Genomic DNA, 101,882 nt, shown 5'->3' with positions numbered 1-101,882 from the left:
GAATTTCGCCCCGGCGCTTCTGCGTTTCGCGCCACGCGGCGGGCGTTTCGTCCCATGCCGGTGGCCCCCTCGAGGGAGTCTGGGCACAGTCCCTTCCATTCAAGGACGGAGACCCCCCATGCAACTCACCCCGACCATTCTCATCCACATGACGGCCGCCATCGGCGCGCTCGTCATCGGACCCGTCGCGCTCTGGGCCCGGCGCGGCCGGCAGCAGCGGCCGAAGCTGCACCGCGCGTTCGGCTACGCATGGGTCACGCTGATGATCGTCACGGCGGTCTCGGCCTTCTTCATTCGCGACACGCAGTTCCCCAATGTGGCCGGGTTCACGCCGATCCATCTGCTCATCCCGGTGTCGCTGTTCGCGCTGTACCGCGCCTTCCGCGCCTTGGCGCGGGGCGATATCCGCGTGCACCGCATCACGATGCAGTCGCTCTACATCGGGGCTTGCGTCGTGGCCGGTGCCTTCACGCTGCTGCCGAGCCGCCTGCTGGGCTCGATGCTCTGGGGATCGCTGCCTTCGGCCGGGTTCGTGAGGCAGGTTCTTTCGGGGACGCCCGCCTGGGTCTGGGGGCTGCTCGCCGCGCTCGTGGTGGTCGGCTATCTGCAGACGCGCGACCGCACCGCGAGCCTCGCGCGCATCCTGATCCTGCCGGTGGCGCTGGGTGCGTACTCGGTGTGGGGCATGCTCGGCGCATTCGGTGCGGGCATGAACGTGATCCTGCCCTGGCTCGCGGCCGTTGCGATCGTGGTCTATGGATTCAGCCGCCTCGGTGCGCCCGAAGGCGTGAGCTACGACGCGAACACTCGCGTCTTCCGCATGAGCGGCAGCTGGGTGCCGATGCTTCTCATCCTCGGCATCTTCTTCACGCGGTACGTGGTGAGCGTGGACGTCGCGATCCATCCCGAACTGAAGACGCATGGCGACTTCGCGCTGTCCATCGCGACGCTGTATGGCGCGATGAGCGGAATCTTCGCGGGGCGGGCGCTGCGGATCGCGCGCATGGCAATCGGTGGGGTGCCCGCCGGCTTCGTCACCCTGCAAGCCCGTTGATATTCCTGTCGCAACCACTTTTCCAAGGAGCATTCGTCATGACCGACCACGACCTCGACCGCCTCGCCCGCAAGCGCGCCAACGCCAAGATCGGCTGGTACGTCCACGCCACCGTCTTCGTCGCCGTCAATCTGCTGCTCGCCACCGTCGCATCGGTCTCCGGCAAGCCGTGGATCGCCTTCCCCGCCCTCGGCTGGGCCTTCGGCCTCGGCATGCACGGCCTGGCGGTGTTCGTGTTCGGCCGCGGCAGCGGCCTCTACGCGAACCTCGTCGAGCGCGAACGCAGCAAGCTCGAACTGCAGCGCGACCCGTGGTGAGAACCTTGGTGAGAACCTTGTGAGAACCCGCGGGGATTGACGGCGATGCGCAACGCGAACCTCGCAACTTACAATTCCCTCCAAACCATGCCCGAGCGACTTTCCACCGAGGAGATCGAACGCCTGGCGCGCAAGCGCGCGGCCGCGAAGATCGGCTGGTACTTCCATGCCGCCGTGTACGTGATCGTGAACACGGGCCTGTACTTCATGTCGGAACAGGGCTTCGGCATTCGCCGCTGGAGCCTCGGGCCGGTGTTCGGATGGGGACTCGGGCTCGCGCTGCACGGCATCTCGGTCTTCATCCTCGGGCAGGGCAGCGGCTTGCGCGAAAACCTGGTGCAGAGGGAGCGCGAGCGCCTGCAGCGCGAGCAGGACCGCCTGGACGGCCGATGAGGATCGACTGGATCGCCAAGCTGCGGCACCTGCTGCAGGTGCTGGCGTTCTGCCTCGTGATCGCCACGGTGCAGTACGTGTTCATGGCCGACCGGCCGTATGCGAGCCTCGTGGCGTATTCGATCGCGATCGGCACGAGCATCTGGTTCCTGATCGACATGGGGCGCCACTTCGTGCCCTCCGCGCGCGAGACGGGCTGGCCGGAAGGCGCAAGCGGGATTGCGCTGCCTTTCGTGAGCATCGTCGTGGGCTTCTTCGCCGGATCGAGGATCGGCGACGTGCTGTGCCGCACCCTGGGCCTCTATGCCGGCGGCCCGCCGATCGATGCGAACGTCGACCTGCGCAATTCGATGCTCGTCACGCTGCTCTCGGGCGTCGCGGCGAGTTACTACTTCTACAGCCTGAGCAAGAGCGCGTATCTGCAACGCAAGATGGCCGAGGCGCGCCAGCATGCGAACGAAGCGCGCCTGAAGCTGCTCGAAACGCAGCTCGAGCCGCACATGCTGTTCAACACACTCGCGAACCTTCGCGCCTTGATCGGCGCGGACCCGCCGCGCGCGCAGGAGATGCTCGACCACATGATCGCGTACCTGCGCGCGACGCTGAATGCGTCGCGCTCGACGATGCATCCGCTCGAAGCGGAGTGCGAGCGGCTGCGCGACTACCTGGAGCTGATGGCGATCCGCATGGGGCCGCGGCTTTCGTATCGCATCGACGTGCCCGATGATCTGGCGCACGTGCGTGTGCCCGCGCTCCTCTTGCAGCCGCTTGTGGAGAACAGCATCCGGCATGGACTGGAGCCGAAGGTGAATGGCGGCGCGGTGACGGTGAGTGCGCGCACGGAGGCGGGCGAGCTGGTGCTGGAAATTCGGGATACGGGTGTTGGCTTCGCCGATGCGTCAACCCTTTCAGCGACGCCCGCCTCGGTGTATGCCGGCGCCTCTGCCGTCACACCCGCGTCCTCCCCCGTGATACCCGCATCGTCCCCCGTCATACCCGCCCCCCGTTCCGTCATTCCCGCGAAAGCGGGAACCCAGGGCGTCGCGCGCGACGAATCCAGCGGCTTCGGCCTCGCCCAGGTCCGCGAACGCCTCGCCGCCGTCTACGGCCCCTCCGCCTCTCTGCGCTTTCACAGCACCCCGGGCGAAGGCTCCGCCGCCGAAATCCACATCCCCCTCGCCTGATGCCCACCGCCCTCATCGCCGAAGACGAACCGCTGCTCGCGCACGCGCTGCGCGCCGAGCTGGGCCAGGTGTGGCCGGAGCTCGACGTCCTCGCGACGGTCGGCGACGGCGCTTCCGCCGTCGACCAATCGCTCAAGCTCCTGCCCGACGTGCTCTTCTTCGACATTCGCATGCCCGGTCAAGGCGGCCTGGAAGCCGCCGCGGAGCTTGCCGACGAATGGCCGCAGGACAGGCGCTTTCCCGCGCTCGTGTTCGTTACGGCCTATGACCAGTACGCGGTGCAGGCTTTCGAAACGCAGGCGATCGACTACGTGCTGAAGCCCGTGCAGCGCGCCCGCCTGCAGAAGACGGCAGCGAAAGTGAAGGACGCACTCGCCCAGCGCGAGAAGCAATTCGACAAGGACGGCGCCGATCTCGAAGCCACGATGGCGCAGCTGCGTGGACTGCTGGGCGCAGGCTCGGCTTCGACCCGGCAGCACAGCCTGAAGGTCATCCAGGCGAGCGTCGGCAATGCGATCCGCATGGTGCCCGTCGACGAAGTGCTTTACTTCGAGGCGGCGGACAAGTACGTGCGCGTCCTCACGCAGGACCACGAATACCTGATCCGCACGCCTCTGCGCGAGCTGCTGCCGCAGCTCGACGCCCAGGAGTTCTGGCAGACTCATCGCGGCACCGTCGTGCGCTCGAGCGCGATCGAAAGCGTCACGCGCGACGAAGCGGGCAAGATGCATCTGACGATGCGCGGCCGCAAGGAAAAGCTGCCCGTGAGCCGCCTCTACGCGCATCTGTTCAAGGCGATGTGAGGTTTCGTGAGGAAGGCCGCAACCCGGCCGTACCGCTTCAGCCGCCGTCTGGCATTTCGCGTCGGTTGCGTCCTACACAGAGGTTCCGGCGAACCGCTTCTACTAACGGCACTGAATTGCACGGAGAGCCAGGCGGCTCTCCGTCACGGTCACCCCGACTCCTCTGAGTCCCCTCCTCCTCCGGGGTGAGCTGGTCCGGCCCTCCGTCCCGCGACTGGCATTGGTACCCCCAGGTGCGAACCTGGGGGTTCTTTTTTTCCCCTCGCCGTGCGCCCTTGTGCCCCTGCGGTGTGCTCGGCCGGGTCGGCACTGTCCGACTGTGAACGCTTTACAAAGCCTGCATGCAAGACGTATTCGCAGTCGCACAGTAGCACTCGAGACTGAAGGAATACGAATCGTGGGACGTGCAGACAGAGATCGCCCGGGCGAGGGGCTGCCCGAGGCGCGCAGAACAAGTGCAACGAGTGCAACGCGGGACGGGGCGGCGTGCAGGCCGGCCGGTGGGACCGGCCGTGCCAGCGCCGCGGATGGCGCGGCGGGCGACAAGACTGGCGACAAGGGGCGAAGCGGCTATGGTTCGGAGAGCGTCCGGCCGTACCTGCGTGCGCAGCTCAGGATGAAGGAAACCATGGCAGAGGCGCTGAACCCCGGCGACCCGCTGGCCAAACCCGGCTGCCGCCCGCGCGGAAAATCTTCTTCCTACTGACACCCGCAGAAAAACGCCCCGGTGCGAAAACGCACGCGGGGCGAACATCACCTTGGAGAACCAACCGTGGCCTGAGACCTCGGCGTTGGCGATGCAAGCATTAATGATGCCAGTGCCGATGCCCGCCGCGCACGTAAACAACGTGTGACGAAGGGTAGTAGACGCGACGGGGCTGCCAGTACACGGATTCGTACACGACGGGCGCGGTGGCATAGACGGGCGCGGGCGCGTACACGGGCGCGACGTACACCGGCGCTGGCGCGACGACCACAGGTGCGGCGTTGCCGAGACCGATGGTCACCCCCGGTGCGGCGGCCATGCCGACGGACCAGTAGACATGCCCCGCGGCTTGCGCCGCGCCGATGGCCCCGAGCGTGGCCAGACCGGCCACGAGAATCGAACGGATCAGTTTCATCTTTTGCTCCTTGGAGTTCATGCCGTGAAGGACCTGCCGATTTAACGGGACACGGATGGCGCCGCGCACCACTCGTGCGTGAAAGACGTTGCGGGAGGTAACCCGACCCTGCGGCCAGTGCAGTGCAGCAATCATGACAAAATCTGTTGCATATGGCCTCATCCCCCGACAAAGACGTCCCAACTTCGGGCAAGCCGAGCAACTTTCTGCGCCAGGTGATCGAGCGCGACCTGGAGCAAGGCACCTATGCGGATCGCAAATGGGGCGGCAGCCCCGGCGACCGGCAGCACCATGAGGACGGCGTGCCCGACCCCGCGAAGATCCGCACGCGTTTTCCGCCCGAGCCCAATGGCTACCTGCACATCGGGCATGCGAAGAGCATCTGCCTGAACTTCGGGCTGGCGCAGGACTATGGCGGCGTGTGCCACCTGAGGTTCGACGACACGAACCCCGAGCGGGAGGAGCAGGAGTACGTCGACGCGATCCGCGACGCCGTGCACTGGCTCGGCTACACGTGGGAGGCGAACGGCACCAACCACGACTACCACGCGAGCAACTACTTCGACTTCATGTACCGCGCGGCCGAGTACCTGATCGAGAGCGGAAACGCCTACGTCGACGAACAGTCGGCCGAGGCGATGCGCGCGAGCCGCGGCGACTTCGGCAGGCCGGGCGTGGATTCGCCGTATCGGTCGCGTTCGGCCGAAGAGAACCTCGCGCGTTTTCGCGAGATGCGCGACGGCAAGCTGCCCGACGGAGGCGCGGTGCTGCGCGCGAAGATCGACATGGCGAGCCCGAACATCAACATGCGGGACCCGACGATCTATCGCATCAAGCATGCGGAGCATCACAACACGGGCAACAAGTGGTGCATCTATCCGATGTACACGTTCGCGCACCCGATCGAGGATGCGCTGGAGAACATCACGCACAGCATCTGCACGCTGGAGTTCGAGGACCAGCGCCCGTTCTACGACTGGCTGCTGGATCGGCTGGCCGAGGGCGGGTTGATCGAGACGCCGCATCCGAGGCAGTATGAGTTCGCGAGGTTGAATCTCACCTACGTCGTCACGAGCAAGAGGAAGCTGCGGCAGCTGGTGGATGAAGGACATGTGGACGGATGGGACGATCCGCGGATGCCGACGATCGTGGGGCTGCGGCGGCGGGGGTATACGCCGGAGTCACTCAGATTGTTCGCGGAGCGGATCGGCGTCAGCAAGGCCGATAGCTGGATCGAGTACTCGGTGCTGGAGCAGGCGCTGCGCGACGATCTCGATCCGAAAGCGCCGCGAGCGATGGCGGTGCTCGATCCGGTGAAGCTCGTGATCACGAATTGGGATGAGCTGATGGGCGAGGGGTATCTCGACCCCTGCACGGCGCCGGTGCATCCGCACGCGCCCGAGCGGGGGAAGCGCGAATTCACGTTCGGCAAGGAGCTGTGGATCGAACGCACCGACTATGAGGACACGCCACCCAAGGGGTTCTTCCGGTTGTTTCCGGGGAACAAGGTGCGGTTGAAGTATGGGCATGTGGTGGAATGCACCGGCGCGATCAGGAACTCTTCCGGCGCCGTCACCGAAGTGCGCGGCAGGCTCATCGCCGACACGAAAAGCGGGACGCCCGGAGCCGATGCCATCAAGGTCAAGGGCACCATCAGCTGGGTCGGCGCTGCCGACGGCATCCAGGCGGAAGTGAGGCTCTATGACCGCCTGTTCCGCGTTGCGCAGCCGGGCGCAAGGGACAATGAGTTTCGCGAGGAGATCAATTCCCAGTCGCTCAAGGTGCTCACGTCGTACGTGGAGCCCTCGCTCGCCTCATTCCGATGGGATGACAAGGTCCAGTTCGAGAGACACGGCTATTTCGTTGCGCAGCGGATGCACCCGCACGCATCCCGAACAACGGATGGTCCCGTCTTCAACAGGATTACCGGCTTGAAGGACAGCTGGGCGAAGTAACGCTGGTCTCCACGAGAGTGGGCTTTTCACGCCAGCGCCGCGCATCACGCCTGTTGGCGCAAATATTCCCTTTCCGTCTCCCGAACCAGATCCGCGGCGGATACGCCCAGCGCGACTCCCAGGCCGATCAGGGTCGTGATGGTGGGCTGCTTGAGTCCGCGCTCGAGCCGCGACACGAATGTGCGATCGACGCCTGCCTCGAAAGCAAGCTCCTCCTGAGATAGCTTTTTCTTGATTCGGACGCGCTTCAGCACGTCCCCGAAGATCGGTCCGACACCTGGAACCCGGGCATTCGCCATGGCTGGACTTTCTCGGCAATGAGGCCTATAGTCCACGGCCTATAGGCACGTCGCGCAACCCGAAGGTCACGAGCTTTCAGCGACGGAGACTCGACACGCGCTCGACCCGGCACACACGGTACCGCCCAACGCTCAACGCAGTCTTGTTCGAGAACAAGGATGAACGAAAGATCGAGATCGGATTCCTGCCGGTACGGCTCGGGTGGAAGAGACAACGATGCCATCGAACGCCCTTGCGCCAACGGCGACGACGAAGATCAAGCCATCCGCCGCGCGCTCCGCATCCTCACCACCCGTCTCCGACATCGCGACGTCTTTCCCACCATGCAGGCTGTGAAGGACTATCTCCGCCTCCAGGCCCAAGGCCTCACCCACGAGGTATTCGCCGTCATGTACCTCGATGCTCGCGGCCGGATGATCGAATACGAGCGGATGTTCAGAGGCACGCTCACGCAGACAGCCGTCTACCCGCGCGAGATCGCGAAACAGTCTCTTTCCATGCACGCGGCCTCCGTCATCCTCCATCACAACCACCCTGACGGCGTGTGCCTGCCGAGCCCAGAGGACGTTGCACTGACCCATTGCCTTCGGGCTGCCTTGGACCTGGTCGATATTCGCGTGCTGGACCACATCGTCACCACCGAGGACGCCGCGATTTCGATGGAGGAAGCCGGTTTGCTGTCTTGAATTCCAGAGATCGGCGAACGCGGCCCTCGCTTCCTCCTTCGAATGGAGGACGCACCCGCCTCCCGACACTGCTAGCCTGCCTCCCGACATCCGCGAAACGCGTGAGGAGCAAAGCATGGACACGAATCAGGCCATCGGCGACGCGACCACCAGCCCCACCGCCGCGGAAGATCTGCTGATCGCGTCCCGCAGGACGGCAGCGGCCGTCCCCACCGAGCCGGACAAAGTCATCGCCCCTCGCGTCGCCCTCGCCCTCTCCGGCGGCGGCATTCGCAGCGCCACCTTCTGCTTCGGCCTGCTGCGCGCGCTGGCCAAGGCCGGCACCCTGCCGCACGTGGACTACCTCTCGACAGTCTCCGGCGGCGGCTACGTCGGCGCCGCGTTCGCACGGCTGTTTCGCGATGGCCGCAAGCCGCAGGACGTGTACGCGGGCCTCGCACGCGATGACAGCGTGCTCCTCTGGTGGCTGCGCAACAACGGCCGCTACCTCACGCCCGCGGGCATGCGCGACGTGCTGCAGGCCTTCGCATCGCTTTTTCGCGGCACGCTGTCGACGCACTTCGAAGTCGGCATGCTGATGGTGCTGGCCGCGTGCGCCATGCTGGCCCTGCCCGTGGCCCTGCTCTGGCTTCCCGGCACGCATGCAGCGGGAGAGTCGTGGACGGAAATCGTTCGAACCCACCATCTGAGCGTCTGGTGGTGGGCTGCCGCGTTGCCGCTGTTTCTGGTCGGGCGCGAAATCTTCGCGTACTGGTTCTCGCGATCCAACGACGACGTCGAATCCGGCCGGGTCGACGTGGCCGTGACCCTGATCGCCACGATCGTCGCCTTCGCCGTGGGCTGGAAGCTGATCTCCTCGCTTCCCGCCTCCTCGGTGTGGACATGCCTCGCGACGGTGCTCGCCTATCCGCTCCTCTGGACGCCCGCGGCCGCGCTCGCCGTGCGCGGCCGCGAAAGAAAGGCGAAGCTCGAGCTCGGCCCCGCGCGGCTCAGACACACGAAGGCACTGGGCAAATGGCTTGCGGGTTTTCTCCTCGTGGCGATCGTGGGCCTCATCGACATCGTTTCGTACGAGCTCGTGCGATGGTTCGGGCAGGCGGCACTGCGCATCGGATTTCCGGGCGCGGCCGCCTTCGTCGCGGTGGGGCATTGGATCATGTCGCACTGGAAAACCGGGCGGGAGAACGTGAAGGCGGTGATGAGCCGGCTCGGCACCTCGCAGACGATCAACATCGTCGGCCTCGTGTTCCTGGCCATCGTCGCGCTGGTGTGGACGATGTTCGTGCAATGGCTCGTGTTGCCTTCGACGGCGTGGCCATTCGCACCGGACCTCTCCGACCGGCTCGCGTCTCTGCTTCACCTTGTGGTCGTCTCGGCCGCCGCGGTGCTCTACGTGTGGTCCACGCGCAATGGCCTCGAAACGCTCAATCTTTCGTCGCTGCACAACTTCTATCGCGCGCGGCTCGAGCGCGCGTACGTCTCCACGGGCAACGACGAGCGCTTCGACACCAAGATCCTGGAGCCCAAGGAAGCGGTCGTCGGCATCGAAGACAGGATGCGAATCACCGAGGCAATGCATGGCGACGACATCGCGCTTGCCGAACACCGCCCGCACACAGCCGGCGGGCCGATCCACCTCGTCAACTGCTGCGTCAACCAGACGGTGGATGACCGCACCGACCTCTACAACGCCGACCGCAAGGGCGTGGCGCTCACCGTGAGTTCGCTCGGCGTGGAAACGGGCACGCACATGCCCGACGGCACGCCGCCGCCGGGCACGCTCTCGCAATGGATCGCGGTCTCCGGCGCCGCGGCGAGTTCCGGCATGGGTTCGCAGACCACGCCGGGCGCGGCGGCGCTGCTGTTCCTGTCGGGCCTGAGGCTCGGCTACTGGCAGCCTTCGATGCTCGGGCAGCGGCCCGATTCCAAGGTGAGGAAGATGCGGCGGTTCCAGATGCTGAAGGCCGAATGCCTCGCCCGTTTCCCGGGCCTGCGCAGCCCGCAATGGTACGTATCGGACGGCGGCCATTTCGAGAACACCGCTGTGTACGCCTTGCTCAAGCGCGAGGTCGAATTGATCGTGGTCGCGGACTGCGGCGCGGACCCGAAGTACGAATTCGACGATGTCGAGAACCTCGTGCGCAAGGCCGCGATCGACTATGCGGCCCGCATCGAGTTCGTGCTTCCGAAGGCGTGGCAGGGCAACCTCGAAGAGGACCCCGACGCGGAACTGCGCCGCGCGGTGGGCCTGCCGCGCGGATCGGGCGACGAGGCCATCGGCAAGCGTGAAGGCGACCGCTGGCTGCTGCTCGGGCGCATCCGGTACAACGGCGGCGCTCGCGGCACGCTCGTGATCGTGAAGCCGCGCGTCGTTCCCGGGCTGCCGCTCGATGCCGCGAGCTATGCATCGCGCAACGGCGTGTTCCCGCAACAGACCACCGGCGACCAGTTCTTCGACGAAGCGCAGTGGGAGTCGTACCATGAGCTCGGCGTGCGCCTCGGTTCGATCCTGACGCCCGGGCGACTGCGACAGCTTCGCGAATGGGCTGGAGATTCACAAGGGAAAACGCCGAATGGTTGATCCGATCGCCGACCGCCTCGCCCAGTGCTACACCGGCGTCGTGCACGACGTCATGCGCGGCATGGGCCTGCGCGACTTCACCTTCCCGCCCGAGCTGCGCCCGCTCTTTCCCGAGCGCCGCTTTGCCGGCCCCGCCTTCACCATCGACGGCCGGGTCGATCCTCGCGCCGATGCGCACGAAACCTTGCTCGCGTGGACCGGTCTGCTGTCCAAGGCCAGGGCCGGCCATATCTGGGTGTCGCAGCCGAACGACCGCGTGGTCGCGCACATGGGCGAGCTCTCTGCCGAGACGCTGAAGAACAAGGGTGTGCTCGGTTGCGTGGCCGACGGGTTCGTGCGCGACGTCGACTTCCTCATCGACATGGGCTTCCAGACGTGGTCGCGCGGGTTCACGCCGCGCGACATCGTGGGCTACTGGCTGCCGCGTGCCATCGACGTCGACATCCGCATCGGCGAGGTGATCGTCGCGCCGGGTGACTATCTCCTGGGAGACCGCGACGGCCTCGTGCGCGTGCCGAAGGCGATCGCCGAAGAAGTCGTGACGCAGTCCGAGGCTGCCATCGGGACCGAGAACAAGGTGCGCACCGCGATCCTCGCGGGTGTGGATCCGCAGGAGGCGTATCGGAGGTTCGGGAAGTTCTGAGGCCGGTGACGCAGCGGTTTCGATGGCACTGGGTGGCGCGTTCAAAGCTTTGCACGCCCGCACCTGAATGCAGCACAATTATCGAATGCGCCCCGCCAAAACTGCCGTTCATGTCGACCCCCCCACTCGCGCGGCGGTTTCAGCATTCCTGAAGAAGGCGTCGGCAGCCTTACCGGTCCAGCATGCCATCCTCTATGGCAGCCGCGCACGAGGAGACGCAAGGCCGGACAGCGACGCCGACGTAGCAGTGATCCTCCCGCAGGAATCGGGTCCCGACAGCATCGTCAATGCCCAGATGCAGCTGAGCGATCTTGCCTACGACGTATTGCTGGATACGGGTATCCGCGTTTCCCCATTGCCGATCTGGCAGTCCGAATGGGACCACCCGAAGGACTCGCCGAATCCCCGGCTGCTCGCCAACATCCGTCGCGAGGGCATCCGCCTTTGAATGCAAAGCAGTGGATCGGAAAGGCACGTGTCGCTGCGGAATCGGCTCAGCTGTTGTTTGAACACGGCGACTCAGACGGTGCCTGCAATCGCGCTTATTACGCGATGTTCAGCGCGGCTCGAGCAGCCTTGGAGATCGCAGGCGGCGCATTCCGCGCCGAACAGCTCAAGACGCACAGCGGCCTGATTTCCGCATTCAGCATGCGACTGGTGAAGACAGGTCTGGTGAGCCACGACCTCGGGCGCACTCTCAACAAGGCCGAAGACCTTCGGCTTGCCTCGGACTACCGTGGCGATGCTGTGAAGCCTGAACTCGCCGAGTGGGCGGTTCAATCCGCGACGGAGTTCGTTGCGGCCATCGATGCGGCCTTCTTCCCGAGTTCCTGAGTTTTGCATCGGTCCTGCCAGCAGCCAACTCATTCTCGTTCGATCAAGCCGCAAGCGCGCACATCTGTGCACAGGCTCGCCTCACTGCTTCCCCACCCTCAACCGCGTCGTATCCCCCACCCGCAGTTCCCCCGCGAACACGAACTTCCTTTGCGGGAACTTCCCCTGCGCCAGCCGCTCGAGCATCAGCTCCGCCGCCTTCGCCCCGATCGCATCCGCCGGGAAATGCACCGTCGTCACCGGCCGCCTCACGTAGTTCCACACATCGAACGCATTGAAGGACGTCACCATCACGTCGTCCGGCACCTTCAGCCCCTGGTTCTGCAGGATTTCAAGCGTCGCCAGCGCGATCGCCTCGTTGCCCGCCATGTACGCATCGGGCTTGCCTCTCAACTGCAAGTCCGCGCGCACCTGCTCCTCCACGGCGCGATAGTTGTCGCTCGCGCAACGCAGCACGCTGAACTCCACCCCCCGCGTCGCCGCCATCGTTTCACGCCCCGCACGACTGCGCTCGGCCATATTCGGCCAGGAGTAATCGGGTTCGATGAAGCGGATGCGCCGCGCGCCCGCGCGCAGCAGCAACTGCAGGATCTCGAGGGCCGCGCCGTGGTCGTCCTGTCCCACGCTCGCGAAATCGCCGTACTTGCGCATCGCGAGCGTCTCCTGAATGCCCACCACCGGCTGGCCCGGCGCGAAGCGGTCCCAGATCTTCGCCCGCTCCTGCGGCGTGCCGGACAGCATGGCGATGATGCCGTCCGCATGGCGCCACTTCAGCAGCACCGATCGGTCCAGTGTCTCGGGACTCTGCGTGTCGACCAGAAGGCCGTACCCGCTCTCGCTGAACGCATTGCTCATGCCCGAAAGCATGGCGCCCACCCACGGCAGCGTGAGGATGTCCGGCTTGTGCATGACAAAGAGCATGCCCACCACCCACGAACGCGAAAGGCGCAGACCGCGCGCATGCTGCTGCGGCCGATAGCCGAGACGCCGGATCGTGGCAAGCACGCGTTCGCGCAGTTCCGCCCCGACCGACGCGCGGCCGTTCACGACGTTGGACACGGTCATGACCGACACGCCGGCCTCGCGTGCCACGTCCGACAGCGTGGGCCGGTCAGCCAGTGCCATGTTCGACGACCGCAGCACCTGCGGACGGCGCCGCGACGCGCGAGCCATAGCCCCCGCCGCCCGCACTCTCGACGATCACCACGTCGCCTTCGGCCAGCTGCGTGTTGGCGCAGCCGTCGAGCGCCTGCGTCTCACCGCCGCGTCGAATCGTCACCCTGAAGGGGGCACCGTCTTCGCCGCCGAACAATCCGTAGGGCGCGATGACGCCGCGTTCGAAGACGGTCGTGAGCATCACCTTGTCCTGCAACACGAGATATTCGCGGCGAATGCCGTTGCCTCCGGCGTGGCGGCCGTGTCCACCCGAGCCGGCTCGGACGGCGGAGCGCAGTACCTTCAGCGGATATTCGCGTTCCACGAATTCGGCGGGTGTGTTGGCCATGTTGGAGAGATGCACGCGCGTCGCCGAACAACCGTCACGATGGGCGTGCGCGCCCTCGCCGCCGCCGTGCGTTTCGTAGAACGTCCACCAGTTCCCGTTGCCGCGCTGGCCCGAGAATATCAAGAGCCCCGCCGTTCCGCATCCGCCCGCGCACACGCGTTCGGGAATCGCCTGCGCCAGCGCCTTGACGATGGCATCCACGATGCGCTGCGACGTCTCGTGATTGCCCGCGGCAACCGGCAGGCCGAGCGGCGGATCGACGATCGAGCCCTTGCGCGTGCGCAGCGTGATGCAGCGCGCAAGGCCGTCCGCATGGTAGATCTCTTCGCCGGCGATGGCCTTCAGCACGTAGAGCACCGCCGAATTCGCGACGAACCGCGTGGTGTTGAGCGGCGAGCGGATCGCGTCGTCCGAGCGCGTGAAGTCGAAGTCGATGTCGCTGCCGCGCACGGTCACGTTCACCGCCACGCGAGGCGAGCCGCCGGTGCGATAGTCACTATCGATACGATCCCATCCGAAGTACGTGCCGTCCGGTATCGACGCGACGACCGAGCGCATCTGCTTTTCCGCGAGCGAATGCAGCTGCGCGATGGCGCTGCGAAAGCCCGCGAGCGAGACGCGCTCCACGAGTTCCAGCAGCCGCTTCTCGCCGAACCGCAGTGCCGCGACCTGCGCGCGGATGTCGCCCTCGCGCTCCATCGGGCCGCGAACGTTCGCCTTCACGAGCGCGAGCACGTCCTCGACGTACGCATCCGCCCGGACGAGCCGCACCGGCGGCATGCGCAAGCCCTCCTGCCACAGGTCCGTGGCGGCGGCGTGGTAGCTGCCCGGCATGCCGCCACCCACGTCGGCCCAGTGCGCGAGCGACACGGCGAAGGCCACGAGTTCCGCTGCCACGAACACCGGGCGAACGATCTTCACGTCGGGCAGATGATTGCCGCCGACTTCCACGTCGTTCAGGATCCACACGTCGCCCGGCTGGATCGCGGCGAGGCCGACCGTGGCGATCAACGCCTTCACGGTCGTCGCCATCACGCCGAGGTGAATCGGCAGATCGTTGCCCTGCGCGATGATGCCGCCCTGCGCGTCGGTGAGCGCCGAAGAGAGGTCGCCCGCCTCGCGCAGCGCGGGCGAACGCGCGGCGCGCATCACCACCGCCGTCATCTCGTCGGCGATGGAAGCGAGCCCGTGCCGCACCACTTCCATCGCGAAGATGTCGCGCGAGCCTGCCTGCGCGTCGTCACTTGTCATGTCGTTCCAGGATGATGTGTTCGCCCGATGCCTTCACCGCCGACCACCCCTGCGGCACGACGATGGTGGACACCTCGTCGGTGATCAGCGCGGGGCCGTCGATCCTCACCGAGCCCAGGTCGCCGCGATGGAATTCGAGCGCGTCGCAAAGACCCAGGCCTTGCATGTACATGCGCGCGTGGGCCACCGGCCGCGGCGCGGTTTCGGCAATGGGCACAGTCTCGTGAGAGAGCTCGCGCCTCTCGCCCAGCGCCGTCGCACGCAGCGCGACGCAGTCCCATGGTTCGTCTGCGCTGAAGCCGTAGAGCGCCTCATGCCTGCGGTGGAAGTCGTCGCCCATCCGCTCCAGTTCGACGGGCCGATCGATCGGAACCTCGATCTCGGAGCTCTGGCCCGCGTAGCGCATGAGGGCGGAATACCGCACGCGCGCATCGTCGGAAGCGAGCTCGGACGTCACCGTCTCGGCCAGCTCGTCGAGCAGTCTCTCGATCTTGCCGCGATCGGTTTGCTCCACGCCGCCCGCGACCGTCCTTTGCCGCGTGAACGACGGGCGCGACGAGATGCAGCCGAATGCGGAAAGCGAACTCGACCTCGCGGGCACCACCACTTTCGCGATGCCCACGTCCTGCGCGAAGTGCGCCGCGAGCATCGGACCGGTACCGCCGTAAGCCACGAGTTCGCAGGTGCGCAGGTCCACCCCCTGCCCCATCGTGATGCGCTTGAGCGATCGCGCGGCCACCGCGTTGGCGACCTTGAGCGCACCGAGCGCCGCGGCCTCCACGTCGATGCCGAGCGCCTGTGCGATCGGTGCGAACGCGTCTCGCGCCCTTCGCACGTCGATCTCGATCGGCCGGTGCGTGCCCGCGCCCGTGCCGAAGTAGCCGAGCACCGCGAAGGCATCGGTGAGCGTCGGCTCCACGCCGCCGCGGCCGTAGCACGCCGGCCCCGGCGACGCACCCGCGCTGTCCGGTCCGACTTGCAGGCCGTTCGCGGTCAGGCGGATGATCGAGCCGCCGCCGGCCCCGATCGAATCCACGGCCATCATCGGCTGGCGAATCGGGTGCGCGCCGATGCTGCCGCTCATCTGAAGTTGCGGCCGACCGTCCAGCACCAGGCTGCAGTCGGTCGTGGTGCCGCCCATGTCCATCGTCACCGCCCGCTCGATGTGCATGCGCTTGCACACCTCCGCCGCCGCTTCCACGCCCGCGGCGGGGCCGGACATCGCGAGCATCAATGGAAACCTTGCCGCCGCACGCGGAGACAGCATGCCGCCGGCCGAGTGGAAGAGATGCAGGTGGCCTTCGCGAATGCCCGCCTGCGCAAGTGAATCGACGAAGCTCGCCATCATCGGCAGCAGCGCCGCGTTGAGCGCGGTGGACGCGCCCCGCTCGTACTCGCGCGCTTCCGGCGACACGTCGTGCGATACCGACACGAACCGGCACTCGCGCGACAGCACCTCCGCCACGCGCTGCTCGTTCGCCGGGTTCGCATAGGAATGCAGCAGCGAAACGGCGACGGCGTCATAGGGTGAGACTCGCGCAGCGAGCGCCGCCACGTCCTCGGTGCGCACCCCGGTTTCCACCTCGCCGCTCGCGAGCGTGCGCTCGTCGATTTCGAAGCAATCCCCGTGCGGCACCTGCGGCGGCGGCCGGTGCCTCGCCTTCAGGTCGAAGACGACATTGCGCCGCTGCCGCGCGATCTCCAGCACGTCGCCGAAGCCGGCGGTCGCGACGAAGGCCACGCGGGCCAGCTTGTTTTCGACGAGGGCGTTGGTGACGGCGGTCGTGCCGTAGACGACCGTCGCGATGTCCTCCAGCGGGATGCCGAGCGCATCCAGGGCGGCCCGGATGCTCTTGCCCGGCGTCGCCTTCACGGTCCAGACCTTGCGTTCGAGCCACTGGCCGCTCGCCTCGTCGCAGGCAATCACATCGGTGAACGTGCCGCCGGTGTCGATGCCTATGCGCCATGCCATCGGTGCAGGCTCCCGGTCAGCGCGCGGCGGTCGCGCCGAGCTGGCGATACGGCCGTGGGTCGAGCATTTCGCGCTCGAAGTTCACGTCGCGCTTGATGAGCTTTTCTTCGGCGAGGCGATTGGCCGTGCTCTGCAGCTCGCCCAGGTTCTGCGGGGTGTAGTTGAAGCCGAAGCGCACCGCCTCTTCGTAGCGCAGCGCCGTGTCCGGCTCGATCTTGAGCGCCTTGGCCATCAGCGCCGCCGCGTCCTTCGGGTTCTGCGCCATGTACTTCATCGAGCGGTCGAGCACGCGCAAGAGCGCGTCGACGGTGCTCGGATGCTCCTTGGCGAATGCCTGCTTGGTGAAGAGCACCGCGGTCGCGTTGTGCAGGCGCTTCGGGCCTTCGGCATGCGGCATCCTGGAGACGTTCTGGTAGTGCAGCATGTGCAGCTCGGGCTTGCCCGCGATGGCGCGGTCGATGAAGGGCTGCCAGAGCGCGGCGGCGTCGACGGAACCCGCCACGAGCGCCGTCACGGCTTCGGGCGCCGACATGTTGATGACCTTCACCTTCGAGAGGTCGCAGCCGTACGCCTCGCAGAACCTGCGCAGGTAGAACTCGAGCACACTGCCCTTGGGCAATGCGACGTTCTTGCCTTCGAGGTCCTTCGCGGTCTTCACGGCGGCCGATCCGATCAGCCCGTGCAGGCCCGTCATGTCGGAGTAGATGCCGAAGACGCTCAAGGGCTGGCCGCCCGCGGCGAGCGCGAACATCGGCTGGTCCGCGACCGCCATCGCCTGGATGTCGTCCGTGATGAACGCAGGGAATGCCGGCGGCGCGGAGGGGTACTGCACGATCTCCACGTTCTCGAAGCCTTCGGCCTTGAAGAAGTCCTTGCCGGCCGCGACGAACCAGGGGCCGCCGATCTGCACGTCGGAAGTCGTCATGAGGCGAAGCCGCTTCACGTCCGGCGCGGCGGGCTGGGCCTGCACGGCCTGGTGCGCGAGCAGGCACACGAACACGCATGCGAACACGCGAGCCGCCGCGTGCCTGAGGAGGCCGAACGCTCGGCCGGGCGATGTCGTCGTCATCATCTTCCTTTCATGAGTCTTCCGAGGGAGGGCGCCACTTGATGAGGCGGGATTCCAGCGCGAGGAGCGCGCGGTTGATCGCCCAGCCGAGCAGGCCGAGCGTGACGATGCCGACCATGATGTGATCGGTCAGAAAGTGTTCGCGCGCATCGGTGATGAGCCACCCGAGCCCGCTGCTCGCGCCGATCAGCTCCGCGGCGACGAGCACGAAGATCGCCATGCCCGCGCCCAGCCGGAGACCCGTGACGACGCTCGGCGTGGCCGCGGGCAGCACGACGTAGATGAACACCTGGCGCGACGACGCACCGAGCGCCCGCGCGGCGCGCAGCAGCGAGTTGTCGATGGCGCGCACGCCGTGGATGGTGTTCAGGAGGATCGGGAACACCGCGCCGTAGCTGATCACGATCACCTTCGACGTCTCGCCGATGCCGAACCAGAGGACGGCCAGCGGCAGGAAGGCGATCGGAGGCACGGGGCGCAGCAGTTCCACCCAGGGGTTGAGCGCCGCGCCCACCCACTTGAAGCGCGCGATGAGAATGCCCGCCGGCACGCCGACCGCCGCGGCGATGGCGAAGCCGCCGAGCGCGCGCGCGAAGCTGATCGCGAGGTGGCGGATGAGCGTGCCGTCGGCGATCATTTCCCACACCGCGGCGGCGACCGAGGCCGGCCCGGGCAGCAGCATCGGGTTGGCGAGCTTCAGATAGGCAACGAGCCACCAGACGAAGAGCCCGAACAGGATCGACGCGGCCGAGACGATGGCGATCTGCAGCGTCTTCATGCGGCGCGCTCCCGCGGTTCCTGCGGCTCGTGCGGTTCCTTCGGCTCGTGCGGCTCGCGCGGCTGCGGACCGGTCTGCAACAGCGCACGAATCTCGCGCACGCGTGCGACCGACTGCTCGGACGTGCGGTCGCGAGGATGCGGCTCGTCGAGCACGATGTCCGCGATGATGCGCCCCGGCCGCGCGGCCATCACCACGACGCGGTCGGCAAGGTACACGGCTTCGGGCACACTGTGCGTCACGAAGATCGTGAGCCGCGGCTCGAGCGCGCAAAGGCGCCGCAGTTCTTCCTGCAGCGTCTCTCGCGTCATCGCGTCGAGCGCGCCGAAGGGCTCGTCCATCAGCAGCACGCCGGGCTTGTTCGCGAACGCGCGCGCGATCGCCACGCGCTGCTTCATGCCGCCGGAGAGCTGATGCGGATACCGCTCGGCGGAGCTTTCGAGTCCGACCATGCGCAGGTACTTCTCGGCGACGCGCTCCTGCTCTTCGCGGCTCGCGCCCCGCATGCGCGGGCCGAACTGCACGTTCCTGCGCACCGTGAGCCAAGGAAAGAGCGCGTAGTCCTGAAAGACAAGTCCGCGATCCGCGCCCGGCTGCGTGACCGCGGTGCCGTCGATGCGCACGCTGCCGGCAGTCGGCTGCAGGAATCCCGCGATGAGGTTCAGAAGCGTCGTCTTGCCACAGCCGCTCGGGCCGAGCAGGCACAGAAGCTGCCCATCGGGCGCGCTCAGGCTCACGCGCGAGAGCGCCTGGAACACGGGTCCGGCCTCGGCGGGATACTCCTTCACCACATCGCTCACGACCAGCTTCGGCTGCGCCGCCGCCTTCGGCGCGACCGAATCCGAGGCTTCGTGAAGGGCGCTCATCGGGGAAGGTTCATGTAACGTTATACCTGTCGGACGGAGCATCGGTTTACCAATCGCCTGCAGAGACCAGCTCCTGCCTCTCTTGCAATCGGCGGCCGATTTGATGTAACGTTAAATGAGTTGACCACCCCCGTCAAGAAGGATTTCCGATGAGTCCCAGCCGCCGTGCCGCAGAACTCCCTGCCGGGCAAGCTTCGTGGCAATACGAACGAGCCGGCCCCGCGGAGCGCGAGATCCTCGCGCAGGACGACCGCATGTCGGTGCGCGGCGCGAGCGACGACGTGTGCGTCCTCGCGATTTCGCGCGCGCAGGGCGCGCACATCGAAGACGAGTCGGGCCGCCGCTATCTCGATTTCTACGGCAACAACTGCCACCACATCGGCCACCGGCATCCGCGCGTGCTCGCCGCCATCGCGGATCAGCTCGGGCGCAATGCATTCGTGCCGCGCGGGCTCACCTCATCGCAAAGCGTGCATCTGGCGCAGCGGCTGCTCATGCTCGCGAGGTGGCCGCAAGGCAAGGTGATCGCCGCTCGCACCGGCTCGGACGCCACGGAAATTGCGTTGAGCGCGGCCAAGGCCGCGACGGGCCGCTACAAGGTGCTGTCGTTTCTCGATTCGTATCACGGCCGCAGCGCGGGCGCGCTCAGCATCGGCGGGCGGCCGCTCGACACCCGCGGGCTCGGGCCGCTCCTGCCCGGATGCATCCATGTGCCGCCGCACTACCCGATCGTGCGCGAGGAATACGCGGTCGGCCCCGAGGAAACGGCGCGAAGGTCGCTGCATGCGATACGGGTCGCGTTCGCTCATCATGCGGACATCGCGGCGCTCGTCGGCGAGACGATTCGCAACGGCCCGCACATGCCACCTGACTGGTACTGGCCCGAGGTGGCTGAGCTGTGCCGGCGTCATGGCGCTTTGCTCGTGCTCGACGAGGTCGCCACCGGGCTCGGCAAGACGGGAAGGATGTTCAATTTCCATTCGTTCGGCGTCGAACCCGACATCGTGACGGTGGGCAAGGCGCTCGGTGGCGCGGTGCTGCCGATGGCGGCCGTGTTGCTGGCGCGGCCGCTCACGATTTCCCCGTCGCTCAATCTCGGCTATTTCACTCACGAGAAGAATCCGCTGTGCGCGGCGGCGGGGCTCGCGACGCTCGATGTGCTCGAGGACGAGCGGCTCGCCGAACGCGCGAAGGAGCATGAGCCGCGAATCGCGGAGCAACTCTCACGCATGGCGGCGCAGAGCGCGGCAGTCGGCGGATTCGAATGCGCGGGCATGATGTATTCGGTGCGCTTCGACGTGGATGGCGACGATGCGTCGACGGCGCGGCTCGTGCAGCGCATCTACCGCGAGTGCGTGGAGCGTGGCCTGCTGCCGATGCCGACTCGCGGCGCGACGCTGGCGTTCTCGGGGCCGCTCATCGCGCAGGCGGGCGAGGTCGACGAGGCGCTTGCGATTCTTCAGGCATCCGTGACAGCAGCGGCGATCAACTAGGTTCTCTCGCATCCGACGGCTCGGGGTGATCCATGATCGGCGCGACGCGGTACGCGCGCGATCGCGGGGGGAGGTGACCGGCATGCGGCGCACCCCGACCGGTCGCGCGGGCGGTGCTACATTTCGCTGCATCGTAAGTCGAGGAGCGCACCATGCCCAAAGGCGACCAGCGGAGCAACAAGATGGTCAAGAAACCCAAGAAGGATTCGTCACCGCCGAAGGACACGACGTCCGATCGCCCCACGCCCCCGGTGACGCTGGTGGCGCCGAAGGGCAAGATGAAGAACAAGCAGTAGCGCCGGCACGCCGCACGCTGCAGGCCACGCGCGCTCGCAGCGGCCCAGCCGCGGCGAGCGCCCTTGCGCGCACGCGTCCGGCCGCACGCGTCCGGCGTGAACGCTCGACCCGCCTCAGCCACCCATCTTGATCGGCTTCAGCGACTTCAGGTACTTCACGATCGCGGCCATGTCGTCGTCGCCGATGTTGCGGTACCAGTCGAAGGCCATCGGCGGCTTGTACGGCTGACCTTCACGGTTCGTGCCGGTGCGGATGCTGTGCGCGATCTGCTCGTCGGTCCAGCCCTTCAGGCCCGTCGCATCGGGCGTCAGGTTGCGCGACACGCTCTCGCCCCACGGCCCCGGGAACACCTGGCCGCCCGCACCCACCTTGCCCTTCACCAGCATGCCCTTGTCGTCGCGCGGCGTGTGGCAGTCCATGCAATGGCCGATGTCGGTCAGGTACTTGCCGTACGCCACCGTCCTGCCCGCGGGCGGCGCCTTCACGCTCTTCACCGGCGGGCCGTAGCTCGCCGGCAGCGGCATGTTGAACTTCGACTTCTCCACCGCATGCTTCACGGGCGGCTGGGCGCGCAGATAGGCAACGATCGCAGCGAGGTCCGTGTCGGAAATGTGGCGATAGAACCCGATCGGCATCGGCGGGCCGATCACGCTGCCGTCGGGGCGGATGCCTTCGCGGATCGCCTTCGCGAGCTGGTCGTCCGTCCACTTGCCGATGCCCGTCTCCGGATCGGGCGTGATGTTGGGGGCGACGGCGCGGAACATCTTCTCCTCGAAGACCATGCCGCCGGACAGACCCTTGTCCATCAGCGGCTCGCCCTGCGGCCCGCGCTGCGTGTGGCAGTTGCCGCAGGCCACCACCGAATCCATCAGGTACTTGCCGCGCTCGATGTTGCCGGGCGGCAGTGCGAAAGCCGCACGGGCGGTGAACGCGAGCAGAGCCAGTGCGACCCACCGCGAGGAGACGATTCCATGACGCATTGCGACTTCTCCGGACAATTGCGCGAATTTACGGCGCATGCGCGCTCAAGGCAATCGGGTGCATCCAACGCGCATGCGCTTGAAGTCTCGCGCTCCGGCGCGACGATGCTGGCGCCTTCCGTGTGTGCTAATGTCACCGCTTGGACCGATCGATCGAATCGCTGTTCGGCACCGATGCTGTGGAGACGCCGCCCGCGCTGGCGGCGTCGCTGGCGCCCGTCCCGTCCCCCGGTCAATACGACGAACTGCGCGGTACGTCCGCGGGCGCCAACGCACCGCCCGCGCCGCACTGGGCCCGCTTCTTCGACAACCTCGGCCTCGAAGGGTTCGCCGATCTCGACCACCGCACCGCCAACCTCCAGCGGCAGGTGCGCGACAACGGCATCACCTACAACGTCTACGCCGACGACGACGGGCCGCAGCGGCCGTGGTCGCTCGATCTCTTTCCGCTCATCGTCACGCCCGAAAGCTGGCAGCAGATCGAAGCCGGGGTGCTGCAGCGCGTGCGGCTGCTGGACCGCATCATGGCCGACGTGTACGGAGCGCAGGAACTGCTCGCCGCCAACCTGCTGCCGCCCGCATTGGTCCAAGGCCATCCGGGCTACCTGCGCGCGATGCACGGCGCGCGCCCCGCGGGCGGCACGCACCTGCACATCGCGGCGTTCGACCTCGCGCACGACGCGGACGGCCTCTGGTGGGTGGTCACGCAGCGCACGCAGGCGCCCTCGGGGCTCGGCTACCTGCTCGAAAACCGCCTCGTCATCTCGCGCCTCTTTCCCGAAGCGTTTCGCGATCTGCGCGTGCAGCGACTCGCCGCCACCTACCGCGCGCTGCTGGAGAGCCTGTACTCCATGTGCCCGAGCGGCGACGGCGAGCCCCGTATCGTCCTGCTCACGCCCGGGCCGTACAACGAGACGTATTTCGAACACGCCTATCTCGCGCGCTACCTCGGCATCACGCTCGTGGAGGGGAGCGATCTCGCGGTGCGCGACGAACGCCTCTACCTGAAGACGCTGAAGGGGCTCGAGCCCGTGCACGGCGTGCTGAAGCGCCTCGACGACGAATTCCTCGATCCGCTCGAACTGCGCGCCGATTCGCACCTGGGCGTGCCGGGCCTGCTGCAGGCGATCCGTGCGGGCAATGTGCTCGTGGCCAACGCACCGGGCTCGGGCTTTCTCGAGTCGACGGGCCTGCTCGGATTCCTGCCCGGGCTCAGCCGGCACCTGCTGCAGGAAGACCTGAAGTTGCCTTCGATCGCGACGTGGTGGTGCGGCGAACGCGCGACGTTGGACGCCGCTCTGCCGCAGCTGCGCACGGGGGTCATCAAGCCGACGTACGTGGGTGCGGGCGCGACCGCCGTGCTCGGCAAGTCGCTGTCGCGGCGCGAGCTCGACGAGTGGGCGGGCCGCATCGCGCGCGAACCCGACGAGCACACGGTGCAGGCGTACCTGCCGCTCGCGCAGATGCCCACCTGGAGTTCGGGCCGCATCGTGCCGCGTGCCGCGATGCTGCGCGTCTTCGCGGTGTCGGACGGGCCGCGGAGCTGGCGCGTGCTGCCCGGCGGGCTCACGCGCATCGCGAGCGCGGCGAACGACGTCGCCTCGATGCAGCGCGGCGGCAGCAGCGCCGACACCTGGGTGCTCACGCACGGCGAGGTCGACACGACGAGCCTGCTGCATCACTTCGAGCATCCGTCCACCGAGATCAAGCACCGGCGGCGCGCCGTGACGAGCCGCGCCGCGGAGAACCTCTTCTGGCTCGGCCGCTACACCGAGCGCACGGAGAACACCGCGCGCCTTGCCCGGCTCGTGCTCGAATCGCTCGGCGGCGAGGACCAGACTTCGCAGCCCCTCCTCGCATGGCTCACGCAGACTTCGGTCGCCAACGGGCTCGTGCACGAGGCGGTGCCGCCCGCCACCGGCTCGCGCCGCGTCTTCGAGCGCTCGGTGATCGCGGCGCTCGGGGACACGCAGGAGTCGGCAAGCGTAGGCTTCAACCTCGCCGCGCTGCGAGCTTCCGCGTCGGCCGTGCGCGAGCGGCTGTCGCAGGAAACCTGGAACGTGATCGTGCGCGCGGAGCAGGAATTCAACACGGGCTGCGAAGAGGCGCGGGGGGACGGCGAGTTCTCCTCGATGGAGGCGCTGCGCGTACTCGAAACGCTTTCGGGACGCACGGCCGCCATGACCGGCGCGCAGACCGACCGCATGACGCGCGACAACGGCTGGCGGCTGCTTTCGAGCGGCAGGCACCTGGAGCGGCTCGCCTTTCTCGCCTCGGCGATGGCGATCTCGTTCGACACCGGCGCCGTGCACGACGAAAGCGGCTTCGAGGCGCTCGTGTCGCTCTTCGACAGCACGATCACCTTCCACGCGAACTACCAGCAGCGCCACGACATCCCCGCGCTGCTCGATCTGCTCGTGCTTGACCGCGACAATCCGCGCTCGCTCGGCTGGGTCGCGCAGACGCTGCGAGGGCGGCTCGCGAGGCTCGAGGGCACGCCTGCCGGTGAAATGCCAGACATCGTGCAGGACGTGCCCGATCCGGCGCAGTGGTCGCTCGATGCCGTGTGCTCGGTGGACGAGGATGGCCGCCACGCCTACCTGATGCGGCTGCTTGCCCAGTGCGTCGAGTCGGCGTACCGGCTCTCCGACGATCTCACGGTGCGCTACTTCGCCCACGCGGGCGAGGCGCGCTACAGTGTCGGCGCCTGAAAGCCAGAATTACCCCGCAGTTCCTTTTTCCTTCGACATGCTGCTGCGCGTCGTTCATCAAAACGAGTACGTCTATGCGCCGCCTGTGAAAACGGCGCAGCACATGGCGCATCTGAAGCCCGCGCACGACGCGCATCAGCGGCTCGCGAGCCATCGCCTGCGCATCGCCCCCGAGCCCGAGCAGTTGCGCGAAGGCGTCGACGTATTCGGCAACACGCGCGCGTACTTCAGTGTTCAGTCGGTGCACGAGCGCCTCGAGGTGGTGGCCGACAGCCTGGTGTCGACCACGACCACGCCGCCGATCGACAACGACATCTCGTGGGAAGATGCCCGCGAGCGGATGCGCTATCAGCGCGGCTCGCACTACGACCCCGCGGCCGGCTTCGCATTCGCCTCGACTTACGTTCCGCGTCACGAACGCTTGCTCGAATACGCGCTGTCGAGCTTCACGGCCGGGCGGCCGCTCGTGGATGCGGCGCGCGAGCTGATGCATCGCATCCACGAGGACTTCGAATACGTGGCCGCGGCCACCGACGTCGGCACGCCGGCGCTGAAAGCCTTCGAGCTGCGCCAGGGCGTGTGCCAGGATTTCGCGCACGTGATGCTCGGGTGCCTGCGCAGCCTCGGGCTGGCCGCGCGCTACGTGAGCGGCTACCTGCTCACGGAGCCGCCGCCGGGCATGCCGCGTCTCGTGGGAGCGGATGCCTCGCACGCGTGGCTCGCGCTCTACCTGCCGCGCGCCGACGGCGCGGGCGAATGGATGGGCCTCGATCCGACGAACGACCGGTCCCCGGGCGAAGACTATGTGCGCCTCGCCACGGGCCGCGACTACGCGGACGTGTCGCCGATGCGCGGGGTGATCCAGGGCGGAGCGAACCACACGCTGAAGGTCGCGGTGACGGTGGCGCCGGTGCCGAAGTTCGGGGCCTGAAACCGGGACCGGCGGCGGGGTGCGTGTCTGCGCACTCCTTAGAATCGCGGCAAGCCCCAACCCCAGGAGACTTCGTTGAGCATCTACGACAAGCTGAAGGAACTCGGCATCGCCTTGCCGCCCGTGGCCACGCCCGCCGCCGCCTACGTGCCGTTCGTCCGGACCGGCAACCTCGTCTTCATCTCCGGCCACATCGCGAAGAAGGACGGCAAAGCATGGGTCGGCCAGCTCGGCAAGACGATGACCACCGATGAAGGCAGGGCCGCGGCCCGCGCGATCGCGATCGACCTGATGGGCACGCTGCACGCGGCCGTCGGCGACCTGAACAAGGTGCAGCGCATCGTGAAGGTGATGAGCCTCGTCAACTCCACGCCGGACTTCACCGAGCAGCACCTCGTCACCAATGGCGCAAGCGAGCTCTTCGGCCAGGTCTTCGGCGACAAGGGCGCGCATGCGCGCAGCGCGTTCGGCGTCGCGCAGATCCCGATGGGCGCCTGCGTCGAGATCGAGCTGATCGCCGAAGTCTAGGAAACCGTCTGGTAGTAGAGATTCTGCGGATGCCGCGCCTGCGCGAAGAAGAACCAGCGCTCCGCGATCAGGCCGGCGTACTGCAGCGGAAAAGCCAGCACGCACGCGATGCGTGAGTCCGCAGCCAGCCCCCAGGCCAGCAGCGCGATCGGCACCGCGAACGTGAGCACAAGAAAGATCCGCTTCGCGTTGCGATAGAACCGTTGCGACGCGCCGTGGAAGAACTCGCGCGTGTTGAACGAGCCGCCGGTCATGCCCATCGACGTCTGCACCACGCGCGGCGCGCGGATGCCGGTGGCGGACTGCACGGTCGATCGCGGCGCGAGCCTTGCATTGCGCGCGAGCGCGAGGCTGCGCGTGACCCACGCGAGGGCCGTTGTGCCGATGGCCCATTTCGCGGTGGCGGCGGCGAACGTCGCATCCCCCGCGAAGGCGGCAAGCGCGCAAGCTGCCACCAGCCCCGATGCCAGCCCGAGCAGCAGGTAGTTCACGATGGTCAGCGGGTGCGCCCACTCCTGGATGAAGCGGATGCACGCATAGATCATCGCGGTGCAGTACCAAAGCAGCAGCGCGAGCGCGATCGCAAGCCACGGCAGCACGTTCGCCGCCACGCTCGCCTCGGCTGCGAATGTCAGCGCGAGCGCCCATGCCGCCGTCACCGCGATGAACGCAGGCAGCACGATCACCTCGCGCGACATCCACGACGTGCGCCACATGAGCGCGGCGCGCCATGCGCGCAGTGGATGGCCCAGATGGAAGAACGATGCGGCGAGCGCGAGCACGAGCGTGCCGGTCGCGATCCAGAGCATGGCAGCCGCGCCCTGCGGCATCGCTCCCGCGAGCATCGCGACGGCCAGCGTGACCGCGAGCCCCTGTGCGGCGCCGGCGAGCGTCGTGAAGAAGATGATGGAGAACGCGGGCTTCATGACGCTCGCGTGATCTTGCGCGGCAGGTACTGGTTGGCCGGCTTCGTCTCCCACTCGGGCATGAGCGAGTAGCCGCCGCGCTCGCGGATCGCCTTCGAGACCTCCGACTGCGGGTCCTTCACGTCGCCGAAGAGGCGCGCGCCCGTCGGGCAGGCCTTCACGCACGCGGGCTTGCGATCCTCGGGGGCGAGATGCTCGTCGTACACGCGGTCCACGCAAAGCGTGCACTTCGTCATCACGTTGCGGCCTTCGTCGAACTCGCGCGCGCCGTACGGGCAGGCCCAGCTGCAGTACTTGCAGCCGATGCACTTGTCGTAGTCGACGAGCACGATGCCGTCTTCCTTCCTCTTGTAGCTCGCACCCGTGGGGCACACCGGCACGCACGGCGGCTCCTCGCAGTGCAGGCAGCTCTTGGGGAAGTGGATCGTCTGTGTCTCGGGGAACGATCCCGCTTCGTACGTCTGCACGCGATTGAAGAAGGTGCCCGTGGGTTGCGCGTCGTACGCATTCATGTCGGTGAGCGGACCGGCCGCGCCCGACGTGTTCCATTCCTTGCACGACGTGACGCACGCGTGGCAGCCCACGCACACGTTCAGGTCGATCACGAGGGCGAGTTGCTTCGCGAGGGTTTCCCGAGGTGCGGCTGGCATCGTCATCTCCTGTTCGCGCGGTGGCGCCCGGCACCGAGCACGCCCGGCGCGGCGGGCACGGCGGCGACTTGCGGGAAGCTCTCGCGCGGCTCCTCGGCCGGCGCGGGCCGGATGCGCACGCGCACGTCATACCAGCCCGCCTGCCCCGTCACCGGGTCCGAATTGCTGATCGTGCCTTGGCCGAAGGGCAGCTCCTCGCTGATCAGGTGATTCAGCAGAAAGCCCTTGCGCGATTCGTCCGCCGAGGGGCCGAGATGCCATGCACCGGACGCCTTGCCGATCGCATTCCACGTCCACACCGTGCCCGGCTCGACGGCGTCGCTGAAGCGCACCAGGCAGCGCACGCGGCCCCATTCGCTTTCCACCCAGGCCCAGCCGCCATCCTCGATGCCGGCGGCCTGCGCGGTCACGGGATTCACGTGCAGGTAGTTGTGGCTATGAATCTGCCTGAGCCACGCGTTCTGCGAATCCCAGGAGTGGTACATCGCCATCGGCCGCTGGGTGATGGCCGCGAGCGGGTACTTCTGCGCGTCGACGCACTCGTGCTCCAGCGGCGGATACCAGAAGGGCAGCGGATCGAAATAGGTCGCGATGCGCCCGCGCAGCGCGTCCGGGGGCTGCCGCCCCTTCGACTTGCCCTGCGCCGCGAGCCGGAACGATTGCAGCGTGTCCGAATAGAGCGCAAGCTGCACCGGGTCGTTGCGCTGGCGCCAGCCCTTGGCCATGGCGAAGTCCAGGTAGGGCCGGTTCCAGTTGCGCATGTACTGCTGCTCCTCGGGCAGGTGGTACTGGAAGACGCAGTTGTTCTTCGCGTACATCTCCCACTGCTTCGGATTCGGATCGCCCCGCAGGTGTTCGGTGCCGTCCTTGCCGCGCCACCCCATGAGGAAGCCAAGGCCCGGCTGCGCCTGGTAGTTGACGATGAAGTCCGGGTAGTCCTTGAACTTGCGCGACCCGTCCTCGCGCGTGAACGCGGGGAACTTCAGCCGCGACGCGAGCTCGATCAGCACTTCCTGGAACGGCTTGCATTGCCCCGTCGGTGGCACGACCGGCACGCGCACCGAATCCACGGGCCCGTCGAACTCGGAGATCGGGCGATCGAGCATGCTCATCACGTCGTGCCGCTCGAGGTAGGTCGTGTCGGGCAGCACGAGGTCGGCGAACGCGACCATCTCGCTTTGGAAGGCGTCGCACACCACGAGAAACGGAATGCGGTAGTTCCCGTCCGCGCCCTTCGCGTTGAGCTTCTCGCGCACCTCCATCGTGTTCATCGTGGAGTTCCACGCCATGTTCGCCATGAAGATGAGGAGCGTGTCGATCTCGTAGGGGTCCCCGCGCACCGCGTTGGTGATGACGTTGTGCATGAGGCCGTGCGCGGCGAGCGGATGCTCCCACGAGAACGCATGGTCGATGCGCAGCGGCGAGCCGTCGTCGCAGACCGCGAGCTCTTCCGGGTTCGCGGGGAATCCGAGCGGCGCCGAATTGAGCGGCGTGTTCGGCTTCACCATCGCGGGATCGTTGAACGCGCGGTAGTTCGGCACGATGTGCCGCGGATACGGCGCCTTGTGGCGAAAGCCCCCGGGCGCATCGATCGTGCCGAGCACACTCATGAGCACGGCGAGCGCGCGCACGGTCTGGAAGCCATTGGAATGCGCGGCGAGGCCACGCATCGCGTGGAAGGCCACCGGGCGCGCCTGGGTCGTCGCGTGCCGCTTGCCCCAGGCATCGGTCCAGGCAATGGGCAGCTCGAAGCCGCGATGCAGCGCCGTCACGCCCAGCTCGCGCGCAAGCTGGCGGATGCGCTCGACGGGGATGCCGGTGATGTCGGCCGCCCACTCGGGCGTGGTCGTCGCGACGCGCTCGCGCAGAAGCTGGAAGGAAGGCGCGACGCGCGTTCCGTCGGGCAATGTGTAGCGGCCTTCGAGCGCGAGCACGCGGCCTTCTTCCAGTCCTTCGGGGTACGCGTGCACGGCCGCGCCGCTCGCGAGATCCCAGGCGAGCTTGTTGTGCGGATTGCGTCCGTCGCCCGGCGGACCCGCGAGCGGGTCGAATGCGAAGAGGCCTTCCCGCTCGCCTTCGTCGAGCACGACGAGTTGCGGCGCATTCGTGTAGCGCTGCAGGAACTCGCGATCGATGAGGCCGCTTGCGATCAGCTCGTGCAGCAGCGCCATGAAGAGCGCGCCGTCGGTGCCCGGGCGGATGGGAATCCATTCGTCCGCGATGGCGGAGTAGCCGGTGCGCACCGGGTTGATCGAAATGAAGCGGCCGCCTTCGCGCTTGAACTTGCCGAGCGCCATCTTCATCGGGTTGCTGTGATGGTCCTCCGCGGTGCCGATCATCACGAAGAGCTTCGCGCGGTCGAGGTCGGGCCCGCCGAATTCCCAGAAGCTTCCGCCCACCGTGTAGATCATGCCCGCGGCCATGTTCACCGAGCAGAAGCCGCCGTGCGCCGCGTAGTTGGGCGTGCCGAACTGGCGCGCGAAAAGACCCGTGAGCGCCTGCATCTGATCGCGACCGGTGAAGAGCGCGAACTTCTTCGGGTCGGTGCTGCGGATCTGCTGAAGACGCTCGGCGAGGATGTCGAACGCGCGCTCCCATGTGATCGGCTCGAACTGGCCCTCGCCGCGTGCCGACCCGGCCTTGCGCAGCAGCGGCTGCGTGAGCCGCGCGGGCGAGATCTGCTTCATGATCCCCGAGCTGCCTTTCGCGCAGATCACGCCCTTGTTGATCGGGTGATCGGGGTTGCCGTCGATGTATCGGACCTCGCCGTCCTTCAGGTGCACGCGGATGCCGCAGCGGCACGCGCACATGTAGCACGTGGTCGTCTTCACTTCGCGCGCGCCGTCCGTCCTGGCCGTCGGGTCGTGCAGCGGTTCGCGAGAGAGCAGCTTCGCCATGGACCGATGCTAGGGCCGACGACCGATCTGCGTGGCGCATAATTCGCTTCGCCTTGACCCGGAAAATCGATCAACGCCTGCGCCTCACGCTGCGCCAGCTCGAAGTGTTCGCGGCGCTCGCGCGCGGCGGCACGACGCGGGCCGCGGCGGACGAAATCTCCCGTTCGCAGTCCGCGGCGAGCAATGCGCTGGGCGAGCTCGAAGCCGTGCTGGGGGTGCAGCTGTTCGATCGCGTGGGCAAGAAGCTCGTGATCAACGAGAACGGCCGCGCCTTGCTGCCGCGCGCGGCCGCGATCCTCGAACAGGCGGTCGAGACCGAAGCGCTCTTCACGGCGGCGCATGCCGCGCCGCTGCGGCTCGCATCGAGCTACACCATCGGCGAATACCTGCTGCCGGATCTGATCGGCCGCTGGAAGACGACGCACCCGCGCAGCCACGTGCACCTGCGCATCGCCAACACGCACGACGTGTTCGATGCGGTGGCGTCGTTCACGGCGGATCTCGGTTTCATCGAAGGGTCGCACACGCATCCGGCGCTCACGGTGCGGCGCTGGCGGTCGGACGAGTTGACCGTGATCGCGTCGCCGAAGCATCCGCTCGCGGGGCGCCGCGCGTCGCCGCGCGCGCTTCAGCAGGCGACGTGGATACTGCGGGAGCCCGGCTCGGGCACGCGCGAGGCGTCGGACCGGTGGCTGATCCCGAACCTGCCGCAGATGGAAGTGGAGCTGGAGCTCGGAAGCAACGAAGCGGTGAAGCGCGCAGTAGCTTCCGGCATGGGGATCGGATGCCTCTCACGGCTCGCGGTGGAGGACGCCGTGGCGAGTGGCTGGCTCGTGGAGCTGTCGACGTCACTGCCGCCGATGCGGCGGGCGCTCGCAATCGTGTTGCATCGGGCAAAGAAGCTCGGCTCGGCGGCGGAGGGGTTCCTGAAGCATTGCGTGGAGTCGTGAAAGAGAAGGCGACGGCCCCCTTCGACGTAAATGCGGCATTTACGCCGAAGCCCCCAACATTGATCCCGATTTGACCGGCTCGCTCCTATTCTTGCGTCATCAGGAGCTTCACATGGAACCCGCTTTTGCATTCGCCTGGACCCAGTTCACGGACTGGTGCGGCGCCCTGTCGCCGGAATTCGCCTTCCTGCTCGCGCTGCCCTTCGTGCTGAGCGCAGTGTCGTTCGCCGCGGAATTCGTGCGCAGGGCACGTGCGCGGCCGGACCCGGCGCGGCAGAAAGAATTCGCCTGCCATTGTCTCGGTGCGGAATCACGCTGAAGACGAACCTCGGCCTGGCATCAACCCATTCACGCCTCATCGGCGCGCGAACGAACGAATTCGCGGTCGCGCGTGAAAGAGGCCCGGTCGTGCGAGCCGAGCGTCATTCCACTCTCTCCACCGTGGTCAGCCTGAAGCCGAGGTCCACCGATTTCCCCTTGCGCCCGCGATGCCCCATCGCGTTGTTGAGGGAGCGAATCTCCAGCACTTCCTCGCGCGGCTTGTCGCCGCGTCCGATGCCGCCGATGCGCACCGAGCGCGTGTAAGCGGCCGCGCCGGCCAGCGCTTCCTTCGGCCCCAGGTCCATCAGCATCAGCCCGCGGCCGCCGTTGGGCATGGCCTTCAGTTCGCCGATCGCGAACGTGAGCAGATGGCGCCCGGTGGAGGCGCAGCACACGTGCGTCGCGGGCACGTTCGCCGCGCCCGGCTGCGCGCCCGCGGGCGCGGGCACATTCGCGGGCGACGGCCGGCACACGGTCTCGCCCTCGCCCACGCTGATGAAGGACTTGCCGCCCTTCAGCCGCGTCGTCATGTTCTCCACCGTCGCGAGAAAGCCGTAGCCGCCCGAATTCGCGAGCAGCAGCCACGCGTTGGCCGCACCCGCGAAGTAGTGCACGAGCTGCGTGCCGCTTTCCAGTTCCACGAGCGTCGTGAGCGGCTGCCCGTCGCCGCGCGCGCCCGGCAGCGTCGCAACCGGCACCGAATACACGCGCCCGTTGCCGCCGAACGCGAGCAGCGTGTCCACCGTGCGGCATTCGAACGTGCCGTACAGCCCGTCGCCCGCCTTGAATGCGAAGCTCGCCGCGTCATGCCCGTGCCCCTGCCGCGCGCGCACCCAGCCCTTTTGCGACACGACGACGGTCACGGGCTCGTCCACCACGCGCACTTCGGCCACGGTCTTCTTTTCCGCCTGGATCAGGGTGCGGCGCTCGTCGCCGAACTGCTTCGTATCGGCTTCGATTTCCTTCACCATGAGCCGGCGCAGCGCGGCGGGCGAGCCCAGGATGTCCTCCAGCTTCTTCTTTTCCTCGCGCAGCTCCTTCAGTTCCTGCTCGATGCGGATCGCCTCGAGCCGCGCGAGCTGGCGCAGCCGGATTTCGAGGATGTCCTCGGCCTGCCGCTCGGTGAGCCCGAAGCGCGCGACGAGCGCCTGCTTCGGCTCGTCGCTGGCCCGGATGATGCGGATCACCTCGTCGATGTTCAGCAGCACGAGCTGCCGGCCCTCGAGGATGTGGATGCGCCCGTCGACCTTTTCCAGGCGATGGCGCGAGCGCCTCTCGATCGTGCGCTGGCGGAATTCGAGCCACTCCGCAAGCAGCTGCCGCAGCGACTTCTGCGCCGGCCGGCCGTCGAGTCCGACGACGGTGAGATTCACGGGCGAGGAGGTCTCCAGGCTCGTGTGCGCAAGCAGCGTGGTGGCGAGCTCGCCCTGGTCGATGCGGCTCGTCTTCGGCTCGAACACGATGCGCACCGGCGCGTCCTTGCTCGACTCGTCGCGCACCGCGTCGAGGACCGAGAGCAGCGTCTGCTTCAGCTGCACCTGCTCCTGCGACAGCGCCTTCTTGCCGGCCTTCACCTTCGGGTTGGTGAGCTCCTCGATTTCCTCCAGCACCTTCTGCGCGCTGGTGCCGGGCGGCAGTTCGGTGACGACGAGCTGCCACTGGCCGCGCGCCAGGTCCTCGATCTTCCACCGCGCGCGCACCTTCAGCGAGCCGCGCCCGGTGGTGTACGCATCGGCGATGTCGGCGGCGCTGCTGATCACCTGGCCGCCGCCGGGGAAGTCCGGGCCGGGCACCAGCGCGAACAGTTCCTCGTCCGTGAGCTTCGGGTCCTTCACCATCGCCACGCACGCCTGCGCGATTTCGCGCAGGTTGTGGCTCGGGATTTCCGTGGCAAGACCCACCGCGATGCCGCTCGCGCCGTTCAGCAGCGTAAAGGGCAGCCGCGCCGGCAACACCGCCGGCTCCTGCGTGCTGCCGTCGTAGTTGAGGACGAATTCGACGGTGCCCTCGTCGATCTCGTCGAGCAGCAGGTTGGAGATCTTCGCGAGCCGCGCTTCGGTGTAGCGCATCGCCGCCGCGCCGTCGCCGTCGCGGCTGCCGAAGTTGCCCTGCCCGTCGATGAGCGGATAGCGCTGCGCGAAGTCCTGCGCCATGCGCACCAGCGCGTCGTACGCGGCCTGGTCGCCGTGCGGATGGAAGCGGCCCAGCACGTCGCCCACCACGCGCGCGCTCTTCACCGGCCTCGCGCCGGCGTTGCCGGCGCCGAAGCCCAGGCCCATGCGCCACATCGAATAGAGGATGCGCCGCTGCACCGGCTTCTGGCCGTCGCTCACGTCGGGCAGCGCCCGGCCCTTCACCACGCTCAGCGCGTATTCGAGGTAGGCGCGCTGCGCGTACGTCGCGAGGTCGAGGCCTTCGCTCCCATCGCCGCCGCCGTCGCCGCGGTCTCCCCGGCCATCGAAAGAAATCAGTTCCTGTTCCATCTTTCCCGTCGTCACACCTGCGTGGTGACTTCCTCGTTGCTCACGGTCACGATGCGGCGCTCCGTGGGCGATTGCAATTCCTGGTCGAGCCGCGCGCCGAGGCGGTGCAGCAGCGCCTTCGGGGAGATGTCTTCCACCGGTACCGGCGCGAGCACGATGCGAAACCGCAGGAATTCCGCCGGCAGCGACGGCACGGGCTCCCTGAGCCCCGCGACGAGGATGCGGCTCGCGACGTTCGCCGCGCCTTCGGCCGGCGACAGACCCTCCGCCAACACCGCCATGCGCGAATGCGTGAGGCGCGCGGCCACGTCGCCGTCGCGCACGCATTCGCGCACGCGTTCGGCCGCGGCGAGCAGCGCCGCCTCCGACGCTTCGGGCCCGAACTCCTGCGCGAGGCGCGCGAGGCCTTCGATGTGGATCATCATGATCACGCTCGGGTGTCCGTAGCGCCGCATCATCGTTGCCGCGGCGCGGATGCGTTCGTGCAGCATGAGCGGCATCGCAAGCCCCGTGAGCGGGTCCACCGTGTTGCGCGCGTCGATGCGAGCGCGCGTCTCGCCGAAGAGCCGGCCGCGCCAGTCGGTCGCGAGATAGATGGACGCCGCCCAGAGCGTGAGGAGCCCGCCCACGGGCAGCGTCCCTTCCCCCGCATCGCCGAGCACGAAAGCGCCCCGGACGAGCGCCGCCGCCACGAGCGACGCCATGCCGGGGAGCACCCACCAGACCCAGGGCCGGCTCTGGCGCCAGGCCTGCTGCAGCACGATCCAGACGACAGCGCCCCAGGCGAGCGCGCCGAACGGCAGCACCCACTCCTCGAGGATCGACGCGAGCGCAAGCGCCGGCATCAACCCGAGACTCACGCCCACCAGCCACCGCCTGGCCTGGCGCAGCCCGCCCGCATGCGCGATGAGATCGCGCAGCTGCATGCCCGCCAGCGCCATCACCGCGAGCAGCACGGCCTGCGGAAAGAGCCGCTGCTTGCCCGCGAGGTTCTGCACCGCGAGCACGGCCATCATCACCGCGGCCGCGTGGAAGAGGTAGGCGCGTTCGCGGTAGGCGTTGGCCTTGATCACGCTGAAGAGCACGACGAGCACCTGCGCCCCCGCGAAGATGCCGAGGGCCACGAGATCGTCGGGCTCGGAAAGCGGCTGCGGCGTCACACCGGCCAGTCGGAGGAGGAGGGAGCGCCCACGGTGGGCAGGTTGCCGCGGCCGATGGCGCCGCCCACCGCAGGCGTGCCCGGCTTCGCTGCGGGCAGCTCCATGCGGATGCGGCTCGGCGAGCGGCCGCCCGCCGCCGCCGAGGGGGGCTTCAGCACTTCGTAGAGCTGCAGCACCGTCTTCACGTAGTTCTGCGTCTCGCGGATGTCGGGGATGCGGCGGCCCGCCCGCAGCACCGCGCCTTCGCCCGCGTTGTAGGCGGCCAGCGCGAGCTCCAGGCTGCCGTGGAACATGCCGATCAGGTCGTGCAGGTACTGCGCGCCGGTGCGGATGTTGATGCGCGGGTCGGTGAGCTTTTTCTGCACCGACAGCTTGCGGTCGGCGGTGATGCCGTAGCGCTCGGCGGTGGCGGGCATGACCTGCATGAGCCCGATGGCGCCCTTGGGCGAGACCGCGGCGCTGTCGAAGCCCGATTCGGTCGCGATCACCGCCTGCAGCAATTCGTACTCGACGCCCTGCGACTTCGAGGCTTCGCGCAGATGGTGCTTCACCTGCCGGTACGCGGGCGACACCTCGAAGAAGGCGATGAGCTTCGGCGGCGCCGTCGGCACCTGCACCGCGCGCGGCAGGTTGAGCCCCTGCGCGGTGTCGAAACTCTCGCCGCCGCGGAAGAAGAGCTCGTAGCGTTCGTCGAGCTTTTCGGCCGCGAAGTGCGCAACGCCCTTGTCGTCGACATAGCCCCACACTTCGGCGCGGGCGAGAAGCGGCCCGAGAGCCAGGCCGAGCCCGAGCACGAAGGCGGCTGCACGGGCGGCGGGCTTCATGCGCGCATCTCCAGCCCGCCCGAGCGGCGAGCCGCGAATTCGTGCAGCAGCATCGACATGACCACCATCGACACGAACCCGTCGGACGTCTTCACGGCTTCGCGCATCACCCCGTCCACGAGGAAGCCCTCGCTGTCGTAGAGCGCACGCGCGCGCGCGTTGCGCGCCTTCACGTCGAGCCACAGGCGGTTCGCGCCGAGGTCGTCGAAGGCCACCTTCTTCACCATGCGCAGCGTGGCGCGGCCGAACCCCTCGCCCTTGGCGTGGATCACCATGCGCTTCAGCTCGAGCGACTGATTGGGGTTGCGGCAGCCCACGAGAATCACGAAGCCCACCGCTTCGAGCCCCGCGCCGCCTTCGACGATGAAGTGGCGGAAGTCCGGAAAGCGGATGGCCGCCTCGTGCTGCGTGCGTTCCCAGGGCGTGATGAAGGGCAGGTTCTCCGGGTCCTGCTCCAGCGACACGACGTAGGGCAAGTCGCTGGACATCGTGGGGCGCAGGCGCACGCGGGCGGGCATGCGCTCCAGGGGCTCGACTGCAGGCTGAACGGGGTTCATGTGCGGCCTCTCTTCAGATGTGTCGCCGGGCGTCCTCAGACGTCGATCTCCACCGCGTCGCCGTGCCGCTCCATGAGCTCGCGGCGCGCGGCGGCCTCCCCCTTGCCCATGAGCTTGGTGATGAGGCCCTCGGTGGCAACGAAATCGAAGCTGCCCAGCCGCACCGGCAACAGCCGCCGCGTATCCGGGTTGAGCGTCGTTTCCCACAATTGTTCCGCGCTCATCTCGCCCAGGCCCTTGAAGCGGCTGATGGTCCACGCGCCTTCGCGCACGCCTTCCTTGCGCAGCTTGTCGAGGATGTGGGTGAGCTCGCCCTCGTCGAGCGCGTACATCTTGGCGGCGGGCTTCTTGCCGCGCGCGGGCGCATCGACGCGAAAAAGAGGCGGCCGCGCGATGTAGACGTGGCCTGCCTCGATCAGCTTCGGGAAGTGGCGGAAGAAGAGCGTGAGCAGCAGCACCTGGATGTGCGAGCCGTCCACGTCCGCGTCCGAGAGGATGCAGACCTTGCCGTAGCGCAACCCCGAAAGATCGGGCGCATCGCCGGGGCCGTGCGGGTCCACCCCCATCGCCACCGCGATGTCGTGGATTTCGGTGTTGGCGAAAAGGCGGTCGCGTTCGACCTCCCAGGTATTGAGCACCTTGCCCCGCAGCGGCAGGATCGCCTGGCACTCCTTGTCGCGGCCCATCTTCGCGCTGCCGCCCGCGGAATCGCCTTCGACCAGGAACACTTCGTTGTGCGTGACGTCCTTCGATTCGCAGTCGGTGAGCTTGCCCGGCAGCACGGCCACGCCCGAGCCCTTGCGCTTCTCGACCTTCTGGCCCGCCCTCTGGCGCGACTGCGCGGCGCGGATCGCGAGCTCCGCGAGCTTCCTGCCGTAGTCCACGTGCTGGTTCAGCCAGAGCTCGAGCGCCGGCCGCACGAAACTCGAGACGAGCCGCACCGCGTCGCGCGAGTTGAGCCGCTCCTTGATCTGGCCCTGGAACTGCGGGTCGAGCACCTTCGCCGAAAGCACGTACGAAGCGCGCGCGAAGACGTCCTCGGGCAGCAGCTTCACGCCCTTGGGCAGCAGGTTGTGCAGTTCGATGAAGCTCTTCACCGCGTTGAAAAGCCCGTCGCGCAGGCCGCTCTCGTGGGTGCCGCCGGCGGTGGTCGGGATCAGGTTCACGTAGCTTTCGCGCACCGGCGAGCCGTCTTCGGTGAAGGCCACGCACCACTGCGCGCCCTCGCCCTCGGCGAAGTTGTCGGTCGTGTCCGCGAAGCCCTCGCCCTCGAAAAGCGGAATCACCGGCTCGCCGGTGAGCGTCTGCAGCAGATAGTCGCGCAGGCCGCCCTTGTACTGCCAGGTCTGCGTTTCCCGCGTCTTCTCGTGCGTGAGCTGCACCGTGACGCCGGGCATCAGCACCGCCTTGCTTCGCAGGAGATGAGCGAGCTCGGCAGCGGGCAGCTGCACCGATTCGAAATACTTCGCCTCCGGCCAGACGCGCACGGTGGTGCCCTGCCTGCGGTCTTCGGCCGTGGCCTTGCGCACCTGCAGCGGCTCGATCACGTCGCCGCCGGAAAACGCGATGGTCGCGACCTGCCCTTCGCGATAGGTCGTCACTTCGAGCCGCTTCGACAGCGCGTTCGTCACGGAGACGCCCACGCCGTGCAGGCCGCCCGAGAAGCTGTAGGCGCCGCCCTTGCCCTTGTCGAACTTGCCGCCCGCGTGCAGCCGCGTGTAGACGAGCTCGATCACGGGCGCCTTTTCCTCGGCGTGCAGGCCGAAGGGGATGCCGCGGCCGTCGTCTTCGACGCTCACCGAGCCGTCCGCATGCAGCGCAACCTTCACGCGCTTGCCAAAACCCGCGAGCGCTTCGTCCGCCGCGTTGTCCACCACCTCCTGGATGACGTGCAGCGGGTTGTCCGTGCGCGTGTACATCCCCGGGCGCTGCTTCACGGGCTCGAGGCCCTTCAGCACCCGGATCGACGCTTCGGAATATTCGGTGGGAAGTTTGCTGGCCATGCGGTGCGTGATCGGAGCGGCGATTGTAGACCCGAACGCCGCGGAAGCTGTATGCGCATCCAGCCGCGTGACAATCCATGCGCCCCGCGCATCATTCCTCGCCGAAAGTTTCAACAGTTCTGTCATCCTCACGACGGGTAGGGACAGGGTTTCGCCGATAGAGTCGCTGGCATGCAAACGCCGAGCCCGAAACTTTCCGTCGCGCGCGTGCTCGCCTGCGGCGCGCTGATCGTCACGCTGTCGATGGGTATCCGTCACGGCTTCGGCCTCTGGCTGCAGCCGGTCACGCAGGCGCAGGGCTGGACGCGCGAGACCTTCGCGTTCGCGCTGGCGGTGCAGAACATCTCCTGGGGCTTCTTCGGCATCTTCATCGGCATGCTGGCCGACCGGTTCGGCGCGTTCAAGGTGCTCGCCGCGGGCGCGGTGATCTATGCGGGCGGTCTCGCGGGCATGGCGCTGTCGCCCAACCCCACGATGTTCGTGCTCACCACAGGCGTGCTCATGGGCCTCGCGCAGGCCGGCACGACCTACCCCGTGATCTACGGCGTGATCGGCCGTCAGATCGACGATCCGAAGAAGCGCTCGTGGGCCATGGGCGTGGCCGCCGCGGCCGGCTCCTTCGGGCAGTTCCTCATGGTGCCGGTGGAAGGCTTCCTGATCGGCGGCATCGGCTGGCAGCAGGCGCTCCTCGTGCTCGCCGCCGCGGCGCTTCTGATCGCGCCGTTCGGATTCGGATTGCGCGAGCCGGGCTTCGTCGGGCACGCGAGCGCGAAGCGCGAACAGACCATCGGGCAGGCGCTGCGCGAAGCGGTGCGCTACCCGAGCTTCCTGCTGCTCACCGCGGGCTACTTCGTCTGCGGCTTCCAGGTCGTCTTCATCGGCGTGCACATGCCGAGCTACCTGAAGGACCATGGCCTGTCGCCGCAGGTCGCAAGCTATGCGCTCGCGCTGATCGGCCTCTTCAACGTGTTCGGCACCTACGTCGTCGGCATGCTCGGGCAGCGGCTCGCGAAGGCGCGCATTCTCTCCTTCATCTATTTCGCCCGCGCGGTGGCGATCACCCTTTTCCTCTGGGCGCCCCTCACGCCCGCGTCCGTGTACGTGTTCTCCGCCGCGATGGGCTTCCTGTGGCTCTCGACCGTGCCGCCCACCACTTCCGTCATCGCGCAGATCTTCGGCGTGGCGCATCTGTCGATGCTGGGCGGCGCGGTGTTCCTGAGCCACCAGATCGGCTCGTTCCTCGGCGTGTGGCTGGGCGGCCTGCTCTACGACAAGACGGGCAGCTACGACATCGTGTGGTACATCGCGATCGCGCTGGGCATCTTCGCGGGCATCGTGAATCTGCCGGTGCGCGAGACGCCGATCGCGCGGCAACCGGTGCCGCAGCCCGTGTGAAATGAAAGCGCTGCTCGGCTACGGCATCGCGCTGGCCGTGCTGGCCGCCGTGTTCCTGCTCTACACGCGGCCCGAAGTCATGGTCTCTGTGTCCGATCTGATCTGGACTTGCTTTCACTGAATCGCCTTCCTTGCGCATCCGCGAGGGCCGCAGCGCGACAGTGAAGTAACGGCGCCGCCACTGCTCACCCACCGCACCCGCCTCGGCCTATATTCACGGGGCAGTGCCAAACGAGTCCCGTGCCAGCCGCCAAGTGTTCAGTCCGGGGGCCGTGCTGGCCGCGCAGGCCACTGTCGCGCTCGTCATTGTCGGGCTCGTCGTGGGCGTGCCGGCGTTCGGCACCTGGCGCGAAGCCGCCTACCAGGCGCTCGGCGAGCCCGTCGCGCAACCGATTCCCTTCAGCCACAAACACCACGTGGGCGACGACGGCATCGACTGCCGCTACTGCCACACGACCGTGGAGACAAGCCGCCACGCGGGATTTCCCTCCACACGCATCTGCCTCACCTGCCATTCGCAGCTCTACACGGACGCACCGGTGCTCGCCGCGCTGCACGAAAGCGGCCGCACGGGCATCCCGATCGCGTGGCGGCGCGTGCACACGCTGCCGGACTTCGTGTACTTCGACCACGGCGTGCACGTCGCCAAGGGCGTCGCGTGCGTCGAATGCCACGGCCACGTCGACCAGATGCCCCTCACGTGGCGCGCCAAGCCCCTGCAGATGCAGTGGTGCATCGACTGCCATCGCAGCCCCGCGCCGCACCTGCATCCGCGCGCAAGCATCTTCGATCCGCGCGCGACGGCCGTGAGCGCGAGCGAAGCAGCCAACCTCGCGCGCCTGATGCACCTCGAATCGCAACAGCGCCTCACCGACTGCTCGACCTGCCACCGATGACTTCGCACGAGCACCCCGTCGCCTTTCACCGCGGCCTGACCGGCACCGTGAACCGCCGCCGCGCGATGGCGCTCATGGCCGCTTCGCTCGCGCTCGCCAACAGCGCGTGCAGCCGCCCGCCTCGCGACACCGTGCACCCCTGGGTGGACATGCCCGAAGCGGGCGCGTCCGGAGAGCCCATCTACTACGCGAGCGCCTTCGTGCGCGACGGCCACGCGATGGGCGTGCTCGTCGGCACGCGCGACGGCCGGCCGATCAAGATCGAAGGCAATCCCGCGCATCCTTCTTCGCTGGGGGCGACCGATGCGTTCGCGCAGGCGTCCGTCCTGCAACTGTGGGACCCCGATCGCTCGGCCGCGGTGATGCAACGCGGAAGGGACGGGGCCGCGTCGACGGCGAGCTGGGCCGCGTTCGAGACCGCGTGGCGCGCCGAGCGGGCGCGGCTCGACGCGCGCCACGGCGAAGGGCTCGCGATCCTCACCGGCCCGGTCGGCTCACCGACGCTTCGATCGCAGCTCGCCGGACTGCTGCAACGCTTTCCATCCGCGCGCTGGTACCAGCATGCGCCGCTGCACGACCGCGCCGCGGAACTGGGCGCGATGGCGGCGTTCGGCGAGCCGGTCCAGGGCGTGCTGCACCTGGATCGCGCCCGCTGCATCGTGGCGCTCGCGAGCGACCCCTTCACCGAAGGCGCGGGCGCGGTACGCCACGCCGCCGACTGGGCACGGCAACGCGCCGCGGGCAACGCGGCGGAGGTGTTCGCGGTTGAAGTGACGCCGGGTCTCTTCGGCGCGCGGGCCGACCACCGCATCGCGCTGCCGCCCGCGCAGATCGATGCCATGGTGATGCGCATGGCCGCTGCCCTCGGCGGATCGCCCGGCGCGCCCGCGGACAATGCATCGATCCGCGACTTCGAAGCGCGCATGGTCGCGGCGCTGCGTGCCTCGGGACCGAAGAGTCTGCTCGTGCCCGGCGCGTGCCTCGCGGCCTCGAGCCACGCGCGCGTTCATGCGCTGCATCAGCGGCTCGGCGCCGGCGGCCACACGCTCGAGTGGATCGCCCCGCTCACGATGGCGGCGCAGGCGCACCCTCTCGCCGAGCTCGTCCAGGCGATCGATGCCGATGCGGTCGATACGCTCGTGATCCTCGACGCGAATCCGGCTTACGACGCGTCGCCGGGCTTTGCGGCGCGACTCGCGAAAGTGCGCCTCACGGTGCATGCCGGCCTCTATCGCGACGAGACCGCCGCCGCATGCCGGTGGCACCTGCCGCTGTCGCACATCTACGAACAGTGGAGCGACGCGCCTGCGCACGACGGCACGGCGACGCTGGTGCAGCCGGCGATCGCGCCGCTCTACGACACGCGTTCGCCGCACGAGCTCGTCGCGCTGCTCGCGGCAGACGATGTGCGCGACGGCATGCGCATCGTGCAGCGCCAATGGCGGCCGCACGCGGGCGCATCGTTCGATGCGTTCTGGCGCGAAAGTCTGCGCGAGGGCGTGGTGGCAGGCACGGCTGCCACTCAGCTCGCGCTGCGCGTGGTCGATGCGAGCGCGATCGCGCCGCTCGCGCACGCGTCCCCGCCCGAGGGCGCGTTGCCGGCCGTGTTCATCGCCGATCCTTCCGTGCACGACGGCCGGTTCGGCAACAGCGGCTGGCTGCAGGAGCTGCCGCGCCCCTTCACCAAACTCACGTGGGACAACGCGCTCTTCATGGGCCCCGCGACGGCGCGCTCGCTCGGTGTCGCGACGGGGCAGCGCGTGCGAGCCTCGGCCGGCGAGCACCACGCGGACGCGCCGGTCTGGGTGCTGGCCGGCCATGCCGAAGGCGTGGTGACGCTGCCTCTCGGCTACGGGCGCACGAACGCGGGCCGCGTGGGCAACGGTGTCGGATTCGATGCTTATCCCCTGCGCGCCGACAACGGTATCGACACATTCGTCCGTCTGCAGCTTCTGCCCGGCACCTACGACTTCGCCGTGACGCAGCACGCGATGGACCAGCACGGCCGCGAGCTGGCGCGCACCGTCGCGCCCGGCGAATCGGCGGAACACGACCACGCCCCTCGCCCGAGCCTTTATCCGAAGCAGCCGCCTGCCGAACACGCGTGGGCCATGACGATCGATCTGGACGCCTGCATCGGCTGCAACGCCTGCACGATCGCCTGCCAGGCGGAAAACAACATCCCCGTCGTCGGCCGCGAGCAGGTCGCGCTCGGGCGCGAGATGCACTGGATTCGCGTCGACCGCTACGACGCGCCCGATCCCGCGGGCAGCATCTTCCTGCCCGTGCCCTGCATGCATTGCGAAAACGCCCCGTGCGAGCTCGTGTGCCCGGTGGGCGCGACGATGCACGACAGCGAAGGCCTCAACGTGCAGGTGTACAACCGCTGCGTCGGCACGCGCTTTTGCTCCAACAACTGTCCCTACAAGGTGCGGCGCTTCAACTTCCTGCAGTTCAGCGACGAGACGACCGAGACACTCGAGGGGCAGCGCAATCCGGAAGTCACCGTGCGCGAGCGCGGCGTGATGGAGAAGTGCACCTACTGCCTGCAGCGCATCGCGCGCGCGCGGCAGCATTCGCAGGCGACCGGCGCGCCCCTGAAGGACGGCGACGTGATCACCGCGTGCCAGGCCGTGTGCCCCGCGGGCGCGATCCACTTCGGAGACCTCGCCGATCCGGCCGCGGCGATCGTGCGGCTGCGCCGGTTGCCGCGCCACTACGAGCTGCTGGGCGAGCTCAACACCCGCCCGCGCACCACCTACCTGGCGCGCACTCGCGGCGCGCCGCGCGACGAGGCCTGAAGGCATGGATGAACGCGACAACCGCGAAGCCGACCGCGTGGAGGAGCAGACGACACCTCGCACGCCCATCATCTACGAGATCGTCCGGCGCAACGGCAACGACGAGATGGAACGCCCGGCCGTCTCGCTCTGGTGGTCGGGCATCGCAGCCGGGCTCTCGCTCAGTTTTTCGCTCCTCGCGCAGGCGCTGCTGCGCGAGCGCCTGCCGGATGCTCCGTGGCGCGAACTGGTCGCCGCGCTCGGCTACCCGATCGGCTTTCTCATGGTCGTGCTCGCGCGCCAGCAGCTCTTCACCGAAAACACGATCACCGTCGTGCTGCCCGTCATGGCCGAGCCGACGCGCCGCAACTTCGGGCGCGCCGCGCGCCTGTGGGCCATCGTGCTCGCGGCCAATCTCGCGGGAACGTTCGCATCGGCGCTTTTTTGCAGCTTCACGCCGGTGCTGCCCGAGGGCACGCGCGAGCACATGCTCGCCATCAGCAGCGCGTCGATGCACTACGGCCCGCTCGAAATGGGACTTCGCGCCGTCACGGCGGGCTACCTGATGGCGGCACTCGTCTGGATGATGCCGGCGGCGGGCAACATGCAGTTCCACGTCGTCGCGGCGATGACCTATGTGATCGGCGCGGGCGGCTTCGCCCACATCGTGGCCGGAAGCGCCGAGGCCTTCCTCCTTCTCTTCGCGGGCCGGCTGGGCGTGGGCGAGCTCCTCTCGGGCTTCGCGCTGCCGGCGCTCGCCGGCAACATCGTCGGCGGCACGGCGCTTTTTGCCATGATCTCGTATGCGCAGGTGATGAAGGAGATGGAGGGCTCATGAGCCCGGCATCCGCGCCTTCTCCCGTGTCGCGCGAGATCGGCGTGCTGCGCGCGGGCTGGGGCTACGCGAGCATCACCGACAAGATCGCCGACATCGTCCTCACGCGGCCGCTGCGCGGCCCCTGGCTGGCCGCGTTCCTCGCGACGATGGCGGGGTCGATCGCGTTCGTGTGCGCGATGGGCTACCTGTTCGCGACGGGGGTGGGCATCTGGGGCGTGAACATCCCCGTGGCGTGGGGCTTCGCCATCGCGAACTGCGTGTGGTGGATCGGCATCGGCCACGCGGGGACCTTCATCTCCGCGATCCTGCTGCTGCTGCGCCAGCGCTGGCGCACGTCGATCAACCGCTTCGCCGAAGCGATGACGCTCTTTGCCGCGTCGATGGCCGGGCTCTTTCCCATCCTGCATCTCGGGCGGCCGTGGTTCTTCTACTGGATCGCGCCCTACCCCGACCGCATGAACGTATGGCCGCAATGGCGCAGCCCGCTCGTGTGGGACTTCTTCGCGATCGGCACCTACATCCTCGTCTCGTTCCTCTTCTGGTATCTCGGCATGCTGCCGGACCTCGCGACACTGCGCGACCGCGCGGCAAGCCGCTTCAAGCGGATCGCGTTCGGGCTCGCCGCACTCGGCTGGCGGGGCGAAGCGAGGCACTGGGCACGGCACGAGTCCGCCTACCTGCTGATCGCGGGACTCGCGACGCCGCTCGTGGTGTCGGTGCATTCGGTCGTGTCGCTCGACTTCGCGATCGGCAACACGCCGGGCTACCACTCGACCATCTTTCCGCCGTACTTCGTGGCGGGCGCGCTGTTTTCCGGCTTCGCGATGGTGCTCACGCTCGCGATCCCGCTGCGCCGCGCATTCGGCCTGCACGACTTCATCACCGAGGTCCATCTGGACCATGTGGGCAAGGTGCTGCTCGCCACGAGCGCGCTCGTGGCGTACGGCTATGCGAGCGAAGCCTTCGTCGCGTTCTACAGTGGCGACGAGTTCGAGATCGCGATGACGCTGGATCGCTGGCACGGCGCGTACGCGCCGGTGTACTGGACGATGCTCGCGTGCAACGTGCTCGCACCGCAGGTGCTCTGGTGGCGCCGCGCGCGGCGAAGCGCCTGGCTGCTTTTCGCGTTGAGCCTCGTCATCAACGCGGGCATGTGGATGGAGCGCGTGATGATCGTCGTGCAAAGCCTGCACCACGACTTCATGCCCTCGTCCTGGGGCCTCTTCGTTCCGACGTTCTGGGACTGGGTGTTCCTGCTCGGCTCGCTCTCGACCTTCGCGTGGCTTTTTCTCGTCTTCATCCGGCTGCTGCCCGCGATCTCGATTTCCGAGATGCGGCAGCTCGTGCGCGAAAGCGCGAAGGAAGGCGCGTGATGCACGGCTCGTGGGGCATCATGGCCGAGTTCTCGACCGCCGATCAGCTGCTTGCGACAGCCCGGCGGGTGCGCGAGGCGGGGTACCGGCACGCCGAGGCGTATTCGCCCTTCGCGATCGAAGGCCTGGCCGAAGCGCTCGGATTCGAACGCGACCGCGTGCCGCTCGCGACGTTCCTGGGCGGCCTCTCGGGCGCGGTGCTCGGATTCGGCCTGCAATGGTATTCGGCGGTGATCGACTTTCCGCTGAACATCGGCGGGCGACCGCTCGACAGCTGGCCGATGTTCGTGCCCGTCACGTTCGAGCTGGCGGTGCTGGGCGCGGCGCTCTCGGCCGCGGTCGCGATGCTGTGGAGCAATGGCCTGCCGCGACTGCGGCATCCCGTCTTCGACGCGCCGGACTTCGACCTCGCGAGCCGCAACCGCTTCTTCCTGTGCCTGCGCAGCGACGAGCCGGGCTTCGATCGCGAAGCGGCCCTGCGTCTGCTCGAAGCGTCGCGGCCGCTGCGCTGCATCGAGGTGCCGCGATGATGCGGCTCGACTTGCTCGGGATTTCTTGCGCGCTTTGCTGCGCGCTCACGGCGTGCGAGCGGCAGATGAAGGACATGTACCGGCAACCCCGGTACGACACCGGCGAAGCGAGCCCGCTTTTCCCCGACACGAAATCGATGCGGCCTCCCCCCGAAGGCAGTGTGCCCGCGGCGATCGGCGAGCGCTCCGCCACGTCGAGCGGGCGCGGCGGACGGGAGGAACTGGCCGCTCGCGAGATTGCAAACGCCGCGAGCGGCCCCGCGCCGATGACGCTCGCGCTGCTGAAGCGCGGGCAGGAACGCTACTCGATCTACTGCCTGCCTTGCCACAGCGCGCTCGGCGATGGCGACGGGCCCGTGGTGCGGCGTGGCTTCCCGCGGCCGCCCTCCTATCACGAGCAGCGCCTGCGCGACGCGCCCGACCGGCATTTCTTCGACGTGATCACGAACGGCTACGGCGTGATGTACCCGTACGCGGACCGCATCACGCCCGAGGACCGCTGGGCGATCGTCGCGTACATCCGCGCGCTTCAGCTGAGCCGGAACGTGAAGACCGCTTCCTTGCCTGCCGATGCGCGTCGGCAGCGGGCCGCCCTGCCGGGCGCATCGGGAGCCGCGCGATGAACCGGTGGAAAGCGGCAGGATGCGCGCTGCTCGCGCTCTCGCTCGCGGGCTGGGCGGTCGACGCGAGGATGTTCCTCGCGTGCTGGCTCGCGGCATGGTGGTGGTCCCTCGGCCTGGCGCTCGGCGCGTTCACGAATGCATGGATGCATCGCCTCGCGGGCGGCTCGTGGGGAGAGCGCATCGTGCCTGCGGCACTCGCCCTCGGATCGCGCGTGCCATGGCTGCTGCTCGGTGCGCTGCCGATCCTCGCGGGGCTTTCCCATCTCTATCCCTGGGCGGCGGAGCCACGCGGCGCGTGGCTCACGGACATCCGGCAGCCCGGCTTCGTCGAAGCGTGGCTCTCCGAGCCGTTCTTCGCGGCACGACTCGCGCTCTACGCGATCGCGTGGGCATGGCTGTGCCGGCCGGCATCGCTTCTGTCGAAGCAGCGCGCCGCGGTGTCGATGATGGTCCACGCGGCCGTGACGTCGCTCGCATCGGTGGACCTGCTGATGTCGCTCGTTCCCGGCTGGTACAGCACGGGCTTCGGCCTGCGGGTGCTCGCGGCGCAGGCGCTGGGGGGGTCGGCATTCGCCGTGCTGGCCGCTGCGCGCGGACTGCCGTCGGCCGAACGCGTACCGTCCGCGGGGCACCCACCGGTCGCGCGCGATCTCGGCAACCTGCTTCTGATGTGGACGCTCGTATGGGCGTATCTCGCGTTCATGGAGTTCCTCGTGATCTGGGCGGAGAACCTGCCGCGCGAAATTCAGTGGTTCGTGCCGCGGCTGCAATCCGGGTGGCGCTTCGCGGCGCTGGCGCTCGTCGTGCTGCAACTGGCGGTGCCCACGCTCGCCTTGCTCTTCCGGTCGGTGAAGGACAGGCCGCGGCGGCTTCGCGCCGTGGCGCTCGTCGTGCTCTGCGCATCGGCGCTCGACACCGTGTGGCTCGTGCTGCCATCCGTCGATCCGCATGGCCTGCACGGGCTGTGGATCGCACCGGCCATGTTCGTCGGCGTCGCACTGCTGCTGCGGCCTGCGCCCGAACCCGCGACGGAGGCAATGCATGCCCACGCATGACCTGCAGGGACGCCGCATCGCTTGCGTGGGTGCGATCGTGATGCTGGTCGTCGTGGCGACCGTGGGTGTGGCGATGATGTTGCTCGGCCACTGGCAGGTCCTGCCCGGCGAGGACCGCGTGCGGCTGCCTCTGCCGGTTTCCGCCGACGCGCCACGCCTCGCGAGCGCACCGCGGATCGAGCGCGAGCGATACGAAGCGGAGAAACTGCGCGCATCGCAGGCGAGCGGCTGGATCGACCCCGCGCAGGGCATCGCTTCCGTGCCCATCGCCACCGCGATGGCGATGCTGGCGCGGCCCACGGCCTCGGCGGCCTCTGGAGCCAGTCGTTGAAACGGCTCATCTTCGCCGCCGCGCTGCTGCTGTCGCTGCACCTGTCGGCGCAACCGCTGGCCACGCCCGCGCCACCGGATGCAGCTCTCGAACAAGCCGTCGGCGCGCAGTTGCCGCTCGACCTGCCGCTGGGCGAAAGCGATGGGCACGCAGTGCGGCTGGGAGACTACTTCACTGCAGACCGCACGGTGCTCGTCGTGCCCGGGTACTACACCTGCCCGCAGCTATGCGGCCTGCTCATGCACGGCCTGCTCGAAGCCGCGCGGGCGGCGGGCCTCGGCGCCGATGAAGTCCGCATCGTCGGCATCAGCATCGACCCGCAGGACACCCCCGAGACCGCGCGGCATCGCCTCGATGCGGACCTCGGCTATGCGCGCTTCCTGCGCGGCGAGCGGCGCGAGACGCTGCCCGATCTGCACCTGCTGGTCGGCGACGCGGGGGCCATCTCTCGCTTCGCACAGGCCGTGGGCCTGCGCTTTTCCGCGCTGAACGGCGATGCGGCCTCGCGCTTCGCGCATCCGGCGTCCGTCATTGTCGCCACGCCGCAGGGCCGCATCTCTCGCTATCTTCCGGGCATCCGTTTCGATGCCGCCGAACTGCGCGATGCCGTCAAGGCGGCGCGCGACGCGCGCATCGGCGCACCGAGCAGCGGTCTCGCACTTCTGTGCGCCCACTTCGATCCGCAGTGGGGCCGGCACACCTCGCTCGTGATGAACGGCCTTCGCGCAGTGGGGCTGCTGCTCGCCGCGACGCTGGCCGCGTGGTGCTGGCGCCGCCGAGAGATCATTTCAGGGAGCCGATCGAGATGAGCAGCACCGGGCTCGGCACGTTCGTTCACGCCGCGTCGACGGCCGCGCCCGCCACCGACCGGCTCTTTCTCGCGCTGCTCGCCATCTGCGGCACGGCCGCGCTCGCGATCACGTGCACGGTGCTCGTCTTCGCGATCCGCTATCGGCGTGGCGCACAGGTCGAACGAGGACAGGTCACCGCGCCCAAGGCGCTCGAAATCGGCTGGACGCTCGCGACACTCGCCATCTTCCTCGGCTTCTTCGCCTGGGGCGCACACGTTTTCGCCGGCCTTTACCGCGAACCCGCCGACGCACTGCCGGTCTACGTCGTCGCCAAGCAGTGGATGTGGAAGCTGCAGCACGCGAGCGGCAAGCGCGAGATCAACGAACTGCACGTGCCGCTCGGGCGGCCCGTGCATCTCGTGATGACGTCGCAGGATGCGATCCACAGCTTCTTCGTCCCCGCGTTCCGCCTGAAGCAGGACGTCGTGCCGGGCCGCTACACGGGCCTGTGGTTCACCGCCACGCAGCTCGGCGAGTTTCCGCTCCTGTGCGCCGAATACTGCGGCAGCGAGCATTCGCGCATGCTGGGGCGCATCGTCGTGATGCAGCCCGCCGCGTTCGCGAAGTGGCTCGCCGCGGGACTCGAGCAGCCGACCCTCGCGCAATACGGCTTCGCGCGATTCCGCCAGCTCGGCTGCAGCGGCTGCCATTCGGCCGCCTCGACCGTGCACGCGCCGCTTCTCGAAGGTCTCATCGGCCGCACGGTGCACCTGCAGGACGGCCGCAGCCTCGTGGCCGACGACAACTACGTGCGCGATTCGATCCTGCTGCCGCAAAAAGACGTGGTGGCCGGCTTCGCGCCCGTCATGCCCTCCTTCGCCGGGCAGGTGAGCGAAGAAGACATCCAGGCGCTCATCGCGTATCTGCGCGCCACCGGGGCCGCCGGAGGCGGCGCGCGATGAACTACCTCGAAGACGGCTTCACGCTCGGTTCGTGGCTCACCACGAAGGACCACAAGCGCATCGCGATCCTCTTCGCCTTCGGCATCACGTCGTTCTTCTTCATCGGCGGCGTGGCGGCGGCGGCGATCCGGCTTACCCTCCTCACGCCCGACGGCTCGCTCGTCTCGCACGACACCTACAACAAGCTCTTCACGGCGCACGGCGTGATCATGGTGTGGCTGTTCCTCATCCCCTCCATCCCGTCGGTGCTCGGCAACTTCCTGCTGCCGCTCATGATCGGCGCGCACGACCTCGCCTTTCCGCGCCTGAATCTCGCGAGCTGGTATCTCTACATGGCGGGCGGGTTCATCGTCCTGCTCGCGCTCGCGCTCGGCGGCGTCGACACGGGCTGGACCTTCTACACGCCGTATTCGACGATGTTCTCCAACTCGTGGGTCGCAGTCACGCTGGTCGGCATCTTCGTGGTCGGCTTCTCGTCGATCCTCACCGGACTCAACTTCATCGTCACCGTGCACACGCTGCGCACGCCGGGCCTTCGCTGGTTCGAGCTGCCGCTTTTCGTGTGGACGATGTATGCGACGAGCATCATCCTCGTGCTCGCCACGCCGGTGCTCGCCATCACGACGCTGCTCGTCGTCGCCGAGCGCCTCTGGCAGATCGGCGTCTTCGATCCGGCCTACGGCGGCGACCCGCTGCTCTTCCAGCACCTCTTCTGGTTCTACTCGCACCCGGCCGTGTACATCATGGTGCTGCCGGCGATGGGCGTGGCAAGCGAGATCATCCCCTGCTTCGCGCGGCAGCGCATCTTCGGCTACCGCTTCATGGCGTACGCGATTCTCGCGATCGCGGGCATCGGTTTTCTCGTGTGGGGCCACCACATGTTCGTGAGCGGCCAGTCGGTCGCGGCGAGCATGGTGTTTTCGCTGCTGAGCTTCCTCGTCGCGGTGCCGTCCGCGATCAAGGTGTTCAACTGGACCGCGACGCTGTACAAGGGCTCGATCCGGTTCGACGCGCCGATGCTCTACGCGCTCGGCTTTGTGGGCCTGTTCATGATCGGCGGGCTCACCGGGCTCTTCCTCGCGTCGCTCGCGCTCGACGTGCACCTCACCGACACGTACTTCGTCGTCTCGCACTTCCACTACATCATGGTGGGCGGCTCGGTGATGGCGTACTTCGGCGGGCTGCACTTCTGGTGGCCCAAGGCGACGGGCCGCATGTATCCCGAGATGTGGGCGCGGATCGCGGCGGTGCTCGCGTTCCTCGGATTCAATCTCACCTTCTTTCCGCAGTACGTGCTGGGCGCGATGGGGATGCCGCGGCGCTATCACACGTATCCGCCGGAGTTCCAGCTGCTGAACGTGTTCTCGTCGTGCGGCGCCGCCGTGCTCGCGGTCGCGTATGTGCTGCCGCTCGCGTATCTCGGCTGGTCCCTGTTCGCGGGACGCCGCGCCGCGGCGAACCCGTTCGATGCGACCGGGCTCGAGTGGCAGACCCCTTCGCCGCCGCCCACGCGCAACTTCCCGAGACCGCCGCCCGCGCCCGGCGCGCCCTACGACTACGATCCGGCCGCGCCGGTGGAGACGGCCTCGTGACGGCGCAGAGCTTTCCCATCGCGGACCCGCGCCATCCGGGCAACGAAGAGGCGCTGCTGCCGCCCGAAGTCGGACGGCTTGGCATGTGGGTGTTCCTCGCGACCGAGGTGCTTTTCTTCGGCGGGCTCGGCCTGGCCTATTTCTACGGCCGCACGCACTGGCCGCAGGGGTTCGCGATCGCGAGTCGCCATACGGACGTCGTGCTCGGCACCGTCAACACCGCACTGCTGCTCACGAGCAGCGCGGTGATCGCGCTCGCGCACGCGTGCAGCGAGTACGCGCCGCGCAGGCATTGGGCGGCACGCCTGCTGTGGCTCACGGCGGCGCTCGGCATCGCGTTTCTCGCGGTGAAGGGCGTCGAATACCGCAAGGAATGGTACGAGCATCTCGTGCCGCGCCTGGGCTTCTCGCTCGGGGAAGAGGGCGCCGAGCTCTTCTTCTGGCTCTATTTCGTGATGACCGGCTTGCACGCCGTCCACCTCGCGATCGGCATTGCCGGCGTGAGCGTCTTCGCCTGGGGCTGCTCGAGTGCGCGGCCCTGGGCGCGCGCGAATCGGATCGAGGCGATGGCGCTTTACTGGCACTTCGTGGATGTCGTGTGGATCTTTCTCTATCCGATGATCTATCTCGTGGACCGGCACTCGTGAACGAACAGGATTTCGCCCGTCATGCGCGGCACCTGCTGCTCGCGTGGATCGCCCTCATCGTGCTGATGTGCGCGAGCCTGGGCAGTGCGTATGTCGCGCTGGGCGCGGGCAATGCGGTGGCGAGCTTCGGCATCGCGATCGCCAAGTCGGCCATCGTGGTTGCCCTTTTCATGCGGCTCGCACGCGGCTCGGTGGCGGTTCGCATCGTGGCGGCGATGGGGCTTGCGATGTGGCTCGTCCTCGCCGGCCTGAGCGGCGTCGACTACGCGACGCGAGCATCGCACCCGGCGGCCTACCAGCAGCCACGGCAGCTGCCCGCGCCGGGCGTTACAGTTCGCCCATGAAGACGTTCGTCATCACCGGCGCGTCCGACGGCATCGGCGCCGAGATCGCCCGGCAGCTCGCCGCCACGCACAGGGTCGAAGCAGCGCTGGTCCTCGCGGGCCGCAGCCAGGAGAAGCTCGACGCCGTCGCGGCGCAATGCGCGCGAAGCGGCGCGCAGGCGATCACGGTGGCGATGGACGTTTCGATCGAAGCGCAATGCCGCGACCTCATCGCGCGCGCCGTCGGGAAGTTCGGGCGAATCGATGCGCTCGTCAACAACGCGGGCCTCTCCGCGCACGCGCTCTTCGAGGACGTGCGGGCCGAGGACCTGCACTGGTACGAATCCCTGATGCGCGTGAACCTGTGGGGCGCGGTGTGGTGTACGCACGCGGCCCTGCCCCACCTCAAGCAAAGCCGGGGACGCATCGTCGCAGTCTCGTCGCTTGCGGGGCTCGTGGGCGTGCCCGGGCGCAACGCGTACAGCGCGACGAAGTTCGCGCTGGCGGGGTTCTTCGAGGCGCTGCGCGCCGAGCTGAAGGGCGCGGGCGTGAGCGTGACGCTCGCCTACCCCGGCGTGGTCGCCACGCAGACGCGCCATCGCGGCTACGACGCGAAGGGCGAAGCCGCGGGCCGAAGCGGCCTGAAGGAAGAAGATGCGATGAGCGTCGAGGAATGCGCTCGCCTCATCATCCGGGGCATGGACGCTCGCAAGCGCGAAGTGGTGATGACCGCGCGCGGCAAGCTCGGGCGCTTCCTGAAACTCCTCGCGCCGGGCGTCGTCGAGAACATGGCGCTCGCAGCGCTGAAGGACGAAATGAAGCCGAACTGAATCGCGAAGCGCCATCCCGACGCTTCGCATCCACCTGGATTCCCGCCTGCGCGGGAATGACGACGATGCGAAGCGCCATCCCGACGCTTCGCATCCACCTGGGCTCCCACCTGCGCGGGAATGACGACGACCACCGCATGCACGCGAACGATCAACCTTCCGACTGGATTCGCCGCTGGAGCCATCTCCCACGGCCGGGCGGCACCGTGCTCGACGTCGCCTGCGGGCGCGGCCGGCACATGCGCTGGTTCGCGGGGCGCGGCCACGCCGTCACGGGCGTCGATCGCGATCGGGAAGCCATCGCGGCCGCCGCCTCGGTCGGAGAGGCTGTCGAGGCCGACATCGAAAATGGCCCGTGGCCGTTCGCGAGCCGAACTTTCGACTGCGTCGTGGTCACGAACTATCTCTGGCGCGCGCTGCTGCCTTCGATCGTTTCGGCCCTCGCGCCGGGCGGCGTGCTGCTCTACGAGACCTTCGCCGCCGGCAACGAAACGCTAGGCAAGCCCTCCCGCCCCGAGTTCCTTCTGAACCACGGCGAACTGCTCGCGGCCTGCGAGCGCCTTCGCATCGTGGCCTACGAGGACGGCTTCCTCGACGGCCCGCCGCGCTTCGTGCAGAGAGTCGCCGCCGTGCGCCCCGGGCTGTCCCCTGGACCGGGGCGCTACCCGCTCTAGGTAGAATGCGCCTTTCCCTGGAAGACGAGAGTAGATGGCACCGATTACCGGCAGCATCGTGGCCCTGGTGACGCCGATGCAAGACGACGCCAGCGTGGACTACGCCGCGCTGCGCAGGCTCATCGACTGGCACATCGCCGAAGGCACCGACTGCATCGGCGTGGTCGGCACGACCGGCGAGTCGCCCACGGTCGATGTGGAAGAGCACCAGGAGATCATTCGCGTGTCGGTGGAGCAGGCCCGCGGCCGCGTGCCGATCATGGCGGGGTGCGGCGCCAATTCGACGAAAGAGGCGATCTCGCTCGCCCGCTACGCGAAATCGGTCGGCGCGGACTGCCAGCTGCAGGTCGTGCCCTACTACAACAAGCCGACACAAGAGGGCCAGTACCGGCATTTCAGGGCCATCGCCGAAGCCATCGACCTGCCGACCATTCTCTACAACGTGCCCGGGCGCACCGTCGCGGACCTGCATCACGAAACGGTGCTGCGGCTCGCGCAGGTGCCCGGCATCGTCGGCATCAAGGAAGCGACGGGCGACATCGCGCGCGCGCAGTGGCTCATTCGCGAGGCCCCCCCGGGCTTTTCGATCTATTCGGGCGACGACCCCACGGCCGTCGCCCTCATGCTGTGCGGCGGCCGCGGCAACGTGAGCGTCACGGCCAACGTCGCGCCGCGCCTGATGCACGAACTGTGCGTGGCCGCGGTCGCGGGCGATGCGAAGCGCGCGATGGAAATCCAGCTGAAGCTGATGCCGGTGCACAAGCACCTGTTCTGCGAAGCCAACCCGATTCCGGTGAAATGGGCGATGGCCCGCATGGGCCTCATGGGCGGCGCGCTGCGCCTGCCGATGACGCCGCTTTCCAGCGCGAACCAGCCGGCCGTCGAAGAGGCGCTGCGCGCGAGCGGCCTTCTCGCCTGAAGGCCGGGCACGGTACGCGAAGCCAATCCACTAGAGGGGATGATGCAAGTGAAGCAATTCGAGAAGTTCGGCGCGCTCGCCGCCGCCATGCTGGCTGTGGCGGCACTGAGCGCGTGTTCCTTTCTGGAAGGCGACAAGGTCGACTACAAGAGCGCCTCCAAGGGGCAGTCGCTCGAAGTGCCGCCCGACCTCACGCAGCTCTCGCGCGATTCGCGCTACATCGTGCCGGGCAGCGGGCCCGTCACCGCGAGCAGCTACGCCGCGGGGCAAACCGTGGCCGGCCTGCCGACCGCGGCCACGGCCATCGGCGACGTGCGCATCGAGCGCTCCGGCTCGCAGCGCTGGCTGGTGGTCAACCGCCCCCCCGACCAGCTCTGGGGGCCGGTGCGCGACTTCTGGCAGGAAAGCGGCTTCCTGATCGTGACCGATCAGCCCACCCTCGGCATCATGGAAACCGACTGGGCCGAAAACCGCGCCAAGATTCCGCAGGACCTCATCCGCAATACGCTGGGCAAGCTCATCGACTCCGTCTACTCCACGGCCGAACGCGACAAGTTCCGCACACGATTCGAGCGCAGCCCCAACGGCGGCACTGAAATCTACATCAGCCATCGCGGCATGATCGAGGTGTACGACAGCGCGCAGAAAGACCGCACGGTGTGGCAGCCGCGACCGACCGACCCCGAGCTCGAGGCCGAGTTCCTCGGCCGGCTCATGGTGCGCCTGGGCGTTCCGCAGGCTCAGTCGAAGGCGCTCGTCGCGGGTGGCGCCGAGCCTTCGACGTCGCGCGTGGTCACCGTCAACAATCTGCCGGCCGTCGAGATCGACGAAGGGTTCGACCGAGCGTGGCGCCGGGTGGGCCTTGCGCTCGATCGCACCGGCTTCACCGTGGAAGACCGCGACCGCAGCGCCGGCACGTACTTCGTGCGCTACGTGCCGCCGAGCCCCGACCGCAAGGAGCAGGGCTTCATCGCGAGGCTGTTCCACTTCGGCAGCGACAAGAGCGAGTCCCCGCTCAAGTACCGCATCGCGCTCAAGAGCGTGGGGCAGAAGACGACCGTGTCGGTGCTCAACGAGAAGGGCGCGCCGGAGACGTCGCCGACCGCGCAGCGGATCGTGCAGGTGATCGCGGACGATCTCAAATGAAAGAGCCTCGAGCCTTGGTCGCCCCCTGCCGTCATCCCCGCGAAGGCGGGGATCCAGGGGCTTCCGAACGCCCTGCATTCCCGCCTTCGCGGGAATGACGGCGCGTTGTCGAAGTTCGCCTGAAGCGAATCCTTCGCCTGCACCATGCTGCGGTTCAAGAGCCTCGGAAGCGGCAGCGGCGGCAACGCAACCGTCGTGCAGGTGGGAAGCGGCACGGAGCTCGTGCATGTCCTCGTCGACTGCGGGCTCGGCATCCGCGAGGCGGACAAGCGGCTCGGCGCGGCGGGCCTCACCGCCGATCGCATCGATGCGATCTTCATCACGCACGAACACGGCGACCACATCGGCTGCGCCGTGCAGCTCGCGCTGCGCGAACGCATTCCGCTCTGGATGAGCGGCGGCACGTGGCACGCGATCGGCAGCCCCGACTGCGAGGGTCTGCTTCGCATCGCGCGCGACGGCGCCGCCATCGACGTGGGCCCGATGCGGCTCGCGCCCTTCACCGTGCCCCACGATGCGCGCGAACCGCTGCAACTGCGCATCACGGACGGCAATGCCACCCTCGGCCTCGTCACGGACCTGGGCCATGTGTCTGCCCACGTGATGACGCACCTCGCCGGCTGCGGCACGCTGCTGCTCGAATGCAATCACGACGAGGCGATGCTGCTCGCCTCGTCCTATCCTTGGTCGCTCAAGAAGCGCGTGGGCGGTGCGTGGGGCCATCTCGCGAACAGCGCGGCGGCCGTCGCGGCGCAGGCCCTGCTCGCGCAGGGGCTGAAGCAGGTGGTGGCGGCGCATCTGAGCGAGCAGAACAACACGCCTGGGCTGGCCCGCCAAGCACTCGCGGATGCGCTCGGTTGCGCGCCCGAGGATATCCATGTGGCCGATCAGCGCACGGGATGCGAATGGCTGACCTGCTAGCCAAAACAAAAGCCGCCCGAAGGGCGGCTTCCGTGTAATCGCGCTGGAAGCCGATTACTTGGTTCCGCTCGCAGCGGATGCCATGGGCGCTGCGGCCGGCATGGCCGCGGAGGAGGCAGCACCCGAAGCTGCGGCCATCGAACCGCCGGCTGCGGATGCGTCGGCGGCGGGAGCGGGTGCGGGCGCCGGAGCGGGCGCGGGGGCAGCAGCCGGGGCCGGAGCGGGCGCGGGCGCCGGCTCTTCCTTCTTGCCGCAGGCGGCCAAGGCGGCGGCTGCGATCAGCGTCGCCAGGACGAGCGATTTCTTCATTTCAGGTTTCCTTATGTCCGATCAGGTGAAAAAACAATTTCCGGAAATTGTCGCGCGACTTCGCGGATGCGTCGGCGCGGGACCGAGCAGGAGGGACTCGAGCTCTCCCTGCTCAGCCTGACATTATAGGCACGAAACGTGTTTACGAGCGGCACGCGGGAGGCGCTCAGAGCCCCGTCGTCGTGGCCGGAAACGAAGGTGTGCTCTTCTGCAGCCACTCGTCCAGCATCTGCCGCATGCCCACTCGCCGCTCGGGCTCGCTGCCGCAAAACCCGTTGCAGCGATCGATGTCGCGCCGCTCGAGCACCCAGCCGGGGCTCCAGATCACGCTCGGCAGCTCGAGCGGGTCGGCCGCCGGACACGCCCGCGCATCGATGATGTGCGCCCACGTCCGGCGCCAGGTCACGAAGCGCGCGTGGCGCCGCACGACGTCGTCGTAGCGCTTCGCAAGAAGGATCATGTGACGCCCCGTGGCCGACCATTGCTGCAGCGATTGCGCCACGGCGCGTTCGTAAAGCGGCCAGTCCTCGAACGTGGCGTCGGCGAGGATGATTTCGCGCCAGCCCTCTTTCGCCGCCGTGGCCAGCGCGTCACGCACGAGCTGCTGGAACTCGGTCCGGCCCTCGAATCGCCGCGTGGGCAGCGCCGCGCCGCCCGTTGCCGCCTGTGCTTCTTCCTCGCTCATCGGCTTGCCCCTTTCGCCTGTGTCTTCTCTCTCTTCCTTGCGCTTTCATGCATGCTTTGCTGCATGCTTTCCTTCATGCTCGCCCCTTTCGTGAAGCCAGCCCGCTTCACACCATGATCGCAGCAGCCGCAACGCGCCGGAGCCCGCCTGGGTCAGGTCCTTGTCAGAGAGTTTGCGCTCATCCGCGAGTTTGCGCATGAGCTTCGCATCCCGCCCGCCCGCTCGCCAGCTTTCGCCGTTCACGTACACGTGTCTCGCATCGTGCATCATGCGCGTGCGCGGGTCCAGCTCGACGCAAACGCCCGCGAGACCCTTGCCCGCGCGCAGCGGAAAACCAGCCTTTCGCGCCTCGAACCAGACGTTGTGCTTGGGCTCGGTCAGGTATTCGCCGAGCGCGCGCTCGAGGAGCGACGGATTCTTCATCGCGGCGGCGACGGCATCGCGCGCGAAGCGCTGCAGCGGCTCGGGAATGCGGCCGGGCGAGTCGCTCGGGCCGCTGCCGGCGTCGCGATAGATCGCTTCGCCCGCCGCTTCGAGCGCTTCGTCGCCGATGCGCTGCAGCAGCTCCTGCGCGAGCTCGCCGCGCGCGGGCGCGCGAAAGCCGATCGAGTAGGTCTGGCATGCGCCTTGCGCGATGCCATCGTGCGCATAGCGCGGCGGAAGGTAGAGCATGTCGCCCGGCGCCAGCACGAATTCCTCCTCGGGCTCGAAGCGATCGAGGATCTTGAGCGGCAGCCCTTCTCGCAGCGTGAGGTCGCGTTGCCGCCCGATCCGCCAGCGGCGCCGTCCCTCGGCCTGCAGCAGGAAGACGTCGTAGCTGTCGAAGTGCGGCCCGACGCCTCCCGCATCGCTGGCCCAGCTGATCATGAGGTCGTCCAGCCGCGCGTCCGGCACGAAGCGAAATCTCTGCAGCAGCTCGTAGGCGCCGCGGTGATGCAGGTCCGCGCCTTGCACGAGCAGTGTCCACGCGGGCTCGGCGAGCGCGGGCAGAGCGCGGCGCGGCAGCGGCCCGCGTCGCAGCCGCCAGTGGCCGCGCCGCTGTACAACGAGGCGCGACTCCACGTCGTCGCGCGCGGCGAGGTCGAAGAGCTCCTTGCGCGTCATGAGCGGCTGGAACGCCTCGACCGCGCCACGCACGAGAAGCGGCTTCTTCTGCCAATGGCGCTTCATGAACTGTCGGGGAGTCAGGCCGCCGAGCAGGGCGAGGGGTCGGTCGATGTCCATGGGTGCGGTGGGCTGCGGATGCGACAATTCTCCCCCATGGAAGTCACCCCTCGATGCGTGGTCGCGCTCACCTGGCGGCTGCAGGACACCCTCGGCGAAGAGCTCGATACGCTGCGCGAGCCCGTGGAATTCCTGGTGGGCGGCGGCGACCTCCTTGCGAAGATCGAGGAGGCGCTGCAGGGACACGAGCCGGGCGACCGGGTGGACCTGCATCTGGAACCCGGGGACGCATTCGGCGACTACGACGAGTCGCGCGTGTTTCTGGAGCCGCGTTCCCTCTTTCCGAAGGAGCTCGAGGAAGGCATGACCTTCGAGGGCCTGCCCGAAGGTGCGCGCAGCGCCGATGCGCCCAGGGACGTGCTGTACACCGTGACCGAGATCTATCCGGACGACGTGGTGCTGGATGGCAACCATCCCCTCGCGGGGATCGCGCTGCGTCTGCACCTGAAAGTCGAGGGCGTAAGAGAGGCGACGCCAGAGGAGATCGAGCGCGGCACCGCCGGCGCGTCATTTTTCAAGGTGGGATGAGGGCGTGACGTTCTGGCGCCCGCTCGTCATTCCGGCGAAGGCACCCCCTCCGTCATTCCGGCGAAGGCACCCACTCCGTCATTCCCGCGAAGGCACCCAGTCGTCATTCCCGCGAAAGCGGGAATCCAGGGGCGTTCCAGTGCAGTTGCGAACGCCCTGGATTCCCGCTTTCGCGGGAATGACGGAGTGGGGCCCACGCGCCGCGGCATCGTCGCCCTCACGCGCCGCGGCGTCGTCGCCCTCACGCGCCGCGGCGTCGTCGCCCTTACGCGCCGCGGCGTCGCCGCCCTCACGCGCGGTAAATCACCCCACCGTCCACGCGTACGCGGTCGCCCACGTGCAGGTCGCCCGTCGCCGGGACTTCGTAGACGCGCGTGATGCCGCTGTCGGTGAGCATCGTGATGCGATAGCCCGGCACCGTCGTCGCGCCCTGCGCGTTGCGCGCGATGTGCGAGCCGAGCGCCGCGCCGCCCACACCGCCCAGCACCGTCGCGGCCGTGCGGCCCGCGCCCGCGCCGATGGTGCTGCCCAGCGCCGCGCCGGCCACGCCGCCCACGATCGCGCCGAGAATGCTCGGGCCCGACGACATCGTGGAGCCGACCGGCAGGTACTCGATACTGGTCACGCGGCCGTATTCCATGCCGACCGGCACGCTGGATGCGGGAACCACGGTCGTCGTCGTGGAGGGATACGTGTTGTACGACACGGGATAGGTCGTGCTGCAGGCCGCGAGCGACGCGGCCGCGATGCCGCAGGAAACGAGAGCGGCAAGACGGGTCTGGGTGCGCATTGTTCAACTCCTTCGAGAACGTGGCGGCGAAGCCCACCCCGGGCCCGCCTTCGTCCTTCGATTGGAAAAGCCGCGCCGCGCGGCGCCACGCAGGCATGACCGCGCATCGATGTAGGAACGTGGGGCTATCGATGTAGGAGCGGGTGGCTCAGGCTTTGCCCGTCGAGCCGTAGCCGCCCGCGCCCCGCCCGGTCGCGGGGAAGTCGCTCACCACGTTGAATTCGGCCTGCATCACGGGAACGATCACCAGCTGAGCCAGCCGCTCCATCGGCTGCAACGTGAAGGGCGTGTCGCTGCGGTTCCACGCGCTCACCATGAGCTGGCCCTGGTAGTCGCTGTCGATGAGCCCCACGAGGTTGCCAAGCACGATGCCGTGCTTGTGCCCGAGCCCCGAGCGCGGAAGGATCATCGCCGCGTAGCCCGGGTCGCGAATCCAGATCGCGATGCCGGTGGCGACCAGCTTCCACTCGTTCGCGCCAAGCGTGAGCGGCTCGTCGAGACAGGCGCGCAGGTCGAGCCCCGCGCTGCCGGAGGTCGCGTAGGCGGGCAACTGGTCGACCATGCGCGGGTCGAGGATCTTCACTTCGATCTTCATGGGGTTTCCGGGATTCGAGGATTCAACGATTCAGGCGCCGATGCGTCTCGCGATTTCGGCGACGAGCTGCCGGGCCAGGACGAGCTTGGAAGCACGCGGCAATTCCTGCACGCCGCGCTCGTCCACGAGCAGGAGCTGGTTGTCGTCCTGCCCGAAGGTGGCCGGGCCGATGTTGCCCACGATGAGCGGCACGCCCTTGCGCGCGCGCTTGGCCTGCGCGTTGCTCACGAGGTCGTGGCTTTCGGCCGCGAAACCCACGCAGTAAAGGGCGCCGGACTTCGCGCGCTCGTGCCGCGCCACGGTGGCGAGGATGTCGGGGTTTTCGGTGAAGCGAACGTGCGGGACTTCGCCCGAGCCGTCCTTCTTGATCTTGTGCCGCGCTTCTTCGGCAGGGCGCCAGTCGGCAACGGCGGCAGTCGCGATGAAGACATCGGCCGCCGGCACGCCGCCGAGCGTGGCCTCGAGCATCTGGCGGGCGGACTTCACGTCCACCCGCCGCACGCCGCGCGGCGTCGCGAGGCTCACGGGCCCCGCGACGAGCATCACTTGCGCGCCCGCTTCATGCGCCGCGCGCGCGATCGAAAAGCCCATCTTGCCCGACGACAGATTCGTGATGCCCCGCACCGGGTCGAGCGCCTCGAAGGTCGGCCCCGCGGTCACCAGCACGCGCCTGCCCGCGAGCGCCTTCGGCTGGAACGACGCGATCACGTCTTCCAGCAGTTGTTCGGGCTCCAGCATGCGACCGTCGCCCGTTTCCCCGCATGCCTGGGAGCCGGTGCCCACGCCGAGGATTCGCGCGCCGTCCGCCGCGCATTGCGCCATGTTGCGCTGGGTCGCGGGATGCGCCCACATTTCGCGGTTCATCGCGGGCGCGATGAGCAAAGGCACGCGCTCGGCCGGGCGGGCGAGGCACAGGAGCGACAGCAGCTCGTCGGCCCGCCCCTGCACGAGTCTGGCCAGAAAGTCGGCGCTGCAAGGCGCGATCAGGATCGCATCGGCTTCGCGCGAGAGATTGATGTGCGGCATGCCGTTGGGCTCGCGCGCGTCCCACTGGGATGTGTAGACGGGCCGGCCGGACAGCGCCTGCATCGTGACGGCCGTGATGAACTGCTCGGCGGCTTCGGTCATGACGACCTGCACGGTCGCGCCCTCCTTCACGAGCCCGCGGCACAGTTCCGCGCTCTTGTAACAGGCGATGCCGCCGGTGAGGCCGAGGACGATGTGCTTGCCGGTGAGGTCCGTCATGGCTCAGGATGTTACCCGGCCCGTATAATCCTGCTTTACCACCGAAGCGGAAGTTTCCCTTCCGAACCGACATGACCAAATTCGTGTTCGTCACCGGCGGTGTGGTGTCCTCCCTCGGCAAGGGAATCGCCTCAGCCTCCCTCGCAGCGATCCTGGAGTCGCGGGGCCTCAAAGTCACCCTCATCAAGCTCGATCCGTACATCAACGTCGACCCCGGCACGATGTCGCCGTTCCAGCACGGCGAAGTGTTCGTGACGGACGACGGCGCCGAAACCGACCTCGACCTCGGCCACTACGAACGCTTCGTCACCACGCGCATGCGCAAGGCGAACAACTTCACGACCGGCCAGATCTACAAGAGCGTGCTCGAGAAGGAGCGCCGCGGCGACTACCTCGGCAAGACGGTGCAGGTGATCCCGCACGTCACCAACGAGATCCAGGAATTCATCCGCCGCGGCGCGGGCACGGGCACGCCGGGCGAAGCGGACGTCGCGATCGTCGAGATCGGCGGCACCGTGGGCGACATCGAGTCGCTTCCCTTCCTCGAGGCCGCGCGTCAGATGTCGCTCAAGATGGGGCCGAACATGTCGGCCTTCGTGCACCTCACGTACGTGCCGTGGATCAGCGCCGCGGGCGAACTCAAGACCAAGCCCACCCAGCACACCGCGCAGAAGCTGCGCGAGATCGGCATCCAGGCCGATGCGCTGCTTTGCCGCGCCGACCGCAAGATTCCCGAGGACGAGGCCGAGAAGATCAGCCTCTTCACCAACGTGCCGCGCTGGGGCGTGATCAGCATGTGGGATGTGGACACGATCTACAAGGTCCCGCGCATGCTGCACGAGCAGGGGCTCGACGGCCTCATCTGCGACAAGCTGCGCCTGAACACGCCGCCGGCCAACCTGAAGCGCTGGGACGACCTCGTCTACGAGCAGGAGCATCCGCGCGGCGAAGTCACGATCGCGATGGTCGGCAAGTACGTCGATCTCTCCGACAGCTACAAGTCGCTCAACGAGGCGCTTCGGCATGCGGGCATCAAGAATCACGTGCGCGTGAAGATCGAGTACGTCGATTCGGAAACGATCACGCCCGAGACCGCGGGCCAGCTCGGCCGCTTCGACGCGATCCTCGTGCCGGGCGGCTTCGGCAAGCGCGGCATCGAAGGCAAGATCGCGGCGGCGCGCTTCGCGCGCGAGCACAAGGTGCCCTATCTCGGCATCTGCCTGGGCATGCAGGTCGCGACGATCGAATACGCCCGCGACGTCGCGGGACTTCCCGGCGCAAACAGCACCGAATTCGATCCGCATTGCCAGCATCCGGTGATCGCGCTCATCACCGAATGGCAGGACCACGACGGCAGCATCCAGCGCCGCAGCGAAACGTCGGACCTGGGCGGCACGATGCGCCTGGGCGCGCAGAGCTCCGACGTGTCCCGCGGCACGCTCGCGCACCGCATCTACGGCGACGTGGTGACGGAACGCCACCGCCACCGCTACGAGGCGAACGTGCACTACCTCGACCGCCTGCGCGAAGCGGGCCTCGTCATCTCCGCGCTCACGCAGCGCGAGCATCTCACGGAGATCGTGGAGTTGCCGCAGGCGGTGCACCCGTGGTTCATGGGCGTGCAGTTCCACCCGGAATTCAAGTCCACGCCGTGGGACGGCCACCCGCTCTTCAACTCCTTCGTCCAGGCGGCGTGCGAACACCAGGTGCAAAGCGGCAAGAAGGGTTCGGGCCTGAAGGCGGTCGCGTAATGAAACTCTGCGACTTCGAAGCGGGACTCGCCGAGCCCTTCTTCCTCATCGCCGGCCCCTGCGTGGTCGAGTCCGAGCAACTGCAGATGGACGTCGCCGGACAACTGAAGGCGATCACGCGCGAACTCGGCATCCACTTCATCTTCAAGAGCAGCTACGACAAGGCCAATCGCTCCTCCGGCACGAGCTTTCGCGGTCCGGGCATGCAAAAGGGCCTCGAGATCCTCGCGAAGGTGAAGCGCGAGCTCGGCGTGCCGATCCTTACCGACGTGCACACGGAAGACGAAGTGCCGCTCGCGGCCGAAGTCGCCGACGTGCTGCAGACGCCCGCGTTCCTGTGCCGCCAGACCGATTTCATCCGCGCCGTCGCGCAGTCGGGCCGTCCCGTCAACATCAAGAAGGGCCAGTTCCTCGCGCCGCACGACATGAAGAACGTGATCGACAAGGCGCGTGCGGCGGCGCGCGAAAAGGGCCTCGCGGAAGACAGCTTCCTCGCCTGCGAGCGCGGCGCGAGCTTCGGCTACAACAACCTCGTGTCGGACATGCGATCGCTTGCGATCATGCGCGAGACCGGCGCGCCCGTGGTGTTCGATGCGACGCATTCCGTGCAGCTGCCGGGCGGCCAGGGCACGACTTCGGGCGGCATGCGCGAAATGGTGCCGGTGCTCGCGCGGGCCGCGGTGGCGGTGGGCGTCGCGGGCCTCTTCATGGAAACGCATCCCGACCCGGCGAAGGCACTTTCCGACGGGCCGAACGCCGTGCCGCTGAAGCACATGAAGGCGCTGCTCGAGACCTTGATGGAGCTCGATCGCGTCACCAAGGCAAAGCCGTTGCTCGAAAATGACTTCGCGCAATGACGCCAGGGTGTGGGTGCGCTTCGGCTACCCACCGAACTCCGATCGCCGCTTCAATCACCCCAACCGAAACTTGAACAATGAGTGCAATCGTTGACATCGTCGGCCGCGAAATCCTCGACTCGCGCGGCAACCCCACCGTGGAGTGCGACGTGCTGCTGGAGTCTGGCACGATGGGCCGCGCGGCCGTGCCCTCGGGCGCGTCCACCGGTTCGCGCGAAGCGATCGAACTGCGCGACGGCGACCCCAAGCGCTACGGCGGCAAGGGCGTGCTGAACGCCGTCGAACACATCAACACCGAAATCTCGGAAGCCGTGCTCGGGCTCGATGCGTCCGAGCAGAACTTCCTCGACAAGACGCTCATCGACCTCGACGGCACCGAGAACAAGAGCCGCCTCGGCGCCAACGCGATGCTCGCCGTCTCGATGGCCGTCGCGCGTGCCGCGGCCGAGGAGTCCGGCCTGCCGCTTTACCGCTACTTCGGCGGCATGAACGGCTGCATGCTGCCCGTGCCGATGATGAACGTGGTGAATGGCGGCGCGCACGCCAACAACAACCTCGACTTGCAGGAGCTCATGATCATCCCCGTGGGCGCGCCGACCTTTCGCGAGGCGCTGCGCTACGGCGCCGAAGTGTTCCAGGCGCTGAAGAAGATCATCGACGAGAAGGGCATGAGCGTGGCCGTGGGCGACGAGGGCGGGTTCGCTCCGAACGTCGAGAACCACGAAGCCGCGATCCAGATGATCCTCGCCGCGGTCGAGCGCGCGGGCTATCGTCCCGGCGAGCAGATCGCACTCGGCCTGGACTGCGCGGCGAGCGAGTTCTACAAGGAAGGCCTGTACGACCTCACCGCCGAAGGCCAGCGCCTTTCGGCGGCCGACTGGACGGGCATGCTCGAAAGCTGGGTCGCCAAGTACCCGATCATCAGCATCGAAGACGGCATGGCCGAAGGCGACTGGGACGGCTGGAAGCACCTCACCGAACGCCTGGGGCGCAAGGTGCAGCTCGTGGGCGACGATCTCTTCGTGACCAACACGAAGATCTTCAAGGAGGGCATCGCCCGCGGAATCGCCAACTCGATCCTCATCAAGATCAACCAGATCGGCACGCTCACCGAGACGTTCGCCGCGATCGAGATGGCCAAGCGCGCGAACTACACGGCCGTGGTGAGCCACCGCTCGGGCGAGACGGAGGATTCGACGATCGCGGACATCGCGGTGGGCACGAACGCCGGGCAGATCAAGACCGGTTCGCTCTCACGGTCGGACCGCATGGCGAAGTACAACCAGCTGCTGCGCATCGAGGAAGACCTGGGCGACGTGGCGCAGTATCCCGGCCGCGAGGCTTTCTACAACCTGAGGTGATGGCCCACCGCCTCGTTGCCGCGCTGCTCGTCGCCCTGCTCGCCGTCCTGCACGCGCAGCTGTGGTTCGGCCGGGGCAGCATCGGCAACGTGGCGCAGATGCGCCATCGGCTCGAGGAACTGAAGGTGGAGAACGCCAAGGCGCAGCAGGCCAACGAGCGCCTCGCCGCCGAAGTGCGCGACCTGCAGGAAGGCCTCGAGATGGTGGAAGAGAAAGCGCGCTCGGAGCTGGGCATGGTGAAGCCCAACGAGATTCTTGTGAACTACGGAAAGAACGGACGATGAGTCGGCCCCTTGTGCGCCGCATCCCCGGGACCGGGTGGACGTGCCGAGCCTGACGGAGATCGCCGGCTTCGCGCTCGCCCTCGCGATGGTCGGCTGCAACATCCGCGAGATCCACTGGGGCTGGCCGCTCGCCGTCGCGAGCTCGCTGCTCTATTTCGTCGTGTTCTGGCAAAGCCGTCTCTACGGCGACGCGTCGCTGCAGGTGTTCTTCGCGGTGCTCGGCCTGTGGGGCTGGGTGCAGTGGCTGCGCGGCAAGCGTGCCGACGGCTCCACGCTGCACGTGATGCGCCTCTCGCCACGAGGCATCGCGCTCACGCTGCTGGCGTCAGTCGCGCTGTGGCCGGTGACGGGCTGGTTCCTGAAGACCTACACCGACACCGACGTGCCGTGGTGGGACGCCTTCCCCACGGCGCTGAGCCTCGTGGGCACGATTCTCGTCGCGCGCAAGTTCATCGAGAACTGGGCCGTGTGGATCGTCGTGAACGTGGTGAGCGTCGCGCTCTTCGCGTACAAGGGCCTGTGGCTCACGGTCGTGCTCTACGCCGTCTTCGTTGCGTTGAGCGTGGTCGGCTGGCGCGCATGGAAGGCGAAACTCGCATGAAGATCAGCCTTCTGGGCGCCGAAAGCACGGGCAAGACGACGCTCGCTCTCGCGCTTCGCAAGCACTTCGACTCGCGGGGACGCAAGGCGGCCGTCGTGTCCGAGGTGCTGCGGGAATGGTGCGCGCGCGAGGGCCGCACGCCGCGGCCGCACGAGCAGTTGCCGATCGCGCGGGAGCAGGAAGCGCGGGTGGACGCGGCGGCCACGCGGTCGCAAGTCGTGATCGGCGACACGAGCGCGCTCATGGTGGCGATCTACAGCGCGATGCTGTTCGAAGACGGCTCGCTCTACCGGTTCGGAGTCGAGCAGCAAAAGCGCTACGACTTCACGCTCGTCACGGGGCTCGACCTGCCCTGGGTCGCCGACGGCCTGCAGCGCGACGGCCCGCACGTGCGCGAACCCGTGGATGCGCTGGTACGCGAAGCCCTGGACAAGGCGGGCATCGCGTACCGCGTGGTCTATGGCGAGGGCGAGGAGCGCCTCGCGAACGCGCTGGCCGCCCTCGGCGAGCTGGAGCGCGCCATGCCGCAGCGCCCGTGGCGCTGGACGTGCGAAAAATGCGGCGACCCCGATTGCGAGCACCGGCTCTTCACGGGCATGATCCGGCAATGATGCCGCTCGACTCGATTCAGCAAATCCTCGATCCGCTTTTTCCCGGCCTGATGGGCGTGAAGCTCCTCGAAGCCACGCCGGAGCGCGTGACGGCCGAGCTTCGCGTGCGGCCCGACCTGTGCACCGCCGGCGGCATCCTGCACGGCGGCGCCTTCATGGCCTTCGCCGATACGCTGGGCGCGGTCGGCACGGTGCTGAACATGCCGGCCGGCAAGCGCACGACGACGACCGACTCGAGCACCAAGTTCATCGGCGGCGCGAAGGTGGACACGACCGTCACGGCGGAATGCTTGGCGCTGCATCGCGGGCGTACGACGCAGGTGTGGCAGACCACGATCCGCTCGGCCGAAGGCAGGCTCTGCGCAGTCGTGACGCAGACGCAGCTGATCCTCGACGCTTGAGCGGGCGACTCGCGCCATGGAGATTCAGCTCGATGGCGGTCTTGCAGGCGCCGCGTCGCCCTTCGACCTGCTCGAGCGGCTGCAGCACGGGCGGTCGCAGTGGCATGTGGAAGCGCCGGCATCGCTCGAACCGTGGAACGTCCCTGAACGCATCGAGGTCGCGGCCTTCTACCTGCCGCAATTCCATCGCATCGACGTGAACGACCGCGCGTGGGGCGCGGGCTCCACGGACTGGAGCAACGTCACGCGCACGCAGCCGCGCTTCCTCGGGCACCTGCAGCCGCACCTGCCGGCCGATCTCGGTTTCTACGACCTCACGAACGACGACGTATTGCCGCGGCAGGTCGAACTCGCGCGGCACTACGGCGTCTCGCACTTCTGCTACTACTGGTACTGGTTCGGCGGCACGAAGGTGCTGCACCGGCCCGTCGAATCGCTGCTGAGGCACACCGGAATTCCGATCCGCTTCTGCCTGTGCTGGGCCAACGAGAACTGGTCGCGCCGATGGGACGGCAACGACCAGGAGGTGATCCTCGCCCAGCCGCACGATCCCGCCGTCGATGCGCGGCTGATCCACGACGTGCTGCCCTTCCTCGCCGATGCGAGGTACACGCGCATCGACGGCGCCGCCGTGTTCGTGATCATCCGTCCCGACCTGATCGGCAATGGACTGCCGCGCGTTCTCGACTCGTGGCGCGAGTCGGCGCTGAAGGCGGGCGTGGGCGAACTGCTGCTCTTGTCCACGAACCACGTGCGCTTCCGCGACTTCGCGGCCACGGGCCTGGACGGCATCGTCGAATTCCCTCCGCACGAGCACTGGCACACGGGCCTGCGCGCGACGCCGAACGAACTCTTCTTCGACAAGGGTTTCCAGGGACACATCGCCGACTACGACGATGCGGTGCGGCGCTTCACGGGCGAGCCGCCGGATGCGATCCCGCGCATTCCCGGCGTGTTCCCCGCCTGGGACAACACGGCCCGGCGCCGTTCGCAGGCATTCGTCTTCGTCAACTCGACGCCCGCGAAGTACGAGGACTGGCTCACCCGCGCCATCCTGCGGTCGGATCGTGCGGGGAAGTTCCGGCGGTTCGTCTTCGTGAATGCGTGGAACGAGTGGGCCGAAGGCGCGCACCTGGAGCCGTGCAGGTGGTACGGGCACGCGCATCTGAAGGCGACCCGCGATGCGATCGTCGCCGCGGCTGCGCGCTTGCGTGAAGCCGGCTCGGCCACGCCCGTTACTGCATCGCCGAACTCACGGGCGGCTGGTCCCCCGGCGCAGTGAAGATGCGCGCCGCGTCCACCGCGTCGAACTGGTAGTGCTGACCGCAGAAGTCGCACGCGACGTCGATCTGATCGCGTTCGGCAAGGATGCTCTCGGCCTCCTCGCGACCCAGCCCGCGGATCATGCCCGCCACGCGTTCGCGGCTGCACGTGCATGCGAAGCGCGGCGTCTCGGGCTCGAAGCGCAGCAGCTTCTCCTCCCAGAAGAGCCGCCTGAGGACGGTCTCCACGTCGAGCTCGAGCAGCTCGCGCGGCGTGAGGCTCGCCGCGAGCGTGGCGATGCGATGGAAGTCCTCGAAGCGCGCGGCGTGCTCGTCCTTCCCGCCGCGTTCGCTCATCTCGCTCATCTCGCGCAGGTTGCGCTCGCCCTCCAGCGGCAGGCGCTGGATCATGAGGCCCGCTGCGACGCGCTGGTCCGCGGCGAGCACGAGCTTCGCATCGAGCTGCTCCGACTGACGCATGTAGTGTTCGAGCACGTCGGAAATCCTGTCGAGCCGCTCGCCGTGCGGGCCGCGCAGCGGCACGACTCCCTGGTAGGGCTGCAGGCCCGGCTGCCGGTCTTTCGGATCGAGCGTGATCGCGCAGCGCCCGCCGCCGTTCGCGTTCACCAGATCGGCAAGTCCCGCGCTCGCGGGCACGTCGCCCACCACCTTGGCGGTGACGCGCAGGCCGAGGTCGTGCTGCACTTCGGCCACGCACACCTTCACCGGGCCGTCGCCGTAGATCTGCATCACGAGCGCGCCGTTGAACTTGATGTTGGACTGCATCAAGGCGCCGGCCGCGGCCATCTCGCCGAGGAGTTCAGCCACGGGCTCGGGCCACGGGCCGGTGTTCTCGTTCGTGCGCCGCCGCTGCAGGATGTCCTGCCAGGCGTCCGTGAGGCGCACGATCATCCCGCGCACCGGCAGCCCGTCGAAGAGGAATTTGTGCAGCTCGGACATTCAGCCTCCGGCGGGTCGCATGAAGGAGGCCGAGACATCTTCAGCGGGCGCTGCGGTGCGCGCAGCAACAGGTGCGGGAGCCATCGTCAGCCGATCTTTCGAAAGCCTTTGCGATAGCGCGAGGCGCTCGTGACGTAATGATCGGAGATGCGGCGTCCCATCGCGGCTGCGTTCTCGTCGAGCGTGCGCACGACTCGCGCGGGCGAGCCGATGATGAGCGAATTGTCGGGGAACACCTTGCCCTCGGTCACGACGCTGCCGGCGCCCACGATGCAGTTGCGGCCGATCTTCGCGTTGTTGAGCACGACCGCCTGAATTCCGATCAACGCGCCGTCGCCGATGGTGCAGCCGTGAAGCATCACCTGGTGGCCGACGCTCACGTTGTCGCCGATCAGGAGCGGCACGCCCTCGTCGGCGTGCAGCACGCTCAGGTCCTGAATGTTCGTGTTGCGGCCGATGGTGATGCGGTCGGTGTCGCCGCGGACGATGGCGCCGAACCACACGCTCGAGTTCTCACCCATCGACACGTCGCCGATCACCTCCGCGCTGTCGGCGACGAAGGCGCCGGGGGCGAGTTGCGGCGCGACGCCGTCGAGTTCGTAGATGGCCATCCAGGGTCCTCGTTCGATGCAACTGCCATTGTAGGAAAGCGCGGGGTGGGCTGCCGCGCTTCACGGGCCGGCCCCGCCCTACAATCCGGGGTATGGAGATGCGCGAAAGGGCGCTGCTGGCGCTGGCCGAGGCAATGCCCGAGCGCAAGGCGACGCTCGCCGCCGAACTGCGCCTCGCCGCGGACTCGCTCGACGTGGCGGCGTCCGCGCCTCGAAGCGCTCACGCGATTCCAGGACGGCCCGAGAAGCCTGCGCTCGTCCATCCGGCGCGCGTCGCCAGGCGTTCGCCTCGCACGAGGGACGGGCTCGCCGCGCTGGTGCACGCCATCGCGCACATCGAATTCAACGCGATCAATCTCGCACTCGACGCCGTGTGGCGCTTCGACGGCATGCCGCGCGAGTTCTACCTCGACTGGAGCCGCGTCGCGGCGGAGGAGGCCTGCCACTTCACGCTGCTCACGCGGCACCTGCGGACGCTCGGGCATGCGTACGGCGACTTCGCCGCGCACGACGGTCTGTGGGCCATGTGCGAGAAGACGAAGGACGACATCGTCGCGCGCATGGCGCTCGTGCCCCGCACCCTGGAAGCGCGCGGGCTCGATGCGACGCCGCTCATCCAGGAGAAGCTGCGCAACGCCGGCACGGCCGAAGCGCTCGGCGCCGTGGAGATCCTGGACGTCATCCTGCGCGACGAGGTGAGTCACGTGGCGATCGGCAATCGCTGGTATCGCTGGCTGTGCGAGCGCGGTGGACTGGACCCGGTCGCGCAGTATTCGCTGCTGGCGGAACGCTATGCGGCGCCGAAGCTCAAGCCGCCTTTCAATACGGCAGCGCGAATGCGGGCGGGGTTTTCGGAAGAGGAACTCGCGTTTCTCGCGGGGACGAGCTGATCTTCGTTGTCGCCGGGAACGCGCCGGGGCACCCTTCGGTTACCCCACTCTCTTCCCAACCGCCCGATCGCGCCGCTCAGCGATCCCGCCGCGCGAACCGATCGCTGTTTCGGCCGCGATGCTGACCGCCGCCCGCACCCGGGCCGAATCCATGCCCACGCCCGCCCGGCTTGCCGCCGAAGCGCGCGGGCGGCGGCGTGTGCGCACGCTGGCGCGGCTCGAGGCCCGGTACCACTTCCGCCTGGAAGCGCTGCTTCGTGAAGAACTCGATGTCGCCGATCTTGCGGCGCTCGCGATGCTCCGCAAAGGTCACGGCCAGGCCGTCGCGCCCGGCGCGGCCCGTGCGGCCGATGCGGTGCGTGTAGTCCTCGCTTTTCATCGGCAGCCCGTAGTTGAAGACGTGCGTGATGGTCGGCACGTCGATGCCGCGCGCCGCGACGTCCGTCGCCACCAGAAACTGCACCTGCCCGCGGCGCAGCGCCATCAGCCTGCGGTTGCGCAGGCCCTGCGAGAGGTCGCCATGCAGCGCCACGGCGGCGAAGCCGGCCTGCTGCAGGTCCTCCGCGAGGCCGTCGCATTCCACCTTGGTGCTCGCGAACACGATCGCCTGGTCGATCGACGCATCGCGCAGCCAATGATCGAGCAGGCTGCGCTTGTGATCGTGGTTGTCGGCCCAGAAGAGCACCTGCCGGATGTTGGCGTGCTTTTGCTGCGGCGAATCGATCTGCAGGCGCCTCGGCTCGCGCATCACACGCGTGGCCAGCTGCTGGATGCGCGGCGCGAGGGTCGCGCTGAACATCATCGTCTGATGACGGTTCGCGGTGAGCTCATGCACCTGCGCGAGGTCCTCGGCGAAGCCGAGGTCGAGCATGCGGTCGGCTTCGTCCACGACGAGGAATTGCACCCCTTCGAGCCTGATCTGCCCCGAGCGCTGCAGATCGAGGAGGCGTCCGGGCGTCGCGACGACCAGATTGGCGTTTTGCAGCCGCGCGATCTGCATCTGGTAGGGCATGCCGCCCACCACGCTCGCGATGCGAAGGCCCTTCGCGTGCTTCACGAGATCGATCGCGTCCTGCGCGACTTGCTGCGCGAGTTCGCGCGTGGGGCACAGCACCAGCGCACCGGGCTCGGCGGCCTTGAAGTGGCGCGGGTTCATCGGGTTCCTGCGGGGGCGCTTGGCCCCGGCCTCGCCCCGTGTGGCGGCATCGGCTTCGGCCTGTTGCTGCGCGGCGCGCTCGGCGGCCTGTTGCGCAAGGATCGTGTGCAGCACGGGCAGCAGGAAGGCCGCGGTCTTGCCGCTGCCCGTCTGGCTGGAGACCATCAGGTCGTTGAAGCCGCCCTCGCCCGCGTCCTGCTGCATGGCCAGGCCGATGACCTGCTGCTGTACGGGCGTGGGCTGCACGAAGCCGAGATCGGCCACGGCGGCAAGCAATTCGGAAGCAAGGCCCAGCGCGGCAAAGCCGCCGGGCGCGGAAACGTCGGTCATGAAGAACTCTCGTGAAACGTGGAAGGACATCGAACCCTTCCAACATTTCACGGGACCCGAGGTTCCGTGGGGCCATTCGCGAAAAGGCGGCCCGGGGGTGAGAAGGCAGATGCTCGAACAAAAGGGCTGCGCAGTTCGCAGCCCAGTGGAGGATTATCGCAGATTCGAGTGTGTCTTGCTTGGCGAAGCGGGAACGACGGAAAAGACGCCGGATGCGCGAATCGCGACAGGCTGCAGCGGCAGCCGACTACCGGGTCCGGATGAACTTCTCGCGATAGTACGCAAGCTCGTCGATCGACTCGTGCACGTCGGCCAGCGCCGTGTGAAGCTGCTGCTTCCTGAACGCGTTGTGCACCTCCGGCGCCCAGCGCTTCGCGAGCTCCTTCAGCGTGCTCACATCCACATTGCGATAGTGGAAGTACGCCTCCAGCCGCGGCATGTACTTCACGAGAAAGCGCCGGTCCTGCCCGATGCTGTTGCCGCACATCGGGCTTTGCTGCTTTCCGACGTACTGCGCGATGAAGTCGAGGATGCCCTGCTCGGCCACCGCCTCCGTCGTGGTGGACGCCCGCACCTTCTCCGTGAGGCCGGTCTTGCCGTGCGTGCCGCGATTCCACGAATCCATGAGTTCGAGCTGCGCGTCGCTCTGGTGGATCACGTACACAGGACCTTCGGCCCGGGGCTGAAGGTGCGGCCCGGTCACGATCACGGCGATTTCGATGATGCGGTCGCGGTCCGGATCGAGCCCCGTCATCTCGCAATCGATCCAGACGAGGTTCTGGTCGCTCTTCGCAAGCCCGGCAGGAACAGCCGCAGTTTCAGTGTTGTCGGACATGCGCCCATTGTCCCTCAAGCCCCATCACCTAAGATTCGGGCATGAGTGCTTCCGAACTGCTGACCCTCGCCTTCGCGGCCTTCCTCGTGGCCGGGCTCGTGGTGCGCATATGGCTCACGAGCCGGCAGATTCGCCACGTGGCCGCGCACCGCGAATCCGTTCCCGCCGCGTTCGCGGGCCGGGTGTCGCTCGAGGCGCACCGGCGCGCGGCCGGCTACACCATCGCCAAGGCGCGCGTCGGCCTCATCGAATCCGCTTTCGCCGCCGCCGTGCTGCTCGGCTGGACCCTCCTCGGCGGGCTCGACGCTCTCAACCACGCCGTGCAGTCCTGGCTCGTGCCGGGCATGGTCCAGCAGCTCGCGCTGCTCGCGGCTTTCGCCGCCATCAGCGGTCTCTTGGACCTGCCCTTCGCGCTCTACAACACCTTCGTCATCGAGGAGCGGTTCGGCTTCAACAAGATCACCTGGAAGCTGTGGTTCATGGACCTCGCGCGGGGCGTGGCGCTCGGCGCGGCCTTCGGACTGCCCATCGCCGCGCTCATCCTCTGGCTCATGGGCGCGGCGGGCGTATGGTGGTGGCTCTGGGCGTGGGGCGTATGGATGGGCTTCAACCTGCTGCTGCTCGTGATCTACCCCATGTTCATCGCGCCCCTTTTCAACAAGTTCCAGCCGCTTCAGGACGAGACGCTGAAGCGGCGCGTCACCGAGCTCATGCGGCGGTGCGGCTTCGCGGCCAAGGGTCTCTTCGTGATGGACGGCAGCCGGCGCAGCGCGCACGCCAACGCATACTTCACGGGTTTCGGCGCGGCCAAGCGCGTCGTGTTCTACGACACGCTGCTTGCGAAGCTCTCGCCCGACGAGGTCGACGCGGTGCTCGCGCACGAGCTCGGCCACTTCAAGTACAAGCACATCACCAAGCGCATCGCGCTCATGCTCACGCTCAGCTTCGTGGGGTTCGCGCTGCTCGGCTGGCTCGCGAGCCGCGCGTGGTTCTACACCGGGCTCGGCGTGCGGCCGAGCCTCGCGGGCGCACCCAACGATGCGCTCGCACTGCTGCTCTTCCTGCTCGTGGTGCCGGTGTTCGCGTTCTTCGTCTCGCCGCTCGCGGCGCAGCTCTCGCGCCGGCACGAATTCCAGGCCGACGCATTCGCCGCCGAGCAGACGAGCGGCCACGATCTCGCGACCGCCTTGCTGAAGCTCTACGAGGACAACGCCTCCACGCTCACGCCCGATCCGGTGTTCGTGAAGTTCTACTATTCGCATCCGCCCGCCTCCGAACGGCTCGCGCGGCTGGGCGCGGGAGCAGCCGCATGAGAAAAGCACTGAGTCCGGCCGAGGTCGCATCCAGTCTGTCGCTGCTGGATGGCTGGCGCCTGGTGGGCGAAGGCGCCGGGCAGCAGATCGAGAAGACTTTCTCGTTCCAGGACTACTACGAAACCATCGCGTTCGTGAATGCGATCGCGTTCATCGCCCACCGGCGCGACCACCACCCCGATCTGTCCGTGCACTACAACCGTTGCGTGGTGCGGTTCAGCACGCACGACGTGAAGGGCCTTTCGGACAACGACTTCCAGTGCGCGGCCGAGGTCGACGCCTTGCTCGCTTGAATACGGCAAAGCGCGGACTCGTCGTGGCCGGACACGGCCGGCACGTGCTCGTGGAAACACCCGAAGGCGAACGGCTCATCTGCCACCCCCGCGGCAAGAAGAATCATGCCGTCGTGGGCGACCGCGTGCGCTTCGCGCCGAGCGGAGACGAAGGCGTGATCGACAGTGTGGACGAGCGCCGCAACCTCTTCTGGCGGCAGGACGAAATTCGCAGCAAGTCCTTCGCCTCCAATCTGGACCGGATCCTCGTGCTGATCGCGGCGGAGCCGGAATTCTCGGAAGCGCAACTGGCTCGCGCGCTCATCGCGGCCGAAGCGCAGCACATCGAGCCGTTCATCGCGCTCAACAAGAGCGATCTGGTCGAGGCCTTCGAACGCGCGTGGGAACGCCTCGTCGTCTACCAGCACATGGGCTACCACGTGATGCCGCTGTCGCTCAGGCTTTCCGGCGATGTGGATCGGGCACACCTGCTGAAGCATCTGCATGGCGGCACGACGCTGCTGCTCGGGCCCTCGGGCGCCGGCAAGAGCACGCTCATCAACCTGCTCGTGCCGCGCGCACAGGCCGTGACCGGCGAGATCTCGCAGGCGCTCAACTCGGGCCGGCACACGACGACGAGCACCACGTGGTACTGGGTCGACGAAGACAAGCGCACCGCCCTCATCGACTCGCCGGGATTCCAGGAGTTCGGTCTGCACCACATCGACCCGATGCAGCTCGCCGCGCTGATGCCGGACCTGAAGCCGCACGTGGCGAACTGCAGGTTCTACAACTGCACGCACCTGCACGAGCCGGGCTGCGGCGTGCTGGCGGCGGTCGGGACGGCCGCCAACGGCATCAGCCCGAGCCGGCACCGCATCTACGCGGACTTGTTTGCGGAACTCTCCGCCCCCAGGTATTGAATCGATGCCATTGCGGAGCCTCCCATGAGCGAATCACTGCACGTCGTCTGTCCGCATTGCCACACCACCAACCGCGTGAAGCGCGACGACCTGGTAAAGACGCCCGACTGCGGTTCGTGCCACCAGCCGCTCTTCACGGCGCATCCCGTGCCGCTGAACGAGACGAGCTTCGCGAAGCACGTGGAACGCAGCCAGATTCCGCTGCTCGTGGACTTCTGGGCGCCCTGGTGCGGACCGTGCCGCACGATGGCACCCGCCTTCGAGCAGGCCGCCGCCCAGCTCGAGCCGCATGTGCGGCTCGTGAAGGTGAACACGGACGAGGCCCAGGCGCTCGGCGCGCGGATGAACATCCGCAGCATCCCGACACTGGCGCTTTTCGCGGGCGGCAAGGAAATCGCGCGGCAGGCCGGAGCGATGGCGGCGGGCGATATCGTGCGCTGGACACGCTCGAACCTTCGATAGGCCGGCATCGATACATCCGCCGGGGCCGGGGCCGGCACTACCCGAGCAGCCTCGCCAAGGTCAGCAGCGCGAGCAGCACCATCCAGAGCACGACCGAGCGCCACACCAGCCCCACGATGCTGCGCAGGTGCGCCACCTGCGCCTCGCGGCCGGCCGTGCTCTCGGTGCCCATCATCGCCTCGGCTGCGGCATTTGCCTGGAAGCCTTGCGACATGTGAGGCGCGAACATCGGCTTCAGCGCCTCGCCCCCGAGCCGGACGTTCACCGCGCCCGACGTCGCCGCGAGAATGACGCCGTCGTTGTCGTTGGGGAAGCGCTGCGCATACTGCCGCCAGGCATCGATCGCCTCTTCGAAGCTGCCGACGACGGCGAACGCGATCGCGGTGAGGCGTGCCGGCAGCCAGTCGATCGCGTGCCACGCGCGCGCCGCGGCCGACTGCAGGCTCTCGCTCGCGGGCTGCTGCTGCGTGGAGCTGCGATAGCGCCAATAGCGGTGCACGAACTCGGCCATCCGATAGAGCACCGCGCCGAAGGGCCCGAGGCCGAAGCCCGACAGGATGGAAAACCACGCGAGCACGCCGAACACGTGCCGGTGCGCGGCCAGCACCGAATACTCGATCACGTGGCGCACGATCTCGCTGCGGGGCAGCTCGCTCGCGTCCACCTGCTGCCATTCGGCAAGCAGTTGCCGTGCCTTCTGTTCATCGCCGGTATCCAGCGCGTCACGGATCGCCGTGAAGTGATGGCTGAACTGGCGGAATCCGAGCGTCACGTACAGGATCGCGATGTTCCAGAGCATCGCAAGCGGCCAGCCGAACGGCGCCAGCGTGAGCGCCCAGTACACCCCCAGCACCGCGAGCGAAGGGCCGATGGTGGCGACCGCCCACGCCACCCACCCATGATGGGGCTTGCCCGCATCGAAGTTGCGGCTGGCCCAGCGAGCCCACGCGCGCAGACTCGCATGGATGGGATTGCCCCGCGCGAGCGGCCGGACCTGTTCGATCAGAAGCGCGAACAGGATGGCGAAAAAACTCATGCGGGAATCATATCCGCCTCATGCCGACAGGAAGCGATAGAAGTTCCTGAGCATCCCCGCCGTCGCGCCCCAGATGAAGCGCTCGGTCGTGCCGTCCATGTAGGGCATCGAGAACCACTCGCGCGCGCTGCCGCCCCATTCGATGCGATGGCGCCGGTGGTGCGCCGGATTCATGAGGAAGTCGAGCGGCACCTCGAATGCGTCCGCCACTTCGTGCGCGTTGAGCTCGAGCACATGGCCGGGCTGAACGAGCGCGATCACCGGCGTGATGATGAAGTTGGTGCCTGTGCGATAGGTGGGAAGCGTCCCGAGCACTTCCGCCATCTCGCGCGCGAGGCCGATTTCCTCGCAGGCTTCGCGCAGCGCCGTCTCCACCGCATCCGCGTCGGTCTCGTCGCGCTTGCCGCCCGGGAAGGCGACCTGCCCCGAATGCGTCGAAAGATGGGTCGCGCGCTCGGTGAGCAGCACGGTCGGCCGTTCACGGATCACGATCGGCACCAGCACCGAAGCATCCGCGACCGGGCGGTCGGAAAACCGCGGCTCCAGCCAGACTTCCGGCTCCCAGGCGGGCGGGTCGGCGAAGCGCATGCGAAGCGCCTGCGGATCGAGCATCGCGGCATCGACCGCACGCAGGTGCGCATCCACGCCCTCCACGGGCACCGTGCGCGGATCGAAGTTGGGCAGCTTCGACAGCGGTGTGTCGGCGGGAACGCTCGGGTCGATCTTCATGCGTGCCGATCAAGACGAAAGCCGCCCCGGCGGGTGGCCGGCGGCGGCTTGGCGTAACGAAAGCTCGCGGGGGTGTCGCGAGCGGGCCTGTGTGCTTGCGTCCGGACTCGTCAGTGCATCTATTCCGCGCTGGCCGCCGCCTTCTGATGATGGGCGAGCTTTTCCTTGATGCGGGCCGACTTGCCGCTGCGTTCGCGCAGGTAGTAGAGCTTGGCGCGGCGCACGTCGCCGCGGCGCTTCACTTCGATGCCGGCGATGAGCGGGCTGTAGGTCTGGAACGTGCGCTCCACGCCTTCGCCGCTCGAGATCTTGCGCACCGTGAAGGCACTGTTCAGGCCCCGGTTACGCTTGGCGATCACCACGCCTTCGTAAGCCTGGACGCGCTTGCGGGTGCCTTCGACGACGTTCACCGAAACGATGACGGTGTCGCCGGGCGCGAACTCGGGAATCTTCTTGCCGAGCCGCTGGATTTCCTCTTGTTCGAGGGTCTGGATCAGGTTCATGGTTTCCTCGGTCGATCGTGCCCGCGCTGCACTGAAGGCGGCAGCTCGTGTGGCTGCCGCGGCCGGGTAGAGGATCGGGGAGCCGGTGATTATAGCAACGACGAGAGAAACGCCTCGTCCGTGCGCGAAAGCCGCCCCGCGGAGCGCGCGGCTTCGATCAGTTCCGGGCGCCGCCGCGCGGTGAGCTCCAGGCGGCGCTCGCGCCGCCACCGCTCGATCTGCGCGTGATGCCCCGAAAGCAGTTCGGCGGGCGCCTTCTCGCCCTGCCATTCCTCCGGCCGCGTGTAGTGCGGGCAGTCGAGGAGGCCGTCGAGCGCGGGGTTGAAGCTGTCTTCCTGGTGGCTGCCCTCGTCGTTCAGCACGCCCGGCTGCAGCCGCGCCACGGCGTCCAGCAGCGCCATCGCGGCGATCTCGCCGCCCGAGAGCACGAAGTCCCCCAGGCTCAGCTGCACGTCCACATGCCGGTCGATGAAGCGCTGGTCGACGCCTTCGTAGCGGCCGCAGACGAGAATCGCGCCGGCGCTGTCCGACCACCGCTGCACCTGCGCGTGATCCATGCGGTCGCCGGCCGGGGAAAAGAGCACCACGGGCGCATCGTCGCCGCGGGAAGACTGCACGGCCGCGAGGCAGCGCGCGAGCGGCTCGGCGAGCATCACCATGCCCGGTCCGCCGCCGAACGGGCGGTCGTCGACGCGGCGGTAGTTGCCCTCGGCGTGGTCGCGCAGTTGCCAGAGGCGTACTTCGACCTGGCCCGTCTCGAACGCGCGGCGGGTGACGCCCGCTTTCAGGAAGGGGGCGAAGAGTTCGGGGAACAGCGTGATGACGTCGAAGCGCATCTTCAGTAGTCCGCCTGCCAGTCCACTGTAATGCGCTTCGCCTGCAGATCGACGTCGTCCACGTAGGCGGCGACGAAGGGAATCATGCGTTCCTGCGGCCGGTCCGGCTCGCCGTATTCGAGGACGAGCACGGTCTGCGGGCCGGTGGCAAGGAGGTCCTTCACGCGTCCGAGCGCCTCGCCTTGCCGGTTCACGACCTCCAGGCCGATGAGGTCGACCCAGTAGTATTCGTCGGGCTCGGCGGTCGGAAAGCTCGATCGCCCGATGAAGACCCGCGCGCCCTTCAGCGTTTCGGCGGCCGTGCGATCGGCGATGTCGTCGGCGCGGGCCACGATGGCGTCGGAATGCTCCTTCGCTTCGCGCACGCGAAGCAGCACCGCCCCGGAGAAGGCCGCGGAGCGGCCCTTGCCCGCATTTTCCGGCGCAAGCAGGTACCAGCGTCTGGAAGAAAAGAGCGCCTGGGGATCGGCGCTGTGGGGCAGGACCTTGAACCAGCCCTGGATGCCCCAGGCATCGGCGATGCGCCCGACTTCGACGGCGTCTGCAGGCAGTTCTGCAGGCTCGAGCGCCATCGAGCCTTCAGGCCGCGACCGCAGTCTTCGTGGCGGAGCCCTTTTTCAGGATCCTGGCGACGGTGTCGGAGGCTTGCGCACCCTTTTCCAGCCAGTAGGTGAGGCGGTCCTGCGCGATGCGCAGGCCCTCTTCGCCTTCCTTCGCGACCGGGTTGTAGAAGCCCAGGCGCTCGATGAAGCGGCCATCGCGGCGCACGCGCTTGTCGGCGACCACGATGTTGTAGAACGGACGGTGCTTCGCGCCGCCGCGGGAGAGTCTGATGACGACCATTGATTTATCCTTCGGGTGGAGTTCGAGCGCGTCCCCAAGGGCGCGACCGGTTTCCCAACGTGTGAGACACGCGACTCGGCCACCCGGCCGGCGCCACGCTGGAAAGCCCTCCATTATAACGTTGCGGTGCCCCCATGCTCACCATCCGACCCAGCCACGATGCCGACGTCCCGGCGATCGCGGCCATCTACGCCCACCACGTGCTGAACGGCACGGCGACCTTCGAGACGACGCCGCCGAGCGAGGAGGAGATGGCCGCGCGCCGCGCCGACGTCCTCGGCAAGAAGCTGCCCTGGCTCGTGGCGCTGGAAGAAGGCAAGGTGGTCGGCTACGCCTACTGCCAGTCGTTCAAGCCGCGCCCGGCCTACCGCTTCAGCGCCGAGGATTCGATCTACCTCGACCCCGCCGCGCATCGGCGCGGGATCGGGCGCGAGCTCCTTTCGCGCTTGGCCGCCCATGCCGAGGAAGCGGGCCTGCGCAAGCTCATCGCCGTCATCGGGGACTCGGGCAACGAAGGCTCCATCGGTGTGCACCGCGCCTGCGGCTTCTCGCAGGTGGGCATCATCCACGCCTGCGGCTGGAAGTTCGGCCGCTGGCTGGACATCGTCCTCATGGAAAGGAGCCTGGGCGAAGCCGACCGCACGGCGCCTGCGGGCGGCGCATGAAACGCAAGACGCTTGCCGCGTGGCTTGCCTTTCTCGGCGGCCCGCTCGGATTGCATCGCTTCTACCTCTACGGCCTGGGCGACCTCGTCGGCTGGGCGCTGCCGATCCCCACCGCGCTCGGCCTGTACGGCATCGAGCGCGTGCTCCAGAATGGGCAGGACGACGTCGCGAGCTGGTTTCTGATCCCGCTTGCGGGCTTTTCCATCGCGCTTGGCTGCCTCACGGCGATCCTCTACGGGCTGATGGCGCGCGAGCAGTGGAACGAAAAGTTCAATCCCTCCCTCGCGCGTGACCACCCCGCGGGCGGCACGAACTGGTTCACGATCGTCGCTGTGGCGCTGTCGCTCGCCTTCGGCGCGGCCTCGCTCATGTTCGGTCTCGTCTACAGCTTCCAGAAGTACTTCGAGTACCAGGTCGAAGAAGGCAGGAAGATCAGCGAATAGGTTGCAGCGTCGGGCGGCTCGCAAGCCACTGGATTCCCGCGTGCGCGGGAATGACGGGAGAGGGGGTGACGCCTTGATTCCCCCCGAGGAAGGGGGCACGCACGGGAATGACGGGAGGGGGGTGACGCCTTGATGCCCCCGCGGAAGGGGCACGCGCGGGAATGACGGGAGTCAGCGGTGCTCGAGGACGATTCCCTCGGCGACGTTCGCGACGTCCTCGCACTTGTCGGTGATGCGCTCCAGGAGTTCGTAGATGGCCTTCATCTTGATCACTTCGAGCACGTCGGCCTGCTCGCGAAAGAGCCGGCTCATGGCCGAACGCATCTCGCGGTCGGCGTCCGACTCGAGCCGGTCGATCTCCTCGCAGGTCTTGAGCGCCGCATCCACGCAGCTCGCATCGCCGAGCTTGCCGAGCAGCGCCACGACTTCCTTCACGCGCTCGCAGCACTTCACGGCGAGGTCCGCGAGGCGCGCGATCTCGTCGGTCATGATGCGCACGTCGTAGAGCGCCATGGTTTCCGCGGAGTCCTGGATCAGGTCCGCGACGTCGTCCATGGTGCTGATGAGAGTGTGGATCTGGTCGCGGTCGATGGGCGTGTGGGCGCTCGTGTGGATGAGGCGGTTCACCTCCTGCGTCACGCGGTCGGCCGCGCGCTCGGCCGCGTCCACTTCGCGATTGGCCGCTTCCCGAAGCGCGGGGTCGGCATAGTTGTCCACCAGCCTTCGGAATGCGAGCGCCGCATCGAGGATGCGGTCGGCATGCTGGTCGAATTTTTCGAAGAACCTTCCGTCTCGCGCACGCAGCCTGCCTAGCAGCATGGGGACTCCTTGGAGTTGTCTTGCATTCGAATCCCAGTGTACGCCGCTGCCGTTCAGTCGCGGAAGACGAAATACACCGCACCGGCCATGCAAAGCGCCGCCCAGAGGTAATCGAGCTTCAGCGGCTGCTTGAGGTAAAACAGGGCGAACGGCACGAAGACGCCGAGGGTGATCACTTCCTGCATGATCTTCAGCTGGCCCACGCTCAGCCCGGCCTCGAGGAAGCCGATGCGGTTCGCGGGCACCTGCAGCAGGTACTCGGCGAGCGCGATGCCCCAGCTCACGAGCGCGGCGATGTACCAGGGCGACGCGGCGAGGTTCTTGAGGTGGCCGTACCACGCCATCGTCATGAACGCGTTGGAGGCGATGAGGAGCAGCACGGTCTGCAGGGAAAGCGGAATGGCGGAAAGCATCCCGGCATTATGTGAAGGTCTCGTGTACGTCGACGAGTACCTCGTCGTGCTCGACAAGCCCGCGGGACTCCTCGCGGTGCCGGGCATCGGGCCCGCGAAGCAGGATTGCCTCGCGGCACGTGCGCAAGCGATGTGGCCCGACGCCCGCGTCGTGCACCGGCTGGACCAGGCGACCTCCGGCCTCATCGTCATGGCGCGCGGCCGGGCGATGCAGCGCGCGCTCGCGATGGCGTTCGAGCGCCGCGAGGTGAGCAAGCGCTACGTCGCGGTGGTGGCCGGGGCGATCGAGGCGTTCGACGGCTGGCGCGAGATCGACCTGCCGATCATGGCCGACTGGCCGAACCGGCCGCTGCAGAAGGTGGATGCGGCGCACGGCCGCGCGAGCACGACGCGCTGGCGCGTCGCCGCGGCGCTGCCGCAGGCTCTCGAGCGGGAACAGGATGCGACCCGGGTCGAGCTCCAGCCGCTCACCGGCCGCACGCACCAGTTGCGCGTGCATCTGAGCGCGGTCGGCCATCCGATCCTCGGCGATCCGTTGTACGCTCCCGCCGAGGCGCGCGGTGCCGCGGCCCGGCTCATGCTGCACGCGAGCGAACTCGAATTCGCGCATCCCGCCACCGGCGAGCCGATCGCCTTCGCAAGCCGTGCGCCCTTCTGAACGAAAAGGAAATTCCATGCCCGCCGCCCAGACGCCTCGTCCGCTCACGATCATCACCGGCGCCTCGCGCGGCATGGGATTGGCCATGGCCGAGCAGCTGCTGGACGCGGGGCACGAGCTCGTGTGCATATCCCGCAAACCCAACGCCGCGCTCGCGCAGCACGCCGCGCGGGCAGGCCGCGAATGCGAGCAGTGGCCGCAGGACCTGGCCCGGGCGGAAGCGGCCGCCGCGCGCCTGGAAGGCTGGCTCGCCACGCGCGACGGGACGGCGCATTCTTCGGTCACGCTCATCAACAACGCGGGGCTGCTGCCGCGCGTCGCGCCGCTGCGCGACATCCCGCACGGCGAACTGTCTGAAGCGATCCGCGTGGACCTGGAAGCGCCGATGCTGCTCGCCTGCGTGTTCCTGCGCGCGACCGAGGGCTGGAAGATTGCGCGCCGCATCCTGAACATCTCCTCGGGCCTCGGGCGCCGGGCGATGGCCTCGCAGGCGGCGTATTGCGCGGCGAAGGCGGGCATGGACCACTTCTCCCGCTGCGTGGCCCTGGAGGAAGCGGGCAAGCCCCACGGCGCTCGCATCTGCTCGCTCGCGCCGGGCGTGATCGACACCGACATGCAATCGCACCTGCGCGCCGCGGACCCGACGCGCTTTCCCGACATGGCCACCTTCGTGGGCTATCGCGACCGGGGCATGCTCAGCACGCCGGCCGAAGCCGCGGCGCGGGTGCTGGCGTACCTCGCGCGGCCCGATTTCGGTGCCGATCCCGTGGCGGATGTACGCGATAATTGATCCATGAAGTCCACCCTGCTGCGTTGCGTCGTCGCGCGTGTCGCCATTCCCGCGGCCGCCTTCCTTGCGGCCCTGCTCCTGCCCCTCGCTCCCGCGTTCGCGCAGAACACGATGGTCCGGATGGAGACCACCGAAGGGATCATGGACATCAAGCTGCTGGACACCGAAGCGCCCGGCACCGTCGCGAACTTCCTCGTGTACCTGCGCGAAGGCTCGTACACCTACGGGCTGGTGCATCGCAGCGCGTGGGTGTCGCAGTCCGTTCCGTTCGTGGTTCAGGCGGGCGGCTTCCGCTGGCCGCCGGGCAGCGGCAACGTGGCCGTGACCACGCACGACCCGATCGCGAACGAATTCAGTCCCACCCGTTCGAACGTGCGCGGCACGGTGGCGATGGCCAAGCAGGCCAACAATCCGAACAGCGCCACGAGCCAGTGGTTCGTGAACATGTCCAACAACGCGTCGAACCTCGACAACCAGAACGGCGGCTTCACGGTGTTTGCTCGCGTGACCACGCCGGGCATGGCGACGGCCGACCGCATCTCCGCGCTGCCGCGCCAGAACCTCGGCTCGCCCTTCAGCGAGTTGCCCGTGCTCGACGCGAACGCGCCGGCCGTGCGTACCAACGTCGTCCTCATCAACGCGGCCTACGAACTGCCGAACGCCAACGACAGCGACCGCGTGTTCAACTATCTCGAAGCCGCCTACCCGGAGATCCTCGCACCGGCGCGGGCCATTCCGCTCGCAGTGGGAAGCTTTCACGTGCGCTACTACTCGACGCTGAACCTGTACCTCGGCACGAACGACACCACGCTCTACTACCTGCTGGCGTCGGGCGACGGAGTGCTGCATTCGCTGGGTGCGGTGGCCGATTGGCTGGCGATCGCGCAGGGCGCGGGGTACTGAAGCGGGGGACTGAAGCGGGGTACTGAAGCGGGGTATTGAAGGCGCTGCATTCGCGCCCACTGGTCCAGGCGCTCACCGAAAGATATTCGCGGCGCGCCTCGGTCGGCGTGCGGGCATGCCCCTGCCTGTCGGCGATCCCTTTACGGATCGGGTTTGCCGCAGAGCGGCAGCGTGCGGCAGACCCGAGGCCGTCAGGGTCGCCGGCAGGCAGGGGCATGCCCGCACGCGCGCACCCTCCTTGAATCCTCTCATCACTTCCGATGGGGCTTGAGGACCGGGACCAGAGCTTCAATAGAAAGGCTACTCAGTGGCCCCGGGTTCGGCGGACGAGAGCAATCTGATCGATGTTGGTGAGTAGGCTTCCACTTGGACGGTGCCTTCTGTCGGCACGTTTTCGTCGAACCATTTCCTCACGCTCGGTCCCCCCATGATCCGGGGCGTCCTGTTCCTGTTTGCGGTCCGATTGATCGTGCCGAGGACCGGATCCATGCTTCCTCTGCCCAGGAACAGCTCGATCTGTTCGCCGTCAGCACCAATCCACATCTGATCTGCCACAGCGACATTGAAGAATCCCGTGCGCCGATAGGTTGGCTGCAAGACGAAGGTGAAAGTGTGAACGGGACGCTGCACCGGCTCGGGAGCCTCGGGCTGGGAATCGATGCCGGGCTTTTCGACCTTCCCCCCATTCCAGGGCGGATTCACGACACAAATGATGTCGTCTTCCAATCCGGCAGCGAGATTGAGGTGAAACGCTCCGTAGTGCATCAGACCGGTGTCAGGCAGGGCAAAGATTTCAACGGAAGCTCCGGCATCGAGCTGTTCCCGGATGAGCGCGTTGTTCCTCAAGTTCGTGCTCTGGGTCGACGCAGGCCGCTTATAGCCCGTCATCCGAGCCGAAAGAGGCTGAACCGTCTTGCCGACGTACTTCACCGAACCATCGACCACAAAGGCATAGAGGATGTTTTTTCGAGTAGCGTGACGTGCAAGTTCGAAGCGTACATCTCCATCTTCCAGGTACCAGTGCCCCGAGCGGACGAAGCCGATATCAAGGAGACGATTCATTGAGATTCACCAAATCAGGGGCCAAGTGCAAGACGAAGAAGTATGGCCGCGGCGCGCCTCGGTCGGCGTGCGGGTATGCCCCTGCCTGTGGGCGATCCCTTTACGGATCGGGTTTGCCGCAGAGCGGCAGCGTGCGGCAGACCCGAGGCCGTCAGGGTCGCCGGCAGGCAGGGGCATGCCCGCACGCCCGGCGCACACACAAAGAAGCACAGAGAAATCCTATTCCCCCGGCACCACCAGCACCGGCACCTTGCAATGCGACAGCACGCGCTGCGTCGTGCTGCCCAGCAGCAGCCTGTCGATGCCGTGCCGGCCATGCGAGCCCATCACCAGCAGATCGCACCCGAGCGATTCGGCGCAGTCGGTGATGCCCTGGTGCACCACATGCCCCTCGGTCACCTTCCGTTGGCTCGCCACACCCAACTGCGCGAGCACGGCCTCGGCCTTCGAGAGCGACTGGTTCGCATTCGCCGTGGCCGCGGTCAGGTATTCGGCTTGCCCGAACGCGTAGTCCGCACCGATCCCCACGAAGGGATAGACGTCGATCACGCTCAGCAAGGTCACCTTGCTGCCGAAGGCTTGCGCGAGACCGCCGGCCTTGGCCGTGGCCTGCATCGAAGCCGACGATCCGTCCACGGGAACGAGGATGTGACGGAACATGGCGGGCCTCCTTTCAGTCGCCCTGGAAACCGCCGGCGCGGCAGGTGATCACCAGTGTGTCCCGGTGGCCCTCGCCTTGCAAGGGCTGGATCGGCGTGGTCTCGTGGATGACCCGCTCGTCGTCCAGCAGCACGAGGCTCCACGGCTCGGCGAGCGTGAACCGCTGGCCGGCGGGCCCGTCGGACTGGAAGACGCGCGTCTCGCCGCCTTTGATGTCCTTGCGGCCCACCATGAAGACCGCGACCAGGTCCACGCCGTCGCGATGCGCGCCCTCCGGCGTCGGCCGCCCGATGCCGCCGGCCGTATCGATACGGAACTGATGCGCTTCCACATACCACGGCTGGTCCCCTTTCAGCTCACCGCACAGGCGCGCGAGCCCGCGCAGCAGGCACTGCCACGCGGCGCTTCCGGCCACCTCGGGCTCGATCGGTTCGAACCACCGCTGCATGCCACCGTGCAGCGCGTTGTATTCGACGGGCTGCCAGTGCGCCCGGTGCGGCACCTGCTCCACCGCGCCGCCGCGCACCACGAAGCACGAGTGGCGCCGCTTGCGATAGCGGCCGCCATCCTTCAGGTAGTTGTCGGGCGGCAAGTCGTCCCACGATGCGCGCAGCGCGAGGAGTTCCGCGAGATCGCAACCGGTGAGCTCCGCCACGCCGCGCGGACTGAGCACGGCATAGCCCTGCTGACGCAAGAGCGTCCTGACTTGCGCGGGATAGGTGTACGCGGGCGAGAGTTCCATCGCGCGAGCTTACCGCCGCGGCGGATCCACAACCTATTCGGAGATGTCGGACTGGCTGTCGGCGAGCGGAAATTCGAGGCGGAGCTGTTCTGCCTTGGGGGTGCAAATTTTCAGGCGATGCCCTGCGACGTTGCCGTCCAGCGTGAGCAACTTTCCCTTCTGGCTGCCGGCACTCGCACCATCAAAGGTGTGGAACTCGGTGGCCTCGTAGTAGATTGCACTTGCCAAGTGGATCGCATCCGGGACACGGATGTTCTTCATGACATCCTTCTTCTTCGAGTTCCGTTGGAAATCTCGAATCTCACCAGCAAGCGCCATGACGCGACCGTTGATGTCCAACTCGACGAGTGCGCGAGGGTCAAATGCTTCGTCCAGGCGCTTTCGCTGTGCAGGCGTCATATCTCCATTCAGAACCTCGGCCCTCCAGAGTACTGAAGTAATGATGATCGCCTTGCCGCGATCCACCATATCGATGACCTCCGCCAAGCCGGCCATCTCTGCGGGGTCAGCGCGCGTCTCATCTTTGATCCACGCGATGAGGCACGCAGTATCCCAATAGAACTGCGGCCTACCACTCGCCATTGCGCACTTTTTCGACGTACTCGGTCGAGCCTAGGCCACCGTAGGCGTCCGGCGCAATTCCCCTTAGAGAAGCGAGCGGTCGGGCGTCCGATCGCTCCGGAAGGATTTCAATCGAATCGACTTTGACCAGGTGCGGAAACTTCTCTGCCTTCTTGAAGTGAAGCAGTCCAGTGATCCGAACGAAGTGATTGATGCCCGAGATGGCTTGCGAAAGCATTTCCCGAGCGAAGCTGCACCTGATGCTCTTTGGGCCAACCACTGGATAGACTCGGAACACATTTCGCTGATTGTGGATGTCCAAAACGTCGAGGCTGCCGACAACCGAGCCGCGCTCTACCTGGTCGGGCCCGAGAATGTCGTCAACCTTGACATCGAGATTGCGCGGCAACGCGACATGTTCCCTGTCGAACTGAAGCGAGACCTCCACTACATGCTTTTGCATCGGACGGACAAGCGCCCGATACGAATCCATCAGATCCAAATCGGCTTCTCGCGGGCGCTTGCCCGCAATGACGGATTGAATGTCCCGGCTCAGCTTCGAGACAATTCGTCGCCCGTGTGCAACTTTTCCTGAGCGCGACACAGCCTCCACTTCGAACGTCGCGGGACTGTTCATGCTGATGTGGGTGACGCGGTAGTACACATCGGAGGATTTGCCTGCGCCCAGCGCCACATCCACCTGATTGAGAACAAGCTTCAGCGCGGTCAGTTGATCGACGAGTGCGCTCAGGCGGATGCTCTCATCTGCCTCGTCGCCCCTAACCGTCATCTTGAACTTGTTCGACTGCATAGCACTTACCTGCGGTTTCCTCCAATCGACATCGTACTCTGCTTCGCGGGCGCGGCCTTGTCGCCAGACCACCCCGGCGCAGGCTACTCCAGGGGCTTCAGCCGCCCGAGGATCGTCGGCAGGAACTCCGCCACCGTCGGATGCGCGGGCAGCGCATCCCGCAGCACCTGCCAATGCGCGCCAGTCGCCATGAAGCCCGCGATCACGTGGACGATCTCATCGGCGTTGATGCCCAGAAGCGTCGCGCCGGTGAAGGCGCCCGTCTCGGCATCGACCAGCAGCTTCACGAGCCCGGTCGTTTCGCCCTCCTCCTTCGCCCGGCTCACGTCCTTCATGTCGAAGGTCGCCATCAGCATGCGCCTGCCGCTGCCGCGCGCCTGCGTCTCGTTCATGCCGACGCGCCCGAGCGGCGGGTCGGTGAACATCGCATAGATCATGTTGCGCTGTGCCGCCGAGCGCGAGCCGCCCTGCAGGTTCGCGAGCACGATCTCGTGGTCGTGATAGCTCGTGTGCGTGAATGCGCCGCGCCGGTTGATGTCGCCCAGCGCCCAGATGCCCTCGACGTTCGTTTCGAGCCGCTCGTTGGTCGGGATGAAGCCGCGCTCATCGGTCTTCAGGCCCACGGCCTGGACATTCAGCCGGTCGCTGTTGGGCACACGCCCCGTCGCGACGAGGAGGTGCGAGCCCACGACGCGTTCGCCGCCGACTTGCACGGCCACGCCTTCAGCCTCGCGTTCCACGCGCGCAGCGGGCTGCCCGCACAGGATGCGAATGCCCTCCGAACGCAGGAACTCCGTGATGCAGGCCGACACTTCCGGGTCTTCGCCGGCCGTCACGCGCGGGGCGCTCTCGATCACCGTCACGGCGCTTCCGAGCCGCCGGAAGATCTGCGCCATCTCCAGGCCGATGTAGCTGCCGCCCAGAATCACGAGGTGCCCGGGCCGCGCGCGCAGCGCGAGCAGCGACGTGTTGTCCAGGTACGCGACATCCTTCAGGCCGTCGATGGGCGGAATGAACGGACGTGTGCCCGTGTTGAGAAATACCCGCTTTGCGCGAACGACGTGCTCGCCCGCGCGGATGCGAAAGCCTTCGCCGTCGCGCGAGTCGAAGCAGCCCCACTCGCGCAGGACGCGCACCTTGGGCTCGGTGCCGAGCCAGCTCGTGAGGCCGTCGACCGCGGCGTCGACTCGCGAGCGCATGCGCTGCATCGCGGCCGCGAAGTCGATCTCCACGTCGCCCACACGCACGCCGAACTCCGCCGCGCGCCCCACTTCGTAGGCGATGCGCGCGCTCTTGCGCAGTGTCTTGGTCGGCGTGCAGCCGTCGTTCAGACACGTGCCGCCGAGATGACGGCCCTCGACGAGCACGCACGATTGCCCCCGCTTTGCCAGCGCCATCGCGAGAAACGGGCCGGCCTGGCCCGAGCCGATGATGGCGTTGTCGGTGTCGAACGTGCTCATCCGAACCCTTCCATGGCGTGACCGCGTTCGCGCGAGCCCTTCATGCGTTCTCCGGCGCGTGCAGCCAGTGCACGCTGAAGAGCCGTTCGGGGTCGGTCCACACGGGACCGGGCCGGAAGCCCGCCCGCTGCGCCAGCGCGCGCAGCCCGTCGATCGTGAACTTGTACGAGTTCTCGGTGTGCAGCGACTCGCCTTCATCGAACTCCGACGCGCGGCCGCAGACTTCTACCACCTGGGTGCAGCGGCTCACCAGGTGCATCTCGATGCGCGCGAGCGGCGCGTTGTAGAACGCATAGTGCGCGAAGCGCTCGAGCTGAAAGCCGGCGCCGAGCTCGCGGTTCGCACGCGCGAGCAGGTTGAGGTTGAAGGCCGCGGTCACGCCTTGCGAATCGTTGTACGCGGCGTGCAGCACCTGCGGGTCCTTCACCAGATCCGCGCCCAGCAGCAGCGCGCCGCCGCGCAGCACCTGCAGCGCGACGCGCAGGAACTGCAGCGCCTCCTCGGGCGAGAAGTTGCCGATCGTCGAGCCCGGAAAGAAGCCGATGCGCCGTCCCTCGCGCGGCGAATGCGCGGGCAGCAGCAGGCGTTGCGTGTAGTCGGCGGCGACCGGGTGGACTTCGAGTGCCGGATAGTCCCCGCGCAGGTGCACGGCGGCGGCCGAAAGATGCTCGGCCGAGATGTCGATGGGAAGATACCGCGCCGGCCTGTCGAACGCATCCAGCAGCAGCCGCGCCTTGTGCAGCGAACCGGCGCCGAATTCGACGATCTCCGCATGCGGCCCCGCGAGCGCGGCGAATTCGCCCGCGTGCGCGCGCAGGATGCCGAGTTCGGTGCGCGTCGGGTAGTACTCCGGCAATTCGCAGATGCGGTCGAAAAGCGCCGATCCGGCGGCGTCGTAGAAATACTTCGGCGAGATGCGGTGCGGCCGGTCGCAAAAGGCGCGCAGGAGGTCGCGCGCGAATTCGCTGTCGCGTGCGGGGGCTTCCGTGCCGCCGGGCGCGGGCACCGGGATGGGTCGCGGGGTCATCATGCGTCCTCCGCGAGGCGGATGCCGCTCATCTGCCAGCGCGCGGCGGGTGGGAAGAAGTTGCGGTAGGTCGGCCGCGTGTGGCCCGCGGGCGTCGCGGCGCTACCCCCGCGCAGGACGAGCTGGCCCACCATGAACTTGCCGTTGTATTCGCCGACGGCGCCGGCCAGCGGCCGAAAGCCGGGATAGGGGTCGTAGGAAGAGCGCGTCCATTGCCACGCATGGCCCGTGAGCTGCGTGATGCCGGCGAGCGCATGCGCGGCTTCCCATTCGAATTCGGTCGGCAATCGCGCGCCGGCCCATTGCGCATAGGCGGCGGCCTCGTAGAAGCTCAGGTGAGTCACGGGTGCCGCCGCATCCAGCGGCTGCACGCCGCGCAGGCCGAAGACGTGCCAGCCGTCGCCGGATCGCGCGCCCGCACCGGACAACCGCGTGTCTCGCGGCGCAATCCAGTACGCGGGCGCCTTCCAGCCGTGCGCCTGCACCGCAGCCCATCCGTCGGAAAGCCAGAGCGTCGCGCGTTCATAGCCGCCGTCGGCCATGAAGAGGGCGTACTCGCCGCAGGTCACGAGCCGGTGCGCGATGCGATAGGGCGCAAGCACCACCCGATGGCGCGGCGTCTCGTTGTCGAATGCGAACCCCTCCTGGCTGCCGTGGCCCACCTCGACCACTCCGGCCGGACCTTCGAGCCATATCGATTCGCCCGCGGTGTTCGCGAGCCGCGGCGGCGTCGCATCGTCGCTGCGGTACGCGGGCAGCAGCGGACTGCACGAGAACGCATGCAGGATATCGGTGAGCATGAGCTCCTGGTGCTGCTGCTCGTGGTTCAGGCCGAGCTCGATGAGCCCTTCGGCGGCGCGCCAGGCATCGCCGTCCGCGGATTCGATGAAGCGCTGCATGGCCTCATCCACGTGCGCGCGGTAAGCATGGACCTCGGCGAGCGACGGCCGCGTGAGCAGGCCGCGCTGCGGCCGCGGATGGCGCGGGCCGAGCTGCTCGTAGTACGAGTTGAAGAGATGGAAGAAGCGCGCATCGAACGACCGGTAGCCCTCGTCGTGCGCACCGAGCACCACCGCTTCGAAGAACCAGCTCGTGTGCGCGAGGTGCCACTTGGTGGGACTCGCGTCCGGCATGGACTGCACGCACTGGTCCTCGGCAGACAAGGGCGCGGCGAGCGCAAGACTCTCCGCGCGCACCTGCGCGTACCGCGCCGACCAAGCCTCCCTTTGCGCCATGCGGCCGCTTCGCGCCGTGGCGGGCGATGGAATCGTTGACATCCAGCCTCCTTGTGAATCGGCGCGCCTCTTCTGTGCCGCGCGGCCGTTGGACATCCGTCGTCGTCCCCTGCGGATTCATTACAGCACACGTTCACGTGCCCGCGCGTGACGGCTGCGTACCAACAGGCTGCCCTGCTGACAGGAACCGGCGCCGGGACATCCGCCGCGGCATCGTGCTGTCGCGTTGGCAACCGGCAGTGTGCATGGGGCGGGGCTAACATGCCACACCCCGACGTATCCCACACCCCAGCCCATGAGCTCTCTCGCCTCCCTCGCCAACCATCAGGTCCGCCTTGCCCGCCGGCCGGCGGGCCTGCCCACCCGCGACGACTGGTCGTTCACCACGCAAGACGTGGCCGAGCCGGCCGAAGGCGCCGTCGTCGTGCGCACGCTCGCGCTCTCGCTCGATCCGGCCATGCGCGGCTGGATGAACGAGGGCAGGAGCTACATCCCACCGGTCGGGCTGGGCGAGGTGATGCGCGCGGGCGGCATCGGCCGGGTCGTCGCTTCGCGCAACGCGCGATACGCGCCCGGCGACCTCGTCTCGGCCGCGATCGGCGTGCAGGAATACGCGACCATCGGCGAAGCGGATGCGTCGCGCGTCGCGCTCGCGAAGATCGATCCGCGCATCGCGAGCGTGCCGCAGTGGCTCAACGTGCTCGGACTGCCGGGCATGACGGCGTACTTCGGTCTGCTGGAGGTGGGTCAGCCGAAGGCGGGCGACACCGTCGTGGTGTCCGGCGCCGCGGGCGCGGTGGGCCAGACGGTGGGACAGCTCGCGAGGATCAAGGGTTGCCGGGCCGTGGGCATCGCGGGCGGCAGCGCGAAATGCGAGTTCGTCGTGAAGGAGCTCGGCTTCGACGCGTGCATCGACTACAAGGCGCTCGACGTGAAGGCCGCGCTGAAGACGCATTGCCCGCAGGGCATCGACGTCTATTTCGACAACGTGGGCGGCGACATCCTCGATGCGGCGCTCGCCCGGCTCGCGCGCGGGGCGCGAGTCGTGATCTGCGGCGCGATCAGTCAATACAACAACATGGGGGACGTGAAGGGACCGAAAAACTACATGTCGCTGCTGGTGAACCGAGCGCGCATGGAAGGCATGGTGGTGTTCGACTACGCGTCCCGGTATCCGCAGGCCATCGCCGAGCTGGCGGGCTATCTGCAATCGGGCCGGCTGAAGAGCCGGGAAGACGTCGTCGCGGGCGGCGTCGCGGCCTTCCCGGAAGCTCTGCTGAAACTCTTCAAAGGAGAGAATTTCGGCAAGCTCGTGTTGCAGGTGGCCGAGGACTGACGACCGCGCTACCTCCGCGCTATCCCCAACGCTATCTCCGCGCTCAGCCCTGCGCCTGCTGCCCCTGCGCGGCCAGCGGCCGCGCGACGCCGCCTCGCACGACCACGCGCGAGCCGGCCAGCACGGGAACGGCCTGCTGCAGCGTGCGGGTGCTGCCGTCATCCATCCGGATGCGCACCTCGAACCGCGTGTGGCGCTCCTGCACGGCCACCGCCTCGACCAGGCCGCAGTCGCGGCAGGCGGGCGGGCCGCCCGAGGCCGACGTGTCCGATGGCGACGCATCGATCGGTGGAGCCCGCACGACCGGAAGGTCGAGCGGGCGGTCGGGTCGTCCCGCGTGCTCCTGCACCTGCAGCTGCAGCGGCCGCACGGTCACCCACGCGGCGGCCAATGCGACCGTCGCCACCGCGGCCACGGCGGCCGCGGAAATCCAGCGGCCGCGCGCCGGCCCCGCGTGGTGTCGTGCAGTGGTGCGGCTCATGACCGCCGTTGTAGCGGGACCCACCGCTGAGTCGTGTAGGCACGCGCGCGGCGGCCGCGCAGGACGGCGCCGTCATCGGCATCGCCGCATTCAGCGGGCCGGGGCGCGCGGCTACACCCGCGAGTGCCGGTTCGCCTCGTTCACGGTGAGCCAGAAGTCGTACACCCGGGCCATCTTGGTGCGCAGCTCGTCGAAGTCGAGGCTCTTGCGCACGACGCTGTTGGCGCCGGCCGCATAGCAGCTGTCGAGTTCCTGCTTGTCGGAGCTGCCGGAGAGCATCACGACCGGCACCGACGAGGTGTTCGAGTCGGCACGCATCGCCTTGAGCGTCTGCAGGCCATCCATGGGCGCCATCTTCAGGTCCATGATGACGAGACGGGGCTGCTTGCGCACATCCCGCTCGGCGTGGGGCCCGCGGGCGAGCAGGAAATCGAGCGCCTGCGCTCCGTCAACGGCGGTGGCGATGCGCGTTCGGTCGATCTTCTCGGCGAGCGCGGAGACGATGAGCTCGAGATGGTCGGAATTGTCCTCGACAACGAGAATGGCGATGTCGTTCATGGAAGCGTGATTGTAGGCAGCTCATCGATACGGCTAGACCCCGCCGTGCGGATGCGTGGGATCCACCCACAGCACCTGCTCGGGTCTTTCCACGGGCTCGATGTCCAGATTGACCGCCACCGCCTCGCCGTCGCTGCGGCACAGGACGCATTCGAGAACCTCCGTGGGACTCGCGTTGATCTCCTGGTGCGGCACGTAGGGCGGCACGTAGATGAAATCGCCCGGGCCCGCTTCGGCCAGGAATTCCAGGTGCTCGCCCCAGCGCATGCGTGCGCGGCCGCGCACCACGTAGATCACGCTTTCGAGGTGGCCGTGATGGTGCGCGCCGGTCTTCGCGTTCGGATGGATGCTCACCGTGCCTGCCCACAGCTTCTGCGCGCCCACGCGGGCGAAGTTGATCGCGGCCTGACGGTCCATGCCGGGCGTCTGCGCGGTGTTCGCGTCGAGCCGGTCGCCCGGAATCACGCGAACGCCGTCGTGCTTCCAGCGTGGCGCGCCCATCGCGTGCTCGTGCGGCCCGGTATCCGGGTGTTCATGCCAGGGGGTGGGGTGGTCTGGGTTCATGGCCCATGCAGACTACACGCGAGGAAATCCGCTTGCAACCGCCCCGCCTGCGGCGGCGTTCAAGCGTACCGCTGCCGCGCGAGCGCCGCGCCCTTGCCGAGCGCCTGCAGCTTCTTCAGCGCGACATCGCGGTCCATCGGTGCGAGGCCGCAGTTCGTGCAGGGCATGAGATGCTCCTTCGCCACGAACTGCAATGCGCGCCCGATCGTATCGGCCACCTGCTCGGGCGTCTCGATCTCCTCGCTCGCGACGTCGATCACGCCCACCATCACGTCCTTGCCCTTCAGAAGCGCCATCAAGTCCGGCGGCACGTGCGAGTGATAGCACTCCAGGCTCACCTGGCCGATCGAAGACGCGGCAAGTGCCGGAAACACGAGCTCGTACTGGCGCCATTCTTCGCCGAGCGTCTTCTTCCAGTCGACGTTCGCCTGGATGCCGTAGCCGTAGCAGATGTGGACCGCCGTCTTGCAGGCGAGGCCCTGCGCCGCGCGTTCGAGTGCCTTCACGCCCCATTCGGCCGCGTCCTTCATGTACACGTTGAACGCGGGCTCGTCGAACTGGATGATGTCCACGCCGTCGGCTTCGAGCGCGAGCGCCTCCTGGTTCAGCAGTTGCGCGAACGCGAAGGCGAGCTTCACGCGGTCGCCGTAGAACCTGTCGGCCACCGTATCGACGATGGTCATCGGCCCGGGCAGCGTGAACTTGAGCTTCTTCTTCGTGTGTGCGCGCGCGAGCCGCGCTTCGGCGGCATGCACGCGGCCCATGAGGCCGAGCGGGCCGACCACCTGCGGCACCATCGCCTTGTAGCGGTCGGCGCGGATGCCCATCTCCACCTTGTGCTCGAAATCGATGCCGCCGACTTTCTCGAGGAAGCCGTGCACGAAATGCTGGCGGGACTGTTCGCCGTCGGTCACGACGTCGAGGCCCGCGTCTTCCTGCGCCTTGATCCACAGAAGGGTCGCGTCGGCCTGGGCTTGCGCGAGCGCCTTGCCCTCGGCGCGCCACTTCGGCCAGAGCTTGCGGGTTTCGGCAAGCCAGCCCGGCTTCGGAAGGCTTCCGGCGATCGTGGTTTCGAACAGCATGGGGCGTGCCTCTCGACGGCGGAGTGCCACCTTCGGGCCACCCCGCTCCTGCATGGATGCGCCATCATGCCGCATCGGGGAGGATCGCGTCCATCAACGCCCGCAGGCCCGCCTTGTACGTCGCATCCAGCCCCTTGGGCCCGAGCCACGGCGCCGCCGACGCGATCGCGGGGTATTGCGGTCCCGCGCGGTCCACGATCGCGCGCGGCGGCGGGTCGTCCCCGATCGCGAGCACCGCCACCTCCGCCAGACCCATGCCGTTCAGGAAGTAGCCGATCATGCGAAAGCCGCGCGCGGCAAGGCGCGGTGTGAGCCCCGCGTCGGTGAAGACGCCCAGCACGTGATCGAGCACCGCCAGCGCCGCGGGGCTGTTGAAGCGCCGGCCGGCGAGCAGCACGAATGCGCGCGGATGCCTGCGCGCGAGGTCGCGGTAGCTGTCGCACAGCCGCGCGAGCAGCGCGCGCGGCGAGCCCGAACCGCGCGCGGGGAGCTCCCATTCGGCCAGCAGCACATCCATCACGGCATCGTGCAGGTCGCCCTTGTGACGCACGTGGTGGTAGAGCGACATCGCCTCGCAGCCGAGCCGCGCGGCCAGGCTGCGCAGCGTGAGCGCTTCCAGGCCCTCCTCGTCGATCAGCGCCAGCGCCGCCGAAGCGATGCGTTCGCGCGAGAGGTTGCCGCGCGCGGGTGGAACCGGGGCGCGCCGTGAAGTCCTTCGGGTCGCGGCGGCGGTCGACGGCATGGGCAGGTTCGTGAGGGGTTCGTGAGGGGTTCGTGGGCAGCTTGACTTCCTTACATTGTAAGTCTAATCTTCCTTACACTGTAAGTCCAGCGATGGAGAAAGACCGATGATGCGGACCGATGTCGCGCCGAGCCGCCCCCACGACCTTCACGATGCCGGCATGTCCGACGAGGAAGGGCTCGCCGGCGCGCTCGAGAGCGAACTGGCGGCCTGGGTCGACATGGCCGAAGTCGTTGCGCCAGCTTGGGCCGGCGCGCACGGGTTTGCATACGCGCGGCGCGGGCGTGCGCTCGCCTTGTCGCTGCGCGACTTGCCGGTGGGCATGTTCAACCGCGCCTTCGGCCTGGGCGACGATGCGCCCGTGACCCGTGAGGACATCGATTGGGCCGTGCATGCGGTGCCGCATCCCCCGGTCTGGCTGCAGCCCACGCCGGGCCCGCACGAAGCCGCCAGCCTCCAAGTGCTGCGCGGCCTCGGCTTCGAGCTCCTGCCGATGCGCTGGGCCAAGCTCGCGAAGCCGCTGGGTCCCGCAGCGGTCGAAGTCCCCGCCAACGACAGGCTGCGCGTCCGCGAACTGAACGCCGGAGAAGGCGTCCTGTTCGCAACGACGCTGCAAGCCGCGATGGGCCTGCCGCCCTGGATGGCCGAGTGGTCGGCGCGGCTCGCCGGCCGCGAGGGCTGGCACCTCTACGTCGCGGAAGACCCGCAAGACCGGGCGATCGCCTGCGCCGCCCTCTTCATGAACGGCGCGCGCGCATGGCTCGGCATGGCCGCCACGCATGCCCACGCGCGCAACCGGGGCGCCCAACGCGCGCTGATGTGGCGCCGCCTCGCGGACGCGCAGCGCCGGGGCGCGCGCGTCGCGTCCACCGAAACCGGCGAGCCGATGCCCGGCCAGCCGAGCCCCTCGTTTAACAACATGCTGGGCTGCGGCTTTCGCGTGTGCGGCTACCGCACCAACTGGAAGGCCCCGGCGAGCAACTCGTAGGAGCGGCGCTGCGCCGCCGGGTCCCACGTCCAGGTGATGACCGCGATCTCGTCGAGCTCGAGCTCGTCGGCGAGAGCCTGCAGCCGCTGCGCCACCTGCCTCGCATCGCCCACCATCGCCTTTCGCCGCAGTTCGCGGCGCGGGAACTGTTCGGCCTCGGTGTATTCGCGCTCGGCTTCGCCCGGCGGCAGGAGCGGCCCGAACCGCCCCTGGTTGCGATCCATGCGCGCGCGTTCGCGGCTCGCGAACAACGCCCAGGCCTCTTCTTCCGTGTCCGCCGCGAGCGCCCAGACACAGATCGCCGCGTGGGGTCGGTCGATGACCCCCGGCTTGAAGTGCGTGCGATAGACGTCGAGCGAGTGCTGCGCGCCTTCGCCGTCGGTGATGAAATGCGCGAAGGCATACGGCAGGCCCAGATGCGCGGCGAGCTGCGCGCCGTAGGTGGAGCTGCCGAGCATCCAGACGTCCGGCCGCGTGGCCGATGTGGGCAATGCGCGGATGCCATGCCCCGCGGCGTCTTCGCCGCGCAGCCAAGCCAGCAGTTCCATCACCTGCCGCGGAAAATTCTCCGCGGCGCGCGGATCGGGGTTGAGCAGCAGCGACGTGCGCTGGTCGCTCCCGGGCGCGCGGCCGACGCCGAGATCGATGCGCCCCGGCGCGAGCGCATCGAGCACGCGGAACTGCTCGGCCACCTTGAAGGACGAGTAATGCGGCAGCATCACGCCCGCGCTGCCGATGCGGATGCGCCGCGTGCGCGCCGCGATCGCGGCCAGCAGCACCTCGGGCGCCGTGCCCACGATCGTGGGCAGGCTGTGGTGTTCGCTCAGCCAGAAGCGCTCGTAGCCGAGCGCTTCGCAATGCTCGGCAAGCGCGACGGTGTCGCGGATGGACTGGTCCTCCGGCACGCCGGCGCGCGCCACCGACTGATCGAGCACCGACAACTTCAGCGAAGGCATGCGCCGAAGCTTCGCATAATCCCGCGATGCAAGGCGCTCGCAACGGCAAGAAACCCCACGTCGTGATCGTCGGCTTCGGCTTCGGCGGGCTCGAAGCGGCACGAGCGCTGCGCGGCGCGCCGGTGGAGATCACGCTCGTCGACCGGACGAACCACCACCTGTTCCAGCCGCTGCTCTACCAGGTGGCGACGGCGGGCCTTTCCGTGCCCGCGATCGCCGCGCCGATACGCTTTCTCTTTCGCCGCCAGCCGAACGTGACCACGCTGCCCGGCGTGTCGCCCGCGGCGAAGCAGATGGGGCGCCACGCCGCGCGCATGATCCTGCGCAGGCTGCGCGGCGAGCCGACGCAGCCGTTTCGCTGTCGCGACTACGGCAACCTCGCGACGATCGGCCGCAATTCGGCGCTCGTCGATCTCGCCACGCCCGTCGGGCCGCTGCGCTTCAGCGGCCTGCCCGCATGGCTTTTCTGGCTCTTCGCGCACATCTACTCCCTGATCGGCTTTCGCAACCGCATCGTCGTGCTGATCGACTGGGCATCGGCCTACTGGAGTTCGCAGCGCTACGCACGCGTGGTCAGCGGCATCGAGCCGAAGAATGGCGCGCCGCGATGAATTCGCGCAACGCTACAGCAGGATGCGAAAGCGCAGGCTCGGCGTGCCGCCGAACTCGGGCGGCTTCACGAAAGCCTCGTGCAGGACGCCGCCCGCGGCCTCGATCACCCGCCGCGACGCGACATTCGATTCGTCGGTCGTGACTTCGACATAGGGCAGCCCCACGTCGCGTGCCTGCGCCAGCATCGCGCGCAACGCCGCCGTCGCGTAGCCGCGCCGCTGTTTCCACGGCACGACCGTGTAGCCGACATGTCCGAGCGCATGCGGCGGCAAGAGCGGCGTGCCGCGCTGCCAGCGCAGGCCGATCGTGCCCGCGAATTCGCCGTCCCACATCCAGCGCCGAAAGCCCGGCAGGCGCGCAACGACGCTGCCGTCGGGCAACGTGACGGGCGGGCCTTTCGCTTCGCGGTCTTCGAGCGAATCGAGAAAGCCTCGCGGGTCGGCGCGAACGAAGTCGAGCACTT

The 101,882-nt window shown here is 67.9% G+C and carries 107 protein-coding genes and 1 pseudogene (1 of these 108 cut by a window edge); 58 read left to right on the top strand and 50 right to left on the bottom strand.

The features are described 5' to 3' along the window. Positions 1-118 precede the first annotated feature (118 nt). From VHA82_RS21320 to VHA82_RS21300, 5 genes are all read left to right on the top strand, one after another. Positions 119-1,054, top strand: a complete 936-nt coding sequence (locus VHA82_RS21320; RefSeq protein WP_325547175.1) for a DUF6622 family protein — start codon at positions 119-121, stop codon at positions 1,052-1,054. A 38-nt stretch (positions 1,055-1,092) separates the two neighbouring features. Next, entirely contained in the window at positions 1,093-1,371 is a 279-nt protein-coding gene (locus tag VHA82_RS21315) for a 2TM domain-containing protein (RefSeq protein ID WP_325547174.1), read from the top strand. A gap of 87 nt (positions 1,372-1,458) precedes the next feature. Further along, on the top strand, positions 1,459-1,764 hold the full coding sequence (locus tag VHA82_RS21310; RefSeq protein ID WP_325547173.1) for a 2TM domain-containing protein: 306 nt from the start codon (positions 1,459-1,461) through the stop codon (positions 1,762-1,764). Further along, positions 1,761-2,948 (top strand): sensor histidine kinase, encoded by a 1,188-nt coding sequence (locus tag VHA82_RS21305; RefSeq protein ID WP_325547172.1) that lies wholly within the window; start codon positions 1,761-1,763, stop codon positions 2,946-2,948. The genes VHA82_RS21310 and VHA82_RS21305 overlap by 4 nt, the downstream gene beginning before the upstream one ends. Then, on the top strand, positions 2,948-3,751 hold the full coding sequence (locus VHA82_RS21300; protein WP_325547171.1) for a LytTR family DNA-binding domain-containing protein: 804 nt from the start codon (positions 2,948-2,950) through the stop codon (positions 3,749-3,751). Before VHA82_RS21305 ends, VHA82_RS21300 begins: the two co-directional genes overlap by 1 nt. A gap of 806 nt (positions 3,752-4,557) precedes the next feature. On the opposite strand, the gene VHA82_RS21295 is transcribed toward VHA82_RS21300, so the two are convergent. Continuing rightward, positions 4,558-4,872: a hypothetical protein gene (locus VHA82_RS21295; protein WP_325547170.1), complete on the bottom strand. Its 315-nt coding sequence runs from the start codon at positions 4,870-4,872 to the stop codon at positions 4,558-4,560. A 152-nt stretch (positions 4,873-5,024) separates the two neighbouring features. Between VHA82_RS21295 and VHA82_RS21290 the strand changes: the two genes are divergently transcribed. Further along, a complete protein-coding gene (locus VHA82_RS21290) occupies positions 5,025-6,827 on the top strand; it encodes a glutamine--tRNA ligase/YqeY domain fusion protein (RefSeq protein WP_325547169.1) in 1,803 nt (600 codons plus the stop codon). Between the two features lie 44 nt (positions 6,828-6,871). On the opposite strand, the gene VHA82_RS21285 is transcribed toward VHA82_RS21290, so the two are convergent. Next, complete coding sequence (locus tag VHA82_RS21285) at positions 6,872-7,126, bottom strand: helix-turn-helix transcriptional regulator (RefSeq protein ID WP_325547168.1); 255 nt, start codon at positions 7,124-7,126, stop codon at positions 6,872-6,874. Between the two features lie 159 nt (positions 7,127-7,285). Between VHA82_RS21285 and VHA82_RS21280 the strand changes: the two genes are divergently transcribed. From VHA82_RS21280 to VHA82_RS21260, 5 genes are all read left to right on the top strand, one after another. Beyond that, the gene (locus VHA82_RS21280; protein WP_325547167.1) at positions 7,286-7,813 is read left to right on the top strand and encodes a JAB domain-containing protein; all 528 of its coding nucleotides are present in this window, start codon (positions 7,286-7,288) and stop codon (positions 7,811-7,813) included. 115 nt (positions 7,814-7,928) lie between these two features. Further along, entirely contained in the window at positions 7,929-10,394 is a 2,466-nt protein-coding gene (locus VHA82_RS21275) for a patatin-like phospholipase family protein (RefSeq protein ID WP_325547166.1), read from the top strand. Further along, positions 10,387-11,037: an RraA family protein gene (locus VHA82_RS21270; protein ID WP_325547165.1), complete on the top strand. Its 651-nt coding sequence runs from the start codon at positions 10,387-10,389 to the stop codon at positions 11,035-11,037. Before VHA82_RS21275 ends, VHA82_RS21270 begins: the two co-directional genes overlap by 8 nt. Before the next feature lie 85 nt (positions 11,038-11,122). Next, the gene (locus VHA82_RS21265) at positions 11,123-11,485 is read left to right on the top strand and encodes a nucleotidyltransferase domain-containing protein (protein WP_325547164.1); all 363 of its coding nucleotides are present in this window, start codon (positions 11,123-11,125) and stop codon (positions 11,483-11,485) included. Then, positions 11,482-11,871 carry a HEPN domain-containing protein gene (locus VHA82_RS21260; RefSeq protein ID WP_325547163.1) on the top strand — a complete coding sequence of 130 codons (390 nt, stop codon included), beginning with the start codon at positions 11,482-11,484 and terminating at the stop codon, positions 11,869-11,871. Before VHA82_RS21265 ends, VHA82_RS21260 begins: the two co-directional genes overlap by 4 nt. Positions 11,872-11,952: 81 nt before the next feature. On the opposite strand, the gene VHA82_RS21255 is transcribed toward VHA82_RS21260, so the two are convergent. From VHA82_RS21255 to VHA82_RS21230, 6 genes are read right to left on the bottom strand one after another with little or no spacing between them, the layout of a single operon-like run. Continuing rightward, entirely contained in the window at positions 11,953-12,996 is a 1,044-nt protein-coding gene (locus VHA82_RS21255) for a LacI family DNA-binding transcriptional regulator (protein ID WP_325547162.1), read from the bottom strand. Then, entirely contained in the window at positions 12,983-14,626 is a 1,644-nt protein-coding gene (locus VHA82_RS21250) for a hydantoinase B/oxoprolinase family protein (protein ID WP_325547161.1), read from the bottom strand. The genes VHA82_RS21255 and VHA82_RS21250 overlap by 14 nt, the downstream gene beginning before the upstream one ends. Continuing rightward, positions 14,616-16,598 (bottom strand): hydantoinase/oxoprolinase family protein, encoded by a 1,983-nt coding sequence (locus VHA82_RS21245; RefSeq protein ID WP_325547160.1) that lies wholly within the window; start codon positions 16,596-16,598, stop codon positions 14,616-14,618. Before VHA82_RS21245 ends, VHA82_RS21250 begins: the two co-directional genes overlap by 11 nt. Positions 16,599-16,614: 16 nt before the next feature. Then, on the bottom strand, positions 16,615-17,667 hold the full coding sequence (locus tag VHA82_RS21240) for an ABC transporter substrate-binding protein (protein WP_325547159.1): 1,053 nt from the start codon (positions 17,665-17,667) through the stop codon (positions 16,615-16,617). Between the two features lie 10 nt (positions 17,668-17,677). Then, on the bottom strand, positions 17,678-18,445 hold the full coding sequence (locus VHA82_RS21235; protein WP_325547158.1) for an ABC transporter permease: 768 nt from the start codon (positions 18,443-18,445) through the stop codon (positions 17,678-17,680). Further along, a complete protein-coding gene (locus VHA82_RS21230) occupies positions 18,442-19,311 on the bottom strand; it encodes an ABC transporter ATP-binding protein (RefSeq protein ID WP_325547157.1) in 870 nt (289 codons plus the stop codon). Before VHA82_RS21230 ends, VHA82_RS21235 begins: the two co-directional genes overlap by 4 nt. Before the next feature lie 149 nt (positions 19,312-19,460). On the opposite strand from VHA82_RS21230, the gene VHA82_RS21225 reads away from it, so the two are divergent. Further along, a complete protein-coding gene (locus VHA82_RS21225) occupies positions 19,461-20,804 on the top strand; it encodes an aspartate aminotransferase family protein (protein ID WP_325547156.1) in 1,344 nt (447 codons plus the stop codon). Between the two features lie 410 nt (positions 20,805-21,214). On the opposite strand, the gene VHA82_RS21220 is transcribed toward VHA82_RS21225, so the two are convergent. Continuing rightward, positions 21,215-22,081, bottom strand: coding sequence for a c-type cytochrome (locus VHA82_RS21220; protein WP_325547155.1), 867 nt, complete (start codon positions 22,079-22,081; stop codon positions 21,215-21,217). 140 nt (positions 22,082-22,221) lie between these two features. Between VHA82_RS21220 and VHA82_RS21215 the strand changes: the two genes are divergently transcribed. The 3 genes from VHA82_RS21215 (at position 22,222) to VHA82_RS21205 (ending at position 26,251) form a co-directional block, all read left to right on the top strand. Beyond that, positions 22,222-24,792: a circularly permuted type 2 ATP-grasp protein gene (locus VHA82_RS21215; RefSeq protein ID WP_325547154.1), complete on the top strand. Its 2,571-nt coding sequence runs from the start codon at positions 22,222-22,224 to the stop codon at positions 24,790-24,792. 37 nt (positions 24,793-24,829) lie between these two features. After that, the gene (locus VHA82_RS21210) at positions 24,830-25,723 is read left to right on the top strand and encodes a transglutaminase family protein (protein WP_325547153.1); all 894 of its coding nucleotides are present in this window, start codon (positions 24,830-24,832) and stop codon (positions 25,721-25,723) included. A gap of 75 nt (positions 25,724-25,798) precedes the next feature. After that, positions 25,799-26,251, top strand: coding sequence for a RidA family protein (locus tag VHA82_RS21205; RefSeq protein WP_325547152.1), 453 nt, complete (start codon positions 25,799-25,801; stop codon positions 26,249-26,251). Here VHA82_RS21205 and VHA82_RS21200 read toward each other — a convergent pair. The 3 genes from VHA82_RS21200 to VHA82_RS21190 are packed head-to-tail and all read right to left on the bottom strand — an operon-like array spanning position 26,248 to position 30,724. Then, positions 26,248-27,177, bottom strand: a complete 930-nt coding sequence (locus tag VHA82_RS21200; protein WP_325547151.1) for a dimethyl sulfoxide reductase anchor subunit family protein — start codon at positions 27,175-27,177, stop codon at positions 26,248-26,250. The genes VHA82_RS21205 and VHA82_RS21200 overlap by 4 nt on opposite strands. Beyond that, entirely contained in the window at positions 27,174-27,833 is a 660-nt protein-coding gene (locus VHA82_RS21195) for a 4Fe-4S dicluster domain-containing protein (RefSeq protein ID WP_325547150.1), read from the bottom strand. Before VHA82_RS21195 ends, VHA82_RS21200 begins: the two co-directional genes overlap by 4 nt. After that, positions 27,830-30,724, bottom strand: a complete 2,895-nt coding sequence (locus VHA82_RS21190; RefSeq protein WP_325547149.1) for a molybdopterin oxidoreductase family protein — start codon at positions 30,722-30,724, stop codon at positions 27,830-27,832. The genes VHA82_RS21195 and VHA82_RS21190 overlap by 4 nt, the downstream gene beginning before the upstream one ends. 53 nt (positions 30,725-30,777) lie before the next feature. Here VHA82_RS21190 and VHA82_RS21185 point away from each other — a divergent pair, with 53 nt between their 5' ends. Beyond that, a complete protein-coding gene (locus VHA82_RS21185) occupies positions 30,778-31,674 on the top strand; it encodes a LysR family transcriptional regulator (protein WP_325547148.1) in 897 nt (298 codons plus the stop codon). Between the two features lie 70 nt (positions 31,675-31,744). Beyond that, positions 31,745-31,993, top strand: coding sequence for a hypothetical protein (locus tag VHA82_RS21180; RefSeq protein WP_325547147.1), 249 nt, complete (start codon positions 31,745-31,747; stop codon positions 31,991-31,993). A gap of 103 nt (positions 31,994-32,096) precedes the next feature. Here the strand turns inward: VHA82_RS21180 and parC are convergent, their stop codons facing one another. The 5 genes from parC to VHA82_RS21155 are packed head-to-tail and all read right to left on the bottom strand — an operon-like array spanning position 32,097 to position 39,022. Next, complete coding sequence (gene parC / locus VHA82_RS21175; protein WP_325547146.1) at positions 32,097-34,478, bottom strand: DNA topoisomerase IV subunit A; 2,382 nt, start codon at positions 34,476-34,478, stop codon at positions 32,097-32,099. An 11-nt stretch (positions 34,479-34,489) separates the two neighbouring features. Continuing rightward, entirely contained in the window at positions 34,490-35,638 is a 1,149-nt protein-coding gene (locus VHA82_RS21170; RefSeq protein WP_325547145.1) for a GGDEF domain-containing protein, read from the bottom strand. Further along, positions 35,635-36,462, bottom strand: coding sequence for a lytic transglycosylase domain-containing protein (locus VHA82_RS21165; protein WP_325547144.1), 828 nt, complete (start codon positions 36,460-36,462; stop codon positions 35,635-35,637). The genes VHA82_RS21170 and VHA82_RS21165 overlap by 4 nt, the downstream gene beginning before the upstream one ends. Next, positions 36,459-37,019 (bottom strand): GNAT family protein, encoded by a 561-nt coding sequence (locus VHA82_RS21160; RefSeq protein WP_325547143.1) that lies wholly within the window; start codon positions 37,017-37,019, stop codon positions 36,459-36,461. Before VHA82_RS21160 ends, VHA82_RS21165 begins: the two co-directional genes overlap by 4 nt. Before the next feature lie 35 nt (positions 37,020-37,054). Further along, positions 37,055-39,022, bottom strand: coding sequence for a DNA topoisomerase IV subunit B (locus VHA82_RS21155; RefSeq protein ID WP_325547142.1), 1,968 nt, complete (start codon positions 39,020-39,022; stop codon positions 37,055-37,057). Between the two features lie 171 nt (positions 39,023-39,193). Between VHA82_RS21155 and VHA82_RS21150 the strand changes: the two genes are divergently transcribed. The 19 genes from VHA82_RS21150 (at position 39,194) to VHA82_RS21060 (ending at position 57,648) form a co-directional block, all read left to right on the top strand. Then, positions 39,194-40,417, top strand: a complete 1,224-nt coding sequence (locus tag VHA82_RS21150) for an MFS transporter (RefSeq protein ID WP_325547141.1) — start codon at positions 39,194-39,196, stop codon at positions 40,415-40,417. Between the two features lie 254 nt (positions 40,418-40,671). Further along, positions 40,672-41,313 carry a cytochrome c3 family protein gene (locus tag VHA82_RS21145; RefSeq protein WP_325547140.1) on the top strand — a complete coding sequence of 214 codons (642 nt, stop codon included), beginning with the start codon at positions 40,672-40,674 and terminating at the stop codon, positions 41,311-41,313. Beyond that, a complete protein-coding gene (locus tag VHA82_RS21140) occupies positions 41,310-44,114 on the top strand; it encodes a 4Fe-4S dicluster domain-containing protein (RefSeq protein ID WP_325547139.1) in 2,805 nt (934 codons plus the stop codon). The genes VHA82_RS21145 and VHA82_RS21140 overlap by 4 nt, the downstream gene beginning before the upstream one ends. A gap of 4 nt (positions 44,115-44,118) precedes the next feature. Then, positions 44,119-44,931: a formate/nitrite transporter family protein gene (locus VHA82_RS21135; protein ID WP_325547138.1), complete on the top strand. Its 813-nt coding sequence runs from the start codon at positions 44,119-44,121 to the stop codon at positions 44,929-44,931. Continuing rightward, positions 44,928-46,304, top strand: a complete 1,377-nt coding sequence (gene nrfD, locus VHA82_RS21130) for an NrfD/PsrC family molybdoenzyme membrane anchor subunit (protein WP_325547137.1) — start codon at positions 44,928-44,930, stop codon at positions 46,302-46,304. Before VHA82_RS21135 ends, nrfD begins: the two co-directional genes overlap by 4 nt. After that, entirely contained in the window at positions 46,304-46,834 is a 531-nt protein-coding gene (locus VHA82_RS21125) for a DUF3341 domain-containing protein (RefSeq protein ID WP_325547136.1), read from the top strand. The genes nrfD and VHA82_RS21125 overlap by 1 nt, the downstream gene beginning before the upstream one ends. Beyond that, positions 46,831-47,457 (top strand): cytochrome c, encoded by a 627-nt coding sequence (locus VHA82_RS21120; protein ID WP_325547135.1) that lies wholly within the window; start codon positions 46,831-46,833, stop codon positions 47,455-47,457. Before VHA82_RS21125 ends, VHA82_RS21120 begins: the two co-directional genes overlap by 4 nt. Then, entirely contained in the window at positions 47,454-48,512 is a 1,059-nt protein-coding gene (locus tag VHA82_RS21115; protein ID WP_325547134.1) for a hypothetical protein, read from the top strand. The genes VHA82_RS21120 and VHA82_RS21115 overlap by 4 nt, the downstream gene beginning before the upstream one ends. Further along, complete coding sequence (locus VHA82_RS21110) at positions 48,499-48,843, top strand: hypothetical protein (protein WP_325547133.1); 345 nt, start codon at positions 48,499-48,501, stop codon at positions 48,841-48,843. Before VHA82_RS21115 ends, VHA82_RS21110 begins: the two co-directional genes overlap by 14 nt. Then, positions 48,840-49,652 (top strand): SCO family protein, encoded by an 813-nt coding sequence (locus tag VHA82_RS21105; RefSeq protein WP_325547132.1) that lies wholly within the window; start codon positions 48,840-48,842, stop codon positions 49,650-49,652. Before VHA82_RS21110 ends, VHA82_RS21105 begins: the two co-directional genes overlap by 4 nt. Continuing rightward, complete coding sequence (coxB, locus tag VHA82_RS21100; RefSeq protein WP_325547131.1) at positions 49,649-50,596, top strand: cytochrome c oxidase subunit II; 948 nt, start codon at positions 49,649-49,651, stop codon at positions 50,594-50,596. The genes VHA82_RS21105 and coxB overlap by 4 nt, the downstream gene beginning before the upstream one ends. Next, on the top strand, positions 50,593-52,188 hold the full coding sequence (gene ctaD, locus VHA82_RS21095; protein WP_325547130.1) for a cytochrome c oxidase subunit I: 1,596 nt from the start codon (positions 50,593-50,595) through the stop codon (positions 52,186-52,188). Before coxB ends, ctaD begins: the two co-directional genes overlap by 4 nt. Then, entirely contained in the window at positions 52,185-52,835 is a 651-nt protein-coding gene (locus VHA82_RS21090) for a cytochrome c oxidase subunit 3 (protein ID WP_325547129.1), read from the top strand. The genes ctaD and VHA82_RS21090 overlap by 4 nt, the downstream gene beginning before the upstream one ends. Beyond that, the gene (locus VHA82_RS21085) at positions 52,832-53,179 is read left to right on the top strand and encodes a Caa(3)-type oxidase subunit IV (protein WP_325547128.1); all 348 of its coding nucleotides are present in this window, start codon (positions 52,832-52,834) and stop codon (positions 53,177-53,179) included. The genes VHA82_RS21090 and VHA82_RS21085 overlap by 4 nt, the downstream gene beginning before the upstream one ends. Continuing rightward, positions 53,176-53,988, top strand: coding sequence for an SDR family oxidoreductase (locus VHA82_RS21080; protein ID WP_325547127.1), 813 nt, complete (start codon positions 53,176-53,178; stop codon positions 53,986-53,988). The genes VHA82_RS21085 and VHA82_RS21080 overlap by 4 nt, the downstream gene beginning before the upstream one ends. Positions 53,989-54,125: 137 nt before the next feature. Further along, on the top strand, positions 54,126-54,662 hold the full coding sequence (locus tag VHA82_RS21075) for a class I SAM-dependent methyltransferase (protein WP_325547184.1): 537 nt from the start codon (positions 54,126-54,128) through the stop codon (positions 54,660-54,662). Between the two features lie 34 nt (positions 54,663-54,696). After that, entirely contained in the window at positions 54,697-55,581 is an 885-nt protein-coding gene (gene dapA / locus VHA82_RS21070; protein ID WP_325547126.1) for a 4-hydroxy-tetrahydrodipicolinate synthase, read from the top strand. 42 nt (positions 55,582-55,623) lie between these two features. Continuing rightward, positions 55,624-56,727, top strand: a complete 1,104-nt coding sequence (bamC, locus tag VHA82_RS21065; RefSeq protein WP_325547125.1) for an outer membrane protein assembly factor BamC — start codon at positions 55,624-55,626, stop codon at positions 56,725-56,727. A gap of 144 nt (positions 56,728-56,871) precedes the next feature. Then, positions 56,872-57,648 carry an MBL fold metallo-hydrolase gene (locus VHA82_RS21060; RefSeq protein WP_325547124.1) on the top strand — a complete coding sequence of 259 codons (777 nt, stop codon included), beginning with the start codon at positions 56,872-56,874 and terminating at the stop codon, positions 57,646-57,648. Positions 57,649-57,702: 54 nt separating this feature from the next. On the opposite strand, the gene VHA82_RS21055 is transcribed toward VHA82_RS21060, so the two are convergent. The 3 genes from VHA82_RS21055 to VHA82_RS21045 form a co-directional block, all read right to left on the bottom strand. After that, positions 57,703-57,957: a hypothetical protein gene (locus VHA82_RS21055; protein WP_325547123.1), complete on the bottom strand. Its 255-nt coding sequence runs from the start codon at positions 57,955-57,957 to the stop codon at positions 57,703-57,705. A gap of 166 nt (positions 57,958-58,123) precedes the next feature. Beyond that, the gene (locus tag VHA82_RS21050) at positions 58,124-58,642 is read right to left on the bottom strand and encodes a hypothetical protein (protein ID WP_325547122.1); all 519 of its coding nucleotides are present in this window, start codon (positions 58,640-58,642) and stop codon (positions 58,124-58,126) included. A 45-nt stretch (positions 58,643-58,687) separates the two neighbouring features. Further along, entirely contained in the window at positions 58,688-59,866 is a 1,179-nt protein-coding gene (locus VHA82_RS21045; RefSeq protein ID WP_325547121.1) for a cupin domain-containing protein, read from the bottom strand. Positions 59,867-59,902: 36 nt separating this feature from the next. Here VHA82_RS21045 and VHA82_RS21040 point away from each other — a divergent pair, with 36 nt between their 5' ends. Then, the gene (locus tag VHA82_RS21040) at positions 59,903-60,394 is read left to right on the top strand and encodes an FKBP-type peptidyl-prolyl cis-trans isomerase (protein ID WP_325547120.1); all 492 of its coding nucleotides are present in this window, start codon (positions 59,903-59,905) and stop codon (positions 60,392-60,394) included. A 289-nt stretch (positions 60,395-60,683) separates the two neighbouring features. Here VHA82_RS21040 and VHA82_RS21035 read toward each other — a convergent pair whose 3' ends face one another. From VHA82_RS21035 to coaBC, 3 genes are all read right to left on the bottom strand, one after another. Beyond that, positions 60,684-61,184: a glycine zipper 2TM domain-containing protein gene (locus tag VHA82_RS21035; RefSeq protein ID WP_325547119.1), complete on the bottom strand. Its 501-nt coding sequence runs from the start codon at positions 61,182-61,184 to the stop codon at positions 60,684-60,686. A 148-nt stretch (positions 61,185-61,332) separates the two neighbouring features. Further along, entirely contained in the window at positions 61,333-61,779 is a 447-nt protein-coding gene (gene dut, locus VHA82_RS21030) for a dUTP diphosphatase (RefSeq protein ID WP_325547118.1), read from the bottom strand. 30 nt (positions 61,780-61,809) lie between these two features. Then, positions 61,810-63,024, bottom strand: a complete 1,215-nt coding sequence (coaBC, locus tag VHA82_RS21025; protein WP_325547117.1) for a bifunctional phosphopantothenoylcysteine decarboxylase/phosphopantothenate--cysteine ligase CoaBC — start codon at positions 63,022-63,024, stop codon at positions 61,810-61,812. Between the two features lie 71 nt (positions 63,025-63,095). Here coaBC and VHA82_RS21020 point away from each other — a divergent pair, with 71 nt between their 5' ends. The 8 genes from VHA82_RS21020 (at position 63,096) to VHA82_RS20985 (ending at position 70,172) form a co-directional block, all read left to right on the top strand. Beyond that, positions 63,096-64,775 (top strand): CTP synthase, encoded by a 1,680-nt coding sequence (locus VHA82_RS21020; protein ID WP_325547116.1) that lies wholly within the window; start codon positions 63,096-63,098, stop codon positions 64,773-64,775. Further along, entirely contained in the window at positions 64,775-65,632 is an 858-nt protein-coding gene (gene kdsA, locus VHA82_RS21015; RefSeq protein WP_325547115.1) for a 3-deoxy-8-phosphooctulonate synthase, read from the top strand. Before VHA82_RS21020 ends, kdsA begins: the two co-directional genes overlap by 1 nt. 77 nt (positions 65,633-65,709) lie before the next feature. Continuing rightward, entirely contained in the window at positions 65,710-66,993 is a 1,284-nt protein-coding gene (gene eno, locus VHA82_RS21010) for a phosphopyruvate hydratase (RefSeq protein ID WP_325547114.1), read from the top strand. Continuing rightward, a complete protein-coding gene (locus VHA82_RS21005) occupies positions 66,993-67,277 on the top strand; it encodes a septum formation initiator family protein (protein WP_325547113.1) in 285 nt (94 codons plus the stop codon). Before eno ends, VHA82_RS21005 begins: the two co-directional genes overlap by 1 nt. Before the next feature lie 40 nt (positions 67,278-67,317). After that, positions 67,318-67,878 (top strand): nicotinamide riboside transporter PnuC, encoded by a 561-nt coding sequence (gene pnuC, locus VHA82_RS21000; protein ID WP_414708677.1) that lies wholly within the window; start codon positions 67,318-67,320, stop codon positions 67,876-67,878. Then, positions 67,875-68,489 carry an ATP-binding protein gene (locus VHA82_RS20995; RefSeq protein WP_325547112.1) on the top strand — a complete coding sequence of 205 codons (615 nt, stop codon included), beginning with the start codon at positions 67,875-67,877 and terminating at the stop codon, positions 68,487-68,489. The genes pnuC and VHA82_RS20995 overlap by 4 nt, the downstream gene beginning before the upstream one ends. Further along, on the top strand, positions 68,486-68,890 hold the full coding sequence (locus VHA82_RS20990; RefSeq protein ID WP_325547111.1) for a PaaI family thioesterase: 405 nt from the start codon (positions 68,486-68,488) through the stop codon (positions 68,888-68,890). The genes VHA82_RS20995 and VHA82_RS20990 overlap by 4 nt, the downstream gene beginning before the upstream one ends. 16 nt (positions 68,891-68,906) lie before the next feature. After that, a complete protein-coding gene (locus tag VHA82_RS20985) occupies positions 68,907-70,172 on the top strand; it encodes a glycoside hydrolase family 99-like domain-containing protein (protein ID WP_325547110.1) in 1,266 nt (421 codons plus the stop codon). Here VHA82_RS20985 and VHA82_RS20980 read toward each other — a convergent pair. Then, the gene (locus tag VHA82_RS20980) at positions 70,126-71,112 is read right to left on the bottom strand and encodes an Hsp33 family molecular chaperone HslO (RefSeq protein WP_325547109.1); all 987 of its coding nucleotides are present in this window, start codon (positions 71,110-71,112) and stop codon (positions 70,126-70,128) included. The two genes, VHA82_RS20985 and VHA82_RS20980, sit on opposite strands and share 47 nt — an antisense overlap. Positions 71,113-71,198: 86 nt before the next feature. Then, positions 71,199-71,723 carry a gamma carbonic anhydrase family protein gene (locus tag VHA82_RS20975; protein ID WP_325547108.1) on the bottom strand — a complete coding sequence of 175 codons (525 nt, stop codon included), beginning with the start codon at positions 71,721-71,723 and terminating at the stop codon, positions 71,199-71,201. Positions 71,724-71,815: 92 nt separating this feature from the next. Here VHA82_RS20975 and VHA82_RS20970 point away from each other — a divergent pair, with 92 nt between their 5' ends. Then, positions 71,816-72,613, top strand: coding sequence for a ferritin-like domain-containing protein (locus VHA82_RS20970; RefSeq protein WP_325547107.1), 798 nt, complete (start codon positions 71,816-71,818; stop codon positions 72,611-72,613). Between the two features lie 85 nt (positions 72,614-72,698). On the opposite strand, the pseudogene VHA82_RS20965 reads toward VHA82_RS20970, so the two are convergent. Together VHA82_RS20965 and orn are read right to left on the bottom strand one after the other, a co-directional pair. Further along, positions 72,699-74,129 (bottom strand): annotated as a pseudogene (locus VHA82_RS20965) (DEAD/DEAH box helicase); the annotation flags it as partial. 217 nt (positions 74,130-74,346) lie between these two features. Further along, positions 74,347-74,934 (bottom strand): oligoribonuclease, encoded by a 588-nt coding sequence (gene orn / locus VHA82_RS20960; protein WP_325547105.1) that lies wholly within the window; start codon positions 74,932-74,934, stop codon positions 74,347-74,349. A gap of 41 nt (positions 74,935-74,975) precedes the next feature. On the opposite strand from orn, the gene VHA82_RS20955 reads away from it, so the two are divergent. Genes VHA82_RS20955 through trxC form a run of 4 tightly spaced genes read left to right on the top strand, consistent with a single transcriptional unit; the run spans position 74,976 to position 77,904 of the window. After that, positions 74,976-76,247 carry a M48 family metallopeptidase gene (locus VHA82_RS20955; RefSeq protein ID WP_325547104.1) on the top strand — a complete coding sequence of 424 codons (1,272 nt, stop codon included), beginning with the start codon at positions 74,976-74,978 and terminating at the stop codon, positions 76,245-76,247. Continuing rightward, positions 76,244-76,540 (top strand): 4a-hydroxytetrahydrobiopterin dehydratase, encoded by a 297-nt coding sequence (locus VHA82_RS20950; RefSeq protein ID WP_325547103.1) that lies wholly within the window; start codon positions 76,244-76,246, stop codon positions 76,538-76,540. Before VHA82_RS20955 ends, VHA82_RS20950 begins: the two co-directional genes overlap by 4 nt. Beyond that, entirely contained in the window at positions 76,507-77,442 is a 936-nt protein-coding gene (gene rsgA / locus VHA82_RS20945; protein WP_325547102.1) for a ribosome small subunit-dependent GTPase A, read from the top strand. Before VHA82_RS20950 ends, rsgA begins: the two co-directional genes overlap by 34 nt. Before the next feature lie 24 nt (positions 77,443-77,466). Next, a complete protein-coding gene (gene trxC, locus VHA82_RS20940) occupies positions 77,467-77,904 on the top strand; it encodes a thioredoxin TrxC (RefSeq protein ID WP_325547101.1) in 438 nt (145 codons plus the stop codon). A gap of 37 nt (positions 77,905-77,941) precedes the next feature. Here the strand turns inward: trxC and VHA82_RS20935 are convergent, their stop codons facing one another. From VHA82_RS20935 to rpsP, 6 genes are all read right to left on the bottom strand, one after another. Then, positions 77,942-78,940: a CobD/CbiB family protein gene (locus tag VHA82_RS20935; protein ID WP_325547100.1), complete on the bottom strand. Its 999-nt coding sequence runs from the start codon at positions 78,938-78,940 to the stop codon at positions 77,942-77,944. 18 nt (positions 78,941-78,958) lie between these two features. Then, a complete protein-coding gene (locus tag VHA82_RS20930) occupies positions 78,959-79,669 on the bottom strand; it encodes a CoA pyrophosphatase (protein ID WP_325547099.1) in 711 nt (236 codons plus the stop codon). 119 nt (positions 79,670-79,788) lie between these two features. Next, entirely contained in the window at positions 79,789-80,172 is a 384-nt protein-coding gene (rplS, locus tag VHA82_RS20925) for a 50S ribosomal protein L19 (RefSeq protein ID WP_325547098.1), read from the bottom strand. 89 nt (positions 80,173-80,261) lie between these two features. Beyond that, positions 80,262-81,008, bottom strand: a complete 747-nt coding sequence (gene trmD / locus VHA82_RS20920; RefSeq protein ID WP_325547097.1) for a tRNA (guanosine(37)-N1)-methyltransferase TrmD — start codon at positions 81,006-81,008, stop codon at positions 80,262-80,264. 2 nt (positions 81,009-81,010) lie between these two features. Further along, on the bottom strand, positions 81,011-81,580 hold the full coding sequence (gene rimM / locus VHA82_RS20915) for a ribosome maturation factor RimM (protein ID WP_325547096.1): 570 nt from the start codon (positions 81,578-81,580) through the stop codon (positions 81,011-81,013). 7 nt (positions 81,581-81,587) lie between these two features. Beyond that, positions 81,588-81,851 (bottom strand): 30S ribosomal protein S16, encoded by a 264-nt coding sequence (gene rpsP / locus VHA82_RS20910; protein ID WP_325547095.1) that lies wholly within the window; start codon positions 81,849-81,851, stop codon positions 81,588-81,590. Between the two features lie 134 nt (positions 81,852-81,985). On the opposite strand from rpsP, the gene VHA82_RS20905 reads away from it, so the two are divergent. Both VHA82_RS20905 and VHA82_RS20900 read left to right on the top strand, forming a co-directional pair. Further along, the gene (locus VHA82_RS20905; RefSeq protein WP_325547094.1) at positions 81,986-82,516 is read left to right on the top strand and encodes a GNAT family N-acetyltransferase; all 531 of its coding nucleotides are present in this window, start codon (positions 81,986-81,988) and stop codon (positions 82,514-82,516) included. Further along, positions 82,513-82,959 (top strand): hypothetical protein, encoded by a 447-nt coding sequence (locus VHA82_RS20900; protein ID WP_325547093.1) that lies wholly within the window; start codon positions 82,513-82,515, stop codon positions 82,957-82,959. The genes VHA82_RS20905 and VHA82_RS20900 overlap by 4 nt, the downstream gene beginning before the upstream one ends. 171 nt (positions 82,960-83,130) lie before the next feature. Here VHA82_RS20900 and VHA82_RS20895 read toward each other — a convergent pair whose 3' ends face one another. Both VHA82_RS20895 and VHA82_RS20890 read right to left on the bottom strand, forming a co-directional pair. Further along, a complete protein-coding gene (locus VHA82_RS20895; protein ID WP_325547092.1) occupies positions 83,131-83,778 on the bottom strand; it encodes a DUF47 domain-containing protein in 648 nt (215 codons plus the stop codon). Between the two features lie 53 nt (positions 83,779-83,831). Then, positions 83,832-84,191: a DMT family protein gene (locus VHA82_RS20890; RefSeq protein ID WP_325547091.1), complete on the bottom strand. Its 360-nt coding sequence runs from the start codon at positions 84,189-84,191 to the stop codon at positions 83,832-83,834. Between VHA82_RS20890 and VHA82_RS20885 the strand changes: the two genes are divergently transcribed. Genes VHA82_RS20885 through VHA82_RS20875 form a run of 3 tightly spaced genes read left to right on the top strand, consistent with a single transcriptional unit; the run spans position 84,178 to position 86,542 of the window. Then, the gene (locus VHA82_RS20885; protein ID WP_325547090.1) at positions 84,178-84,849 is read left to right on the top strand and encodes an RluA family pseudouridine synthase; all 672 of its coding nucleotides are present in this window, start codon (positions 84,178-84,180) and stop codon (positions 84,847-84,849) included. The genes VHA82_RS20890 and VHA82_RS20885 overlap by 14 nt on opposite strands. Positions 84,850-84,865: 16 nt before the next feature. Then, positions 84,866-85,639, top strand: coding sequence for an SDR family NAD(P)-dependent oxidoreductase (locus tag VHA82_RS20880; RefSeq protein WP_325547089.1), 774 nt, complete (start codon positions 84,866-84,868; stop codon positions 85,637-85,639). 3 nt (positions 85,640-85,642) lie between these two features. Then, positions 85,643-86,542, top strand: a complete 900-nt coding sequence (locus tag VHA82_RS20875) for a peptidylprolyl isomerase (protein WP_325547088.1) — start codon at positions 85,643-85,645, stop codon at positions 86,540-86,542. A 300-nt stretch (positions 86,543-86,842) separates the two neighbouring features. On the opposite strand, the gene VHA82_RS20870 is transcribed toward VHA82_RS20875, so the two are convergent. From VHA82_RS20870 to egtB, 8 genes are all read right to left on the bottom strand, one after another. After that, positions 86,843-87,604, bottom strand: coding sequence for a GIY-YIG nuclease family protein (locus tag VHA82_RS20870; protein ID WP_325547087.1), 762 nt, complete (start codon positions 87,602-87,604; stop codon positions 86,843-86,845). A gap of 219 nt (positions 87,605-87,823) precedes the next feature. Next, positions 87,824-88,264 carry a universal stress protein gene (locus tag VHA82_RS20865; protein WP_325547086.1) on the bottom strand — a complete coding sequence of 147 codons (441 nt, stop codon included), beginning with the start codon at positions 88,262-88,264 and terminating at the stop codon, positions 87,824-87,826. A 13-nt stretch (positions 88,265-88,277) separates the two neighbouring features. Continuing rightward, positions 88,278-89,006: a 2OG-Fe dioxygenase family protein gene (locus tag VHA82_RS20860; RefSeq protein WP_325547085.1), complete on the bottom strand. Its 729-nt coding sequence runs from the start codon at positions 89,004-89,006 to the stop codon at positions 88,278-88,280. Between the two features lie 33 nt (positions 89,007-89,039). Beyond that, complete coding sequence (locus tag VHA82_RS20855) at positions 89,040-89,588, bottom strand: type II toxin-antitoxin system VapC family toxin (RefSeq protein WP_325547084.1); 549 nt, start codon at positions 89,586-89,588, stop codon at positions 89,040-89,042. Next, entirely contained in the window at positions 89,575-90,378 is an 804-nt protein-coding gene (locus tag VHA82_RS20850; RefSeq protein WP_325547083.1) for a hypothetical protein, read from the bottom strand. Before VHA82_RS20850 ends, VHA82_RS20855 begins: the two co-directional genes overlap by 14 nt. 83 nt (positions 90,379-90,461) lie before the next feature. Beyond that, positions 90,462-91,838, bottom strand: a complete 1,377-nt coding sequence (locus tag VHA82_RS20845; RefSeq protein ID WP_325547082.1) for a mercuric reductase — start codon at positions 91,836-91,838, stop codon at positions 90,462-90,464. Positions 91,839-91,878: 40 nt separating this feature from the next. Beyond that, positions 91,879-92,865 (bottom strand): L-histidine N(alpha)-methyltransferase, encoded by a 987-nt coding sequence (gene egtD, locus VHA82_RS20840; RefSeq protein WP_325547081.1) that lies wholly within the window; start codon positions 92,863-92,865, stop codon positions 91,879-91,881. Beyond that, positions 92,865-94,100 carry an ergothioneine biosynthesis protein EgtB gene (gene egtB / locus VHA82_RS20835; protein ID WP_325547182.1) on the bottom strand — a complete coding sequence of 412 codons (1,236 nt, stop codon included), beginning with the start codon at positions 94,098-94,100 and terminating at the stop codon, positions 92,865-92,867. Before egtB ends, egtD begins: the two co-directional genes overlap by 1 nt. 295 nt (positions 94,101-94,395) lie before the next feature. On the opposite strand from egtB, the gene VHA82_RS20830 reads away from it, so the two are divergent. Next, positions 94,396-95,436 carry an NADP-dependent oxidoreductase gene (locus tag VHA82_RS20830; RefSeq protein ID WP_325547080.1) on the top strand — a complete coding sequence of 347 codons (1,041 nt, stop codon included), beginning with the start codon at positions 94,396-94,398 and terminating at the stop codon, positions 95,434-95,436. A gap of 43 nt (positions 95,437-95,479) precedes the next feature. Here VHA82_RS20830 and VHA82_RS20825 read toward each other — a convergent pair whose 3' ends face one another. The 5 genes from VHA82_RS20825 to VHA82_RS20805 all read right to left on the bottom strand — a co-directional run bounded on the left by VHA82_RS20825 (position 95,480) and on the right by VHA82_RS20805 (position 98,863). Further along, positions 95,480-95,917 carry a hypothetical protein gene (locus tag VHA82_RS20825; protein WP_325547079.1) on the bottom strand — a complete coding sequence of 146 codons (438 nt, stop codon included), beginning with the start codon at positions 95,915-95,917 and terminating at the stop codon, positions 95,480-95,482. Between the two features lie 111 nt (positions 95,918-96,028). Then, positions 96,029-96,475 carry a response regulator gene (locus tag VHA82_RS20820; protein WP_325547078.1) on the bottom strand — a complete coding sequence of 149 codons (447 nt, stop codon included), beginning with the start codon at positions 96,473-96,475 and terminating at the stop codon, positions 96,029-96,031. A 33-nt stretch (positions 96,476-96,508) separates the two neighbouring features. Next, positions 96,509-96,976, bottom strand: a complete 468-nt coding sequence (locus tag VHA82_RS20815) for a cupin domain-containing protein (protein WP_325547181.1) — start codon at positions 96,974-96,976, stop codon at positions 96,509-96,511. A gap of 122 nt (positions 96,977-97,098) precedes the next feature. Then, positions 97,099-98,118, bottom strand: a complete 1,020-nt coding sequence (locus VHA82_RS20810; RefSeq protein WP_325547180.1) for a methionine synthase — start codon at positions 98,116-98,118, stop codon at positions 97,099-97,101. 67 nt (positions 98,119-98,185) lie between these two features. Next, the gene (locus tag VHA82_RS20805; RefSeq protein ID WP_325547077.1) at positions 98,186-98,863 is read right to left on the bottom strand and encodes a TetR/AcrR family transcriptional regulator; all 678 of its coding nucleotides are present in this window, start codon (positions 98,861-98,863) and stop codon (positions 98,186-98,188) included. A gap of 106 nt (positions 98,864-98,969) precedes the next feature. Between VHA82_RS20805 and VHA82_RS20800 the strand changes: the two genes are divergently transcribed. After that, positions 98,970-99,851 carry a GNAT family N-acetyltransferase gene (locus tag VHA82_RS20800; protein WP_325547076.1) on the top strand — a complete coding sequence of 294 codons (882 nt, stop codon included), beginning with the start codon at positions 98,970-98,972 and terminating at the stop codon, positions 99,849-99,851. Here VHA82_RS20800 and VHA82_RS20795 read toward each other — a convergent pair. Further along, on the bottom strand, positions 99,812-100,798 hold the full coding sequence (locus tag VHA82_RS20795; protein ID WP_325547179.1) for an LLM class flavin-dependent oxidoreductase: 987 nt from the start codon (positions 100,796-100,798) through the stop codon (positions 99,812-99,814). The genes VHA82_RS20800 and VHA82_RS20795 overlap by 40 nt on opposite strands. A gap of 35 nt (positions 100,799-100,833) precedes the next feature. On the opposite strand from VHA82_RS20795, the gene VHA82_RS20790 reads away from it, so the two are divergent. Beyond that, complete coding sequence (locus tag VHA82_RS20790; protein ID WP_325547075.1) at positions 100,834-101,418, top strand: FAD-dependent oxidoreductase; 585 nt, start codon at positions 100,834-100,836, stop codon at positions 101,416-101,418. A gap of 12 nt (positions 101,419-101,430) precedes the next feature. On the opposite strand, the gene VHA82_RS20785 is transcribed toward VHA82_RS20790, so the two are convergent. Then, on the bottom strand, positions 101,431-101,882 hold the 3' portion of the coding sequence (locus VHA82_RS20785) for a GNAT family N-acetyltransferase (protein WP_325547074.1). It continues 103 nt past the right edge of the window; 452 of the gene's 555 nt are visible here — the last part of the coding sequence; its start codon lies beyond the right edge, outside the window; the stop codon is at positions 101,431-101,433.

The organism is Ramlibacter sp. (assembly GCF_035548915.1).
Classification (GTDB): Bacteria; Pseudomonadota; Gammaproteobacteria; order Burkholderiales; family Burkholderiaceae_C; genus Ramlibacter.
The sequence above is the reverse complement of the archived record's forward strand: the minus strand, read 5'-3'. Positions and strand labels throughout refer to the sequence as shown.

What these genes read in the sequence shown, in the direction of transcription:
- egtD (WP_325547081.1), bottom strand. Translation starts at nt 92,865, where the DNA reads ATGACCCCGCGACCCATCCCGGTGCCCGCGCCCGGCGGCACGGAAGCC.
- VHA82_RS20865 (WP_325547086.1), bottom strand. Translation starts at nt 88,264, where the DNA reads ATGTTCCGTCACATCCTCGTTCCCGTGGACGGATCGTCGGCTTCGATG.
- VHA82_RS21305 (WP_325547172.1), top strand. Translation starts at nt 1,761, where the DNA reads ATGAGGATCGACTGGATCGCCAAGCTGCGGCACCTGCTGCAGGTGCTG.
- VHA82_RS20980 (WP_325547109.1), bottom strand. Translation starts at nt 71,112, where the DNA reads ATGTCCGAGCTGCACAAATTCCTCTTCGACGGGCTGCCGGTGCGCGGG.
- VHA82_RS21125 (WP_325547136.1), top strand. Translation starts at nt 46,304, where the DNA reads ATGCACGGCTCGTGGGGCATCATGGCCGAGTTCTCGACCGCCGATCAG.
- VHA82_RS20860 (WP_325547085.1), bottom strand. Translation starts at nt 89,006, where the DNA reads ATGGAACTCTCGCCCGCGTACACCTATCCCGCGCAAGTCAGGACGCTC.
- VHA82_RS20900 (WP_325547093.1), top strand. Translation starts at nt 82,513, where the DNA reads ATGAAACGCAAGACGCTTGCCGCGTGGCTTGCCTTTCTCGGCGGCCCG.
- VHA82_RS21075 (WP_325547184.1), top strand. Translation starts at nt 54,126, where the DNA reads ATGCACGCGAACGATCAACCTTCCGACTGGATTCGCCGCTGGAGCCAT.
- VHA82_RS20830 (WP_325547080.1), top strand. Translation starts at nt 94,396, where the DNA reads ATGAGCTCTCTCGCCTCCCTCGCCAACCATCAGGTCCGCCTTGCCCGC.
- VHA82_RS21225 (WP_325547156.1), top strand. Translation starts at nt 19,461, where the DNA reads ATGAGTCCCAGCCGCCGTGCCGCAGAACTCCCTGCCGGGCAAGCTTCG.
- VHA82_RS21200 (WP_325547151.1), bottom strand. Translation starts at nt 27,177, where the DNA reads ATGAAGCCCGCGTTCTCCATCATCTTCTTCACGACGCTCGCCGGCGCC.
- VHA82_RS20820 (WP_325547078.1), bottom strand. Translation starts at nt 96,475, where the DNA reads ATGAACGACATCGCCATTCTCGTTGTCGAGGACAATTCCGACCATCTC.
- VHA82_RS21115 (WP_325547134.1), top strand. Translation starts at nt 47,454, where the DNA reads ATGAACCGGTGGAAAGCGGCAGGATGCGCGCTGCTCGCGCTCTCGCTC.
- kdsA (WP_325547115.1), top strand. Translation starts at nt 64,775, where the DNA reads ATGAAACTCTGCGACTTCGAAGCGGGACTCGCCGAGCCCTTCTTCCTC.
- VHA82_RS21220 (WP_325547155.1), bottom strand. Translation starts at nt 22,081, where the DNA reads ATGCGTCATGGAATCGTCTCCTCGCGGTGGGTCGCACTGGCTCTGCTC.
- VHA82_RS21005 (WP_325547113.1), top strand. Translation starts at nt 66,993, where the DNA reads ATGGCCCACCGCCTCGTTGCCGCGCTGCTCGTCGCCCTGCTCGCCGTC.
- VHA82_RS21045 (WP_325547121.1), bottom strand. Translation starts at nt 59,866, where the DNA reads ATGGACATCGACCGACCCCTCGCCCTGCTCGGCGGCCTGACTCCCCGA.
- VHA82_RS20870 (WP_325547087.1), bottom strand. Translation starts at nt 87,604, where the DNA reads ATGAATCGTCTCCTTGATATCGGCTTCGTCCGCTCGGGGCACTGGTAC.
- VHA82_RS21310 (WP_325547173.1), top strand. Translation starts at nt 1,459, where the DNA reads ATGCCCGAGCGACTTTCCACCGAGGAGATCGAACGCCTGGCGCGCAAG.
- VHA82_RS21300 (WP_325547171.1), top strand. Translation starts at nt 2,948, where the DNA reads ATGCCCACCGCCCTCATCGCCGAAGACGAACCGCTGCTCGCGCACGCG.
- VHA82_RS21265 (WP_325547164.1), top strand. Translation starts at nt 11,123, where the DNA reads ATGCGCCCCGCCAAAACTGCCGTTCATGTCGACCCCCCCACTCGCGCG.
- VHA82_RS21020 (WP_325547116.1), top strand. Translation starts at nt 63,096, where the DNA reads ATGACCAAATTCGTGTTCGTCACCGGCGGTGTGGTGTCCTCCCTCGGC.
- VHA82_RS20930 (WP_325547099.1), bottom strand. Translation starts at nt 79,669, where the DNA reads ATGAAGATCGACCCGAGCGTTCCCGCCGACACACCGCTGTCGAAGCTG.
- VHA82_RS21245 (WP_325547160.1), bottom strand. Translation starts at nt 16,598, where the DNA reads ATGGCATGGCGCATAGGCATCGACACCGGCGGCACGTTCACCGATGTG.
- VHA82_RS21270 (WP_325547165.1), top strand. Translation starts at nt 10,387, where the DNA reads ATGGTTGATCCGATCGCCGACCGCCTCGCCCAGTGCTACACCGGCGTC.
- trxC (WP_325547101.1), top strand. Translation starts at nt 77,467, where the DNA reads ATGAGCGAATCACTGCACGTCGTCTGTCCGCATTGCCACACCACCAAC.
- VHA82_RS21080 (WP_325547127.1), top strand. Translation starts at nt 53,176, where the DNA reads ATGAAGACGTTCGTCATCACCGGCGCGTCCGACGGCATCGGCGCCGAG.
- VHA82_RS20805 (WP_325547077.1), bottom strand. Translation starts at nt 98,863, where the DNA reads ATGCCGTCGACCGCCGCCGCGACCCGAAGGACTTCACGGCGCGCCCCG.
- VHA82_RS20935 (WP_325547100.1), bottom strand. Translation starts at nt 78,940, where the DNA reads ATGAGTTTTTTCGCCATCCTGTTCGCGCTTCTGATCGAACAGGTCCGG.
- VHA82_RS20890 (WP_325547091.1), bottom strand. Translation starts at nt 84,191, where the DNA reads ATGCTTTCCGCCATTCCGCTTTCCCTGCAGACCGTGCTGCTCCTCATC.
- VHA82_RS20975 (WP_325547108.1), bottom strand. Translation starts at nt 71,723, where the DNA reads ATGGCCATCTACGAACTCGACGGCGTCGCGCCGCAACTCGCCCCCGGC.
- orn (WP_325547105.1), bottom strand. Translation starts at nt 74,934, where the DNA reads ATGTCCGACAACACTGAAACTGCGGCTGTTCCTGCCGGGCTTGCGAAG.
- VHA82_RS21280 (WP_325547167.1), top strand. Translation starts at nt 7,286, where the DNA reads ATGAACGAAAGATCGAGATCGGATTCCTGCCGGTACGGCTCGGGTGGA.
- dut (WP_325547118.1), bottom strand. Translation starts at nt 61,779, where the DNA reads ATGAAGATCGAAGTGAAGATCCTCGACCCGCGCATGGTCGACCAGTTG.
- bamC (WP_325547125.1), top strand. Translation starts at nt 55,624, where the DNA reads ATGCAAGTGAAGCAATTCGAGAAGTTCGGCGCGCTCGCCGCCGCCATG.
- parC (WP_325547146.1), bottom strand. Translation starts at nt 34,478, where the DNA reads ATGGAACAGGAACTGATTTCTTTCGATGGCCGGGGAGACCGCGGCGAC.
- VHA82_RS20800 (WP_325547076.1), top strand. Translation starts at nt 98,970, where the DNA reads ATGATGCGGACCGATGTCGCGCCGAGCCGCCCCCACGACCTTCACGAT.
- eno (WP_325547114.1), top strand. Translation starts at nt 65,710, where the DNA reads ATGAGTGCAATCGTTGACATCGTCGGCCGCGAAATCCTCGACTCGCGC.
- VHA82_RS21110 (WP_325547133.1), top strand. Translation starts at nt 48,499, where the DNA reads ATGCCCACGCATGACCTGCAGGGACGCCGCATCGCTTGCGTGGGTGCG.
- VHA82_RS21240 (WP_325547159.1), bottom strand. Translation starts at nt 17,667, where the DNA reads ATGACGACGACATCGCCCGGCCGAGCGTTCGGCCTCCTCAGGCACGCG.
- VHA82_RS21235 (WP_325547158.1), bottom strand. Translation starts at nt 18,445, where the DNA reads ATGAAGACGCTGCAGATCGCCATCGTCTCGGCCGCGTCGATCCTGTTC.
- VHA82_RS20955 (WP_325547104.1), top strand. Translation starts at nt 74,976, where the DNA reads ATGAGTGCTTCCGAACTGCTGACCCTCGCCTTCGCGGCCTTCCTCGTG.
- VHA82_RS21210 (WP_325547153.1), top strand. Translation starts at nt 24,830, where the DNA reads ATGCTGCTGCGCGTCGTTCATCAAAACGAGTACGTCTATGCGCCGCCT.
- VHA82_RS21150 (WP_325547141.1), top strand. Translation starts at nt 39,194, where the DNA reads ATGCAAACGCCGAGCCCGAAACTTTCCGTCGCGCGCGTGCTCGCCTGC.
- coxB (WP_325547131.1), top strand. Translation starts at nt 49,649, where the DNA reads ATGAGCAGCACCGGGCTCGGCACGTTCGTTCACGCCGCGTCGACGGCC.
- rpsP (WP_325547095.1), bottom strand. Translation starts at nt 81,851, where the DNA reads ATGGTCGTCATCAGACTCTCCCGCGGCGGCGCGAAGCACCGTCCGTTC.
- VHA82_RS21140 (WP_325547139.1), top strand. Translation starts at nt 41,310, where the DNA reads ATGACTTCGCACGAGCACCCCGTCGCCTTTCACCGCGGCCTGACCGGC.
- VHA82_RS20950 (WP_325547103.1), top strand. Translation starts at nt 76,244, where the DNA reads ATGAGAAAAGCACTGAGTCCGGCCGAGGTCGCATCCAGTCTGTCGCTG.
- VHA82_RS21120 (WP_325547135.1), top strand. Translation starts at nt 46,831, where the DNA reads ATGATGCGGCTCGACTTGCTCGGGATTTCTTGCGCGCTTTGCTGCGCG.
- VHA82_RS21315 (WP_325547174.1), top strand. Translation starts at nt 1,093, where the DNA reads ATGACCGACCACGACCTCGACCGCCTCGCCCGCAAGCGCGCCAACGCC.
- dapA (WP_325547126.1), top strand. Translation starts at nt 54,697, where the DNA reads ATGGCACCGATTACCGGCAGCATCGTGGCCCTGGTGACGCCGATGCAA.
- coaBC (WP_325547117.1), bottom strand. Translation starts at nt 63,024, where the DNA reads ATGACGGACCTCACCGGCAAGCACATCGTCCTCGGCCTCACCGGCGGC.
- VHA82_RS20970 (WP_325547107.1), top strand. Translation starts at nt 71,816, where the DNA reads ATGGAGATGCGCGAAAGGGCGCTGCTGGCGCTGGCCGAGGCAATGCCC.
- VHA82_RS20995 (WP_325547112.1), top strand. Translation starts at nt 67,875, where the DNA reads ATGAAGATCAGCCTTCTGGGCGCCGAAAGCACGGGCAAGACGACGCTC.
- VHA82_RS21320 (WP_325547175.1), top strand. Translation starts at nt 119, where the DNA reads ATGCAACTCACCCCGACCATTCTCATCCACATGACGGCCGCCATCGGC.
- VHA82_RS21040 (WP_325547120.1), top strand. Translation starts at nt 59,903, where the DNA reads ATGGAAGTCACCCCTCGATGCGTGGTCGCGCTCACCTGGCGGCTGCAG.
- VHA82_RS20895 (WP_325547092.1), bottom strand. Translation starts at nt 83,778, where the DNA reads ATGCTGCTAGGCAGGCTGCGTGCGCGAGACGGAAGGTTCTTCGAAAAA.
- VHA82_RS21165 (WP_325547144.1), bottom strand. Translation starts at nt 36,462, where the DNA reads ATGAAGCCCGCCGCCCGTGCAGCCGCCTTCGTGCTCGGGCTCGGCCTG.
- VHA82_RS21160 (WP_325547143.1), bottom strand. Translation starts at nt 37,019, where the DNA reads ATGAACCCCGTTCAGCCTGCAGTCGAGCCCCTGGAGCGCATGCCCGCC.
- VHA82_RS20880 (WP_325547089.1), top strand. Translation starts at nt 84,866, where the DNA reads ATGCCCGCCGCCCAGACGCCTCGTCCGCTCACGATCATCACCGGCGCC.
- VHA82_RS21055 (WP_325547123.1), bottom strand. Translation starts at nt 57,957, where the DNA reads ATGAAGAAATCGCTCGTCCTGGCGACGCTGATCGCAGCCGCCGCCTTG.
- VHA82_RS20885 (WP_325547090.1), top strand. Translation starts at nt 84,178, where the DNA reads ATGGCGGAAAGCATCCCGGCATTATGTGAAGGTCTCGTGTACGTCGAC.
- VHA82_RS21195 (WP_325547150.1), bottom strand. Translation starts at nt 27,833, where the DNA reads ATGACGATGCCAGCCGCACCTCGGGAAACCCTCGCGAAGCAACTCGCC.
- VHA82_RS21155 (WP_325547142.1), bottom strand. Translation starts at nt 39,022, where the DNA reads ATGGCCAGCAAACTTCCCACCGAATATTCCGAAGCGTCGATCCGGGTG.
- VHA82_RS21230 (WP_325547157.1), bottom strand. Translation starts at nt 19,311, where the DNA reads ATGAGCGCCCTTCACGAAGCCTCGGATTCGGTCGCGCCGAAGGCGGCG.
- VHA82_RS20855 (WP_325547084.1), bottom strand. Translation starts at nt 89,588, where the DNA reads ATGGCGAGTGGTAGGCCGCAGTTCTATTGGGATACTGCGTGCCTCATC.
- egtB (WP_325547182.1), bottom strand. Translation starts at nt 94,100, where the DNA reads ATGGCGCAAAGGGAGGCTTGGTCGGCGCGGTACGCGCAGGTGCGCGCG.
- trmD (WP_325547097.1), bottom strand. Translation starts at nt 81,008, where the DNA reads ATGCGCTTCGACGTCATCACGCTGTTCCCCGAACTCTTCGCCCCCTTC.
- VHA82_RS21290 (WP_325547169.1), top strand. Translation starts at nt 5,025, where the DNA reads ATGGCCTCATCCCCCGACAAAGACGTCCCAACTTCGGGCAAGCCGAGC.
- rplS (WP_325547098.1), bottom strand. Translation starts at nt 80,172, where the DNA reads ATGAACCTGATCCAGACCCTCGAACAAGAGGAAATCCAGCGGCTCGGC.
- VHA82_RS20790 (WP_325547075.1), top strand. Translation starts at nt 100,834, where the DNA reads ATGCAAGGCGCTCGCAACGGCAAGAAACCCCACGTCGTGATCGTCGGC.
- VHA82_RS21190 (WP_325547149.1), bottom strand. Translation starts at nt 30,724, where the DNA reads ATGGCGAAGCTGCTCTCTCGCGAACCGCTGCACGACCCGACGGCCAGG.
- VHA82_RS21135 (WP_325547138.1), top strand. Translation starts at nt 44,119, where the DNA reads ATGGATGAACGCGACAACCGCGAAGCCGACCGCGTGGAGGAGCAGACG.
- VHA82_RS20815 (WP_325547181.1), bottom strand. Translation starts at nt 96,976, where the DNA reads ATGGGCGCGCCACGCTGGAAGCACGACGGCGTTCGCGTGATTCCGGGC.
- VHA82_RS21250 (WP_325547161.1), bottom strand. Translation starts at nt 14,626, where the DNA reads ATGACAAGTGACGACGCGCAGGCAGGCTCGCGCGACATCTTCGCGATG.
- VHA82_RS21255 (WP_325547162.1), bottom strand. Translation starts at nt 12,996, where the DNA reads ATGGCACTGGCTGACCGGCCCACGCTGTCGGACGTGGCACGCGAGGCC.
- rimM (WP_325547096.1), bottom strand. Translation starts at nt 81,580, where the DNA reads ATGGCGCTCGAGCCTGCAGAACTGCCTGCAGACGCCGTCGAAGTCGGG.
- VHA82_RS21295 (WP_325547170.1), bottom strand. Translation starts at nt 4,872, where the DNA reads ATGAAACTGATCCGTTCGATTCTCGTGGCCGGTCTGGCCACGCTCGGG.
- VHA82_RS20875 (WP_325547088.1), top strand. Translation starts at nt 85,643, where the DNA reads ATGAAGTCCACCCTGCTGCGTTGCGTCGTCGCGCGTGTCGCCATTCCC.
- VHA82_RS20985 (WP_325547110.1), top strand. Translation starts at nt 68,907, where the DNA reads ATGGAGATTCAGCTCGATGGCGGTCTTGCAGGCGCCGCGTCGCCCTTC.
- VHA82_RS21050 (WP_325547122.1), bottom strand. Translation starts at nt 58,642, where the DNA reads ATGAGCGAGGAAGAAGCACAGGCGGCAACGGGCGGCGCGGCGCTGCCC.
- VHA82_RS20905 (WP_325547094.1), top strand. Translation starts at nt 81,986, where the DNA reads ATGCTCACCATCCGACCCAGCCACGATGCCGACGTCCCGGCGATCGCG.
- VHA82_RS21285 (WP_325547168.1), bottom strand. Translation starts at nt 7,126, where the DNA reads ATGGCGAATGCCCGGGTTCCAGGTGTCGGACCGATCTTCGGGGACGTG.
- VHA82_RS21275 (WP_325547166.1), top strand. Translation starts at nt 7,929, where the DNA reads ATGGACACGAATCAGGCCATCGGCGACGCGACCACCAGCCCCACCGCC.
- VHA82_RS20850 (WP_325547083.1), bottom strand. Translation starts at nt 90,378, where the DNA reads ATGCAGTCGAACAAGTTCAAGATGACGGTTAGGGGCGACGAGGCAGAT.
- VHA82_RS21060 (WP_325547124.1), top strand. Translation starts at nt 56,872, where the DNA reads ATGCTGCGGTTCAAGAGCCTCGGAAGCGGCAGCGGCGGCAACGCAACC.
- VHA82_RS20825 (WP_325547079.1), bottom strand. Translation starts at nt 95,917, where the DNA reads ATGAGCCGCACCACTGCACGACACCACGCGGGGCCGGCGCGCGGCCGC.
- VHA82_RS21035 (WP_325547119.1), bottom strand. Translation starts at nt 61,184, where the DNA reads ATGCGCACCCAGACCCGTCTTGCCGCTCTCGTTTCCTGCGGCATCGCG.
- ctaD (WP_325547130.1), top strand. Translation starts at nt 50,593, where the DNA reads ATGAACTACCTCGAAGACGGCTTCACGCTCGGTTCGTGGCTCACCACG.
- VHA82_RS20845 (WP_325547082.1), bottom strand. Translation starts at nt 91,838, where the DNA reads ATGAGCACGTTCGACACCGACAACGCCATCATCGGCTCGGGCCAGGCC.
- nrfD (WP_325547137.1), top strand. Translation starts at nt 44,928, where the DNA reads ATGAGCCCGGCATCCGCGCCTTCTCCCGTGTCGCGCGAGATCGGCGTG.
- VHA82_RS20990 (WP_325547111.1), top strand. Translation starts at nt 68,486, where the DNA reads ATGATGCCGCTCGACTCGATTCAGCAAATCCTCGATCCGCTTTTTCCC.